Annotated in this window: 117 protein-coding genes, 5 tRNA genes and 1 other RNA gene (2 of these 123 running past the window's edge); 15 read left to right on the top strand and 108 right to left on the bottom strand. The window is 40.7% G+C overall.

The genetic code is table 11. The annotated features are described in order from the left end of the window. The 3 genes from A33I_RS02540 to nhaC form a co-directional block, all read right to left on the bottom strand. On the bottom strand, window positions 1–176 hold the 5' end (the start) of the coding sequence (locus A33I_RS02540; protein WP_235806154.1) for an HAD family hydrolase. Its footprint begins 589 nt before the window's first position; the window shows 176 of its 765 coding nt (coding positions 1–176); its start codon is at window positions 174–176; its stop codon lies beyond the left edge, outside the window. A gap of 148 nt (window positions 177–324) precedes the next feature. Next, entirely contained in the window at window positions 325–525 is a 201-nt protein-coding gene (locus A33I_RS02535) for a hypothetical protein (RefSeq protein WP_012958207.1), read from the bottom strand. A 43-nt stretch (window positions 526–568) separates the two neighbouring features. Further along, window positions 569–1957 (bottom strand): Na+/H+ antiporter NhaC, encoded by a 1389-nt coding sequence (gene nhaC, locus A33I_RS02530; protein WP_022626891.1) that lies wholly within the window; start codon window positions 1955–1957, stop codon window positions 569–571. A gap of 286 nt (window positions 1958–2243) precedes the next feature. Here nhaC and A33I_RS02525 point away from each other — a divergent pair, with 286 nt between their 5' ends. After that, entirely contained in the window at window positions 2244–2456 is a 213-nt protein-coding gene (locus tag A33I_RS02525; protein ID WP_022626890.1) for a hypothetical protein, read from the top strand. A 212-nt stretch (window positions 2457–2668) separates the two neighbouring features. On the opposite strand, the gene A33I_RS02520 is transcribed toward A33I_RS02525, so the two are convergent. From A33I_RS02520 to A33I_RS02485, 8 genes are all read right to left on the bottom strand, one after another. Continuing rightward, a complete protein-coding gene (locus tag A33I_RS02520; protein WP_022626889.1) occupies window positions 2669–3685 on the bottom strand; it encodes a thiazole biosynthesis adenylyltransferase ThiF in 1017 nt (338 codons plus the stop codon). Window positions 3686–3697: 12 nt separating this feature from the next. Further along, on the bottom strand, window positions 3698–4483 hold the full coding sequence (locus tag A33I_RS02515; protein ID WP_022626888.1) for a DUF92 domain-containing protein: 786 nt from the start codon (window positions 4481–4483) through the stop codon (window positions 3698–3700). After that, window positions 4483–5043 (bottom strand): 5-formyltetrahydrofolate cyclo-ligase, encoded by a 561-nt coding sequence (locus tag A33I_RS02510; RefSeq protein WP_022626887.1) that lies wholly within the window; start codon window positions 5041–5043, stop codon window positions 4483–4485. Before A33I_RS02510 ends, A33I_RS02515 begins: the two co-directional genes overlap by 1 nt. Window positions 5044–5279: 236 nt before the next feature. Beyond that, on the bottom strand, window positions 5280–5429 hold the full coding sequence (gene rpmG, locus A33I_RS02505) for a 50S ribosomal protein L33 (protein WP_012958201.1): 150 nt from the start codon (window positions 5427–5429) through the stop codon (window positions 5280–5282). A gap of 150 nt (window positions 5430–5579) precedes the next feature. Then, a complete protein-coding gene (locus tag A33I_RS02500) occupies window positions 5580–6254 on the bottom strand; it encodes a hypothetical protein (protein WP_022626886.1) in 675 nt (224 codons plus the stop codon). Beyond that, window positions 6187–8613 (bottom strand): sugar phosphate nucleotidyltransferase, encoded by a 2427-nt coding sequence (locus A33I_RS02495; protein ID WP_022626885.1) that lies wholly within the window; start codon window positions 8611–8613, stop codon window positions 6187–6189. Before A33I_RS02495 ends, A33I_RS02500 begins: the two co-directional genes overlap by 68 nt. Window positions 8614–8629: 16 nt before the next feature. Further along, window positions 8630–11443 carry a 1,4-alpha-glucan branching protein domain-containing protein gene (locus A33I_RS02490; protein ID WP_022626884.1) on the bottom strand — a complete coding sequence of 938 codons (2814 nt, stop codon included), beginning with the start codon at window positions 11441–11443 and terminating at the stop codon, window positions 8630–8632. Window positions 11444–11454: 11 nt separating this feature from the next. Then, window positions 11455–12207, bottom strand: coding sequence for a DUF4912 domain-containing protein (locus A33I_RS02485; RefSeq protein ID WP_022626883.1), 753 nt, complete (start codon window positions 12205–12207; stop codon window positions 11455–11457). A gap of 363 nt (window positions 12208–12570) precedes the next feature. Here A33I_RS02485 and A33I_RS02480 point away from each other — a divergent pair, with 363 nt between their 5' ends. Continuing rightward, on the top strand, window positions 12571–12930 hold the full coding sequence (locus A33I_RS02480) for a hypothetical protein (protein WP_022626882.1): 360 nt from the start codon (window positions 12571–12573) through the stop codon (window positions 12928–12930). 5 nt (window positions 12931–12935) lie between these two features. After that, a complete protein-coding gene (locus A33I_RS02475; protein WP_022626881.1) occupies window positions 12936–13463 on the top strand; it encodes an MltG/YceG/YrrL family protein in 528 nt (175 codons plus the stop codon). A gap of 45 nt (window positions 13464–13508) precedes the next feature. On the opposite strand, the gene A33I_RS02470 is transcribed toward A33I_RS02475, so the two are convergent. From A33I_RS02470 to A33I_RS02460, 4 genes are all read right to left on the bottom strand, one after another. Next, on the bottom strand, window positions 13509–15551 hold the full coding sequence (locus A33I_RS02470; protein WP_022626880.1) for a peptidoglycan D,D-transpeptidase FtsI family protein: 2043 nt from the start codon (window positions 15549–15551) through the stop codon (window positions 13509–13511). 121 nt (window positions 15552–15672) lie between these two features. Continuing rightward, window positions 15673–15853, bottom strand: a non-coding RNA gene (ssrS, locus tag A33I_RS20105) — 6S RNA. A gap of 90 nt (window positions 15854–15943) precedes the next feature. After that, complete coding sequence (locus A33I_RS02465) at window positions 15944–17239, bottom strand: MFS transporter (RefSeq protein WP_022626879.1); 1296 nt, start codon at window positions 17237–17239, stop codon at window positions 15944–15946. A gap of 397 nt (window positions 17240–17636) precedes the next feature. Then, window positions 17637–18245, bottom strand: coding sequence for a superoxide dismutase (locus tag A33I_RS02460; RefSeq protein ID WP_012958192.1), 609 nt, complete (start codon window positions 18243–18245; stop codon window positions 17637–17639). Window positions 18246–18514: 269 nt separating this feature from the next. Here A33I_RS02460 and A33I_RS02455 point away from each other — a divergent pair, with 269 nt between their 5' ends. After that, window positions 18515–19327, top strand: coding sequence for an undecaprenyl-diphosphate phosphatase (locus A33I_RS02455; protein ID WP_022626878.1), 813 nt, complete (start codon window positions 18515–18517; stop codon window positions 19325–19327). A gap of 344 nt (window positions 19328–19671) precedes the next feature. Here the strand turns inward: A33I_RS02455 and A33I_RS02450 are convergent. From A33I_RS02450 to A33I_RS02425, 6 genes are all read right to left on the bottom strand, one after another. After that, window positions 19672–19764: transfer RNA gene (locus A33I_RS02450), tRNA-Ser, on the bottom strand. A gap of 14 nt (window positions 19765–19778) precedes the next feature. Continuing rightward, window positions 19779–19855, bottom strand: a tRNA-Ile gene (locus tag A33I_RS02445). Window positions 19856–19860: 5 nt separating this feature from the next. Beyond that, a tRNA-His gene (locus A33I_RS02440) sits at window positions 19861–19936 on the bottom strand. Window positions 19937–19962: 26 nt separating this feature from the next. Next, window positions 19963–20036: transfer RNA gene (locus A33I_RS02435), tRNA-Met, on the bottom strand. Between the two features lie 4 nt (window positions 20037–20040). Continuing rightward, a tRNA-Asn gene (locus A33I_RS02430) sits at window positions 20041–20115 on the bottom strand. A gap of 273 nt (window positions 20116–20388) precedes the next feature. Further along, window positions 20389–22014, bottom strand: coding sequence for a Na/Pi cotransporter family protein (locus A33I_RS02425; RefSeq protein WP_022626877.1), 1626 nt, complete (start codon window positions 22012–22014; stop codon window positions 20389–20391). Window positions 22015–22283: 269 nt separating this feature from the next. Here A33I_RS02425 and A33I_RS02420 point away from each other — a divergent pair, with 269 nt between their 5' ends. Then, entirely contained in the window at window positions 22284–23021 is a 738-nt protein-coding gene (locus A33I_RS02420; RefSeq protein ID WP_083477566.1) for a DUF1189 family protein, read from the top strand. Between the two features lie 9 nt (window positions 23022–23030). Here A33I_RS02420 and A33I_RS02415 read toward each other — a convergent pair whose 3' ends face one another. The 3 genes from A33I_RS02415 to A33I_RS02405 all read right to left on the bottom strand — a co-directional run bounded on the left by A33I_RS02415 (window position 23031) and on the right by A33I_RS02405 (window position 26249). Further along, window positions 23031–23684, bottom strand: a complete 654-nt coding sequence (locus A33I_RS02415; RefSeq protein WP_012958188.1) for an NfeD family protein — start codon at window positions 23682–23684, stop codon at window positions 23031–23033. Between the two features lie 299 nt (window positions 23685–23983). Beyond that, the gene (locus tag A33I_RS02410) at window positions 23984–24925 is read right to left on the bottom strand and encodes a DUF1002 domain-containing protein (RefSeq protein ID WP_051320793.1); all 942 of its coding nucleotides are present in this window, start codon (window positions 24923–24925) and stop codon (window positions 23984–23986) included. A gap of 103 nt (window positions 24926–25028) precedes the next feature. Beyond that, window positions 25029–26249: an MFS transporter gene (locus tag A33I_RS02405; protein ID WP_022626873.1), complete on the bottom strand. Its 1221-nt coding sequence runs from the start codon at window positions 26247–26249 to the stop codon at window positions 25029–25031. Between the two features lie 146 nt (window positions 26250–26395). On the opposite strand from A33I_RS02405, the gene A33I_RS02400 reads away from it, so the two are divergent. Further along, the gene (locus A33I_RS02400; RefSeq protein ID WP_022626872.1) at window positions 26396–26767 is read left to right on the top strand and encodes a hypothetical protein; all 372 of its coding nucleotides are present in this window, start codon (window positions 26396–26398) and stop codon (window positions 26765–26767) included. Window positions 26768–26875: 108 nt separating this feature from the next. After that, entirely contained in the window at window positions 26876–27979 is a 1104-nt protein-coding gene (gene ispG, locus A33I_RS02395) for a flavodoxin-dependent (E)-4-hydroxy-3-methylbut-2-enyl-diphosphate synthase (RefSeq protein ID WP_012958183.1), read from the top strand. 86 nt (window positions 27980–28065) lie between these two features. Here ispG and A33I_RS02390 read toward each other — a convergent pair whose 3' ends face one another. Next, window positions 28066–28602, bottom strand: a complete 537-nt coding sequence (locus A33I_RS02390) for a DUF4190 domain-containing protein (protein ID WP_022626871.1) — start codon at window positions 28600–28602, stop codon at window positions 28066–28068. Between the two features lie 188 nt (window positions 28603–28790). Here A33I_RS02390 and A33I_RS02385 point away from each other — a divergent pair, with 188 nt between their 5' ends. Beyond that, window positions 28791–29375 (top strand): 5' nucleotidase, NT5C type, encoded by a 585-nt coding sequence (locus A33I_RS02385; RefSeq protein WP_012958181.1) that lies wholly within the window; start codon window positions 28791–28793, stop codon window positions 29373–29375. Window positions 29376–29423: 48 nt separating this feature from the next. On the opposite strand, the gene A33I_RS02380 is transcribed toward A33I_RS02385, so the two are convergent. From A33I_RS02380 to A33I_RS02360, 5 genes are all read right to left on the bottom strand, one after another. Then, window positions 29424–29642: a DUF1540 domain-containing protein gene (locus A33I_RS02380; protein ID WP_012958180.1), complete on the bottom strand. Its 219-nt coding sequence runs from the start codon at window positions 29640–29642 to the stop codon at window positions 29424–29426. A 128-nt stretch (window positions 29643–29770) separates the two neighbouring features. Beyond that, window positions 29771–30187: a Fur family transcriptional regulator gene (locus A33I_RS02375; protein ID WP_022626870.1), complete on the bottom strand. Its 417-nt coding sequence runs from the start codon at window positions 30185–30187 to the stop codon at window positions 29771–29773. After that, window positions 30177–31037: a metal ABC transporter permease gene (locus A33I_RS02370; RefSeq protein ID WP_022626869.1), complete on the bottom strand. Its 861-nt coding sequence runs from the start codon at window positions 31035–31037 to the stop codon at window positions 30177–30179. The genes A33I_RS02375 and A33I_RS02370 overlap by 11 nt, the downstream gene beginning before the upstream one ends. Window positions 31038–31737: 700 nt before the next feature. Further along, on the bottom strand, window positions 31738–32607 hold the full coding sequence (locus A33I_RS02365) for a metal ABC transporter permease (protein WP_022626868.1): 870 nt from the start codon (window positions 32605–32607) through the stop codon (window positions 31738–31740). Window positions 32608–32610: 3 nt separating this feature from the next. Beyond that, window positions 32611–33408 (bottom strand): metal ABC transporter ATP-binding protein, encoded by a 798-nt coding sequence (locus A33I_RS02360; protein WP_022626867.1) that lies wholly within the window; start codon window positions 33406–33408, stop codon window positions 32611–32613. A gap of 285 nt (window positions 33409–33693) precedes the next feature. Here A33I_RS02360 and ppx point away from each other — a divergent pair, with 285 nt between their 5' ends. Next, window positions 33694–35238, top strand: coding sequence for an exopolyphosphatase (gene ppx / locus A33I_RS02355; protein ID WP_022626866.1), 1545 nt, complete (start codon window positions 33694–33696; stop codon window positions 35236–35238). A 99-nt stretch (window positions 35239–35337) separates the two neighbouring features. After that, window positions 35338–37449, top strand: coding sequence for an RNA degradosome polyphosphate kinase (locus A33I_RS02350; RefSeq protein ID WP_022626865.1), 2112 nt, complete (start codon window positions 35338–35340; stop codon window positions 37447–37449). A gap of 103 nt (window positions 37450–37552) precedes the next feature. On the opposite strand, the gene A33I_RS02345 is transcribed toward A33I_RS02350, so the two are convergent. From A33I_RS02345 to A33I_RS02325, 4 genes are all read right to left on the bottom strand, one after another. Further along, a complete protein-coding gene (locus A33I_RS02345; protein WP_022626864.1) occupies window positions 37553–38263 on the bottom strand; it encodes a transglycosylase SLT domain-containing protein in 711 nt (236 codons plus the stop codon). A 397-nt stretch (window positions 38264–38660) separates the two neighbouring features. Continuing rightward, window positions 38661–39539, bottom strand: coding sequence for a metal ABC transporter permease (locus tag A33I_RS02335; RefSeq protein ID WP_022626862.1), 879 nt, complete (start codon window positions 39537–39539; stop codon window positions 38661–38663). Beyond that, complete coding sequence (locus A33I_RS02330) at window positions 39536–40291, bottom strand: metal ABC transporter ATP-binding protein (protein WP_022626861.1); 756 nt, start codon at window positions 40289–40291, stop codon at window positions 39536–39538. The genes A33I_RS02335 and A33I_RS02330 overlap by 4 nt, the downstream gene beginning before the upstream one ends. A gap of 218 nt (window positions 40292–40509) precedes the next feature. After that, window positions 40510–41646, bottom strand: coding sequence for a two-component system sensor histidine kinase NtrB (locus tag A33I_RS02325; protein WP_022626860.1), 1137 nt, complete (start codon window positions 41644–41646; stop codon window positions 40510–40512). A gap of 255 nt (window positions 41647–41901) precedes the next feature. Here A33I_RS02325 and A33I_RS02320 point away from each other — a divergent pair, with 255 nt between their 5' ends. Further along, on the top strand, window positions 41902–42165 hold the full coding sequence (locus A33I_RS02320) for a DUF2624 domain-containing protein (RefSeq protein ID WP_022626859.1): 264 nt from the start codon (window positions 41902–41904) through the stop codon (window positions 42163–42165). A gap of 130 nt (window positions 42166–42295) precedes the next feature. Here A33I_RS02320 and A33I_RS02315 read toward each other — a convergent pair whose 3' ends face one another. Both A33I_RS02315 and A33I_RS02310 read right to left on the bottom strand, forming a co-directional pair. Next, entirely contained in the window at window positions 42296–43189 is an 894-nt protein-coding gene (locus A33I_RS02315; protein ID WP_022626858.1) for a deoxyribonuclease IV, read from the bottom strand. A gap of 15 nt (window positions 43190–43204) precedes the next feature. Then, on the bottom strand, window positions 43205–44569 hold the full coding sequence (locus A33I_RS02310; RefSeq protein WP_022626857.1) for a DEAD/DEAH box helicase: 1365 nt from the start codon (window positions 44567–44569) through the stop codon (window positions 43205–43207). 273 nt (window positions 44570–44842) lie between these two features. Between A33I_RS02310 and vrrA the strand changes: the two genes are divergently transcribed. The 3 genes from vrrA (at window position 44843) to A33I_RS02295 (ending at window position 47106) form a co-directional block, all read left to right on the top strand. Next, the gene (gene vrrA / locus A33I_RS02305) at window positions 44843–45463 is read left to right on the top strand and encodes a VrrA/YqfQ family protein (protein ID WP_022626856.1); all 621 of its coding nucleotides are present in this window, start codon (window positions 44843–44845) and stop codon (window positions 45461–45463) included. Window positions 45464–45567: 104 nt separating this feature from the next. After that, window positions 45568–46056 carry a CarD family transcriptional regulator gene (locus tag A33I_RS02300; RefSeq protein ID WP_012958165.1) on the top strand — a complete coding sequence of 163 codons (489 nt, stop codon included), beginning with the start codon at window positions 45568–45570 and terminating at the stop codon, window positions 46054–46056. 105 nt (window positions 46057–46161) lie between these two features. Beyond that, complete coding sequence (locus A33I_RS02295) at window positions 46162–47106, top strand: 4-hydroxy-3-methylbut-2-enyl diphosphate reductase (RefSeq protein WP_022626855.1); 945 nt, start codon at window positions 46162–46164, stop codon at window positions 47104–47106. A 61-nt stretch (window positions 47107–47167) separates the two neighbouring features. On the opposite strand, the gene A33I_RS02290 is transcribed toward A33I_RS02295, so the two are convergent. The 45 genes from A33I_RS02290 to A33I_RS02075 form a co-directional block, all read right to left on the bottom strand. Beyond that, a complete protein-coding gene (locus tag A33I_RS02290) occupies window positions 47168–48289 on the bottom strand; it encodes a Nif3-like dinuclear metal center hexameric protein (protein WP_022626854.1) in 1122 nt (373 codons plus the stop codon). Then, window positions 48286–48996, bottom strand: coding sequence for a tRNA (adenine(22)-N(1))-methyltransferase (locus tag A33I_RS02285; RefSeq protein ID WP_022626853.1), 711 nt, complete (start codon window positions 48994–48996; stop codon window positions 48286–48288). Before A33I_RS02285 ends, A33I_RS02290 begins: the two co-directional genes overlap by 4 nt. Before the next feature lie 129 nt (window positions 48997–49125). Beyond that, window positions 49126–49497: a cytochrome c550 gene (gene cccA / locus A33I_RS02280; protein ID WP_022626852.1), complete on the bottom strand. Its 372-nt coding sequence runs from the start codon at window positions 49495–49497 to the stop codon at window positions 49126–49128. Window positions 49498–49630: 133 nt separating this feature from the next. Then, complete coding sequence (locus A33I_RS02275) at window positions 49631–50170, bottom strand: hypothetical protein (RefSeq protein WP_022626851.1); 540 nt, start codon at window positions 50168–50170, stop codon at window positions 49631–49633. Window positions 50171–50245: 75 nt separating this feature from the next. Continuing rightward, window positions 50246–51364 carry an RNA polymerase sigma factor RpoD gene (gene rpoD / locus A33I_RS02270; RefSeq protein ID WP_012958159.1) on the bottom strand — a complete coding sequence of 373 codons (1119 nt, stop codon included), beginning with the start codon at window positions 51362–51364 and terminating at the stop codon, window positions 50246–50248. Between the two features lie 57 nt (window positions 51365–51421). Beyond that, on the bottom strand, window positions 51422–53215 hold the full coding sequence (gene dnaG / locus A33I_RS02265) for a DNA primase (RefSeq protein WP_031311348.1): 1794 nt from the start codon (window positions 53213–53215) through the stop codon (window positions 51422–51424). 57 nt (window positions 53216–53272) lie between these two features. Next, window positions 53273–53734 carry a YaiI/YqxD family protein gene (locus A33I_RS02260; protein ID WP_022626849.1) on the bottom strand — a complete coding sequence of 154 codons (462 nt, stop codon included), beginning with the start codon at window positions 53732–53734 and terminating at the stop codon, window positions 53273–53275. A 351-nt stretch (window positions 53735–54085) separates the two neighbouring features. Beyond that, window positions 54086–54901 carry a pyruvate, water dikinase regulatory protein gene (locus tag A33I_RS02255; protein ID WP_022626848.1) on the bottom strand — a complete coding sequence of 272 codons (816 nt, stop codon included), beginning with the start codon at window positions 54899–54901 and terminating at the stop codon, window positions 54086–54088. A 26-nt stretch (window positions 54902–54927) separates the two neighbouring features. After that, window positions 54928–55572: a transcriptional regulator CcpN gene (ccpN, locus tag A33I_RS02250; protein WP_022626847.1), complete on the bottom strand. Its 645-nt coding sequence runs from the start codon at window positions 55570–55572 to the stop codon at window positions 54928–54930. Between the two features lie 105 nt (window positions 55573–55677). Beyond that, entirely contained in the window at window positions 55678–57759 is a 2082-nt protein-coding gene (gene glyS, locus A33I_RS02245) for a glycine--tRNA ligase subunit beta (RefSeq protein ID WP_022626846.1), read from the bottom strand. Then, the gene (gene glyQ / locus A33I_RS02240) at window positions 57752–58639 is read right to left on the bottom strand and encodes a glycine--tRNA ligase subunit alpha (RefSeq protein WP_012958153.1); all 888 of its coding nucleotides are present in this window, start codon (window positions 58637–58639) and stop codon (window positions 57752–57754) included. The genes glyS and glyQ overlap by 8 nt, the downstream gene beginning before the upstream one ends. Window positions 58640–58976: 337 nt before the next feature. Next, window positions 58977–59738, bottom strand: coding sequence for a DNA repair protein RecO (gene recO, locus A33I_RS02235; RefSeq protein WP_022626845.1), 762 nt, complete (start codon window positions 59736–59738; stop codon window positions 58977–58979). 41 nt (window positions 59739–59779) lie between these two features. Then, on the bottom strand, window positions 59780–59926 hold the full coding sequence (locus tag A33I_RS20100; RefSeq protein WP_012958151.1) for a YqzL family protein: 147 nt from the start codon (window positions 59924–59926) through the stop codon (window positions 59780–59782). Window positions 59927–60222: 296 nt separating this feature from the next. Continuing rightward, a complete protein-coding gene (gene era / locus A33I_RS02230; protein WP_022626844.1) occupies window positions 60223–61134 on the bottom strand; it encodes a GTPase Era in 912 nt (303 codons plus the stop codon). Then, window positions 61127–61525: a cytidine deaminase gene (locus tag A33I_RS02225; protein WP_012958149.1), complete on the bottom strand. Its 399-nt coding sequence runs from the start codon at window positions 61523–61525 to the stop codon at window positions 61127–61129. Before A33I_RS02225 ends, era begins: the two co-directional genes overlap by 8 nt. Before the next feature lie 14 nt (window positions 61526–61539). Next, entirely contained in the window at window positions 61540–62274 is a 735-nt protein-coding gene (locus tag A33I_RS02220; protein ID WP_012958148.1) for a DUF502 domain-containing protein, read from the bottom strand. A 62-nt stretch (window positions 62275–62336) separates the two neighbouring features. Continuing rightward, a complete protein-coding gene (locus A33I_RS02215; RefSeq protein WP_022626843.1) occupies window positions 62337–62726 on the bottom strand; it encodes a diacylglycerol kinase family protein in 390 nt (129 codons plus the stop codon). Continuing rightward, the gene (ybeY, locus tag A33I_RS02210; protein WP_022626842.1) at window positions 62710–63180 is read right to left on the bottom strand and encodes an rRNA maturation RNase YbeY; all 471 of its coding nucleotides are present in this window, start codon (window positions 63178–63180) and stop codon (window positions 62710–62712) included. Before ybeY ends, A33I_RS02215 begins: the two co-directional genes overlap by 17 nt. Next, window positions 63177–65345 carry an HD family phosphohydrolase gene (locus A33I_RS02205; RefSeq protein WP_022626841.1) on the bottom strand — a complete coding sequence of 723 codons (2169 nt, stop codon included), beginning with the start codon at window positions 65343–65345 and terminating at the stop codon, window positions 63177–63179. The genes ybeY and A33I_RS02205 overlap by 4 nt, the downstream gene beginning before the upstream one ends. A gap of 142 nt (window positions 65346–65487) precedes the next feature. Next, on the bottom strand, window positions 65488–66456 hold the full coding sequence (locus tag A33I_RS02200; RefSeq protein ID WP_041203299.1) for a PhoH family protein: 969 nt from the start codon (window positions 66454–66456) through the stop codon (window positions 65488–65490). A gap of 5 nt (window positions 66457–66461) precedes the next feature. Beyond that, window positions 66462–67649, bottom strand: coding sequence for a sporulation protein YqfD (gene yqfD, locus A33I_RS02195; RefSeq protein WP_022626839.1), 1188 nt, complete (start codon window positions 67647–67649; stop codon window positions 66462–66464). 36 nt (window positions 67650–67685) lie between these two features. After that, a complete protein-coding gene (yqfC, locus tag A33I_RS02190; protein ID WP_012958142.1) occupies window positions 67686–67970 on the bottom strand; it encodes a sporulation protein YqfC in 285 nt (94 codons plus the stop codon). 123 nt (window positions 67971–68093) lie between these two features. Further along, window positions 68094–68660: a hypothetical protein gene (locus A33I_RS02185; protein WP_022626838.1), complete on the bottom strand. Its 567-nt coding sequence runs from the start codon at window positions 68658–68660 to the stop codon at window positions 68094–68096. A 37-nt stretch (window positions 68661–68697) separates the two neighbouring features. Beyond that, window positions 68698–69702 carry a flotillin-like protein FloA gene (gene floA, locus A33I_RS02180; RefSeq protein ID WP_012958140.1) on the bottom strand — a complete coding sequence of 335 codons (1005 nt, stop codon included), beginning with the start codon at window positions 69700–69702 and terminating at the stop codon, window positions 68698–68700. 18 nt (window positions 69703–69720) lie between these two features. Continuing rightward, window positions 69721–71061, bottom strand: a complete 1341-nt coding sequence (locus A33I_RS02175; RefSeq protein WP_022626837.1) for an NfeD family protein — start codon at window positions 71059–71061, stop codon at window positions 69721–69723. Window positions 71062–71241: 180 nt separating this feature from the next. Further along, window positions 71242–71685 carry a GatB/YqeY domain-containing protein gene (locus tag A33I_RS02170; protein WP_012958138.1) on the bottom strand — a complete coding sequence of 148 codons (444 nt, stop codon included), beginning with the start codon at window positions 71683–71685 and terminating at the stop codon, window positions 71242–71244. A 21-nt stretch (window positions 71686–71706) separates the two neighbouring features. Then, window positions 71707–71880, bottom strand: a complete 174-nt coding sequence (rpsU, locus tag A33I_RS02165; protein WP_003323311.1) for a 30S ribosomal protein S21 — start codon at window positions 71878–71880, stop codon at window positions 71707–71709. 241 nt (window positions 71881–72121) lie between these two features. Next, window positions 72122–73330, bottom strand: coding sequence for an ABC transporter substrate-binding protein (locus A33I_RS02160; RefSeq protein WP_022626836.1), 1209 nt, complete (start codon window positions 73328–73330; stop codon window positions 72122–72124). Between the two features lie 37 nt (window positions 73331–73367). Beyond that, the gene (locus A33I_RS02155; RefSeq protein ID WP_022626835.1) at window positions 73368–74075 is read right to left on the bottom strand and encodes an ABC transporter ATP-binding protein; all 708 of its coding nucleotides are present in this window, start codon (window positions 74073–74075) and stop codon (window positions 73368–73370) included. Continuing rightward, a complete protein-coding gene (locus A33I_RS02150) occupies window positions 74062–74832 on the bottom strand; it encodes an ABC transporter ATP-binding protein (protein WP_022626834.1) in 771 nt (256 codons plus the stop codon). The genes A33I_RS02155 and A33I_RS02150 overlap by 14 nt, the downstream gene beginning before the upstream one ends. Then, the gene (locus A33I_RS02145; RefSeq protein ID WP_235806153.1) at window positions 74816–75814 is read right to left on the bottom strand and encodes a branched-chain amino acid ABC transporter permease; all 999 of its coding nucleotides are present in this window, start codon (window positions 75812–75814) and stop codon (window positions 74816–74818) included. The genes A33I_RS02150 and A33I_RS02145 overlap by 17 nt, the downstream gene beginning before the upstream one ends. 7 nt (window positions 75815–75821) lie before the next feature. Further along, on the bottom strand, window positions 75822–76685 hold the full coding sequence (locus A33I_RS02140; protein ID WP_022626832.1) for a branched-chain amino acid ABC transporter permease: 864 nt from the start codon (window positions 76683–76685) through the stop codon (window positions 75822–75824). A 139-nt stretch (window positions 76686–76824) separates the two neighbouring features. Further along, window positions 76825–77808 (bottom strand): quinone oxidoreductase family protein, encoded by a 984-nt coding sequence (locus A33I_RS02135; RefSeq protein ID WP_022626831.1) that lies wholly within the window; start codon window positions 77806–77808, stop codon window positions 76825–76827. 14 nt (window positions 77809–77822) lie between these two features. Then, window positions 77823–78629, bottom strand: coding sequence for an enoyl-CoA hydratase/isomerase family protein (locus A33I_RS02130; RefSeq protein WP_022626830.1), 807 nt, complete (start codon window positions 78627–78629; stop codon window positions 77823–77825). Window positions 78630–78645: 16 nt separating this feature from the next. Further along, window positions 78646–79410, bottom strand: coding sequence for an SDR family NAD(P)-dependent oxidoreductase (locus tag A33I_RS02125; protein ID WP_022626829.1), 765 nt, complete (start codon window positions 79408–79410; stop codon window positions 78646–78648). Between the two features lie 25 nt (window positions 79411–79435). Further along, on the bottom strand, window positions 79436–81199 hold the full coding sequence (locus tag A33I_RS02120; RefSeq protein WP_022626828.1) for an acyl-CoA dehydrogenase family protein: 1764 nt from the start codon (window positions 81197–81199) through the stop codon (window positions 79436–79438). After that, window positions 81180–81935 carry a 2-phosphosulfolactate phosphatase gene (locus tag A33I_RS02115; protein ID WP_022626827.1) on the bottom strand — a complete coding sequence of 252 codons (756 nt, stop codon included), beginning with the start codon at window positions 81933–81935 and terminating at the stop codon, window positions 81180–81182. The genes A33I_RS02120 and A33I_RS02115 overlap by 20 nt, the downstream gene beginning before the upstream one ends. A gap of 29 nt (window positions 81936–81964) precedes the next feature. Further along, window positions 81965–83020, bottom strand: a complete 1056-nt coding sequence (locus A33I_RS02110) for a phosphotransferase family protein (protein WP_022626826.1) — start codon at window positions 83018–83020, stop codon at window positions 81965–81967. 12 nt (window positions 83021–83032) lie between these two features. Beyond that, window positions 83033–83812 (bottom strand): enoyl-CoA hydratase, encoded by a 780-nt coding sequence (locus tag A33I_RS02105; protein WP_022626825.1) that lies wholly within the window; start codon window positions 83810–83812, stop codon window positions 83033–83035. Beyond that, the gene (locus A33I_RS02100) at window positions 83812–84696 is read right to left on the bottom strand and encodes a 3-hydroxyacyl-CoA dehydrogenase family protein (RefSeq protein ID WP_022626824.1); all 885 of its coding nucleotides are present in this window, start codon (window positions 84694–84696) and stop codon (window positions 83812–83814) included. Before A33I_RS02100 ends, A33I_RS02105 begins: the two co-directional genes overlap by 1 nt. Window positions 84697–84765: 69 nt before the next feature. Next, a complete protein-coding gene (locus tag A33I_RS02095; protein ID WP_022626823.1) occupies window positions 84766–85329 on the bottom strand; it encodes a TetR/AcrR family transcriptional regulator in 564 nt (187 codons plus the stop codon). A 139-nt stretch (window positions 85330–85468) separates the two neighbouring features. After that, window positions 85469–86209 carry an SDR family NAD(P)-dependent oxidoreductase gene (locus tag A33I_RS02090; protein ID WP_022626822.1) on the bottom strand — a complete coding sequence of 247 codons (741 nt, stop codon included), beginning with the start codon at window positions 86207–86209 and terminating at the stop codon, window positions 85469–85471. 13 nt (window positions 86210–86222) lie between these two features. Next, window positions 86223–86996 carry an SDR family oxidoreductase gene (locus tag A33I_RS02085; protein ID WP_022626821.1) on the bottom strand — a complete coding sequence of 258 codons (774 nt, stop codon included), beginning with the start codon at window positions 86994–86996 and terminating at the stop codon, window positions 86223–86225. Window positions 86997–87602: 606 nt separating this feature from the next. Beyond that, window positions 87603–89246: a long-chain-fatty-acid--CoA ligase gene (locus tag A33I_RS02080; protein WP_022626820.1), complete on the bottom strand. Its 1644-nt coding sequence runs from the start codon at window positions 89244–89246 to the stop codon at window positions 87603–87605. Window positions 89247–89249: 3 nt separating this feature from the next. Continuing rightward, entirely contained in the window at window positions 89250–90485 is a 1236-nt protein-coding gene (locus A33I_RS02075; protein ID WP_022626819.1) for an acyl-CoA dehydrogenase, read from the bottom strand. 213 nt (window positions 90486–90698) lie between these two features. Between A33I_RS02075 and A33I_RS02070 the strand changes: the two genes are divergently transcribed. Then, entirely contained in the window at window positions 90699–91646 is a 948-nt protein-coding gene (locus A33I_RS02070; protein ID WP_338012126.1) for a Na/Pi symporter, read from the top strand. Between the two features lie 134 nt (window positions 91647–91780). Here the strand turns inward: A33I_RS02070 and A33I_RS02065 are convergent, their stop codons facing one another. The 27 genes from A33I_RS02065 to dnaK form a co-directional block, all read right to left on the bottom strand. Then, window positions 91781–92863, bottom strand: a complete 1083-nt coding sequence (locus A33I_RS02065) for an NAD(P)H-dependent flavin oxidoreductase (RefSeq protein WP_022626817.1) — start codon at window positions 92861–92863, stop codon at window positions 91781–91783. Window positions 92864–92986: 123 nt separating this feature from the next. Further along, entirely contained in the window at window positions 92987–93328 is a 342-nt protein-coding gene (locus tag A33I_RS02060; RefSeq protein ID WP_022626816.1) for a zinc ribbon domain-containing protein YjdM, read from the bottom strand. Between the two features lie 99 nt (window positions 93329–93427). Further along, window positions 93428–94318: a stage II sporulation protein P gene (gene spoIIP, locus A33I_RS02055; RefSeq protein ID WP_022626815.1), complete on the bottom strand. Its 891-nt coding sequence runs from the start codon at window positions 94316–94318 to the stop codon at window positions 93428–93430. Window position 94319: 1 nt separating this feature from the next. After that, window positions 94320–94850 carry an RNA polymerase sigma factor gene (locus tag A33I_RS02050; protein WP_022626814.1) on the bottom strand — a complete coding sequence of 177 codons (531 nt, stop codon included), beginning with the start codon at window positions 94848–94850 and terminating at the stop codon, window positions 94320–94322. A gap of 140 nt (window positions 94851–94990) precedes the next feature. Further along, window positions 94991–95326: a YrdB family protein gene (locus A33I_RS02045; protein WP_022626813.1), complete on the bottom strand. Its 336-nt coding sequence runs from the start codon at window positions 95324–95326 to the stop codon at window positions 94991–94993. Window positions 95327–95488: 162 nt separating this feature from the next. Continuing rightward, a complete protein-coding gene (locus A33I_RS02040; protein WP_022626812.1) occupies window positions 95489–96475 on the bottom strand; it encodes an LLM class flavin-dependent oxidoreductase in 987 nt (328 codons plus the stop codon). Window positions 96476–96599: 124 nt separating this feature from the next. Then, entirely contained in the window at window positions 96600–96980 is a 381-nt protein-coding gene (locus tag A33I_RS02035; RefSeq protein WP_031311345.1) for a rhodanese-like domain-containing protein, read from the bottom strand. A gap of 24 nt (window positions 96981–97004) precedes the next feature. After that, the gene (locus tag A33I_RS02030; RefSeq protein WP_012958110.1) at window positions 97005–97481 is read right to left on the bottom strand and encodes a DsrE/DsrF/DrsH-like family protein; all 477 of its coding nucleotides are present in this window, start codon (window positions 97479–97481) and stop codon (window positions 97005–97007) included. A gap of 90 nt (window positions 97482–97571) precedes the next feature. Next, complete coding sequence (locus A33I_RS02025) at window positions 97572–98117, bottom strand: carbonic anhydrase (protein WP_022626810.1); 546 nt, start codon at window positions 98115–98117, stop codon at window positions 97572–97574. Window positions 98118–98134: 17 nt separating this feature from the next. Continuing rightward, on the bottom strand, window positions 98135–99802 hold the full coding sequence (locus tag A33I_RS02020; protein ID WP_022626809.1) for a SulP family inorganic anion transporter: 1668 nt from the start codon (window positions 99800–99802) through the stop codon (window positions 98135–98137). Window positions 99803–99874: 72 nt separating this feature from the next. Beyond that, complete coding sequence (locus A33I_RS02015) at window positions 99875–100102, bottom strand: sulfurtransferase TusA family protein (protein ID WP_022626808.1); 228 nt, start codon at window positions 100100–100102, stop codon at window positions 99875–99877. A 75-nt stretch (window positions 100103–100177) separates the two neighbouring features. After that, a complete protein-coding gene (locus tag A33I_RS02010; RefSeq protein ID WP_022626807.1) occupies window positions 100178–101308 on the bottom strand; it encodes an MBL fold metallo-hydrolase in 1131 nt (376 codons plus the stop codon). Window positions 101309–101373: 65 nt separating this feature from the next. After that, a complete protein-coding gene (locus A33I_RS02005) occupies window positions 101374–101940 on the bottom strand; it encodes a sulfurtransferase TusA family protein (RefSeq protein WP_022626806.1) in 567 nt (188 codons plus the stop codon). A gap of 117 nt (window positions 101941–102057) precedes the next feature. Then, window positions 102058–102318, bottom strand: coding sequence for a metal-sensitive transcriptional regulator (locus A33I_RS02000; protein ID WP_022626805.1), 261 nt, complete (start codon window positions 102316–102318; stop codon window positions 102058–102060). Window positions 102319–102484: 166 nt separating this feature from the next. After that, a complete protein-coding gene (locus A33I_RS01995) occupies window positions 102485–103186 on the bottom strand; it encodes an MgtC/SapB family protein (RefSeq protein ID WP_022626804.1) in 702 nt (233 codons plus the stop codon). Between the two features lie 120 nt (window positions 103187–103306). After that, on the bottom strand, window positions 103307–104734 hold the full coding sequence (locus tag A33I_RS01990) for an MBL fold metallo-hydrolase (protein ID WP_022626803.1): 1428 nt from the start codon (window positions 104732–104734) through the stop codon (window positions 103307–103309). Window positions 104735–104915: 181 nt separating this feature from the next. After that, window positions 104916–105176 (bottom strand): metal-sensitive transcriptional regulator, encoded by a 261-nt coding sequence (locus A33I_RS01985; protein ID WP_012958095.1) that lies wholly within the window; start codon window positions 105174–105176, stop codon window positions 104916–104918. A 96-nt stretch (window positions 105177–105272) separates the two neighbouring features. Beyond that, the gene (locus A33I_RS01980) at window positions 105273–105788 is read right to left on the bottom strand and encodes a redoxin domain-containing protein (protein WP_022626802.1); all 516 of its coding nucleotides are present in this window, start codon (window positions 105786–105788) and stop codon (window positions 105273–105275) included. A gap of 1 nt (window position 105789) precedes the next feature. Further along, window positions 105790–106467, bottom strand: coding sequence for a hypothetical protein (locus tag A33I_RS01975; RefSeq protein ID WP_022626801.1), 678 nt, complete (start codon window positions 106465–106467; stop codon window positions 105790–105792). A gap of 77 nt (window positions 106468–106544) precedes the next feature. Then, window positions 106545–107519 (bottom strand): DMT family transporter, encoded by a 975-nt coding sequence (locus tag A33I_RS01970; protein WP_022626800.1) that lies wholly within the window; start codon window positions 107517–107519, stop codon window positions 106545–106547. A 224-nt stretch (window positions 107520–107743) separates the two neighbouring features. Next, complete coding sequence (locus tag A33I_RS01965; protein ID WP_022626799.1) at window positions 107744–108472, bottom strand: TspO/MBR family protein; 729 nt, start codon at window positions 108470–108472, stop codon at window positions 107744–107746. Window positions 108473–108654: 182 nt separating this feature from the next. After that, entirely contained in the window at window positions 108655–109329 is a 675-nt protein-coding gene (gene deoC, locus A33I_RS01960; RefSeq protein WP_022626798.1) for a deoxyribose-phosphate aldolase, read from the bottom strand. A 484-nt stretch (window positions 109330–109813) separates the two neighbouring features. Further along, complete coding sequence (mtaB, locus tag A33I_RS01955; RefSeq protein ID WP_022626797.1) at window positions 109814–111163, bottom strand: tRNA (N(6)-L-threonylcarbamoyladenosine(37)-C(2))-methylthiotransferase MtaB; 1350 nt, start codon at window positions 111161–111163, stop codon at window positions 109814–109816. A 5-nt stretch (window positions 111164–111168) separates the two neighbouring features. Next, the gene (locus A33I_RS01950; RefSeq protein WP_022626796.1) at window positions 111169–111921 is read right to left on the bottom strand and encodes a 16S rRNA (uracil(1498)-N(3))-methyltransferase; all 753 of its coding nucleotides are present in this window, start codon (window positions 111919–111921) and stop codon (window positions 111169–111171) included. Between the two features lie 28 nt (window positions 111922–111949). Continuing rightward, window positions 111950–112882 carry a 50S ribosomal protein L11 methyltransferase gene (gene prmA, locus A33I_RS01945; protein WP_012958087.1) on the bottom strand — a complete coding sequence of 311 codons (933 nt, stop codon included), beginning with the start codon at window positions 112880–112882 and terminating at the stop codon, window positions 111950–111952. 129 nt (window positions 112883–113011) lie between these two features. Further along, a complete protein-coding gene (dnaJ, locus tag A33I_RS01940; protein WP_012958086.1) occupies window positions 113012–114127 on the bottom strand; it encodes a molecular chaperone DnaJ in 1116 nt (371 codons plus the stop codon). A gap of 174 nt (window positions 114128–114301) precedes the next feature. Further along, a protein-coding gene (dnaK, locus tag A33I_RS01935) for a molecular chaperone DnaK (protein ID WP_022626795.1) crosses the window boundary here: on the bottom strand, window positions 114302–115343 show its 3' portion. Its footprint extends 791 nt past the window's final position; 1042 of the gene's 1833 nt are visible here — the last part of the coding sequence; the start codon falls outside the window, past its right edge; it ends in the stop codon at window positions 114302–114304.

Raw genomic sequence — 115343 nt, 5'->3', positions numbered from 1 at the left:
TGATCGCAATAATATTTAAAAGTAGTGAACCATGCTTCAAATGGTGGAGCCTGGTCAACTGAAATCTTCCATCGATGGATTTTTGTATAATAACATTGCTTAATCGCACGTTTAAAAGCAAATTCATGGTTATATAAGGTATTATCTAAATCAAAACATATCGTACTCCACTTCACTTTCAAGATACAATCCTCCTATCCCTTATAGTATAACAAGGGCTCTAAAGGTTAGGACATTAATAAGCCTTATAGTATGTATATATACGAAAAAGTCTGATGCCATACTTTAACTTTCATTAAAGTGAACATCAGACTTTCTTGTTTGTTACACATTTTGAGGTCGATTAGACTGCAGAACGGATCCTAGCATACGGTCTCTGATCATCGGGATCTGCATCGCAAAACCAATAATCACTTTCCGCAGCCAGCGGCGTCCGAGCACTGCATTAATAACACGGTAGCGGTATTTGTAAGCAAAGTAAAAAGACAAGATTAAACTAACAATTGAGATAAGACGGCTAAACATGGTCATCCCTCCTTATCCTTACTTTGCATCAAATCCACTTGCTTTATCCACGTTTATTTGCAAGAGATTGCTCTTTCCCTACCCCAATTCCAAGGTAGCCAAATAAAATGGTCATAAATGGAGACAAAAATAAGAAGAAAGCAAACGGTAGGTAATCAATCACATCTACCCCTAATGTACTCGCAAAGAAAGCGCCGCTTACTCCCCAAGGGATAAGGGGGTTCACTAATGTCCCTGCATCCTCAAGTGTTCTTGAGAGATTCTTTTTTGCAACGTTAAGCTTTGTATAAAATGACTCAAACGTTTTCCCAGGCAATAATATTGACAAGTACTGCTCTCCTGTCACTACATTAACTCCGATAGACGATGTTGCAGTCGCTGCAATCAAATGTCCACGTGAAGATAATTTTCTTGTTAGCGATTGAAGGAGAGTATCAATTACACCTATCCGTTGAATCACCCCGCCAAGCGTAAGAGCAATCATAACGAGTGAAATTGACCACATCATTGACTGCAATCCACCGCGATTGACGATGCCGTCAATGACTTCATTCCCTGTTTCCATCGAGAAACCATTTTGGATAATAGTAAACCATCTAGCAACATCACCATTCCCTTGAACAAAAGCAGCTGTTACAATACCAGTCAATATCCCGACTACTAATACAGGTATTGTCGGAAAACGTCTCATTGCTAAAATCACAACTAGAAGAGGTGATAAAAGCGTAATGACGCTAAGGATAAATTGAGAATCGAGCGCTGTAAGCATCGCTTGGATATCTTGTGTGGTGCTCGTTGTTTGGCTTCTCCCGATCATGAGAAAAAGAATGACCGTAATGACGAAGCTAGGAACGGTTGTCCAAAGCAAGTGGCGAATATGATCAAATAAGTCTACTCCGACAATACCCGGAGCAAAGTTTGTAGTATCAGATAACGGGGACATTTTATCGCCAAAACAAGCCCCGCAAACGACAGCACCAGCTGCAATAGCAGGATCAATACCAAGGGCGGTACCAATTCCCATCATGGCCACTCCAATCGTACCAACTGTCGTAAATGAGCTTCCTGTAAAGCTTGAAACAATCATGCAAATGAATAAAGTACTAACAGCAAACCACTCAGGCGAAATGATGGATAACCCGTAAAATAAAAGGGTAGGCACGGTTCCGCTCATCATCCATACAGCAATGACAATCCCAACAAGCGCCAAAATAAAAATAGGCTTGATCCCTATTTTCAATCCATCAATCATCGCACTCTCTAGTTCATTCCAACCAACTCTTAAATAGCGCCCAAAAACAGCCGCAATAAGAAGACATACTACTAGCGGAATGTGCGGTTCAACCTTTAACACAAACATACTCGTAATAATAATGGCCATCATGACCCCTAATAATAGCAACGTAAATCCAACGGTAGCTTTTTTCTCCATCCTTCTTCTCCCCTACTCTATTTCTATCACAGCACTTTCGTACTTTTACGCTTTTATGCTTTTACGCAGTTAAGTGTTCAATAAACATATCGTAGACCAAACCACAACACCCGTCAACAACTTTTTTGAAATAGTATATGGGAAAAGTGGAAGGGTTCGTTTAGATATGAGATGGGTGGAGCTTTGACATTAAGAAGCGCTTTTTGCTTCGTATGGCAAAGTGAAGCCGACGATTATCTGAACCCTGAAGCTAGACAATAAGAAAAGTGGAGGCGACTGGGCTGGCATGCGGAAATATGAGGGGCAGCGATATGAAGACGCTTTTTGTCTTCATTCGATGCACCGTTATTTCCCGCAGGACAAGGAGCCGGAGCTAGACAATAGAAAAGCTGAAGGGCATGTTCTGGCATTCGAAACCTTATGGGAAATGAGCACGTGTAACGTGGTTACTAATCGAATTGCGCTTATTAGAGGACTTATTGCGTTTGTTCAAAAATGAATTGCGCGGGTCCCCGCTGTAATTGCTCCTGTGTGACCACTTATTGCGTTAGTTCAGCGTGTAATTGCGTTCAGATACTTGTAGTATGTCTCTACTTTTACAATTATTGCGCCTATTGGAGAGTGTACCTTGTAACGCTGCCCTCTGTTTGTCACTCCTCAATTAAACTCAAAAAAGACGGAGGCATGACCACCTCCGTCTGTTCTCGTATTTTAATCGCCTATATATTTGCTGTATAAGCTTTTTGCCCGGGCTATATCTTCTGTTCCTTGAATTAACACACGGCCATCTGGGAAGAGCACGAACTTTTCCCCTTCGGTTAACTGGACACGTAGAAGAAACGGCGTCTTCTTCACTTCTGCCACTCGTTTGAGCCTCTCTGACCACTCATTTAAATCTATTTTATGCTCGCGCTGAATTTGAACCGTTTCACGTCCGCATAAGGTTGTAATATGATCTCCACTTGCATGCAAGGCCGGATACTCTTTTTTCTGACATGTTGGACAACCCTCTTTTGCTTTGGTCATCTTCATATCATATTGATGGTTGCCCCAAAGATCAAAGGTACGTAACGTGTTACGTAATGCCTTTTTATCACCAACTAAATATTTCATCGCTTCTACCACCTGATAAGAAGCTACGATGTCAACAACTGGGCTGATCACGCCAATCGTATCACATGTCTGGCCTTGTGTTTCTCCGTGGTCAATAAAGCATCGAAGACATGGTGTTTCACCCGGAATAAATAGAGCCGACATGCCGCGCGCACTTACAGCACCACCATAAGCAAAGGGAATTCCTTTTTTAAAGCATGCATCATTTAATAAGAAGCGCGTTTTAAAATTATCTGTACCATCTAATACAAGATCTACCCCGTCCATTAATGAGTCGATATTATCAATCGATGCATCACAGACAATCGCATCAACTTCTACATCAGAATTAATTCGTTTTAGTTTTTCTTTGGCTGCAATGGCTTTTGGAAGATGCTTCGCTACATCTTCTTCATCAAAAAGCATTTGTCTTTGCAGGTTGCTTTGTTCAACATAATCACGATCTACAATTCTAACCATGCCGACACCTGCACGAACAAGATGGTTACTAAGAACCGTCCCTAATGCACCGACACCAATCACCAGCACTTTTTGTTCACTTAATTTCTTCTGACCGCTTTCACCGATCGGCTGAAACAACATCTGTCTAGAATAACGTTCATAGGTGTTTTCCATTTCCTTTCCTCCTTACAACAAAAGCCAGGCTACTCCTATACCTAAAAGGGCGCCTGAAGCTGTACATGCTATATTTACAACATCATTATTAAGCCATCTAAGCCCTGACATATACTCTGTTTGACTCCCGCAATGCTCAGTGGCTTCTGTCTCAATGCCGCATTCCCTGCATTTATACAGAACTTGAAAAGATGCACCAACTAATGTATCTATAATATTTCCTAAAAAGCCTACAACCGTTAATGCAATTAATAGGACATGACTGTTATGGTATGCACTCCACCATCCTAAGATAGCAAATACAGATATGAGAAAGCTACCAGCAAAGGCAGCAGCTGATCCTAAAGCTGTTATCGCACCTGATGTACCAGGTTCTACCCGCTTCCAGGTGAGAATATGCAAAGGGCGCTGCCTGCTTAATGTTCCAATCTCAGAAGCCCACGTATCTGCATTGGCTGCAGCAAGACTTGAGACAAAAGCAAAAATCCAGATGGGTGAAGGGTTGAATCCATAAAAAAGCGCCATTAAGGCAGCTACTCCCCCGTTCGCCGCAACTTGCCACGCATCTCGTCTATCCCCTTTTTCAGTAACATCACTCGCCTTTCTCCCTTTCCACAATGAGCTCCACATACTAGAAGTAATAAAGAAAATAGCAAGCACCATCAGTCCATAAAATCCTAGTCCAAATGCAATGCACCACCCAACCACTACAGCTGCCACAGCCCCTGATACTGTTAATTTTTTAAGATAGTAAGCTGCAGCTGCCAGTAGAACGACGCCGATATATAACCCTGCCATTACAGCAATACTCCATAAGGTGCGAGCAGGTGGTCCACTTTTTGGTCATGAGCTTCTGTTGGCAATTTATCAACAAGCTGACAAGAATATGCGAGTGCAGCTGTCACCCCGTCGTAGCTTTTTAAATATGTATCATAGTAGCCGCCGCCATAACCAATACGGTATCCAGCCTTATCAAAACCTAACCCAGGAACGATCATAAGATCAATTTGGCTTGAATCTACTTTATGACATTGATCTGGCTTAGGTTCAGATAAGCCAAAAAAAGTAGGTTCTAATTCTTTGAATGAAGTGATGCTGTAGAAAGTCATCTTTCTTTTCCCTTTAATTACTTTTGGTACAGCTATATGTTTGCCCGCGTCCCAAGCTGCTTCAATTAATGGAGTTGTATCTACTTCTTTGCCTTTAGGAATAAAGAGACCAATTAATTCAGCCTTCTGATAGTAGCTCTGTCTTTTCATAAGATCGCAAAGATTGTTTGATTCTTCTTTTGCTGTTGAATCTGAGAGCTCTTCCATGTTTCGTTTAAACAATTGCCTATAATCAGCTTTTGATTTCATGTCACCCTCACTCCCCATATCGTCAAAACCATACGCAATACTTTCATGTATTTTTTTTATAAAGTTACTCTATCTACGAATAAATTCTACCCTATGTTTCATTTTAAATAAATTTTATGTATAAAAATAGATGGGATGTTTAAAAACAGGCCTTCGCATCTAAGCGAAAGCCTATCTGTTTCTTTATTTAAACAAAAGATGCAACAAAAAAATAAGCAGTGGAAGAATCCAGCTGCTTATTTTGTCTCACGGTGAAGAGTGTGACGCTTTAATCGTGGGCTGTATTTTTTAAGTTCAATACGCTCAGGATTTTCGCGTTTGTTTTTTGTTGTAATGTAGTTACGATCGCCTGTCTCAGTGCAAGCAAGAGTGACTTGTACACGCATCCGTTATCCCTCCAAACTTAGCTATAGCTTACTTCATACTTGAATATGATAGCAAATCTACCGAGAGGGATCAAGTGTTTTTTCTTTACAGCGGAAATTCTTCTCTTTTATTTAGTTTTATTTTTGAAGAAATTCATTTTTTCACGAAAATCATTGAAAAAACTCATTAATGAATGTCTCACTGCCCACCATTGATCGGCTGACATCCATCCATTGATCCACCCGCGTTTCTTCATGACTGCTTAAATTCAACTTTACAGCCATCACACTCTCATGCGATTCGGCACACAATGGCCTGACTATTGTATGTCCATTGTCCTCTTGCCACACTGAATCGATTCCGCCAACAGCATATTCAACTGCACTTGCTTTCACCCCTTTAACAAACGTAGTCGTATAGTGAGGATGGCTGTAGTGAACCAATGCTTTTGATTCAGGAGCATAAAAGCTCATTGCTCGCTTTGTATTTCCGAGAAAAGGTTTCTGATGCAGAACTAATACAATTTGCTGGCTGTTTGCTTCTTCATTTCGGATAAATACCTGTCTATGATAGGCGCATCGATTTGTAATGTCACGTTCAATGATCGTTAGATGGAGGTGCAGTTTAGGGTGATACGCAGTAAGTAATTTAATCCCTCCTGCCCTTCGATACAGCGGCGCGAATCTCCACACGTCTTCTCTCAGCCAGCTCGCCCGCCCCTCTTTCCAAATGCCAATCTCAGAACGGAGGTTGTTGTTAGGCTGATTTAGCGAATGATTATGATGTGTGAACGGCTGTGTTGCGTGCGAGAAGCTCATGGATTTGTTCAATGTAGTAATTTGCATGAACTCTTGCCACCTCTGGTTCATCGGCTTGCGCGTAGATCGTAAAGATTGGTTCGTTCTGGTCTGGAACAATGTAAGTCCAACCTCCTTCTGGATGTCTAACTTTCATCCCTTCGATTAACTCTACTTCTTCTTCCTTAAGTGCTTCCATCAATGCACGCATAACCATTCCCTTTTGCTCTGTCTGGCACGGGACTTCTTGTTTAAACATTGATTCAACAGGCAGGGAAGATAAGTATTGCTGCAGGTCCTCATCTCTTGTGCTTAGTGTCTGAATTAAATGGACGGCTGCATAGGCTGCATCAAAGCAATATAACTGTACGTTCTCTTCTGCGATCATCATCTCTCGTGCTGAGGCTTTTGTTCTAACCACTTCTTTTTGAAAACTTCTAATATACTCTTCTAAAGATGCACCTGCATATAATGGCAGAGCTACACGCCCTTTTTTACTGTAGTGGAGATGCATATCGACAAACATAGCTAGTTTCTCTTCATCTGTTACGATATGACCTTCTCTTGTCAGAACCGTTAAAAATTCCCCCGTTTCTCCTAGAACAAAGCCAATTTCACAGTCTGAAAGGGTCATTCCTACTGAGATGTCTCCCATATTTATATCACCAATCGAGGTTTCAACAACACATCCAATTGATTGTAATACGTGAGAGAACTGTTGTATTGTTACTTGCTCTGTGCCGTGGACAAATACCCTCCATCCTTGACTCTCAATTAACACAGAGTCGATCCCGTCCTTTAATGTATCTGTATACTCTTTTACTAAACTTGATTGAACTTCGTATTCTCCAACGCGGTCAAAAGCAACACGGCGGTAAGAGTTAAATGTAACAATCTTATCAATTTCTTTTTGCACAGATGTAGCTATCGGCAATCCTTCTTGATCAAATAATTCAATGACAATGCGATTGCCTTCACTTACTCTAAGGTGTGCGCCCCCTTGAAAATGATGAGCTGAAATGATCTTTCGAAAGCTTGGAACAGCAGCTTCTTCTAAATCTGTCACATTCACTCCCGTTGCTTGGACGCCTTGAGCAAGAGATAGCTTTAAAAGCCGGGTAAAAGATTGATCATCTCCTGCGATTAAAAAAGTGCTCCCAACAGGCATTGCACTTGCAAATCCTGCACCGAGACGGCTCACGTGTTCAGGGGTCATTTCGACATTAGCAATACCGCTTGCACGGTGTGATTTTAGGACAGGAACCGTTGCATCCTGATCGTTCCAAATAACAGATTGAGAAATCACTGATCCTGCCTGAATGCGTTTATGAGGCCAAATTTTCATTCCAGGCTGTATGCACACTTCATCTTCAATCTGACAATTAGAACCTAGCACCGCTTGTTCATAAATGGTAGATTTAGATCCCAACTGGACTCCGCCGCAAATTGTCACCCCGCGCAGCTCTGCTTGCTCCCCGACATATACCCCGTCCCATAAGACAGAGCGCTTAATCGTCGCATCTTCAGAAACAATGGAGTCTTTTCCAACAATGGAAAATGCACCAAGCTTAGCATTTGATCGAACCGTAGAATGAGGTCCCACAAATACAGGTGCTTCCAATTTGACCCCTTCTTCAATCGTTACATGCTCATTCATCCAGATTCCCGGCTCAACTTCAATGCCGCTGATTTCTGCTTTAACATCCCGGTTAAGAAGATCCATATGAGCTTGACGGTATTGTTCGAGATTTCCGATATCTGACCAATACCCCTCAGCTGCATAACCATAGATTCCTGCACGATCTTCTAGAATTCTAGGAAATACATCTTTACTAAAGTCTACAGGTTTATCAGATTCAATATAGTTAAAGATACTAGGGTCCATCACATAGATCCCTGTATTAACCGTATCACTGAACACTTCGCTTACACTCGGCTTTTCAAGGAAACGGATAATTTCATCCTGTTGATTTGTCATAATGACACCGAACTCTAGAGGACAAGGCACTTGCTTCATGAAGATAGAAACGAGAGCATCTTTTTCTTTATGAAAGTTTATGCCAGCTTCAAGGTCAAAGTCAGTTAGCGCATCTCCTGACACAACCACAAAGGGCTCATCAAGAAATGCTTCGGCCTGCTTTACACTGCCTGCTGTTCCTAGCGGTTCTGTTTCTTCAAAGTACGTTAAGTGAACACCAAATTCTTGACCGTCGCCGAAATAGTCTCGAATCTCGTCTGGCAAATAGTGCACGGTCACAGCAATATCTGTTATTCCATGTTGCTTTAAAAGCTCAATGCTGTACTGCATAACCGGTTTCTGTAAAAGTGGAACCATTGGTTTTGGTAATTGACATGTTAGTGGACGTAATCTCGTTCCCTTTCCTCCTGCCATAATGACACCTTTCACTTAACTCCGCCTCCTTTTAATTGGCCACTACAAACGTACTGGCTAAACACATTTCAAATTCTCTCTCTGTTTGTTTGGCAATCGCGCCCCAATCAAATTTTGTTTTCACATCTCGCAGTCCTTGAGTAGCGATTCCTTCTCTTAAAATCGGGTGATTATATAAATACATGACTTGAGCCGCTAAGCTGTCTTTGTCTCCAGGAATCATCTTCAAGCCGTTTTCTCCATGCTGAACAATGGAAGATAAGCCCCCTACATCGGAAACAATGGTCGGCTTTCCTGCGGCCATTCCTTCTAATGCCACAATGCCAAACGGTTCGTAAAGACTTGGAAAAATAGCGGCATCAGCTTTTGTAAACCAGTCATTTCTTTCTTCATCTGTGATGAACCCTAGAAATACAACGTGGTGATCTAATTGACGCCTTTGAACCTGTTCTTGAAATTCTCTTAGCATGGGACCTTTCCCCGCTAATACAAAGCGGATCGGAGCTCCTTTATGCTTCAAGTCTTCAGCTGCATCAATAATCGTCTGAAATCCTTTTTCTTTTACCATTCGTCCTACTGAAAAAACGGTAAACATATCATTTGACTCTAGTTCCACCGTTGAATCTCGCAATGATCTGACTAGATCAAGATCCACCCCGTTAGGAATCACGCTTAATTTTTCTTCTGGAAGCGAGAAGATCGTCATCAGTTCTTCTTTCATATAGTCGCTGCATACGACTACTCGGTCTGCTTCATACGTAAGCTCCCATTCTTTTTGGTTAATTTCATACTGAAGCTCGGTATGAATGCCGTTATTTCGTCCATGTTCGGTTGCATGGATGGTTGCGAGTAATGGAACACCGAGTGATGCTTTTAACGCTTTGGCGGCCACTCCTACTAGCCAATCATGAGCATGAATCACATCAAATTTCTCTGTACGGCTGAGCTTTTCAGCATACAATGTCATCGCTACATTTAAGCTTCCAACCCAATCAAAGAAAGAATCTGCTTCAGGCTGCAATCCATTTAAGCGATGCACATGGACTCCTTGATTGACTTCATACTGCGGGTAGCCGTTTACAGAAGACGTTAGGACATGAACCGTGTGTCCGTCCTGCACCAATGCACGAGAAAGATCAAATACATGTCTTGATAGACCGCCTACCATCATTGGCGGGAATTCCCAGCTCAACATTAAAATCGTACGGCCTTTCTTATTTTCCTCACTCGCTGTGCCTTCTTGTGACTTTGTCTGAACATAAGAATCATGAGGAGAAAGAAATACATTCTCGTCTATTGAAGAAAGAAATGGGAATGCGCTTTCTTGCTTTTCCACCGAAGCATCCGTTAATTGTTTAGTGAACATTTGATTCTTTAATCGGTCAAACCGATCAACATGTAAATGAAATCTTTCTTTCGCGTAATCTACTGCACTATCTCCATCAACAATAAAAGCCCAATCACTGCTTACAGCAAGCATCCACTCTCGAATCATCTGCTTAATCACTCGTTTTTCAAGCTCAGTCGGCTGACTGTGGAGAGCGACAATAGCTGCTAGATCTTGCTCTATTCGGTGCAGATGTTTGTACATATAATCATTTTTAGGGTTCAGCCAGACGTCCCCATATCCATCTCGGCCCCAGGTGGCATACGAGATATGGTTCGTTTCCAAGTCTTGAAAGTGACGGTCGAGATACGTTTCTGGACTAATAAACGTCGTCTCTTCATTCGCTCCCATCAATACTTGTCCAATCCATTCCGTACCTTCAAACCACCAATGTCCAAATAACTCCGCATCAAAAGGAGCGACCATTACATACGGAGGATAGGCTTGATCCGCGTGTTGTTTTCTAAACTGATTAATAGAGCTTAGATAGTGGTTTGCGTGAGTGTTAATCTTTGCTTCGGCCCACTCTCTGTTGTAAGCATCCTTATGTTCGGTTTCACCTGTTACTCGGTAGTATTTAAGCCCTGTATCGACACGTATGCCGTCTTCATGTACATAGTCTTCGATGTAGTCCCAATCTCTTTCATAACCTATATCACGATAAAACTCACGATAGTCTGGGTCACCCGGATATCCTAGTGTAGAGCTCCACACTTTACTAGAAAGCTCTGTATGTCTTGGGAATAAAACTAATCCATGCGGCGAATAGACTGGTGCACCAGAGCCTTTTTCAGGCTTTGGATCAGCACTTAAAATGGTATGTTCATCGACAAATGTGTAGCGAATTCCTTCTTCCATCAGCACCCGGTCAATTCCAGGGGCATATGCGCACTCAGGGAGCCAAAAGCCACGAGGATTAAAACCAAAATGACGACTAAACGCCTGAACCCCTTCCCTTATTTGGGAACGAAGTGCAGCTTCCGTTTTTACATAAGGAAGAAAAGCATGGGTAGCAGCGGACGTCATTAATGTGATGAATCCTTTTTCATATAAATGTTTGTATGCTTTCAACACATTTTTATCCCATTTCAGAAAAGTTTCTCGAATCTTCTGATATCTCTTTTTATAAAATGGAATGATCGACTTAAAGGACGGGTTAAGCGATGAATGATCTTCTATATACGTTGCTTCTTTACGAAGTAACTCCTCCGTTTTTAATAAATAGTGTAAGTACCTCTCTTGCATGAGCGGATCTGCGAGCATCTCCATAAGTGGGGGTGTAAAGGAAATTGTCAGCCCATCTTTTACTTCGGCGGACTCAATCGACCAAAGTAAGGGGATGTATGTTTCAGTCATCGCCTCAAATAACCATCTCTCTTCTAAACGATTTTCTTCCTCATGTCTTACGTATGGTAAATGGGCATGTAAAACAAATGAAAAGTAACCATTATTCAACACAACTCTCCTCCTTATTTTGTCGATTCATAATACGAATACGTACTAAAATGCTCTAACCACTCAGGTTCCTGGGACTGCCCCGTTTGCCACTTATGAACAGCGTCAACATACTGTCCTTCCATGCCTTCTTTTACTCTAGGGGTATCTATTGGATTAGAGCGCAGTATACTGAAAAAAGTGCCTGCTTTTGTTTTAATTCCGAGATCAACAATAAAAGTCCTATTTTCAGTGAGACCATGGAAATACCAGTTGTTTGTCATTTCCGGCAGATCATAATCGATAAAACGATGAGCATTATGACCATTAAAAAGTAAAGCTGTAACATCATAGAGTCTTATTGCCTTTTTTAATTCATGCCACGGGGCTCTAAATTGATGTTCAATCATACGCCTAGTCGACTCACGTGTTTCCCAATACACATATAAACTATTAGGAGTTCTAGGCATCAGCATGACTTCATCGCGTTCATACGCCGCTGGTAATGGATGAACCGGCACATCTTTTATCACTTCAACAGGCTTTTCGGCTTCAGCCTTTGCGGTTTCAATCTTTTTGACTTCTTCCACTTCGATTGCTTTTTCATTAATCTCTGTTAACAATGCTGCGTCATCCATCTGATTAGTATCCTCTGAACCTTCCTGTTGAAGTTCTTCTTGATATTTCTTGAAGCAATACTGTACTTTTCCTACCGTTGTTTCAAGCTCCTTTGCAATCTTGCGAAATGAGAAGCCTTTCTCTCTTAAAGCTAAAATTTCTTGTATCACTAAAACACCTCCAATGATGTAGAAAAATAGTATGCATCACCCTTCATACGTTGCATATCTTGTTATATTAATCATACCGAGCGTGACATTACGGGACAAGCAGGGGTAATTTGTCTGATTTTGTCATGAGCCTGCCCCGCCTATCGTATCGATCCACAAAAAAATTTTTCGCCTTATTTCGCTAGCTGACTTTGTCGATAATTTTTGTCGAGATTTGAGAGGTGAGCGCATAAAACCTGAAATGTAAACGCTTCTTTCATAAATTGTCGATTAAGTAGGACGAAAACCACTTTTTCCTAAGAGCAACCTATGTGTATAATAGAGTAGAATGATAGATTAGTTTATAGAGGGAAGGGTTGTAAGATGATCGAGTGGACAATTATGATTCTCTTAGTAATCGCCATCCTCCTTTTTGTGTTATCTTTCTTTCGAAAAGACAAGGCAACAGAAGTGGAACGGCAGATGGAGAACTTTTCGATTACGCTCATGCAAGAGATTTACCAATTAAAGAAAAAGATCCGCATCCTTGAGGAAGAACTTCTAGTGAACGGACAAGATGTTCCTAAAGCACGTTCAACCTCCGCTCAAAAATTGCAAGCTGAAGTAGAATCATTACGCGATAAAGGCTTCACACTTGAAATCATTGCAGAAAAAACTGGTTTAACACCTCTTGAAGTAGAACGATTAGTAGCTTCTAGAGAACAACCAGCAGTAAGGGGGTAATATATATGTCTCCTCATGCATTACGCGGCATGGCAGGTGGAATTGCTCTTTGTGCAGGTGTTATTTGGGTTACATATGCACTCTCACCAGAAGCAACTGCAGAGCCTGTCACAATCGTTGAACAAGAAGAGCTTGAGATCTCAGAAATGATGACAGCCTTACAAGATGCAGGATATTATGTTTCAGCAGAAGCTCCTCCAGAGGAACCTGTTGTAGAGGACCCACAAACGGAAGAAATGGACCCTCCAACCGAAGAAGACTCAGCAGCTGAAGAAGAGGCATTGATTGACGAAGACTTGCCGGAATCGGTCACTGTAGAAACTGTCAATGTCTATTCTATGACTTTATCCATTACATCTGGGACTAGTTCTCATGATGTAGCTAATCAATTAGAACAAGCAAAAATTATTGACAGCGCCAGTGATTTTTTACGTTATCTGGAGCGCAATAACTTAGCTGAAAAAGTTCGCGCTGGTGATTTTGAAGTCAACAGTGCAATGAGTTATCAAGACATTGCAAACCGCATTACATAAAAAAGCTTGCTACGAAATGACGTAGCAAGCTTTTTTTACATTGTATTAATCTTCTACTTCTTCAAGAATCGGCACATCTGCTATAGTCGGACCATTACGTTCTTCTTTTAAATCAAAGTATTCATCGAGCATTTTCTTTCCAATTGATTGAGCAAAGTTTGCACTATTATCCCTCACAGTGTAAGGAACAATAATCGCAAAGGCGACCTCTGGATTATCATAAGGCGCATACCCGACAAGTATTTGGTTATTTCCGTCAATCCCCTGTACTCTCACCTGTGCTGTTCCCGTTTTCCCTGCAGGATTATACGAAGCACTTCTGAACATGCCTGCACCAGTTCCTTGTGATCCGTTCATTACTGCATAAAACCCTTGCTGAACACGATTTAAATCGGCATCCGACACGTCAACACGATTTAGAATCTGCGGTTCAAATTTATGCAGGATCGCTCCTGGTTCATCCGGTGATAAGCTTGGCTCCCGGATTTCTGATACAAGTCGAGGTTTAACACGGTATCCATCGTTTGCAATCGTTGCGACATATTGGACAAGCTGCAGCGGTGTATACGTGTCATACTGGCCGATCATTAAATCGAGAAGGTTACCAGGCTGCGTACGTCTGCCTTGGTACCCCAAGGCACTTCCTGGCAGATCAATTCCTGTCTCAGCACCAAGTCCAAACTGGCTGAAAATATAGCGGGTTTCATCATATGCTTCTGCTACTCTTTGTGTGTCAAAGCTTCTGCTGCTGCCATAATTATAGCCCATCATCCTCATTGCAATTTCAAACATATATACGTTAGAAGAACGTTCTAATGCCTTAATATCATTTACATATCCCATATCTGTATATGAACGCTTGAGCGGTGTTCCTGGTAAATCAATTGGCCGGTCTAGTAACGTTTGACCATGGCTGATGACACCTGTTTGGTAACCGGCCAAGACAGAGGCACCTTTTACTGACGACCCCATTTCAAATGCTTTTGTCACATTACCAATCTGGTCGTTCGGCTCACCATTACTGTAGCCGGACATCGCTAAAATGTCGCCCGTTTTTGGATCCATCATCACGGCATAGGCTGTCCGCTGACTGATGAATGATCCGCCCTTGCTGTTAATTTCTTGTGAAATAATATTATCAAGCTTTTGTTGCATTTCCATATCAAGTGTCAACACAAGGTCATTGCCGCGCTGTCCCGGCTTTTCATTAACTGAACGCTCAATTTCACCACCAGTGGACGTCGTAATACTTTCTACCACAGCCTTTTGACCGCGAAGAACATCTTCATATTCTAACTCTAAATAACTCGTCCCAACGATGTCAGAGCGGTCATAACCTCGTGATAAATAATAGTCTAACTTCTCACGAGGTATAGAACCCGTTGAGCCAAAAATCGTTCTAAACGCCTCACCAAAAACGTAATTACGACGAGAGTCTCGCAGAATATCTACCCCCGGAAGCTGATCGAGGTTTTCGCTGATTATATTTGCCTCTTCCTCGGTAATACCTCGCTTAATACGTTGAGGTGTATTCGCATATCCTCGTGACATCTCACGAAAGATCGCCATCACTCTCTCGTCTTCCGTGGTTAACTCAGCTAAATGGTCCTCTGTAATACGTTCGAGTTCGAGCTGATATTCTTCAGTCGGTCCATCAAGTGCTGCTCTCTCTTCTTTCGTTACGAGTTCATAACGTCTGTCACTATTTATTAGAAGCCAAAAGTCCATACGGTCACGCTCCGTAATCCGGCTCGTATCTACTTCAATTAATTTTTCAAGATCACGCGCCACTTCTAAGATCGTCTCTGATGAGGTCTGTCTCGAAGGGTTTGTATATGTAACGGATAATTCAAGCTGATTTTCTACAACCGGCGTACCATAGCGGTCTAACATAAGCCCGCGAGGAGCATCAATTCTTGCTGTTGTGTTACTCGTACGATCTAATACTCTTTCAAAATCTTCACCTTGGACGATTTGAACCATCCCTAACCGTAATATTAATGCTGAAAAAAGAATAAATACCGCAAAGAATAACATATTCAGCCTTGCTGGCACATGTCCTTTTTTCCTTGGTTTATTTTTCCCCATCCGCAAATCCCCTCATTAATCTATATAGTAACATCACAAAAATTGTAAAATAATTATAGCATAATTATCTGTATACATGACAATAGACACCTAAAGCAAGGTGTCTAAATTCATTCTAAAGTATATACCCGCGAATGCCGTTGCTTCAGTTGTTTCATGAACCTACTCAAGTAGGTGGGTGTTCGCAGAACTAATTTCAGCGTCCAGCATATACTGGCTTGCTGGCATTAGCTCGATATAGAACTCCCTTTTAAAACGCAAGGTTCGAAACAAGAAGAAGCTCACTAACACGGCAGGCAAAGCTGTTTAATTTGTAAATTTATTATAGCACATCTCTACTTATTGTCAAAGGAATTCACTGCCACTATAGAAGCTTTCACAAATTAGCAACATTATACGCTCGTTCCTCCCGTACTCCCCCCGTCGCCATTTTTCTGCCTTGCAAAACTGTAGCTTTCTCCCCCTCCAGGCTTTGAAAAGCGGACATGTCTTACAAAGAAATAAATGATAAAGTGACCGATCCCAAGAATTGCTAGTACAACAGGAATACTTTTCTCTTCAGGGAATAATAGAATGGCACCTATAAACGTTAACACAGATACAATACGGCCGCTATTTAAAAACACTTCCCTGACGACAATATACTCGATCCTCATCTCGGCAGCCTTCCACCCTTTACCGATTACATCATAAGTAAGCGAAATATATGGTACTAATAACATTGGGTACGCAATAGAAATGACAATTCCATACATGATTAATTTCGCAAAGGATAAATCAAAGACAATCAGGTAAATCGCAGCATAGAGAATGGCTCCGCCAATTAAAATGGACTTCTTCCGAAAACTCGGCTTCATCAACCTGGTCACTGTATAATAGGCTATAAATTGAACAGCAGAAGCAACAAGCCCATACGTACCGATTGCCAACTCACTGCCTGTTGCAATATATACCCAAACAACAATCACAAAGATAAAAGTCCCTTCTCTAAGCCCTTGAAAAAAGTGAGCATGGAGGATATGACGCCAATTTGCATTATTTTTTCGTTCCGCTAAAATTTGTCTAAAAAAGAATTTGCCCTCTGCAGCTCTTCTCTTTAAAAGAAAACTCATTAAAACAGCTACGACAAAAAGAGTTAGTGATATTCCAAATATGACGGAATACCCTGTAAACTGCTCCATCCTTGTAATAATATATCCTGAAACAATCGGTCCAATCATGCCTGCAAAGGACGTAAGCAAGCCTAAAAATCCATTAAAGAAATCACGCGTTTCCGGTTCAGTGATCTCAAATGTGAGTACATTAAAGGCAAGCCAGTAAAATCCAAACCCTATACCGAGCAGCGCACCTAATATCACTAAATAATGATTCGCAACATCACCTAATAAAAGCACTGTCATATAAAATCCAGCTAGGAAAATGACCCCTAACCTTAGCACAATCACACGGTCAATTTTCTTGGCCCACCTTCCGGCTAATATAAATGTTAATGGCTGAAAGATAACAGCCGTTAAATTATATAAGGCTAAATCAATAAACTCCCCTGACTGCTTCCACAAATAAACGTTAACAAACGTATTAGAAAGCGCAATGCTTAGGGCATATAATCCCCCAATCGTTAGGAGAAGCACTAATTCTCTCGTTACCTCTACATCTCCAAGCAATTTTTGAATAACAGACTTCTTCACCGACTCCACCACCCTTACTCAGTAGTGTGTCTTAACAAAAACCCGTTATACAAAATAAAAGCGGAAAGGGCTTGTCTATGAGCGACAAGTCCTGGATGGCCGGTAATTAAGAGGTCGCTTTTTGACCTCGTTTATCGGACAGAAGGAACCTCGAGCGAATAGCCCTTGAAGCTGGATAAATAAAAGCGGAAAGGGCTTGTCTATGAGCGACAAGTCCTGGATGGCCGGTAATTAAGAGGTCGCTTTTTGGCCTCGTTTATCGGACAGAAGGAACCTCGAGCGAATAGCCCTTGAAGCTGGATAAAATAAAAGCGGAAAGGGGCGTTTAGCTTTGCCAATAAAAAAAGCAAAGCCCGCTTGGACTTTGCTTTTCCTATTATCATTTAGCTTTTGCTTATTATTTAGCTTCTGCGTAACGTTTTGAAACCTCTTCCCAGTTAACTACATTCCAGAATGCGTTGATGTAGTCAGGACGACGGTTTTGGTAGTTTAAGTAGTAAGCATGCTCCCAAACATCTAATCCTAGGATTGGTGTTTTACCTTCCATAAGAGGCGTATCTTGGTTTGGTGTGCTTGTTACAGCAAGCTTTCCGCCATCAACGATCAGCCATGCCCAACCAGAACCGAAACGGTTAGCTCCTGCATCAGCAAACTTCTCTTTGAATGCTTCAAAGCTGCCAAATTCTGAATTAATTGCATCTGCTAATTCGCCAGTTGGTGCACCGCCACCATTCGGGCTAAGGATTTGCCAGAAGAAAGTGTGGTTAGCATGTCCGCCACCGTTGTTACGTACTGCACCACGAATGTTCTCAGGTACTGCATCAAGGTTACTTACAAGCTCTTCAATGCTTTTGCTTTGAAGATCATCATGTCCTTCAAGTGCTGCATTTAATTTAGTGATGTAAGTGTTGTGATGCTTCCCGTGGTGAATATTCATTGTTTGCTCATCAATGTGAGGTTCTAGAGCGTTTGCTGCGTAAGGTAATTGTGGTAATTCGTAAGCCATTTCAAAATCTCCTCCTTATAATGAATACATGTGTAACTTGGGACGTCTTTTCCCAAAAGGCAAATGACTTAATCAACAGTTATGTTTCTTAAGTCTTTCCGCTTCTACATTACCAAAATCTTCTCTTTGTTGCAACGATAATGCACTATTCTTTCGATTTCGCACACCTTTATACATTTCCCACTACCTTACCCCTTTAAACAAGATGGATCATAAATTCATTTCTTGTCCCATATGAATGTAATAACTTAGTTTTAAAGGAGGATCTAATGTCGTGGATTGAAGCTTTATTCATAGGGTTTATACAAGGAATTTCAGAATTTCTTCCCATCTCAAGCAGTGCTCATCTCCTCATTTTTGAAAAACTGCTCAAGATAAATATGAGTGATAGCCCATTAACATTTGAAGTGTTTCTGCATTTAGCATCTTTGCTTGCCGTTTTATTGTATTTTAGAAAAGATGTGTTGAAGCTTTTACAGGGTTCTTATCAATATCTTTTTAAGAAAGACCAACGAAGCGAGGGCGATTTCAGATTCACTGCTTTAATGGCCGCCTCAACTCTTATTACAATGATTGTTGGTAAGCTGATGGAAGGTTGGTTTGGAGACTCCATCACAAATACAGCGACGATCGGAGCTGCTCTGATTATCACCGGGATCTTTTTAATCTTAATTGAACATGGTGTAAATGAGGGATTGAGGGGACCAAAGGAAATAACATGGGGGCATGCGGTATTAATCGGGCTCGGGCAGGCATTAGCAGTTATACCAGGCATCTCACGTGCGGGAAGCACGCTCGTTGTGGCCCTGTGGTGCGATTTGAACAAAGAGACAGCTCTTCGTTATTCATTTTTACTCTCCATACCTATTATATCTGGAATCACCCTTTTAAAACTTCCTGAGATTATCGGGCAATTTACAGACGGTGTGGGGCTTGAACTATGGCTAGCCTTTATTTCTTCCTTTTTGTTTGCCATTATCAGTATTAAGTGGTTGATTGCCATGGTTCAAAAAGCAAAATTAAGTTATTTTGCCGTGTACTGTATTTCACTTGGTCTTATCACTTGGATATTCTTAACCTAAACATTAAGAAATCGTCATAATTCAGAGCCGCAGGTGAATAAAGCGGGTATGGTTATGTCACCCAGCGGCCGGAAATTTAATTGTATGTTTTCAATCAGTTTATGCGCTAATTAGAGAAGTGATTGCGCGGGTGGATCACAGAATTGAATTGGTTGATCGCTTAATTGCGTCACTCTGCTTTTATTGCGCCGGTTCAAACTCCAATTGCGTCACTCTTACACCAAATTGTATCGTTTCAGAGCTGAATCGCTTCCATTTGCCCACGCCTAATATAGTTATTCAACACAAAAGAGCTGCCCGAGGGGGCAGCTCTTTTTCTATGTGAATTCTATTATCATTATGTATGGCGGAGGAAGAGGGATTCGAACCCCCGCGCGGTTTAACCCGCCTGTCGGTTTTCAAGACCGATCCCTTCAGCCGGACTTGGGTATTCCTCCGCAATATAAAACTATGGTGGACCCTGTAGGACTCGAACCTACGACCGATCGGTTATGAGCCGACTGCTCTAACCAACTGAGCTAAGGGTCCTCGTATGGGGCGACTGATGGGAATCGAACCCACGAATGCCGGAACCACAATCCGGTGCGTTAACCACTTCGCCACAATCGCCATTTGTTTATGATATGTAATTAGGATAGCGGCGGAGGGGATCGAACCCCCGACCTCACGGGTATGAACCGTACGCTCTAGCCAGCTGAGCTACACCGCCATAATGGCTCCACAGGTAGGACTCGAACCTACGACCGATCGGTTAACAGCCGATTGCTCTACCACTGAGCTACTGTGGAATATGTTATGTATCATGCGTCTTTTGTTGAAGACAAGAATTATAATACCAACCAACGGAGATAAAGTCAATATGTTTTTTTATTTTTGTACGCTTATCTTTCAACCAGGTACAACACTTATTAGACGCTTGTTTATTATAGCATAACTCACCTATAAAAAGTTGCAGTTCCACTCACATTCCCTTAATGAATTGGCTGCTTTAAATCAATCCTGTTAACCAATTCCTATCACACAAAAAGAAGAAGCTGCCCCGCTAGGACAGCTCCAAAATTTTAGCGAACTTCTCCAATCACTGCTTCAGCAATATTCACTGAGTGGTCACCAATACGTTCTAAGTTACTAACAATATCTACAAACACAATGCCTGCTGCACCTGAACATCTTCCTTCATTGACGCGGGCAATATGCTGTTTACGGAGTTTGCGCTCCATCTTATCAATAAGATCTTCTTTCTCAAGAACAGAACGGGCTTGATCAGTATCCCCGTTATCTAGAGAGGAAATAGCTTCTTGCAAAGTAGAGATTGTTAAGTCAAACATCTCACGCAAGTCACTAATGGCTGTATCTGACATGACTACTTTATGAGTCTTTTGATAATCCTTTAGCTCTACAATATTTTCTATGTGATCACCAATACGTTCAATATCACGGACAGTATCCATAAGCATGGAATGCATCTTAGAATCTTGATCAGATAACGAACGTGATGAAATTTGAATAAGGTATTCTGTGATTTTGCGGTCTAAGTTGTTGATCGCACTTTCAAACTGTGTCGCCATTTCGGCATGACGCTTCTGTCCATTCTCTAAGTATTGACTTACTTCAATAAGTCCTTTCTCAGAGAAATCTGCCATTCGAATAACCTCTTGCTTGGCTTGTCCTAATGCAATAGCAGGTGACCTTCCGATAAAGCGAGGATCTAAGTGCTTCGCTTTATATTCAATGTTGTACTCATCACCAGGCACAAGCTTTGTTACAATAACAGCCAACAAGGCTACAAACGGAAGCTGAATCAGCGTGTTTGATACGTTGAATATCCCATGTGCAAAAGCAATCGTCATCGGACGGTTCAATCCTAGTTCTACCGCTAAGAAACTTACCAAGTTGAAGAACAGCGGGAATACAATTAAAACAATAACTGTACCGATCAAATTAAAAATCACATGTGTTAATGCTGCACGTTTTGCCGCAACAGATGCGCCAATCGCAGCTAAAATAGCTGTAATCGTTGTCCCGATATTATCTCCAAACAATACCGGAAGCACAGCATCTAAGGTCATCGCCCCTTGATCGTATAGCTGCTGCAAGAGTCCAATTGATGCGCTGGAACTTTGTACGGCAACTGTAAAAATAGTACCGATCAACACACCAAGCAGCGGATTATCTGCCATTTGAACCGTTAAATCAGCAAATGCTTGCAGTTCTCGCAATGGCTTTAACCCTTCTCCCATAAGGTCTAACCCGTAGAATAATGCACCAAATCCAAAGATAACTTGGCCGTAATTATTCACTTTCTTCTGCTTAATAAAGAAGATAAGGGCTGCCCCTACAGCAATGATTGGCAGTGAGTAGGCTGAGATTTTAATACCGATAATGAACGCTGTTACCGTCGTTCCAATATTAGCACCCATTATTACACCGATCGCTTGCTTCAATGTCATAAAACCAGCATTAACAAGCCCAATCGTTAAAACCGTTGTACCGGTACTTGTTTGAAGCAATACAGTAACAAATATCCCGGCAAAAACCCCCATAACAGGGTTCGTCGTAAACTTGTCCAATAAGTCACGCAGTCTCTCCCCTGCTACTTTTTGAAGGCCGTCCCCCATGAATTTGATCCCAAAAAGGAAAATTCCGAGGCCTCCAAAAAACATGAACAAAAGTGTCTGTAAATCCACTTAATCTCATCCCCTCATTTTAGAAAGTCATTCCTATTTAATTTTTCGACTTTCGACAAACCTCAACAATGACACCCCATCTATTATTAAGCATTTATAAACATTTTGTAAATATGATTCTTTAAAAAATTTTAAAGCATCTTGACCATTCGCCAAATAATGCTTGTTCACGTATTTGAAACTTGTTGATTTTAACGGGTTCAGATAGAATATGTGTTGATATGAGAGGAGAATAAAATGAACGCTTTCCAATTTTTCTATAAAAGCCTATTCGACAAAAAGTTATAGCATACAGCCGGTTTCAGCCTATCACAAAAGCACTGCTGCATGTTTTGATGGTTGTGTTTATTGCATGTATACCTTTTATTGTCTCTTTAATAATGACGTATGTATCCAGCATAAACCAGCTAGAAGAGAGCCTTGAAAACGACATACCAGCCTTTTCACTAAGGGACGGCGAGCTGCAAGCAGAGGTGGATGAACCCTATGTAAATGAATCCCTGTCTGAAGGTGTCTTTGCCCTTGACCCAAATAATGAATTAACTACCCAAGACCTTGAACAGCTTGGCGAAGGAATTATTTTTCAACAGAATGAAGCACTCCTATTCAGGTATGGTTCAACGCATTCTGTTAATTATTCTTTAGTAGGGCTGCAAGAGGTCAGTGACACAGAGCTTAACGAGCGGCTAACTGATATTAAAGGATTCCTCCCTTTCTTGCTCGCTATCATATCATTGCTTATGTACAGCGGCGTATTATGGCTTGCTTTTCTCGGGATAACAATCTTGGCTTTTGTTGCTTTATTATTTAGAGGTACCAGAAAAAACATTCAGTATCGTCATATGTGGTTAATTACAGCTTATGCGATGACCCTTCCTGTGATCTTATTTGCTTGGGCAGACGTTTTTATAGGGGGCATCCCTGGATACTTCTTAGTTTTGGCTGTACTTTGTATGATTGTCTATGCGCTAAGCGCTATTCCAAAACCAAAACAAAAAACCAAGTGATGAGCCTGATCAGGCCTCATCGCTTGGTTTTTCTTCGTTAATCTTCTTTACCACAATTCGTGTCCCATCAACATCAGTGACTTTCACCGTCATATTAGCCTCAAGCCATTGTCCCCCGCTTGTAGCACTATAATGCTTATCTTCAATTTCGACGGTTCCCGTAGGCCTAAACGCACTAAGGGTTCTACCTTCTTTACCTACCAGCTCTCGGTAATCTTCTCTTAAAGAGTTATATCCCATATCCCCTGTCAAACGGTCTTTTAACGTAAGACGAGCCCAGAGATCACGAGATGGAAATACTTTCAAAAATAAACCGGAACTAAATCCACCTACTAAAAAGCCCATTGATACTAAAATACCATAAATTAAATCTGGTGCAGGCAAAGCTAGACCTGTAATCATAAGAAGCACACCTAATAAGGCGACTGTCCCATCAGTAATTACTTTACCATCTACAATAATCAGTGCTAAACCAACGACATAAAGAATGACAACCCAAAATCCTACGTCACCCGCTAGGTGATAAGAGAAATACATAGCCATAATGGCCACACCGAGTATCGCGAAAATCCCTCTCATTCTAACAAGAAGTTCACCAAATAAGAATAATGTGCCTAAAAAGACTACAAAAAAGCCGATTGTTGCGGAATCTAGCCATTCCATATAAACGTCCCTCCTCTTTTTATGTATATACGAAAAAAAATAAAAATTGTTTCAATTTTTTGGTTATATGTAACGATGAATAGTTAAATCGTTCCCTTGGTCAAGATAATCATACAGCTACATGATAATACAAGATCAATTCAGGAGGTATTGAAATGAAAAAAACAGGAAAAGCGATGATTGAAAAAGCGAAAAAACAGTCAGTCAAACCATTCGAAAAGACAGTCCCTGCCTACATACATCGTACTACACCTTATCGTTCTGTGTAAAAGAAAAAGAGAGGGAACTCTCTCCCTCTCCTATGCCTCAGATGTAAATAGTCCTTTAAGTGCTTCAATTAACTGAGCGATCACTTCTAGAAAACGACTAATAAAGTTCTGCGTATCTTCACGTGCTAAAAACTCACCTAAGTTATCACGGACTTTTGAGATTTGATCTTGTACTTGATCCCAGTTAATATTTAAGTCCTTCATTCGCATGAATAATGAAACCAGACCATCAAGTTCTTGCTCTGTCAGTTCAATCCCAAGTTCTGCAGCAATCCGTCTGATAAGCTCTCTAAGATCCTCTTCAGATTCTACCGGATTATTTGCAATTTCTTCTTTAATTCGGTTCATAAGTTCAGTAGCTTCTTCTACCCCAATCGACTCGGCAAGCTCTGCCGTACGGACCATTTCTTCATTCGCTACTTGCTTTTGCTCTTCAGGAATCTCAATTTCTGCAGCAATTTCATACGCTTTAATCAGACCTGTTAAAGCAGCTGTCCCAGAAACAGGGAATGGCGCTGTGACATAAATTTCAGCATCTTCCACACCTGCCGTTACCAATGCGTTCGCATACATGCCTTCAGATACCCATGTAATATTATTCGTTTCTACATTGATTCCAGCCCCTTGCTCTGCCAGAGTGATCTTTGTAGAAGATAAGGCACGCGTACCAATTTGTGAGGAGCTAATATAATCACCCAAGTATTCTCTTTCTTCTTGGTTACTGACTGTAATAATCTCTGTCTCTTCAGTCTCATTCATTTCAGCTAAAATCTTTTCTCGATCAGCTGGTGATAGATTTTCCCCCAATGTGACAATCACGTCTCCAGGTGCAGCGTCTGCTAAAGCAGCTGCTGGCAAGAGCATTGGATACAATAACGTAAACACGAGAACAAGCGACAGTAGTTTCTTCAATGAGTGTTTCAAATTAATCTCTCCTTTATTCTGACCACTTACCGGCCATACGGCATTCATCATTTACTAACTATCAGCAACTATATAACGAATGCTCTACTCATTAGGAAACAGTTTTTACAGAAAAAAGAAAAGGGACTTTAGATCTATCTTTTATTCATTCTCATGAAGTTTGATGGGTTTCACATGTTTTCCCAATTGGCAAACACGTCCAATTCCATACTAAAACCACACATGTCACACCTGCTAAAAGTAGGATGTTAAAGCTCATTTGCATACGGTCATCTAACCATACACCAAAGAAGTACGGTCCAAAAGCAACGCCAAGAAAACGAACCATAGAATAAATGGAAAAGATCATCCCTTTTATCTGCTGATTAACAACAGCAGCCACAGCCGCACTGCATCCCGGCAACAAAAAGCCAAGTCCGATTGAAAGAAGGCTGGTTAGTAGTAAATCACTTAAGAAGCCGCTTGTAAAAATAAATACCAATGCCACCAAAATGAAAAGCAATAAACCTGTCAAAATACACCTTTTAATTTGATCTGCATTTTTCAAAGCATACTTACCTGTCAAAAGGGAACAAACTGTTAAAAGAAGTAATGGTACCGCTAATACGAGACCTTTGATTAACCCATTTGAAGAATACATTCCTTCCCATTCATAAGAAAGCAAAAAGAGAAATCCGAACAACAAAAACATTCCGGCACCACTTGCTAAAAAAATAGGCATCAGGACATTTCTTTCGCTTTTCATAAACTGAATCGCTTCTCTGATCATCCCCTTGCCTTTTTCTTCGCGCACAGCTTCGTTTTTTGGAATAACTAAATAAAAGCCCATAAACGCTAAAAGGGCTGCCGCTAAATACAAAACAAAACTGTAATACCATACTCCAAGTAATACCGCTCCTCCTATGACAGGACTGATCACTTTTCCAACCCCATTAAAACTTTCAATTGATGCTAGCGCTTGATTCCGTTTATCTCCTTGAAACAATTCCGCTGCAAGCACCATCGCAATCGGCGTCACTCCTCCCGCTCCAATCCCTTGAATAAATCTTCCGGCAAGAATCACTTCAAACGATTGAAAAACAGAGCCAGCCCCAGAAATGATGCATCCTAACATGACAATCAGCAATGAAACCATCACTATATTTCGTCTGCCATAACGATCACTCAATAGGCCGCTAACAGGAATAAACAGTGCAGAAGGAACAGAAAAGATCGTTAAGATTAATCCAGCTTGCGCGGTCGATATCCCAAGTTCAGCTTGCATAAATGGCAGCACCGGTATGAACATCGAGTTGCCAAGAACCATCACAATAGGCAGAAGTCCAATTATAGTAAGTACTAACAACGGACGAGCATTCTCTGTTTGTTTCAATGTATTCACCACGCCTTTTTTTATGTCCATTCATTTTCAAATAGCTTGTCATACTTTTCCAAGATCAACATACACTTATAGAAAGAACGATTGTCTGTCGTGTGATATTTCATCTAAATGGCAGGAGATCCTGAGGAGGGACAAGCATGAAACGGATTGGATTCGGACTTATTATCTTGATCATCCTTTATAGTGTTTATTATGATCTAACGATTGGCACTTTACCCAACGGCCTTACAGCAGCACCTGAGGAAACGGTTGACATTGAAGAAGCGGAGTCTGTAATGACCAATGAAGTAAGCGAAGAACCAGTGATTACAGAACCATTTGTTGAAGTGGTCGTTGAACCTGGGTATACTGTTCTCTCAATTGTTGAACATTTACATGAAGGAATTGTTCCCTTCCCTGCCTCCATTCAAGAAGTCATTTTTGATTTCAAACACTTGAATCAAGGGATTGAGCCTGAAAACATTCAAATAGGAGAAACGTATAAGTTTCCTTATTACGGCAATCAATGACTTTCTTCTTGCCAAATCGAAACGCTCATTGATAGAATGAATACGTATCTCATGAGTGACTAGGCAAAAATGGATGACCATTTTTGTTATAAAAGGAGCGATTGGTCAATGACCGAATTAACACATCGTACAAAAACTCGTCCAGTTAAGGTCGGTAATTTGACGATTGGTGGAAACAATGAAGTAGTTGTTCAAAGTATGACTACGACCAAAACACATGACGTTGAAGCAACTGTTGCAGAAATTAAACGATTAGAAGAAGCGGGCTGTCAGGTTGTTCGTGTCGCTTGTCCAGACATGCGTGCAGCGGAAGCTATCGCTGACATTAAAGCACAAATCTCTATTCCACTAGTAGTTGATATTCATTTTGATTACAAATTAGCTTTAAAAGCTATTGAAGGCGGAGCAGATAAAATCCGTATTAACCCGGGTAATATCGGCCGCCGTGAGAAAGTTGAAGCTGTTGTTAAGGCAGCTAAAGAAAAAGGTATCCCAATTCGTATCGGTGTAAATGCTGGATCTCTTGAAAAGCGCATCCTTGAAAAGTACGGTTACCCAACGGCTGATGGGATGGTAGAAAGTGCTCTTCATCATATTAAAATTTTAGAAGACCTTGATTTCCATGACATCATCGTTTCAATGAAAGCCTCTGATGTGAATCTTGCTATTGAAGCATATGAAAAAGCAGCGAAAGCTTTTGACTACCCGCTTCACTTAGGTATTACCGAATCAGGTACATTGTTTGCTGGTACAATTAAAAGTGCTGCTGGCCTCGGAGCCATTTTAAACATGGGGATTGGTAACACTGTGCGTATTTCATTAAGTGCAGACCCTGTAGAAGAAGTAAAAGTGGCTAGAGAGCTGTTAAAGTCGTTTGGACTAGCTTCAAATGCAGCCACTCTTATCTCTTGTCCAACTTGCGGACGAATTGAAATTGACCTTATCAGTATTGCAAATGAGGTTGAAGACTATATTTCAACGATTAAAGCACCGATTAAAGTGGCTGTTCTTGGATGTGCTGTAAATGGTCCTGGGGAAGCCCGTGAAGCCGACATCGGTATTGCAGGGGCACGTGGTGAAGGACTGCTGTTTATGAAAGGTGAAATCGTACGTAAAGTACCGGAAGAAACTATGGTCGAGGAATTAAAGCGTGAAATTGATAAAATTGCTGAAGAATATTTTGAAGCACAACGTCAATTAGAAAAAGCATAAGCCATTAGGCTTATGCTTTTTCATTATGGAGTGATAACTTAATGGAGTGATAATTAGTTATACTCCTGCTCCCACATCTCATACCGCTAAAAAAACGGCGAGAAAAAGACGGTCATTAAAATCGATACAGCCCCGATACCAATAGCCCAGTTACCGAGCGAGGTAGAGCCGATACGACGTGATACAAAACCAATAACAATCCCAGCTGCTCCAAGCAATACTGGTAAGAAGAATAACGATAAGATGGAAAGAACAATCGCAAAGGTTCCAACACCACGGCCAGCCGTGACATCATCTTCATTGCTGTAAGCTGTATCTCTGCGTTCTGCTGACTCAACCGTTTGGTCTTCGTCAAAAGGACGCGCACCAGCCATTCCATTTACCGCTGCATACTCAGCTGCGCTTTCTTCTTGGAAGCTCGGTTGAAGTGGATATTCTGAGTTAACAGGCTCCTCTTCTACCTCAGCATGATTTTCTGCCTCTCGTTCTTCTTCTGATAACGCTAGTGAAAGGTCACGGTCATCATCTCGTCCTTCAACATGGTTATTCACCAAAGTTAAAGAACGATCATCCTCATCCAACAAGCGAATGGGTTCATCTTTTGGATGCTTATCATCTGCCATACGAATCCCTCACTTTCAAATTTTGTGGGAGCAGTAATAGTATGACGCCAGCACGTAAAATTATCGGAGTTAATCTTTACAAGTGCAGGAAATGATCTAGACTTCCCTCCCCTCTTTCGTGTAAGGTAGGTATAGAATAAAGAAGCTTGAACAAATCTTTACGAATACTGAGCTATGAGGTGAACCAAATGACAACTAAGAAGAGATTTGGATTGGATATAGATGGAACAGTCACAGATCCTAATACGTTTGTTCCACACTTAAATAAGCATTTTAAGCAGTCACTCACTTTAGACGACCTTACGCAATACGATTTAACATCTATTCTTAAGATCTCAGAAAAAGAATTTTGGGACTGGATGACTAAACATGAAGGAACCATTTATAGTGAAGCAAAGCTTGCACCTTATGCTGAAAACATTCTTCATAATTGGTCTAGACAGCATGATCTGATTTATATCACTGCAAGAAGACAACACCTTGATGAAATTACAAAGGATTGGTTTGTCTCAAATCAAGTTCCTTTCGATCACATTGAACTTGTCGGGAAACACGATAAATTAGATGCAGTTAGAGAACATAAATTAGATATTTTCTTTGAAGACAAGCATGATAATGCCGTTATGATTGCAGAAGAATTTAATATTCCTGTTATTTTAATGGATACCCCATATAACCGATTAAGCGCTCCTAAAAATGTGATTCGCGCCCACACTTGGCAGGAAGCAAAGGATTGGGTTGATCAATGGATGCTTGAGACTGCAGAAAACTAATACGAACTTCATGAAAAAAGACGAAACGATGCGTTTCGTCTTTTTGTCTTACTTTTTCGGACGGAATGTATGACAGCAGGTTTCAGCGCTTTTATCTGCTGCATCTCGATGCAGTGCATCCGCATAAGGCTCATCACTAGCTTCCATGTGATAATTCCTATCTGCATGGCTGTCGATCTCCACTAGGATTGATTCTGCCTGACACCGATTCCCTTCTCCCCAAAACGCACAGTTTGCTACATTGCATTTTACAATTGGATTTGCCATTAAGCATCCCTCCTGCTACTAGCATGTTTCACAAACCAAATAAAGAAACCTGTAAGTTGATGGGGCTCTTCCCATGAAAAAAACCCGCTTAAAACGGGGGGTTCATTGTGTTTCATTGAATTTAATTCCTATTCTGATCTGCACTCCTCACATTTTCCATAGATCTCAAATTTATGACCGGTCACTTCAAAATCAGGATACATTGTATCAAGAGAATCCATCGGACAGCTATGAATGTGCTTTGTTTTACCACAATCAAGACAAATAAGATGATGATGATGTTCACTTGTGGCACAGCTAAAGCGGAAGCGTTTTTCTCCATCAAGTTCCGTAGCTTCTAATATATTTAAGTCACTAAACAACGAAAGGTTACGGTAAATGGTATCAAAGCTTAAACCAGGATACTCATCTTGAAGACTTTCCAATACATCTTTTGCCGATAAGTACCTTTTTTGGTCTGCAAAAAGCTTCAGCATATCCGCCCGCTTATCTGTATGCTTATATCCTTTATTTTTTAATACCGTCATTGCTTGATCAATATTCACGTTTAGCCCTCCTTTGCCACTCATTGATGATCTTTTTAACACCCATTACGATCACAAGCTGTAACATCCCCATTACAACAATCATCCCACCAGTGGCAATATTAAATTGATAAGAGAAATAGACTCCAGATAACATAGCAATCTGAGCAAATAGGATTCCAAACCCAATCACTTGTTTAAAGCTTTTAGAGAGATGAATGCTTGTAGCCACAGGCAATACAATCATCGCACCTACAAGTAAAATCCCTACAACCTTCATTGACATCGCAATAATAAACGCGACGAGTATCGCGAATACTTGATTCATAAAACGGACAGAGATCCCTGAGACCGTAGCATATTCTTGATCAAAAGAAATGGATATAAACTCTTTATAAAATAAAATAACGATACCAATCACAATGAGTGCTGTATAAATAATAAATTGTAAATCTTCGCGGCTTACACTAACAATACTTCCAAATAAATACGCATACCATTCATTATACCCTGATTGAGACAGGCTCATAAAAATGGCACTTAACCCTACACCAGCAGATAAAATAATAGGAATAGCAAGCTCTTGAAAGTGTTTATAAAGATCACGCAGCTTTTCAATAAGCAAAGAGCCGGCCACAGCGAAGATAAGTCCTGCATACATCGGGTTTAAATCACTAAAGATCATCGTCGTCGATCCTAATAAAACTCCAGCAGAGATTCCTGTTAGTGTGATATGAGATAGTGATTCAGAAATGATCGAAACCCTTCTGACCATCAAAAAAGCACCCACAATTGGACAGATAAGAGCAATCAAAACTCCTGCCAGCACTCCGCGTTCTATAAATGTTAAATTCATTAATAATTCCTGCATGATGTATCTCCTACCTTTATCGAATGCCCTGCAAAACCACTGAAAGAGTCTCCACTTAAAGAATTTGTTGATTTCCGCTGCAGGTGCTTGTGTTCAATGGGCGGACCCGGAGCCTCCTCGTTGCATTCGCTTCTGTGAGACCTACCATCTTTTCAACACAATTAATGCAAATAAACGTAAAACCTCCCTGCAGTAGTTGTTGATCTACGCTGCAGGCGCACGCTTTCCGCGGGCGGCCCGGGAGCCTCCTCGTCGCTACGCGCTCCTGTGGGGTCTCCCTGGTCACGCGCATCCCGCTGGAGTCGGCGCCTTCCGCTCCAATCAACAGAGGAAGGATGTTATATTGTGCACCCACATAATAAGCAGCTGTTCAGTGATCTTAGCAGATGAACCCAAAGATGTCTGCTTTTATTAATTTGATCTGAACCATAACTAAATCCTTCACATAATCATTACAAAATGCAACAAGCTAGCGGATGAAATATGCGTAGACTCCAGCGGTGCCTAGAGCAGGGCTGAGATCCCGCAGGGCCAAAGCCCGAGGAAGCTCAGCAGCTCACCGCGGAAAGCGAAGCATATTTCAGGAGCGAAGACTAGAGCAGGAGTGAGATCCCACAAAGCCAAAGCCCGAGGAAGCTCACTGGCTCCACACGGAAAGCGCAGTATCGTTCAGAAGCGGCGAGCCTATAATAACCCAGCTTTATTTCTTCCCATACACTCGCTTCCAATTAATCTGGCGTCCTCCCATCATCTTATCAACTGCTATTGAGCCGATTAAAATCAGGACAGCTAATATAACGATCGTACCGCCTGGCGCTAAGTCTAGCTGATAAGCTAAAATTAAGCCGCCAATGACAGAGATTTGTCCAAATAAAATCGAATAAACGAACATTTGCTTAAACCCTTTGGCAAAACGCATAGCAGCGGCCACCGGAAGAGTCATTAAGGATGAGACAAGCAAGATTCCAACAATTCTCATAGATGCAGCGATCACAAGTGCAACCATGACAATAAAAATAAAATGAACCAGCTTCCGGTTCAAGCCAGATACGACAGCTTGTTCTTCATCAAAAGACAAGAAAAATAATTCCTTATAAAATAGTGTTAACACAACTAAAACAACAATAGTCACACCTAAAATCGTCCACAAATCAGAACGAGTAACAGCAATAACACTCCCAAACAGGTAATTAAATAAATCATTATTAAACCCATCTGCAAGCGAAATAAACACTACCCCTAACCCAATCCCTCCAGATAAAATAATAGGAATAGCAATTTCTTTATAATATTGATAAACGCTTCTTAATTGCTCGATTAACAAAGCTCCCCCAACTGAGAAAACCATTCCCATGTAAAGAGGGTTTAGCCCTTGAAAGAACACAACATGCTTTCCGAGCAACAAACTCGCTGCAATACCGGAAAGAGTAATATGGCTCAGGGCATCAGCGATCAGTGATAATCTTCTAACAACCAAAAAAACACCTAGCATGGGTGCTAAGAGCCCTATCATCACTCCAGTAAAGAAAGCGTTCTGTAAAAATTCATACCGAAAAAACGCCTCAAACATTGATTAATGACCTCCATGACTATGATTATGTGTCAACAAATGAACATCATGGCCGTATATAGCAGAGAGATCTTGATTTTCTTCAAATTCTTTAGGTCCGCCATGAAAATGCAAGTTTTTATTTAAGCAAGCAACATTTGTAACATGATCTGTCATTGCACCAATATCATGAGTAACCATTAAAAGGGTGATCCCTTTTTCACGATTTAAATGACTCAACATATCATAAAAAGATTTGACGCTTTTCGCATCTACCCCAACTGTAGGCTCATCAAGAATAAGCAGTTCTGGATCACTTACAAGTGCACGAGCAATAAATACGCGCTGCTGCTGCCCACCTGACAACTCTCCTATATTTTGGTTTAAATATTCAGTCATCCCTACACTTTCAATCGCTTGACGAACTTTTTCTTTATGATTACGATTTAGAAAACGGAATAAGCCTACTTTTCCGTATAACCCCATAGAAACAACTTCAAATACGGTTGCGGGGAAACCTGAATTAAAACTGTTTGCTTTCTGAGATACAAAGCCGATCTTATCCCATTTCTTAAACTTATCTACACGCTCCCCAAATAAAAACACTTCTCCGCTTTGAGGTTTTTTCAGCCCTAAAATCGTTTTAATTAAGGTTGATTTTCCGGAACCATTTGGACCAACTAATCCTAAAAATGCTCCCTTTTTTATAGGAAGTGTAATATTTTCTAAGACCATTCGGTTACCATAACGGAAAGACACATCCTTAATTTCAACGATCGTCTGAACTTGTGTCTCTGATTTTGCAAGTGTCGTTGCAGGCATTGTTCTCCCTCCCACTTTAAAAGTACTATTACCAGTTTATCCATAATCGGTTCATTAAATAGTCAGAACCGTTCCGATTTATAAGCAATCTTTTCTCATTATAAAGCAAAATAAAGATCTGTCTACCCTTTTGCCTGTAGGTGTACTTGATTAGAGATAGACGTCGGTATGGATCTGATCTGATATAATAGAAATAATCCAATTTTATCCTCTGTTTTTCTAAAGTAACTTTACTTATTCAATGGCATTTGGTGTTTAATGTCACTATCTGAAAGGATGAGATACATGAATATGAAACGTTTTGCCATTATCGATATTGGTTCTAACTCCATCCGACTTGTTATAACAGAATTAGATTCGCAAGGCCGCTTTAAAGAGTTACATAATGTAAAGAAAGTAGCAAGGTTAAGCACTCACCTTAATGAGGCTGATGAACTGACTGAGACCGGTATAAATCGTCTAATTGAAACCTTGTTAAGCTTTAAAGAAATGATGAATTTTCACGAGGTTGCTCAAATAGCTACAGTAGGTACACAAGCCTTACGTCAAGCTGAAAATCAGCAGGCAATTGTCGAATTAATATCTGATATGCTCGGTATAAATATCCGCATCTTGTCTGAATATGAAGAAGCGTATTATGGCTATTTAGCAGTTGTCAATTCAACCGCTATTGAAACTGGATTCACCATTGATATCGGCGGAGGCAGTACGGAAGTGACTTACTATGAAAATAGAGAGTTGAAGCATTACCATAGTTTTCCTTTTGGAGCAATCACTCTTCAATCTGAATTTATTAAAGGTGAAGAAGCCTCAAAAGACGAGCTTGAATCAATTAAAGAATATGTTCTTGGACAGTTTAGAGAACACCCTTGGCTAAAGGATTGCAAAAGTCAGCATGTAATTGGTATAGGGGGCAGCGCAAGAAACGTATCACTTGTCCATCAACATCAGCGTGAATACCCACTTGGCGGCTTACATCAATACGAGATGAGTGCCGAAGAATTACACGATACCGAAGCACTCCTATCACATCTTTCTCTTAGCGAACGACAATCTCTTGATGGTCTGTCAAAAGACCGCGCAGACATTATCGTCCCTGCAGCCATTGTGATGACTACTTTTTTAGAGTATACAGAGGCAGACACCTTTGTAATGAGCCGGCGCGGTTTACGAGATGGACTGCTGTATGAAGAAATGCTTCGTCCGATGGAAACCGACCGATTTCCAGTTGTTGTAGAGGAGAGCTTTCACCAATTAAGCCACGATTATGACATTAATTTATTTCATGTTACGTATATCACTACTTTAGCATCCAAACTATATCATCTTTTTAAAGACTTTTGCCCAGTTGATCTTGAAGAATCAGAAGCACTTACATTATTAAAATACAGTGCGAAGGTATTATATATTGGTGAGTTTATTAATAAGGAGGCTAGCAGCCAGAATACCTTTTATTTGTTGACGAATATGACGGTTGACGGGTTAAGCCACAAAGAACGTTTGGCGACTGCCTGTATTTCATCCTTTAAATCTAAGTCAGCACTCATACGGTACACTCTTCCATACAAAAAGCTTATCACAAAAAAACAATTAAAGAGTTATGAGTTTTTAGGGTCATTAATGAAGCTGGCATACAGTCTAAACAAAACAGGCCGTCACTTAATATGTGAATTAGGTGAGCTGAAAGAAAACAGCTCGTCTTATGTATTGACCGTTTATTACAAACACGATTGTTCATTTGAGCAGGAATATGCCCTTAAGCATAAGAAACATCTTGAACGTGTAATTAATAAGAATATTAAGCTCAAATTTGTACCCTTTGAGCTTTAGACCTGGCTAATCTTAACATACTATTTACATTCAGCTGATAAACTGTAAGAGGACAGTGCAGAACGATCCAATATCCTATTCACAGAAAGGTTGACGCTTATGCCAAAAGAGTTGACCCCTCGTAAAGAGATTAATTTAAATAATCCTAATTTCTATAATAACCGTGAATTAAGCTGGCTCGCTTTTAACGAGCGCGTTCTTGAAGAGGCCATCGACGAACGAAACCCATTACTCGAGCGCCTTAAATTCCTGGCCATCTTTAGTTCTAACTTAGATGAATTTTTTATGGTTCGTGTAGCAGGCCTAAAAGATCAAGTGAAAGCTGGATTTAACCGTCCTGAAAATAAAGCAGGGCTCACACCAAAGCAGCAATTAAAAGAAATCTCTGCTGTGAATCATCGGCTGGTGAAGCTTCAAGATAGTGTGTTTACTGAGACTCTTCTTCCTATGCTCTATCACGAGGGATTTCAGTTTCTGAATGTAAGTGAATTAGACGCGACGCAGCTCGATTATCTGAACAAACGCTTTCAACATTATATTTATCCTGTTCTAACGCCTATGGCTATTGATGCGTACAGACCATTTCCGATGCTTTTAAATAAATCTCTAAATTTAGCTGTCCTATTAAAAAATGAGGAGTCAAAGACCAACCAGCTCGCGATCGTTCAAGTACCATCTGTCTTAAATCGAGTGATCAACCTCCCTTCTTCTACAAAAAAAGAGACTTTTATTATGCTTGAAGATGTCATCAGCTATTTTATAGGAGAGTTGTTCCTTGGTTATGAGGTTGTCTCCGTTTCACCATTTCGCATTACTCGTAATGCGGATATGACTATTCACGAAGAAGGAGCCCGGGATTTGCTCCGTGAAATTGAAAAAGAACTTAAAAAGCGTAAATGGGGAGCTGCGGTGCGCCTTGAGATTCAGGAGGGAACGATGCACCCAACGATTTTAAATCTATTACTAGATGTTCTTGAAGTACACAAAGGGGACGTGTACTCCTTAAAGGGGCCTCTTGACCTTTCTTTTTTATTTAAGTTCTACAAACAACTAGCTCATGAAAATGAACATTTGGCTAATGAAACACTGATTCCACAGCCTCCAGCTGATTTAATTGGAGAAGAAAATATATTTGTGGCGATCAGAAAGAGAGATATCTTTTTGCACCATCCATACGAATCATTTCAACCTGTAGTCGATTTTATTGCCCAAGCAGCAGATGATCCAAATGTACTCGCCATTAAACAAACGCTTTATCGCGTCAGCGGGGATTCACCCATTATACAAGCTTTAGAAAGAGCAGCTGAGAATGGTAAGCAGGTAACAGTCCTTGTTGAATTAAAAGCAAGATTTGATGAGGAGAACAATATACAATGGGCTAAAAAGTTAGAAAAAGCCGGTGTCCATGTGATCTATGGAATTACATCCTTAAAGACACATAGTAAAATAACTCTAGTCGTAAGGCATGAACAAAATGAAATACAACGCTTCGTTCATTTAGGAACGGGGAATTACAACGATTCGACTGCCAAGCTTTATACCGATATGGGCCTTTTAACAGCGAATCAAAAAATGGGAATAGATGCGACTAATTTTTTTAATTATTTAAGCGGCTATCGTGAAAAGCCTGAATGGCACCATCTATCTACTGCCCCGTTTGAAATTCGTGATTCGTTTCTTCGTTTGATTGATCAAGAAATTGCGTGCCAGAAGAAGTACGGAAACGGACGTATCATTGCGAAGATGAACTCTCTTACAGATAAGCCGATTATTTTAAAACTGTATGAAGCGTCAATTACCGGCGTGAAAATTGATTTAATCGTTCGAGGAATATGCTGTTTACGGCCTGGAATTAAAAATGTGAGCGAAAACATTAGAGTTAGAAGTATTGTGGATCGCTTTTTAGAACATAGCAGAATTTTTTATTTCCACCATAATGGTGAAAATAAAGTCTACCTTTCCTCTGCTGATTGGATGACTAGAAATATGGAAAAGCGAATTGAGATTCTTTTTCCAATTCTATCACCCCCAATAAAAAAGCGAATCAAAGAAATCCTGAATCTCACCTTGCTAGATAACACAAAAGCCCGCGAACAAACGAAAAAAGGAACCTATCATTACGTGAAAAAGAAAGAAGGCGAAGCATTTATTCAATCACAGCTTACGTTTTATGAAGAAGCTCTTAAACATGCAGAAACCTTCGATGAATAAACAAGAGGAACACTCCTGTGCGAGTGTTCCTCTTGTTTTTGTGTATAATCTTTAATTATAATCAAGGCAGAAACCAGGGTCTTTATGAGATGAGTCCTTAGTGTTACCTTTGATTTAAATATGCAAAGCCTTCAAGCGACTCAGCATTTTCTTGAATTTCTACTGCATACCAGCTTGCAGCATGTCCATTTTCATCGATGTATTTCTCAAGGCCATACATCCCGCGATGATAAGCTGTTAAAGCGTGATCCCAGTCTTCATAGCGATCATACAGAAAGCCTAAATACTCAATAGCCAGCTCAATGGAATAAATCGGATCATATAAAAGTTCATCAGAATATTCAAGCCCAGCTTTTTCAGCAATCCAAGGAGCCGTATTTTTCATAAACTGCGCCATACCATAAGCATGTCCATAACGTGTTTCCGGACCAACTAAGGTGGGATCAAACTTACCACCCGTTTCGGTGCGTAACATTTCATAGACAATAAGAGGGTCTATATCATGCTGTTCAGCTACTTCTCCTAAGAAAATTCCCCATTCTTTCTTGAATCGCCCTTCACTATCTTCATATAAATCTTCTGCTAACTGCACAGATCTCATCCATGAATCATAACCAGTGTCCTTCTCTAGCTCACTGCCTTCTCCGGCATAGTAAAGTTCCATATCTTTCACTTCAACAGTTGTTTGAAGCTCTTCAATTTTTGCTTCAGATTTATCTACAGCTTCTTGCAGCTGAATCGTTTGATAAAAATAATATCCTACACCTATTGCAAGAGTTAGTACAGCAAGTAACCAAAAATATTGTTTTTTCATCCTGTATCTCCTCTGTTTTTAATTAAATAAATTTACTAAAATCTTCATCCTGCATTTGTACTGCTTGCTTCTGCAGTGCTTTTAATCCTACAGAATTATAGCTTCTAAGACAACTTTGATAAAAGAGTCTAATTTGAGAAATGCCTCTCTTAAACCGCTTCTCCTGATACAGCGACGTTATTCCCATATAGTTTGAGTCCATTTATTCACTCATGCTTGATTTCTCAACTTTTTTGCAGGAAGATATTTAGAAGCACAGGAAATGATTTCAGATCAAATGGTAAGCATTGCATAATAAAGACTCCTAATCATCAATGAAATGTAATCAATGATTAGGAGTCTACATGTATGAAGCTCATTTAAATGTGAAGTTCGATTTAATATAAAGCTCCACTTGTTACGAAGCTCGACTTGCTTCTTTATATCTTCTCTGTTTAATATACTTCGTTACAATCCCTTGTTTTGGAGCAAAGAAAAAGGCTAATCCAAACAAGACAGAAGCAGCTAATACAATCGATGCGCCACTGGCTACATCATAAATGACGGAGAAATATATTCCTACAATAGCTGAAATCACGCCAAAAACAGCAGATAAACTTAGCATTACCGGCAGCCGGTCTGTGAGCAAGTAAGCCGTTGCACCCGGTGTGATCAGCATCGCAACCACTAAAACGATCCCTACTGATTTTAAGGATGCGACCGTAACTAGAGACAACAGCAGCATCAGTAAATAATGGATAAATCGAACTGGAATTCCTGTGGCCTTTGCCATGATAGGATCAAATGTACTGATTAATAATGGACGATAAAAAATAACGATTAATAAAATAACAAAAAATCCAATTCCAGCGGTTACCCATAAATCTGTTCGGGATACTGCCAGAACATTACCAAATAAGATGTGCCATAAATCAACACCAGTTCCTCTTAAGCCTGTGATCATGACAATCCCAAGGGCAAAAGCGGCCGTAAAAAGAATCCCTATCGCTGAGTCATCTTTGATCCGGCTGTTCTGTGAAACATACCCGATCGCAAGAGCTGTTAACACCCCGGTCAATACAGCACCAAAGAAAAAATTAATGCCTATCATATAGGAAACCACCACACCTGGAAGTACGGCATGAGAAATGGCATCCCCCATAAGAGCCATGCCCCTTAAGATAATAAAACACCCAATCACACCGCAAATAATTCCTACAAGAACAGCTGCTAACAATGCTTGTTGCAAATATGGATAGCGCATCACTTGGTCAATGAAAAAAGTGATATTATTCATTGAGGAGTCACCACCATCTTATGATCTTCTGTACCAAATAAGGCTAGACTGCCCTTATACGTCTGTTGAAGAATCTCTGGAGTATAAACTTTCTCTACTGCACCAAATTGAATTAATTCCTTGTTAATAAGCAGCAGCTGATCAAAATAATCCTGCACCTTGCTTAAGTCATGGTGTACCACAAATACCGTTTTCTGTTGTCGTTTTAACTCTCTTAAAAGATCAATAATAATTTCCTCACTCGTCACATCAATTCCAACAAAAGGTTCGTCTAAAAAGAAAATATCAGCTTGTTGAGCAAGTGAACGAGCAATAAATACTCTTTGCTGCTGTCCACCCGATAGTTCTCCTATTTGCCGCTTCGAGAATTTGGTCATACCGACTTTATCTAGACACTCCTGAACGATTTCTTTATCCCTTTTTCCCGGCCGCTTATACCATGCAATATGTGCTGCGCGTCCCATCAAGACCACATCTTCGACAAGCACAGGGAAATCCCAATCAATTTGGTTACGTTGCGGAACATAAGAAATTCGTTTTCTGACTTCTTGTACTCTCTTACCTAGAATAGATACATTCCCTCTATACTTCTCTAGCCCAAGTACAGCTTTCATGAGAGTGGATTTACCCGCACCATTCGGTCCAACAATTCCAATTAACTGTCCCTGGTCTGCTTTAAAACTTATATTTTTTATCGCTTCATTGTTCTCGTAATATACCGAAAGGTTACTTACTTCTATGACTTCTTTCATCTCCGCTCCCCCTCCTATAGCAACATACCTACATAACCCGTTATCCTATTCTTTCTTAAGTATATGGTCACTTATCACTAAATGTGCAGATTAGTTTCAGGAACAAAAGTTTACCTAAGGAAACTTTTGTTCCTGAATACAATTATAGAGACAATTTCGTCAGTTGTAAAGGTTGCTTTTCAACACACAAAAAAGCACTCCTATAATGATGGGAGCGCTTAGTTGCTAGGTGGAATAAACGGCAAAGTGAGGGAGACCGTCGTACCTACACTTAATTTACTTTCTATAATAAATTCACCGCCGTGATCTTCAATAATCTTTTTACATAAGGGAATGCCTATGCCTGTTCCGCTTTCTTTTGTTGTGAAAAACGGCTTTCCAAGTTGTTCTAACACTTCATCTGGCATGCCTTTTCCGTTATCACTAATAATGACTCGATAGACCGAGTCACATGCTGCGGCATGAATACTAAACTTTCTTGCGGTATTTGACCCGCCGTAGGCTTCAATCGAATTGCGCAATAAGTTCAACATGACCTGCTTTACCATTGATTCATTTGCATAGACATGCCTATCAGCTTCTTCAATGTCAAGGGTTAATTCAACATCGTGAAGCAAACATTCCGCTTTCATAATCTCAATTAAAGATTCCATAATATGAGCAGGCGATTGTTTTTTTCGATCAATTTTCTTTCTAGAAACAGACAAAAAGTCTTCTATAATACTATTCATTCTATTTAATTCAGAAATAACGGTATCGTAATACTTCTCGTGATCACCCGTCAACTTAGCTAATTGCATGAACCCTTTAATAACTGATAACGGATTTCGGAGTTCATGCGCAACTCCTGCCGCAATATGAGAGACGGCTTCCATTTGGTGGTGGAAAGTTAAAAGGTGCTCAAACTGCTTTTGAAGTGATCTATCTTCAAAGGTCAGATAGACATCACCATTTTCACAAGGTGATAATGCTCGCACTCGAACAAGCATCTCTCCCTCTTCAAAATCGGCTTCAGCCCCCTCCTTATTTTCAAGTACCTTCACTACAAGCTGAAAGGATAAGGACATTAAATCATCGTGAGTAGATAATTCCTCAAGAGAAGAACCGTTCAAATACGTGGAGCGCATATCAGTAAGCTCTATAAACAAATAATTCCAATCAATAATATCTGTATAGGGGTTCACCTTTATATAAGGAATTCCAAGTTCATTGATATAATTCCTTGATTCTGATTGTTTACTTGGATTGAGTATAGGTTCATTACGATCTTTTGAATGTAGCGTTGAGGTTTTAGGTTGAGTGTACATATGATTTCTCCCTTTAGGGGCCAGTTTGTAGAATGGATGCTTTTTCATTTTGCCCCTCTCCTTCTTTGCATGCATAAAACCGTTCTAGTGTCCAAATAGACAAGAACGTATTTTCTGAAATTCAGAGGTTTAATGTTGGAATAATTTAACAACATTTTAGGTCACGTTTCTAAATATTCGATAAGAAGGATAAAATCCCCTTTTTTTTCTGCACATTTTTCGGTTTAGAAACATATATTTAATCAGATTGTTTCATTCACTTTTGATCGATTCGCATTAATCACATGACAAAGGGGTGCTTTGATGAATTCAATTATGCAGCAGCTTGTTAATCAGAAAGTAAATTCACTCACCGCAGGAGAATTAATGCAATTAAGTTCGCAATATCAAATTCCACTTACAAAAGATCAAGCAGAAGGTGTCATAAATGTCCTGCGAGAAGAACAAATTGATGTTGGTAATGCAGACCAAGTCAATAAAATCATTCAAAAATTACAAACAGAAGTCGATCCACATGTTTCCTCTATTGTAACGCAATTACTACAACAATTTGGCCATTTTTTATAATTTTAATTAAAAAAACCATATCTGCTTTACGCCTTTTCACTAAGATTGAGTCTTTTTTCCGAAAAGAAAGAGCCGTTCTTATTAGCTTCAATCAAACTAATAAGGACGGCTCTATTCTATCTTACATCATTTATTCCATGATTTTACCTAGGATATGTTCGTCAAATTCTCCGGCTTTAAGCATGTCTATTTCATGTTTATAAGGCGGCTTTTTATTTTTCTTATCTTCACCTACAAATGGTGTTTCTAAAATCTTAGGAACATCTTTAAGCTGCGGATGATGTACAATCTTATGCAGCGCATTGTAACCAATATGGCCGAAACCAATATTTTCATGACGGTCTTTTCTAGCTCCGCGTATATTCTTGCTGTCATTAATATGAAGCACTTTTAAGCGTTCTACCCCAATGATGCGGTCAAATTCATCAAGCACACCATCAAAGTCTTCAACAATATCATAACCAGCATCATGCGTGTGACACGTGTCAAAGCATACAGATAAACGCTCATTATGCGTGACGCCGTTTATAATTTCAGCCAGCTCTTCAAATGAACGGCCGCATTCAGTTCCTTTACCTGCCATTGTTTCTAAGGCAATTTGAACATCATTTTTTGTTTCTAACACTTCATTTAGACCTTCAATAATCTTAGCTATCCCAGTCTCCGCTCCAGCCCCTACATGAGCACCAGGATGCAGAACAATCTGCTTTGATCCTAATGCTTCTGTACGTTCAATCTCTGATCGCAGGAAGTTAACTCCAAGCTCAAATGTCTCTGGTTTTGTTGTATTTGCAATATTGATAATGTATGGTGCATGCACAACAATATCAACCATATTATGTTCTTTCATATGAGCGAGTCCAGCTTCAATATTTAGGTCCTCTATTGGTTTACGACGCGTGTTTTGAGGGGCGCCTGTATAGATCATAAATGTATTTGCACCATAGGATGCTGCTTCTTCACTAGCTCCCAAAAGCATCTTTTTTCCATTCATTGATACATGTGAACCAAGTTTTAAGGTCATTCTCCAAATCCCCCGTTATTTCTTTTTGCGTGATGATATGCGACGCTCTCTTTGTGCTTCTTTCGCTTGTTTAAAACGAGCTTTTTTCTTATAGCCAGGCTTTACTTTTTTCGGCTTTGCTTTAGCTTTTCCAGTGCCGGTATTCACAACTTCTTTAGATGAACCAGATTTCACTGTTTCTTGCTTAGCTGATGATGATTTTGGGCGCTTACCTGGTACCCCTAGAGGTGGTTTGTCGAGCTTCTGCCACTCTCCTCGCTTGAAATCATAATACGTAAATGAAATCCCGCGCTTTAACAGCTTTTCTACCGCTTGCTGATCATTTTGCTCAAAGATCGTATAAGCAACTCCGTCCGCTCCTGCACGTGCTGTACGACCTACACGGTGTACATAAAAGTCTAAGTCTTTAGGCAGACCAAAATTGATAATATGAGTTACACCTTTTACATCAATCCCACGTGCAGCAAGGTCTGTTGCCACAAGATATTGCATTTTTACTTCTTTCACTTGCTTCATAATCTGTTTGCGTTGGCGCGGCTGGAGACCTCCGTGTAAACACTCCACATTCAATCCTGCTTCTTGCATTGCTGCAGTTACTTCATCTGCCTGCTCCTTTGTATTTGTAAATACAATAGCGAAGTAGGGATTAATAGACTTTGCAAGCTCTACTGTGAATGTTAATTTATCACGGTTACGAAGCGGCACAATTCGATGCTCGATTTTTGATGCCGTAACATGCTTTGGCTCAACTTGAACATGACGCGGATCATTCATGTACTTCTTCAAAAATGGCTGAAGCTTCTCTGGGATCGTTGCTGAGAATATCATCATTTGAAGGTCTTCTGCCATACGTGATGCTACTTTATCCACATCTGCAATAAAACCCATATCAAGCATTTGATCAGCCTCATCAACAACAAGCATAGCTGCTGTATAAACAAGCAATGCTTTGTCATCCATTAAGTCCCCGATACGTCCAGCTGTTCCTACTACAATATGCGGCTGAGTCTTTAATCCTTCAATCGCACGGTTTCGGTCGGTTCCGCCAACTAATAACTTTGCATGAATCATTTCCTCTTCTGGGCAGTGTTCTAATAACTTCTTTAATTCATCAAATAATTGAGATGCCAGCTCCCTAGTCGGTGCTGTGATAATTGCTTGTACTTCGTCTTTCGCTGGATCTATTTTATCTAAGATCGGCAGTAAGAAGGATAGTGTTTTCCCTGTCCCTGTTTGTGATTGTCCGATGACATCTTTGCCATTTTTAATCGCAGGGATTAGTCGCTCTTGAATTTCCGTTGGTAATGAAAAACGTTGTCCTGATAACGCCTCTATTAGAAATGGTTTTAATTCGAATCTTTTAAAATTGCTTGCTTCCATAATCATTCCTCACCCTTATCCGAGACTAGTAATGCTCGTCCGATTTAATCGTTTGCTCATTTGTTAGTCTATTTAATGTCATTGTCCTTCATTCATTGTACTTAATCAAAATGATTTCATTTGTGTAAACGTTCAATGCAATAGTTCATTTTATCATAGTTTATAGTATTGTTGCTACTTTACTTTTATCATATCCTTTATTTCACCTTTTTTCCTCAGGCGGCATATACCTATTTATAAGGAGATTGAATGTACGTGAAAGGAGGCATTATTATGCAACGTTTTATGGGGCCACCCCTTGGTCCGGTTCCCTTGCAGCCAGCCATGTATTCAGCAGCGAACTTTATGCAGCAAGCCCCCATGCTTAGTGGAGCAGCCAGCTCATTTGCTCCTTATGCACCTCAGGCAGGCGGTATTGCCAGAGGAATAGGAGGCTTATCTGCTGCAGGGCGCGGCGGTGGATTATTAGCTAGATTATTTGGTGGAGGTGCTACACAAGCGCTCGGAGGAGCAGGAGGGATCGGCCGGGCAGCTGCAGGGGCAAGCGGAACGATGAATTTTACAACGATTCTGCAAAATACTCAACGCGTCCTCGGATTAACACAACAGGTCGTGCCTATGGTTCAGCAATACGGCCCTCTAATTAGAAATATGCCCGCCATATGGAGAATCATGAGGAGCAATGATACGCCTAGTACAGCTGCCCCGCAAGCAGCAGGCGTACCAACAAACCTTGACTCTCAAACGATTCCCTCTGCAGCACAGACAGCAGGCACCCTGCCAGTAAATTCATCTGTGCCAAATGTAACAACTGCTGCTATTAACAGGGGCAGAAGGCCGAGACCGATCAATCACACTGCTCAAGGCTTGCCTGCTCCCAAACTTTATATCTAATGATAGCATTTTTTTGTTGACAACATTCTGTTGATGATAGTAAAATTTTAAATTTACCTCATTTTGTGTTATACTATTAGTATTACTCGAATGGAGGAATGCTCATGTTTAAAGTTGGTGATCACGTCGTATACCCATATCACGGTGCTGGTACGATTCAAGATATTGAAGAGAAAGACGTTTTAGGTGAAACTCATTCCTATTACATCCTTCACTTCCCACTCGTTGATGTCAAACTGATGCTGCCTGAAAACCGTATTGATCAATCGGGACTTCGAAAAGTTATTGATCAGCAAGAACTAGAAGTTTTAGTGGAAGCCCTTCAAAACGGACCTGAAACACCACCATCTACTAGTCATTTCTCACGCGAAACTGAAAACCTGCTTAAAAGCGGCAATATTATTGACGCGGCTCACCTGATTTCATCCCTTTCCAAAAAACAATCAGAACGAGCAAATGGACTGCATATTCAAGATCGTAACCATCTGCAAAAAGCTCGCCAGATGATTGCTAGTGAGCTTGTCCTAATGAATGATATGACCGAAGAACAAGCGTATGAATTTATAGATAGTGCCCTACTGGAGCTTAACTAAGCGAAATGATTGTCACATCTATTTTTCTCCTTTATAATATATGACGAATCGACAATCCTGTTCTCCATATGTGAGGACAGGAGCTCTCATTTTAGGAGGCCTGTCATGAATGTGATGAAAATTTCACCTCGCGGATACTGCTACGGAGTAGTAGATGCGATGGTATTAGCTAGACAAGCAGCACAAAACTTGGACTTGCCAAGACCGATCTATATTCTTGGTATGATTGTCCACAATCAGCATGTAACAGAAGCTTTTGAAGAAGATGGAATTATTTCTTTAGATGGTCCAAACCGTGTTGAGATCTTAAAGCAAGTAGAAAAAGGCACCGTTATTTTTACGGCTCACGGTGTATCTCCTGAAGTTCGCAAGCTCGCAAAGGAAAAAGGGTTAACTGTAGTCGATGCTACATGCCCGGATGTGACGCGTACACATGACCTTATCCGCGAAAAAGCTGCTGAAGGATATGAGTTCATCTACGTCGGGAAAAAGGGACATCCCGAACCTGAAGGAGCAATTGGGGTAGCTCCCGAAGCTGTTCATCTCGTTGAATCTGTAGAAGATGTTTCTAACCTTAAAGTAGGAACAGATAAACTCATTATTACGAATCAAACGACAATGAGCCAATGGGATGTATCTGACATTATGAAAAAAGCGATGGAGGTTTATCCTTCTGCGGAGGTTCATAATGAAATTTGCTTAGCTACGCAAGTGAGACAAGAAGCTGTAGCGGAACAAGCAAAGGAATGTGACCTTGTCATTGTAGTAGGTGACCCTAAGAGTAATAACTCTAATCGTTTAGCTCAAGTATCTGAACAGATTGCCGGAACTAAAGCATATCGCATCGGCGACATCTCTGAGCTTCAGCTTGAATGGCTTAAAGGTGTAAATCTCGTAGGTGTAACCTCAGGAGCTTCAACTCCGACACCAATTACTAAAGAGGTCATTACATTTCTTGAAAACTACGACCCTGAAGATGAATCTACATGGACATTAGAACGTAAAGTAGCCTTGCAGAAAATTCTTCCTAAGGTTAAAGCGAAGAAATAGTAAAAATCCGTCACAGTGTTGTGACGGATTTTTTATGTGCTATTGATTTAGATCGATAGGATTAAACAAATTGGAATGGATCTGTATTTGGCTTTGAGGCAATAACTTCTGTGGTATAGCCTTTATTTTGCATAAACTCATCAAAGAAGCGCTTAACGCCCTCTTTCATTACCTTTTCAACGTTGTGACCCGGGTCTACGATATGCAGCCCTTCCATCATCACATCATGCGCAACATGATAATAAACATCACCTGTAACCATCACATCAGCACCTTTAAATTTCGCTTGCATCATATACTTATTCCCGTCCCCGCCAAGCACAGCTACTTTTTTCACTTTTGCCGATAGATCACCAACAACTCTTGCACCTTCTACATCAAAAGCCTGTTTTACATGCTCGGCAAAATCACGCAGCGTCATTTCTTCAGGAAGCTGTCCAATTCGTCCAAGACCTAGTGTTTCCCCTTTATTCTCTAACGGGTAAATATCGTAGGCAGGCTCTTCATAAGGGTGAGCTTTCATAAGTGCTTGTATTACACGATTTTGAAGGTGCGCAGGGATAATAGTCTCTACCTTTACCTCTTCCACCCTCGCAAGTGTATGAGCTTCTCCAATATGAGGATTTGTTCCCTCACCAGGTAAAAATGTACCTATACCATTTGAATTGAATGTACAGTGACTGTAATTGCCGATATGGCCCGCTCCAGCTTGCCCCAATGCTTCACGCACAGCAGCTGCATGAGTTTCAGGAACAAATACAGCAATCTTTTTTAATGCTGTTGTCTGTGTTGGAGAGAGCACTTCTGTGTGACTAAGGCCCAGCGCCTCAGCCATCATATCATTCACTCCGCCTTTAGCAATATCAAGATTGGTATGAGCGGCATAAATAGTAATGTCATGTTTAATCGCCTTTTCCACTATCCGACCGTGCGCGGTGTTTGTATCGATTTTCTTTAATGGTCGGAACAGCAGCGGGTGGTGCGCCACAATAAGGTCTACACTTTCTCTAACTGCTTCATCAATGACCTCTTCTAGCACATCAAGAGCTACCATTACTTTTTTTATAGGCTTATTTAACGTGCCAATCATGACACCATTACGGTCGCCTTCTACAGCAAAGGATTTAGGTGACCAGCTCTCAAAATGTTGAATAAGCGCTTGACCATTTACAAGTTTAGTCATCTCAATACCTCCTGTACCATCTTAATCTTGTGTTTCAACTCATCTTTCTTCGCGCTCAACTCTGGAGTTTCTGTTGCTCTCTCAAACTGGGTTAAAATTCTCTCCCAATTTTTCATTTCATAGGTCCATTTCTTTTGAAATGCTTCATTCATTTCATTTATTAAATAAGGTCCAAGCAGCATCTTCTTTTTGCGGTCTTCTTCATACAACATTACATTTTCACCGCGATCAGCTACTAAAATCTCATAGATCTTGTCGTCTTCTTCAATAATTTCTTCAGAAGCAAGGCTCCACCCTTCTCTATCAAGCCACTCTCTAATTGTGATAGCAGAAACATTAGGCTGCAAGATAAGCCTGTCTACCTCTTTTAATTTGTCTTTACCATCTTCTAAGATAGAAGTGATTAAAGCTCCGCCCATTCCTGCAATTGTTATAACATTCACTTGGTCCGCATGTTCAATGACTTCTAAACCATTTCCCATACGCACGGAAATTCTGTCTGTTAACCCAGATTGTCTCACCTGTGAAACAGCCGACAAATACGGCCCTTCATTGACCTCTCCAGCAATTGCTTTTGCCGTTTGGTCTTCAAGGCATAAATAGCATGGAAGATAGGCATGATCAGACCCAATATCAGCTGTTTTTGAGCCCTTAGGGACGTAAGCCGCTATTCGTTGTAATCGTTTGGACAATTGTCTATCATTCATTTTTAAACACACCTGTCATTTCAATATCTTTTCTGTCTCTCATCTTAACGATATTAGCCTCATTTCGCAACTAGACAAGGCTTTTACTGCATAAAAAAGCGAGAGTTGTCATAACTCCCGCTTCTCCTGTTATTCTGAAATAGATAGTAAATACTGTGCAATTGCGTCTGCTTCTACTTCGTTATCGTTAACTGACGGCATTGATCCAATCCCATTAACAACAATATCTGTAATTTCTTCTTGAGTGTATTGACCTTCAAGAGACGTTAGGGCAGGACCTGCACCACCGCTTAAATCTCCACCGTGACAGCCGATACATGAAGCTTGCACTAATTCTTCTCCAGCTACTACCGGATCTTCGATTTCAGTTACCTCTTCTTCTCCTTCTTCATCTGCCTGCATCGCCTCACGCTGGTTTAACCCAATAAATGAAAGCGAAATCATAACAACAATCCCGACAATTGCTATGATCGCAAATGGTAAAAGTGGTCTTCCTTTCATGCTAATACCCTCCTTTGCACGTAAACTACTTTCACGTCAATTATGTAGACGATAAAGATTACCTTCTCCATTTTACTCGAAAATGTCTCTGGTGAAAAGTAGTGTCGGCATAATTGCGTTTTTTGTCACTCTTTTAACGCACCAGCCAAAAAATTCCTAACACTACTAGTCCTAGTATAGCAGATATCGTAAAAAATCGCATTTTCCATTTCAGCCCTGCAAAGAGCCAAAAAACGCAATGTAAAATAATCGCTGCTGATAATAAAAGGTTATTAGTACTGTTGTAGTGAACAACCCATTCAATCGTTAGTAAAAAAAGAATCAGAGCCCCTATAAAATAGTAAAATTGTTTAAGAAAAAAGGCATCTGCCCTAGTCCGTTTTGCTATAATTAACACAATAATCGAAAAAGTCAAACCTATAAGCATTTGCAATCCATTTGAAAAATCAGTAAAATAAATGACAAGAGCAGTAAAGACAAATGAAAGCTGAACAATAATAAAGGAATAGATTGTCCGAATGTTTCGGAAGCGCTTTCCTAAGTCGGCTGTCTCTAGGTCCTCTCCTTCTGAATAAAGCGTTAATAAGAAATCACAATACTGGGAAGGAAGCAGCTTTGATTCGCGCCAGTACTTAATTTCATTTATAATAATCGCTTTTCTTTTTTCATCCATCGTGTTTCTCCTTATATGCAGCGTGATGGAAAAAATGGTTCGCCCGCATAAGGCGAGCAAACCATCGTAACCGTTCTATTCTAAGAAATCTTTTAGACGCTTGCTTCGGCTTGGATGACGAAGTTTACGAAGTGCTTTTGCTTCAATTTGACGAATACGTTCACGAGTAACACCGAAAACTTTTCCTACCTCTTCTAATGTTCTCGTACGACCATCGTCAAGACCAAAGCGTAGACGTAATACATTCTCTTCACGATCAGTCAATGTATCTAACACATCTTCAAGCTGTTCTTTTAATAATTCGTATGCAGCAGCATCAGATGGTGCAAGTGCTTCTTGGTCTTCAATGAAATCTCCTAAGTGAGAATCATCTTCTTCACCAATAGGTGTTTCAAGCGACACAGGCTCTTGAGCAATTTTCAGGATCTCACGTACTTTCTCAGGCGTAAGCTCCATCTCTTCAGCTACTTCTTCAGGTGTTGGTTCGCGGCCAAAATCTTGCAGTAATTGACGTTGAACACGGATTAACTTATTAATCGTTTCAACCATGTGTACTGGGATACGAATGGTTCTTGCTTGGTCAGCAATTGCACGTGTGATCGCTTGACGAATCCACCAAGTAGCATACGTACTGAACTTGTATCCTTTCTCATAATCGAACTTCTCAACCGCCTTAATTAATCCCATATTTCCTTCTTGAATTAAGTCAAGGAACAGCATTCCACGCCCTACGTAACGTTTAGCAATCGATACAACAAGACGTAAGTTAGCTTCTGCTAGACGACGCTTCGCCTCTTCGTCTCCTTGCTCAATACGTTTTGCCAGCTCAATTTCTTCTTGAGCAGAAAGAAGGGGAACACGACCAATTTCTTTTAAGTACATACGTACAGGGTCATTTATTTTAATACCCGGGGGTACACTCAAATCATTTAAATCAAACTCTTCTTCTTCTTTTGCCGCTTGCTGAAGATTAGGAACATCATCAGACTCATTCAGGATCTCTACACCTTGCTCTCCAAGGTATTCGAAGAATTCATCCATTTGATCAGAATCTTGGTCAAATACAGCTAATTTCTCTGTAATTTCTGTATAGGTTAAGACCCCTCTCTTTTTCCCTACCTCAACTAATTGTTCTTTTACTTGATCGATGGACAATTCACCTTCCGCTAGCGGGCGTAATGGTTTCTCTGCCATTCGATCCCCTCCTTCCATTGTTCACAACCCATTAGGCATAATCCTCATTACAACGAGTTAATGAAGTTGTTTTTTCATTTGAATAATCTCCATTTTTAACTTTGCAGCTGCAACGGGATCATGTTCCTGCTTCATAAGTATTTCTTTCTGTTGTATATCTACCCACTTTGGGTAATTTTCAATCTGTTTCATATAATCGATTAACTCTTGTTCCGAGCATTCTTCATTAACCGACAACATAGCAAGCTCTGAGGCAACTCTCATAAGATCTGGATCTTCTAGGCGATTCACAAATTGACTCGGGTCAGCTTCATTACCTTCACCGTAAAAGGCAAAAAGATAAGCTGCAATGGCATGATGCTCATCAACGTTAAACGCTCCGCCAATCCGCTCCTGCACTTGTTCTGCAATCTCTATATCCCGCATCATATGAGCAAGAAGCAGCCTTTCTGCATTTTTGTATGCAGGGAGAAGCTTTTTTTGATTAAGAGCTTTTGTCGCATGCCGTTTAATCGGCTGTTCACTTTTTCCGGCCTGCTGCTGTTTTTTTGCACGATAAAGTTGAAACTGCTCTTGTTTTAATGCTTCTAAAGAAAGAGAAAATTCATCTGCAAGCTGCCTTAAATAGTGATCACGTTCTACAGCCCTCTTCAAAGAGGAAATTTCCCGAAGAACCTCTTCGATATAGCGCAGACGTTCTCCTTCATCCTGCAGATTTCTTCCTTTTCTTAAAAACCGCATCTTAAATGCCATTAATGATAAGCTTGCCCCTATTACATCCGTTTTAAAGCGCTCTGCTCCAAATTCTCGGATGAAGTCATCGGGATCAAGCCCTTCAGGCATCTGTGCAATTTTCACGTGACAGCCTGCTTCTTCAAGAATTGTAGCTGACCTGAATGCAGCATCAACCCCGGCTCGGTCAGAGTCATAACAAATGGTTACATTTTCAGCATTACGGCGTAATACTTTGGCCTGCTCTTGCGTTAATGAGGTTCCAAGCGTCGCCACTCCATTAGTGATACCTGCCCCCCACGCAGCTACTACATCCACATACCCTTCAAAAAGGATGGCAGCATTTTCCTTACGAATGTACGGTCTCGCTAAATGAAGGGCATATAACGTATTGCTTTTGTGAAAAATAGGAGTTTCCGCACTATTTAAATATTTGGGCTTATCCGAACCAATACTCCTGCCGCCAAATGCAATGACTTTTCCTTGGTTATCCCATATCGGAAACATGAGCCGATTTCTAAATCTATCATAATAACCGTTATCAGACTCCCTAATTCCAAGCAACCCAGCTTTAGCCATCATCTCAAGAGAAAAGCCTCTCTTATCTAAGATGATTTTAAGAGAATCCCACCTGTTTGGGGCAAAGCCTATTTGAAAGTGTTCTAGCTGTTCTTTTGTGAATTTTCTTGATTTAGCATATTCTCTGCCGCCTGCACCTTCTTCTGTTAATGTAAGAACATGGTGGTACAGTTTAGATGCAAGCTCGTGCCCATCGATCATCGTTTTAGTAGGCGAATGACGGTTTGTTTCCCCTTGACTTTGAACGGGAAGATCAATATTTGCTCTTCCTGCCAGGTCTTTTGCAGCATCTACAAAAGTATACCCCTCATGTTCCATCAAAAAGGAAAAAACATTCCCGCCTGCCCCGCATCCAAAACAATGGTAGAGCTGTTTATCTTGAGATACAGAGAATGATGGTGACTTCTCACCATGAAAAGGACATAAGCCTATATATTGACGGCCTTGCTTCTTGAGTTGAACATAGTCACTGATAACCTCTACAATATCAGTAGATTTGCGAATCTGTTCAATTTTCTCCTCGGGTATTCGACCACTCATATTAAGCATCACCATATTTCTTTCCTGATGAGTGTAATATATGTTCGAGCTTTTTTGCTATTTTCCTGCTTTTTTTGATAAAACCCTTGTAAATTGATGACAAAAAAGTGAGCGATCTTCTTCTGTAAAAGCACGAGGCCCTTTTGTTTTACCGCCTTTACGCCTTTCTTTTTGTGAAAGATAACGGGCATCAAGCATCTGCATAATGGTTTCTTCACGATATACATACCCTCTGGGTGATAACACATCCACCCCTTTTGGCAATAGAATAGAGGCTAATGCATGATCTTGCGTTACACAGCAATCGCCACGCTTCGATTGATTAAGAATATACATGTCTGCAGCCTCTTTATCTGAATCAACCGATACATGCGTAAACCCATCAGGCACATTCATTTCATGTGCAATCGAGGAAACAAAAACAGCTGATTGGTTAAACTTCTGACAGATCGACACAATTTCCTTTTTCACAGGACATGAATCTGCATCTACAAATACCTTAACAATAAGTTCGCTCATAACTTCAATTCAACATCCTCTTTTAGATTCCTGCAAACATTTTAAAGAATTTCGCTGTTTCTTGTCGAATGATATGAATTGTCATGATTTTTTTATCAATAAGCTATTTATACACATTCTTCTTTACTATCATTACCAAAAAAACAAGAAAAAGTCTTGACTTTTTAAAAATAATCGTTCTTTTTTTCTACAATCCATTCTTTCTTATACAAATAAGAACACAATTCTTTATTATACGGAACTTTGAATCATTTGACTAGTGGTATTTAATAAACATTACAAATAAGATCATTTTACATAAGAGCGTACAAAGGAAAGGCACCTTTTACCTAAAGGTGCCTTTCTTTGTACTTACTTGCGTTGAAACATACTTGAAATGAGATTTGCAGTTTCTTCTACTGCTTTATTCGAGACATCAATGACCGGACATCCAATTCGATTCATTACATCTTCAGCATAGACAAGTTCCTCTTTGATTCTCTCGATATTCGCATAATTAGCTTGAGCTTTTAACCCTAGCGCTTTTAAGCGTTCTGCACGGATATCGTTTAATTTCTCAGGTGAAATTTTTAATCCGATACATTTCTTAGCAGAGATCTTAAAGAGTTCTTGCGGAGGTTCCACCTCAGGGACTAGAGGAACATTAGCTACTTTCAAACGCTTATGAGCGAGGTATTGCGAAAGCGGCGTTTTAGATGTACGCGACACCCCGATTAACACTACATCTGCTCTCATAATTCCCCTTGGGTCACGCCCGTCATCATACTTTACAGCAAATTCAATTGCTTCTACTTTTCTAAAGTAATCTTCATCAAGACGGTATACAAGACCAGGCTCATATCTTGGTTCTTTGCCAGTTAACGTTTCAATTTTATTCAACATAGGTCCTATGATGTCTACTGTCTCTACATTTTTAGCTGCAGCACGTTCAATCAAATAATTTTTGATTTCAGGTACAACGAGCGTAAATGCAATTAAAGCATTTGCCTGTGAGGCTAAATATATAATTTCATCTATGGTTCCCGTATCTTCTACATATGGAATCCGACGAACTTCTACACCCGCACCATTAAATTGGCTCGCAGCAGCTTTAACCACTAATTCTGCAGTTTCGCCTACAGAATCAGAGACGACATATACAACAGGACGTTGCTTCACTTCTACCATCATGACCTCCTTACATCCGTGCTTCCCTAGATCGTTTCTTCGTTTGCTAAATCTACGAGCAGCGAAGTTATATTTGTTTTAGTGATTCGGCCGATGACCTCATAGCCAGAACCATAATCGACGTCTTGAACGATAGGCAGTCCATCAATTTGTTTATTAATTAACTTCTTTGCTACTTCAATAATGAGATCGTCTTCTTTACAAACTGTTATATTTGGCATTCGTGTCATAATAATACTAACCGGAATTGATTCTAATGCTTGTTTTCCAAGACTTGCACGCAATAAATCTTTTCTAGACAGCACACCAACGAGCGTTGTTTGTTTATCTGTGACAAACAATGTCCCAACATCCTCTAGGAACATTGTACAAATAGCATCATATACAGAGGATGACTCCTGCACCACAATTGGGCGTGATTGATAATGCCTTACGGTGATATTTTTAACTTTTTCTCCAAGTAACTCTGTACCTGTTTTACCGGTATAAAAATATCCTACTCGCGGTCTGGCATCTAAATAACCAGCCATCGTTAGAATTGCTAAATCGGGACGCAAAGTTGCTCTCGTTAAGGAAAGACGCTCTGCAATTTGTTCACCTGTAATAGGCCCATTTTGCTTCACAATGTCTACAATATGTTCTTGCCGATTTGTGAGTTCGATTGTTTCCACCGCCTTCAACACACAAATGTGTTATGCTTTATCCCCAATATTATATACTATATAATCAGCTTTTTACACAAAAAACGCTCAAGTACTTAGCTGGTTATACATTGTTTAGCTAAACACAATAGATTGGAAGTTAGCAAAGGCACGGATTACAGCCGATAATTCAAGCATTTGCGCTAAACGATTACGTTTCACTTTCTCTTCTTCAGCCATAACCATAATATGATCGAAATAAGCATGGATACTTGGCTCAATCGATTGCAGACTCTTAAATGCACGAGAGGCATCCCCATTTGCAAGAGCAATCTGCACTTCTTTTTGAGCTAACTCATACTGCCTATATAGTTCTCTCTCTTCTTCTTTTTCAAATAGTTCAGGCTTAATTTCTACAGCCGTTTCTGCTTTTTTAGCAATATTTGTTACACGGCTTAACGCCTCTACGGTTTTCTTAAATGCTGGTTGGGATACTTGATCCATTAACAATTCTGCTTTTTTAACTGTGGTTGGTACATGAATCGCTTTGCTCGTTAAAACAGCATCGATGACGTCATAGCGGATGCCTTTTTCTTGCAGTGCATTTTTTATACGGAGTGAGAAGAAGTCCATAACCTCTTTTGTAATATCTTCTCGGTCACGCTTCAATAAACCGCGCTCCTCACTAACATCAAGACTTGCTGCTACTAATTCATCGATTTCCACGTCAAAATCATAATCAGAAATCATCTGTACAATTCCTGCGGCTTGTCTTCTCAGTGCATAAGGGTCTTGTGAACCTGTCGGAATAAGACCAATCGCAAAGCATGTGACAATGGTATCTAGCTTATCAGCCAAACTTACAACAGTACTTGCTTTTGCAGAAGGGCTCTTATCTCCAGCAAATTTAGGCATATAATGCTCTTTAATACCTAATGTAACCTCAACGGGCTCACCGATCAGTCCAGCGTACACTTCACCCATACGCCCTTGAAGCTCAGGGAATTCATAGACCATTTGAGTGACAAGGTCAAACTTTGCGATTTCAGCAATACGATCTGCCACTTCTTGCTCGTTAGAATCAAGAGCAACAAGCTTACTGATAGAAGTGACTCCTTTACGAACACGGCGAACCTTATCAGCAATCGACCCTAGATCCTCGTGGTATACAATGTTTTCAAGACGGCCTAATGCATCTTCAATCTTAAGCTTTTGATCTTCTGCATAGAAGAAAGCCGCATCAGAAAGACGTGCACGCAGAACTTTTTCATTCCCTTTTGCGACATTTTCAAGATGCTGATGATCACCATTACGCACCGTTACGAAGTGAGGCAAAAGTTTCCCTTCTGTATCTTCTACTGGGAAGTAACGTTGATGCTCACGCATTGAAGTGATAAGCACTTCTTTAGGAATCTCTAAAAAGGACTCGTCATACGTACCTGATAAAGCAGTAGGGTATTCTACAAGATTTGTTACTTCTTCTAACAAGTCTTCATCAATCGGAATAACCCAGCCATTTCCTTCTGTCATTGATTCAAGCTGGTTGCGAATCGCGCGCTTGCGCTCTTCGGGTCTTGCAATAACATACTGGCCTAATAAAGCTGTTTCATAATCTGAAGGAGTATCTAATTTCACTTCCTCCCCTAAGAAACGATGACCGCGTGTTTTGTTGCTAGTTTGAACATCTGTTATTTCAAATGGAATAATTTTTTCTCCATATAGGGCAACCATCCATTGAATTGGACGCGCGAAACGCAGGTCATATTGATTCCAGCGCATATTTTTTGGAAAGTGCATAGAAGTAACGATTGTCTTTAAAGCAGGTAACAATTCAACCGTTTTCTTGCCTGCTGTAAACGTCTTAGCATACACATACTCTACACCCTTGAGCTCCTTAAAAAACAGATCATCTGCTGTTACTCCTTGACCTCTCGCAAAACCTAGAGCAGCTTTTGACCAGTTCCCTTCCTCATCTTGAGCAATTTTCTTAGCAGGACCCTTTGCTTCTGCTTCTACATCTGGCTGTTTCTCTTTTAATCCTTTTATATAAATGGCTAAACGACGCGGTGTTGAGAAAGCTTCAATTGCATCAAAATCAAGACGCTCTTCTTTTAACCAATCACTCACTTTATCCTTTAATTGATTCATTGAATCTGTGACAAAGCGGGCTGGCAGTTCTTCAAGGCCAAGCTCAAATAAAAAATCACGTTTACTCATTCTCTGCATCCCCCTTTTTTAACATTGGAAATCCTAGACGCTCACGCTCATCATAATATAGCTTCGCTGCTGTACGAGCTAAGTTTCTTACTCGACCGATATAGCCTGTTCTCTCTGTAACAGAAATTGCACCTCTAGCATCCAGTAAGTTGAACGTGTGAGAGCATTTTAAAATATAATCATAGGCTGGGAATACTAAGTTCTCATCTAGTGCTCGCTTTGCCTCTTGCTCATATGTGCCAAACAAGGAGAAGAGCATCTGGCTGTCAGATACTTCAAATGTATATTTTGAATGCTCATATTCAGGCTGTTTAAAGATGTCACCATACGTGAATCCTTCTACCCACTCAAGGTCAAACACATTTTCTTTATCTTGAATATAGGAGGCTAAACGTTCTAAACCATATGTAATTTCTGCAGAAACTGGGTTTGCTTCAATACCGCCTACTTGTTGAAAATACGTAAACTGTGTAATTTCCATGCCGTCTAACCAAACTTCCCATCCAAGGCCGGCACATCCTAAAGTTGGATTTTCCCAGTTATCTTCAACAAAACGAATGTCATGTTTTAGCGGGTCGATCCCTAGTGCCTTTAAGCTGTCAAGGTACAGCTCTTGAATATTAGTTGGAGATGGCTTCATAATAACTTGAAATTGATGGTGTTGATAAAGACGGTTAGGATTTTCTCCGTAACGACCATCTGCAGGACGACGTGACGGTTCAACATAAGCTACATTCCAAGGCTCAGGACCAATTGTACGAAGGAGCGTAAACGGACTCATCGTACCCGCACCTTTCTCAGTGTCATACGCTTGCATGATCATACAGTTTTGCTTTGACCAAAATTCTTGTAATGTCAAAATCATTGTTTGGACATTCATACTAATTCCTCCTTAATAGTTCGTAAAACCTAATCACAAGGTCTATTTCAAGGTTCATTTCAAGGTGAAAGAAACGAGGTAGGATGAAAGAAAAAAACTCTCGTCCTTATGTCGACTTATCGACATAGGGACGAGAGTTTCTCCCGCGGTTCCACCCTATTTATTCACTCAGAAAACGAAGTGAATCACTTTCACCGTTATGCTCAGGAACGCCTTCCAATTAAACTGCTGCCCTAGCTCTCACCACCCTAGGTTCGCTTTCAACAGGACTTAATTGTACTTCTTTCCGTCAATGCACCATATAATACTAGCATCATACTGAATTTCAGTTGTTGTGTCAATAAGGTGGTTTAAGATCACCCATGCGCTCAAGCTGATCGAGAAATCGTTTTGAACGTAGTGTTACACCTGAATATTCATCATAATAAGCCGAAATAATTAATTTCAATTCTTTTTTAGTCTCATCTTTTAAGGATATTTGCCCTAAACGGCTCAAATCAATGTAATAAAACAACCTCAGCAGTCTAGCTGTATGAGGAGTGATCTTAAAGGCATGCTCATCTTTAAGGATGCATTTTTTGCAAAGAAAGCCAGCTTCTTTTATAGAGAAACCTGATGGTACTTCAGTACTTCCGCAATTCGCACATTGATCAAGCTCAGGTGTAATTCCAGCCACTTGCATCATTTTCATTTCAAATATACGCAGCAACACTTCAGGATCAATACCTTCATCTAAATAAAGCAATGTTTGCTGCAATAAATGAAACAACGGTTCATTAGGCTGTTTCTCCTCCGTAAGCTTATCAATTAATTCAACGACATACGTTGCATAGGAAGCTAAAAATAAGTCATTCCTTACTTCTTTATAAGAATGAATCATTTCTGCCTGATTTAACGTCCCGAGACCGTTGCTTTTTTGAAACAAATACAGTCCATGAATAAACAATTGAGATATGGCAGCCAGCCTGCTTTTAGGTTTCTTAGCGCCCCTGGCCATCACTCCTACTTTGCCGTTTTCTCTTGTAAATAACGTAACAATTTTATTCGATTCGCCGTAATCATTCGTTCGAATAACAATAGCTTCTACTTTTTGCATCATTGCTTATCACCACACATTCGCATTGTGAGGTGCAAACAAGGTCAATGAGTTTGCGCGTCTAACGTGTCAATATTATCAACGTCTTCTTGGCTCACTTCATCTTCATGGCCGCGCTCAAGTTCTTTAATTAGTAAATACGTATCCAAATTGCCAGTCATTGAAAAAACCTTCCAGGAAAAATCGAGCATCTCAATTTCCACCTTTCTCTCAAGACTTAAACGCTCTGTATCTCTAGGTTGACCTTGTTTGCAAAATTCATGTTAGAGAAAAATTGTTAATTTATACACCTTGACAAACAGAGTTGTTATTTTTTTGAAATTCTATTTGTCTTCATCATAATCGTTTCGAAACAAAAACACAATGGCTAGACGCCCAGCCATTGTGAAAGTTGTTTAGATTTTATGTTACAACTTTGTAGCAGAATAGTGCTTAATTGAAATCAAGTAAAAGTCGCATGCCAGACCAGTCGCTTCCGCTTTTCTTTTTAATATTCATCTTCTTTGAAGCCGTAGTCTCTGAGGTGGGTTGATTTGTTTCTCCAGTCTTTTTGAACTTTAACCCACAGCTCAAGGAAGACTTTAGAGCCTAACAGCGCTTCGATATCTCCTCGTGCCCGCTTCCCAACTTCACGAAGCATGCTTCCTTGTTTTCCAATGATGATCCCTTTTTGAGACGTACGCTCAACTATGATCGTTGCGCCGATATAGATCATATCATTATCTCTGCGCTTCATTTGTTCGATCACTACAGCTACTGAGTGAGGAATCTCTTCACGTGTAAGATGTAATACTTTTTCACGGATTAATTCAGCAACGACAAAACGCTCAGGGTGATCGGTAACTTGGTCACTCGGATAGTATTGAGGACCTTCTTCAAGGTGGTCAACAATTTGCTCCATTAGCGTAGGAACATTGCTGCCTTGAAGGGCAGATACTGGAATTACTTCTGTAAAATCAAACTTCGTACGATAGGTTTCAATAATACCTAATAAATCATCCGGCTGCACTTTATCAATTTTATTGATTACTAAAAAGACAGGTGTTTTTGTCTCTTTTAACCGCTCAATAATAAACTCCTCGCCAGAACCAAACGCTTCACCCGCATCAACTACATAAAGAATTAAATCAACTTCACGCAGAGTGTTTTGAGCCACTTTCATCATGAAATCGCCTAGTTTGTGTTTCGGCTTATGAATCCCTGGTGTATCAATAAAAACAACCTGTGATTCGTTGCTTGTAAATACGCCTTGAATTTTATTTCGTGTTGTTTGGGGTTTATCTGACATGATGGCAATCTTCTGGCCTATAACATAATTTAAGAGTGTAGATTTCCCCACATTTGGCCTTCCAATAATTGAAACAAATCCTGATTTAAATCCTTTTGGTGTGTTATTCATTCATATCCTCCGCTGTAAATGCTCCTGGCAATAATTCTGAAACAGACATTTCATTAATGTCTCCCTTTAAATTTGTTAAGTAAACGGGTGCATTCGGCGGAATTAATTCCACCATTACTTGACGACATGCCCCGCATGGCGGCACTGGACGGTCTGTATCAGCTACTACCGCGATGGCAGCAACCTTCCTATTGCCCTCCGAATACGCCTTATATAATGCCGTTCTTTCCGCACAATTTGTTAAACCGTAAGAAGCGTTTTCAATATTCGCTCCCTTAAACACGGTTCCATCTTCCATTAAAAGCGCTGCTCCTACCTGAAATTTCGAGTAGGGTACATAAGCATTCTCACGTGCCTCTTTAGCTAGTTCGATTAATTGTTGTTTATCCATTGTTCTCGTCCCTTCTAATGGTCCTCTTGTTTTGAGCGTAACTGTACCAACATTTTCTCTTTATCTACAATTGCTTCTGTCTGTTCATCCTGAACTTCTCTGTCTGGAGGCACAACTACCCCACCAGAAATAATAAATTTTAGACCTTGTTCAACGGTCATATCAAGCTCAATAACATCTTCCTTGGGCACAAGCAGCAGCCATCCAGACGTAGGGTTAGGGGTAGTGGGTAAAAATACATTAATACACTCTTTAGAAGTTACCCGCTGGACTTCTCCCTTCGACTCACCCGTCTGAAACCCAACCGTGTATAAACCTTTTCTCGGATATTCTACTAGTACAACGTTTTGAAACGATGTACGCTCTTGAGCAAACGCATGAATAATTTGTTCTACCGATGTATAAATAGAGTTAGCAATCGGTATTTTTCTAAACGTCTGATCGATCGAATCAAGTACCTTCACTCCACGTCCTCTTAGTCGAAGCGCTCCTACCCATGTAAGCAGGATAATAGTCAGCACAAACCCTATTCCAAGCAGCCGCTCTGAAAAAGGTGTATAGACTCCTAAGAAATAAATTCGGCTGTCAACCGTAGTAATAATATTTAGTGCTTTTAAAATACCAGTAATAAATGAACCTAAAAAAGAATCTACTAATGTAAAAAGAAATTGGATGACATAGATGGTCGCTATGGCTGGCAGTAAAAAAATGATCCCTGCAATAATATTTTTTTGAAATCTCTTCCACATTTAAAGAGGATCTCCTCTCCTGATTGCGCGCAGAATATGCTTATAAGCTTTAAATTGATTCATCAAAGAAATTTCTCGAGGAGATGCGGGCCAAAGAGAATGATTCCCATGATAACAGCAAAAATACTATACACAAACACAGCAGATGCAGCAACATCTTTTGCTCTTTTTGCTATCGGATGATACTCTTCAGTCACTAGATCAACTGTTCTTTCGATCGCTGTATTCATTATTTCAAGTGCGAATATCCCGCTTATAATTACTAATAAAAACAGCCATTCTAAGCGCGTTAAACCCAGCCAGAAAGCCAACAAGATAACAAAAGCCGCCAAAGACACGTGCACTTGCATATTTTGCTCATTTACAAACACATGCCTTAAGCCTTGATAAGCATAGCTAAAAGATCTTAACAGGCGAGTAAATCCGCGTTTATTCCTATCTTGTAAGCCCATACGCGCTTAAGATCTCCTCTTGACGTGAGAACATCGCTTTTTCATCTTGCTCTGTCATGTGATCGTATCCAAGAAGGTGCAAGAAACCATGGACCACTAGAAAACCCAGCTCTCTTTCAAAGGAATGTCCATACTCCTCTGCCTGTCTTGAAATATGAGCAACAGAAATAATAATATCGCCGAGTGCATTAGGCATTCCTTCCATGATCATATCTGCTTCATCTTCCACTTCATCATTTAATGCGAATGATATCACATCTGTCGTCATATCCTTTCCGCGGTACTCTGCATTAATCTCTTGAATTCTCTTTTCATCAACAAACGTAATAGACAGTTCTACTTCTCCATCTAATTTTTCATATTCTGCGGCACTTGTAATCAATTTCGTCACTATATTTTCTTGTTCACTATTAAGTGTACCCGTTTCATCATGTAGATCAATCGTCAAATTCATTCTTTTTTCTCTCCTTTTTTAGCAGACTCATCTGGGTACTCAATTCGTTGATGGAATGTACCGTTTAATGTCTCACACATTGTCTGCGCAATTTGGCTAAGCTGCCTAAGGGTTATATCTGATTCATCGAATTGCCCATCTTCTAGCTTGTCTGTTATAATCTTTTTCACTAATGATTCAATGCCTTCTGGTGTAGGGTTTTGCATAGACCTAACCGCCGCTTCGACACTGTCTGCAATCATAACGATAGCGGCCACTTTCGTTTGCGGTTTCGGGCCAGGGTATCTAAATTGTGATTCTTTTACTTCTTCTTCTGAATCTTGCTTTGCTTTATGGTAGAAAAACTTCAGCAAGCTTGTCCCATGATGTTGTTCAGCTATATCAATAATTTCTTTAGGCATTTTATGTTCTCGTAAAAGATGCACTCCATCATAAGGGTGATCAATAATAATTTTTGCACTCTCAAGCGGTGAAAGCTGATCATGAGGATTGGCCATTTTCTGTTGATTTTCAATAAAATACTGCGGTCTTTTCGTTTTTCCTAAATCATGATAATAGGCTCCGACTCTGGCAAGCAGGCCGTTTTCTCCAACTGCTTCACACGCCGCTTCAGCTAAATTGCCGACTACGACACTGTGATGATACGTACCAGGTGTTTCTGTCAATATTTTTCTAAGCAGGGGCTGGTTAGGGCTTGAAAGTTCAATTAACCTTGACGGAGATAAAATACCAAATCCCGCTTCAAAAAACGGCATCAGTCCAATAGCAAGGACTGCAGCAAGAAACCCCGATAGAAAAGCAAAACCAATATGCAGGCCTATCTCAACCCAACCGCTTTGAACTGTTCTCATAAACAGCAGTGAAATAATAGCTAAGATATTGATGAAAGAGACAAAAAATCCGGCGCGTAAGATTCTTGAAACTCTTGCCGACTGGCTTAAATAATAGGTTGCAGCAAATGAACTTAACAGCATATACGCCCCGTAAGTAAAGTTAAACGTGCCAACAGATTCATTATTAAAATAAATACTTCCAATCACGGCAAAAAGCACACTAGAAAACAATGAAATGCGTGGATGAATTAATGTGGTTAAAAGCATAGCACCAAGCGCTATAGGAACAATAAATCCAATGCCGATAAGTCCTATACCTTCTAACAAGCTGGACATTTTAATAAATAAAAGAGTCACAATAAAAATCAACATAAACAAGACAAGGTGACTGTTATTATGCTGAACCGTTGTTTTCGCTTCCTTTAAATAATAGGCGAGCATTCCTACGATTAAAAGAACTAAAAGCGCCAGCCCGATATATGGATAAGGATTAAAAGAATCATCTAATAATCCAACAACCCTCAGCTGTTCATAGATCTCGTAGTCAATAATCTCTCCCTCTTTAACTAAGAGCTGACCTTCGCGAATCATCACTGGTTCTACGGAGTCACTCGCTTCTTGACGCTGTCTGTCTGTTGCTTCTAAATCATAAATATAGTTAGGGATAATAGCAAATTGTGCAATTTCAATCATGGCTTCAAGCAGTCTGTTGCTTACTGTTGAAATTGCAAATTGTTCATCTACTGATTGTTTAACATCTTGAAGGTTGCGGATGGAGATCTGCTCACCCATCGCTTCATATACAGCATTTGCCGTTGCCTCTTGGGCTATACGGAGCTGTGATTCTGTCGCCTCCATTAAAGTCAGAAGCGTTTCTTCTGATAAATCATTGCTTGTCCCAGACGAGAGAACTTCTTGAATATAGGCTAGCTGCTCCTCTCTTTTTTCCTCTTCTGTGGCAGCTTCCTCTACCCCTTCAACCGGTTCCTCTTCTTCAAGGGCAACACGCCTGACTAGTTCAAATATATCATTTACTTTCACCACTTGATTTTCAGCATATTCCCGCTTTAACTCATATACAGGACTGACAGCCTCTGTGGCTTCACTCCGTCTCTCTTCTGTTTCGATTTTGTTTTCCGTCGTAATTGGAGATCGAATATCGCGATCGGCGATTTGAGAGAGTCGGATATCTAAGGTCTCCGGAATAATATTTCCAATCATTGATGTATATAAGAAAACAGCCAAAATGATAAATAAAATGGTACGTATGTATCTATGATCGCGTACTCGTTTCCACCAAGGGAGCTGATCAATTGAAAATCGTTTTCTCAAGGGCTCTCCCCCCTTCTCATAAATAATAGGCAGTATGTATTACATTTATGCAGGCTGATAAACAGGACGAATGAACAGAGAAGACCCTCGTCAAGCGAGGGTCTTATTGAAGCGTTCACTTAGGTGTGACCACTACTGCTTGCTATTCAACTTTCCCCGTTTCTTTTTCATACGCATTTAAGATTTTTTGTACGAGCGTATGTCTGACAACATCTGATGCTTGCAAGTAAATAAAACCAATATCATTTAGTGATTTCAAATATTCTATGGCTACTTTCAAACCAGATTTCTTCCCTTTTGGCAGGTCAATCTGCGTTAAATCGCCATTAATAACCATTTTCGAGCCGAAACCAAGACGTGTAATGAACATTTTCATTTGTTCTTGGGTCGTATTTTGTGCTTCGTCTAATATGACAAATGCATCATCTAACGTTCGTCCACGCATGTATGCAAGCGGTGCCACTTCAATTGTTCCGCGTTCCATAAGTCTAGTCGTTGTCTCAACGCCTAACACATCGTGAAGGGCGTCGTAGATCGGTCGTAAATATGGATCTACTTTTTCCTTTAAATCACCTGGCAGAAAGCCTAAACTTTCTCCCGCTTCAACTGCAGGCCGAGTGAGAACAATTCGTTTAACACGTCCATCTTTTAGAGCGGCTACTGCTAAAACCACTGCTAAATAGGTCTTTCCAGTACCTGCAGGACCAATACCAAACACCATATCGCGCTTACGGATTGCAGATACATAATGCCTCTGACCAAGCGTTTTAGCAATGATCACTTTCCCTTTTGCATTTGTTGCTACTTTTTCCTCGTATAATTCATGCAGCTCATCTAATTGATCGCGCTTTGCAAGTTCAACGGCATATACGACATCTCGTTCAGATAAAGAGATCCCTTTACGAATAAGCTTAACAAAGCTCGCCAATACCTTTTCTACTACTTCTATCATAGTGGAATCTCCACTAACAGACACTTCTTCACCTCTTGTTACAATAGAAACGTCAAGCAGGTCTTCTAAACGCTTCAAATGTCGATCATTTGGACCGAGAAGCGCTTGTGTCTCATTTGTGTTTTTAACTTCTAGTTGAATCGACTTCGTCTCTGACAATAACATCAATCCCCTTGAATGATCGGTTGTGCCGATGTGATATCTTCTAGTACTTGGTAGTGAATCTTTAATTTAACTTTACCATTCTCTAAGGCTTCGTGCAAAACTTTTTCACCAATGATTTCCGCATCTTGAGGCAGGCGGCTGACAAGTTCAACACGCGCCATACGCTTAGCCTCTTCAATTGCTTCTTCTTTTGTATACGTGCGGTTATATGATGAGGTTTCACGAAATTCCTTACGTGTATACTTCAAAGGGAGAGTCCATTTAAAAAAGTGAAATTCCTTCTGTTCGGAAAATTCTTGAACCTGCTCAAATTCATGGGATCTATAACCCCAAAAAGGAATATTAATATTAAACATAGAAAGATAATGGCGATTTTTTGACTCTCCTGTCAGTGTTGTAAAAAGCCTTTCTAGCGGGATTGAAGCAGTCGATTTATACCAAATTTCACCACGAATATCAGCTACCGCAGCGACAATCTCCGTTTTTCCTTCTTTACCAATCTCACCGCTTACTAACATATCTCCTTTTTCCACAAAATCATTTGGTTTCACTTGCGCTTGTCCGTGCTCTACAAAAATATCATGGATGATTGCTTTCTTTTTGGCCACCAGGTGTCTCGGACTGACCCTTTCAGCTTCTTCAGGCAACTTTTGTTCAACTACTTCAAATTGATAGGTCGTCCCTTTTTGACGCACACCAACCCACGTAGCCCCGCTTACCTGCTCTGTCACATCCCGCTGAATTTGTTCTACACTCGGCAACGAAAATTGAAAGGTCCACGGTTTAATTCCCATTTCCGCGACTACTTGCCTTAACTCGTGTTCTACATGCGGAGAAGCCCCTTCCACTTCGACCTTCCATACCATATTTGAGAGAACAAGGATTACTGCCAAGCAAGCAGCCAGTCCAGCTACAAACCCTGCTCGCAAACTTACTTTACGAAGAACAGCAGGAGTCCCTTTTCGTTCAGCAAACGTTACTTTACAATCTGTTTTTCTAAGCAATGGCCTGATTTTCTTAGCATCTTCAATATCCATATAAAAGACAATACGCTCATCGCCTACTCTTTTTATCTTCCAGATGGAGAGCCTTTCTTCAATACAGCGATTTAAAAACCTTTCCGGATATGCACCATCCACCCTCACTCGAACATAGCCCTTCCATGCCTGCACCCAATTATTCCGCATGCCCGGTCCCCCTTTTACATATGTTATTTCTTCTAACTATTGCTCATTTAAATAAATGACTTGGTCAATCCGCCCTTCAAGCAGAAGCTCTTCTGGCAAAATGGTTTTAATAACAAATTGATCTCCTTTTATCAGAAGCTGCCCTTGTTTTAACAAGAGCCTTAATTCTTGGTTTGAAAATCGGAGGACCCCTCGATGATTTTCTATATAAATATGTAGCTGGCCAATCATTGTAATTCGAGGCAGATCCATCATGACATCTGCTGGCAGCTGCATGTTTTTCGTCATCCACACTCTCATCTGCTGTCTAATCTTTTTCATGGCACGACCCTCCCCCTTCTCTCATTTTTATGTAGGAGCTGTGCCGGTTATCACTTAATTCTCTTTTCCATTTATTTTTTCACACAAAAAAACCCGTACAGATGAATTCTGTACGGGTGTCTCTTATCTCTGACGTCTTATTTGCGAAAAGGTTTGATGAGGATTCTTCCCTCTAGGCTTCCCTAACACCTCAGCCCAAACAACTGCCTTCATTGCTTCTTTATTTGAAAGCCGGTTAAGCTCTAGATCCAACTTTGAACGCTTCTCACTTCCCTCGACAGGCTTCTGTGGTACCATTCGTTCAAATTGATTGACCGCTTCCCGCTTCTTATCTTTTAAGCGTTCATAACGGTCGTACAATTCTTGCTGACGATCGACCCCTTCTGCTACTTCTTTTTGTTGTGAGACAGGCTCAAAAGATACCGGCCTTTCTTCAAAACGAGGCTCAGGACGATCCTGCTCCGTCCTAGCTTGCGGTTGTTCCTGCTTAAAGATTTCTCTCCAATCAACCTGTTCTTCTTGACGTTGCTGCCTTTGACCAGGAGGCGGTTGTGGCTGCCTTCCTGGGCGATTTTGTTGTTCACCTTCTTCACCGCCCCTAGACATCCGGTTAAAGAAGCTCATAATCCCACCGATGACTAAAATGACAAAAAAGAGGTTTGAGAAAATAAAATCAAACAGAGACTCCACTACGTTCTCCTCCTTCCGTTACAAGAAGAGAGATGCATTATTGCCCACGCTTCTCGTTTGAGTCATCTTCTCCTGTTGCTTTACTGATTGACCCACGCATGTCTGTATCAGCCATCACATTTTGGTAGTTCATGTAATCCATAACTCCCATATTCCCTTTACGCAGGGCATCAGATAATGCCATAGGAACTTCTGCTTCCGCTTCAACAACCTTCGCACGCATTTCTTCTACTCGTGCTTTCATTTCTTGTTCTTGAGCTACAGCCATTGCACGACGCTCTTCGGCTTTCGCTTGAGCAATTTTCTTATCTGCTTCCGCTTGATCGGTTTGTAATTCAGCACCGATATTTTTGCCGATATCAATGTCCGCGATATCAATAGATAAGATTTCAAATGCTGTTCCAGCATCCAAACCTTTTGATAAAACGGTTTGTGAGATCATATCTGGGTTTTCAAGCACCTTCTTGTGGTTAGTAGCTGAACCGATCGTAGATACAATCCCTTCACCTACACGTGCAATAACGGTATCTTCACCAGCACCCCCGACAAGTCGGTCGATGTTTGCACGAACAGTAATACGCGCTTTCGCTTTTACTTCAATCCCGTCCATTGCCACACCGGCAATAAATGGTGTTTCAATTACTTTAGGGTTAACGCTCATTTGAACAGCTTCTAATACATCACGACCTGCAAGATCAATTGCTGCCGCACGTTCGAAACTAAGATCAATGTTTGCACGTTGAGCAGCAATTAGCGCATTTACCACACGGTCAACATTACCACCTGCTAAGTAGTGTCCCTCTAATTTAGAAGTGCTAAGGTCAAGACCTGCTTTAACCGCTTTAATTAACGGGTTTACAACACGTGCAGGGATAACTCGACGTAACCTCATCCCTACTAATTCAAAAATGCCGATTTTAACTCCTGCAGCTAGTGCAGAAATCCACAGCATAACTGGTACAAATGTGAAAAGCACTGCTAGGAAAATAATTAAAATCCCCAGCCCAATTAATAAACCAATACTACCTGGATCTAATACCATTTTGTTTCCTCCTTTAAATTATGAGTTCTTTTTTACTTCACGAACGACAATTCGCGAACCAGACGTATAGACAACCTGGATTTTCCTACCCTGTTCAATATATCCTCCCTCAGAAACAACGTCAAGGCGTTCACCACTAAAAACCGCAGAACCTGAAGGTCTTAAAGGCGTTAATGTTTCGCCTTCCATCTCGAGAAGCTCCGCTCGTGTATGATTTGAGATATATCCTTTTTCACTGCTCGTTGAATCTGTGAGAATCAATTTTTTCCACGGTCCCCGATTACCAAAGTATCTAAAGATAAAGACGGTTCCAATGGCTGTTAAGATCACAGCAATAAAGATCGAAATAACCATCGATGACATTGAGAAAGACGCTAAAAGCATTCCTCCTATAACCGCCCCTATCCCAAGGACCCCGAAGATTCCAAATCCCGGTATAAATATTTCAATCATAATAAGCAGAAATCCTATACCGAATAATAAAATCGATTCCCATCCGGCAAAACCTGCGAACAAATGACCAAAAAAGAACAGTCCAAGAGCTGATAGTCCCATAAAGCCTGGAACCCCAAAACCTGGAGAATACAACTCTAACACAAGTCCAAGACTTCCAATTGATAATAGAATCGGGATGACAACAGGGTGGGTGACAAATCTCGCAATTTGTTCAGCAAAACTGACTTGCATGTCACGTTCTGATACTTGTTCAAGCCCAAGATATTCGATCAACTCAGCACGGTTAGAAGCAATCGCTTCTGCATAACCTACCTCAATTGCTTCGCTTGGGGTAAGAGTTAGAAACTCTTCCTCACTCACACCAAGATCAGGGATTTCAATGGAGCGATCGGCCATGGCTAATGCATAAAGAGGATCTCGATCATTTAATTCGGCAGCTGCCCGCATTTCAGCCAGCCAATATGACTGCGCTTTTTCTTCTGCAGCATTCCCTGCTCCATCTATCACTCCTGCAGCTCCCATCGTTGTTCCTGGGGCCATGACAATTTGATCAGCATTTAAGGCAATATACGCACCTGCTGATATCGCTTCTTTTGTTACAAAAGCGATAATCGGTATATCAGTATTTTGCATCAGCCGAGCAATTTCTCCAGCTGCATCGACCGCTCCTCCCGGGGTATGGATTTCTAAAACAATATAGTCCGCCCCTTCATCAGCTGCCGATTGAAACGAGCGCTGCATAAAAGCCGCCAATCCTCTCTCTACGGTTTGTTCAACTGGTATGTAGTAAACTACGGTATCATCTGAGGTATTCGTTTCACTATAAACAAAGGATTGAAGCGGAATGAGCAGCAGTGCACAAAGAATAAATAGAAGAGAAATGTTGAGCCTAATTCTATTCACTATCTAACCTCCTTTCTCATTTGTCATACTTAGATTTACGGTGTAGATTAATAAAAGTTTCAACATTTTTTAGAATGCATCATTATCTTATCATGAATGATAAACGGAGTTCCACTTAGGACAAGCTCAATTAAAAAATGCCTCGCTTCTATAACAATAGAAACGAGGCATTTGTGTCATTTATGATAAGTGTTGTTGCACAAGACGATTCACAAGACCACCATCAGCTTTTCCTTTAACCTTAGGCATGATTGCTCCCATGACCTTACCCATGTCTGCTTTAGTGGAAGCACCCACTTCTGCAATCGTCTCTTTAACGATCTCAGAAACTTCATCTTCAGAAAGCTGTTCTGGCATATAGTCCTCAAGCACAGCGATTTCATCACGCAGCTTGGAAGCTAAATCTTCACGGTTTGCTTGTTCAAACTCATGGAGGGAATCCTTGCGTTGTTTCAGTTCGCGATTCAGCACCGTAAGGCTATCATCGTCCGTCAACTCACGTCCGAGCTTAATTTGCTCGTTTTGCAACGACGACTTTACCATACGGATGACAGAGAGTTTTTGCTTGTCTTTATTCTTCATCGCATTCTTCATATCTACGTTCAACCGTTCAAGAAGATTCAATGAATACACCCTCTCACTTCTTTAGAACTTACGTTTTCTTGCTGCTTCAGATTTCTTCTTACGCTTAACACTAGGTTTTTCGTAGTGCTTACGCTTTTTAACCTCAGCCAACGTTCCTTCTTTAGAGAGTGATCTCTTGAAGCGACGAAGTGCAGCATCAATCGATTCGTTTTTGCGAACACGAGTTTCTGCCATTTTATTTCCCTCCCTCCGAAACAACCAACTCAAACGGCACATCCATCCGAAGTGCACGTCTTTACAAATTATAATATAGCAATTTAGATTGGTCAACCCAAAAATTACTTAATTCCGCGTTAAATCCGCTTTTATCTCCTTTTTCATGAATAGAACCGACCTCTCAAATGGAGTCGGTTCTATTTATCAGATTGATTTCTATCGGATTTATTCTTCTATTAGATTAATTCTCTTATTAGGTTTATTCTTCTATCAACACAATCTCTCCATCTTCAATAGCCGCAATCGAGGCCATCCAATCAAACCCATTATTTTCTACACCCGTTAAGTGCCAAACAAGCTTATCTTCAGACAGAGCTTTAACTCCAGCATCCATTTGAGCCATGATCGCTTGCGGGTCTTCGACTGTCTCAGCTAATTTCATTGCTTCTACTAGAACATACATAGCTTGATAGTTAAAGGCTGATTCAGCAGTAGGTACACGACCTAATTCACTTTCAAAAGAAGCGATAAAGCTTTCTGCTCCAGGGGCATCACTGCTAATAATGGGAAGCATGCCAATCGCTCCTTCTATGTCATCGAAGTTGCCAAGCACCCCGTCCATTTCTTCAAATTTAGCCTGATCCATTACCATAAATCCACCTTCAAACCCTAGATCGCGTGCTGCTTTCATTAGAAGGGCTGTTGGTTCTGAAGGTCCGCCAACAAAAATGACATCTGGATTTTGATTTAGAGCATTGGTAACTATTGGGAAGAAATCTGTATCTTTTCCGAAATCAACTTCCCCGTCATAAACAACTTCCCCTCCAAATTCTTCCCAAACCGGCACCAGCTCCTCTGTCCAATCTTTGCCGTACTGTGTGGCAGTAGGGAGAAGTGCAAGCCTTGTTCCGAAACGTTCTTGTTGATATTTTACAAAAGGTTCTGGGTACTGATCATACGCCGGAGGGATACGCAACGTTAATTCATTCCCTTGATTAAGAATTTCAGGCTCGCTTGTGTAAGCGGCAATCATAAAGTCTTCCTGTTCATTAAACACTTGTGTTGCAAAAACTCCGCCGCTATGTGGAACGAAAACAACCGGAGTATTATGCTCTTGTACGAGGCGCCTCGCATTTGTAGCCGCTTCATTAGGTAAGTACTGATCATCATACGTCACGATATTTAATTTATATGTGGTCCCGCCTACTTCAAAGCCTCCAGCCTCGTTGATTTCCTCAGCTGCCATCCTCACTCCGCTTACCGTATTTTCCCCGTAAAAAGCAGCAGGCCCGCTTAAAGGACCAGTGTAGCCAATGTTAATAATCTCTTCTCCTGCGCTTACTTCAGGAACCTGTTCTTCCCCTTCACTTGAGCCCTCCCCGCTTTCGCCTCCCGTCGTTCCGCTTGCACATGCACCTAAGAGCATAGACATCACCACTGCACCTGAGATCAGCCACTGTTTCTTCATTTTTCATTCCCCCATTTTTTTGATATCTATCGAAATCCTAGGCACCGATGTATGCCTTGCGAATTTCTTCGTTTTGAAGTAGTTCCTCTTTTGTTCCCTCCACATTCAAGCGGCCGCCTTCTAGCACGTACCCCCTTGTTGATACAGAAAGTGCAGCATAGGCGTTTTGCTCGGCCAGAAGGACTGTGACACCTTCTTTGTTAATCTCTTTTATAATAGAAAACATTTTTTCAACGATTAAAGGAGCAAGACCTAGTGATGGCTCATCTAGCAATAGAAGCTTTGGCTTAGCCATTAGCGCACGACCGATAGCGACCATTTGCTGCTGCCCTCCTGACAGGCTGCCCGCAGGAGAATGACGTTTCCCAACTAAGTCAGGGAAAAGAGTGTACACATAATCAAGCTGTCTCATTAGCTCTTTTTTATTTCGTTTATACGTAAAGGCACCCATTTTTAAGTTATCATGGACACTCATCTGAGCAAAAAGCATTCGTCCCTCGGCACACTGGACAATGCCATCCCTTACAATTTGACTAGGGGAACGGCCTTTCAATGAATTTCCCTTAAAAGACAACTCACCGCTAGTTGGCCTCACTAAGCCGCTGAGCGTATGAAAAAGAGTACTTTTCCCCGATCCGTTCGCTCCAAGCAGAACAACGAGCTCTCCTTCTTCTACCGTAAGATTCACTGAGCGAAGAACGTCTTCTTGACCATGTGAAACGATTAGGTCTTTAAGCACTAACATTTGAATTCCCTCCTAGATAGGCTTCAATCACACGCTCATTTTTTTGAATGTCTTTTGGTGTGCCATTTGCGATTAATTCTCCGTGATTGAGAACTAAAATATGATCAGCCAGGGACATGACCATCGGCATTTTATGCTCAATTAAGCAAACTGTCTTTCCACGCTTCACCATTTTCTTCATCACTTCACTAAGACCCTCTGTCTCGTCTGGATTGACTCCAGCTGCCGGCTCGTCTAGTAAAACGAGTTTTGGATCCGTTGCAAGAGCGAGTGCAAAGGCAACTCTCTTTTGCTGCTCCTGAGTAATAGAATGAGCCTGTTCATACGCAAGCGATGTTAAGCCAACAAATTCCAGTGCTTCAAGCGCCTTATCGAGACATTTTTTCTTCTCATCCCTCTCGCGCTTTGTCCTGAAGATTGCATCAAACAATCCAGCTTTTGTTCTGAGCCGATGGCCAATCAACACATTATCTAATACGGTTGCTTGTTCAAATAGATGGGTCGTTTGAAACGTCCGTCCTACCCCTAGCCTCGCCACATGTTCTGCACGCATGTTGGTAATGTCCTGACCTGAAAGCTCTATCCTACCTGAAGTCGGTTGGTGAAACCCGCTAATTAAGTTGAAGAATGTGGATTTCCCAGCCCCATTTGGACCAATTATGGCTGTTATTTTACTTTCTTCAATTACAGCACTAACGTCATTGACTGCAGAAAGCCCCCCAAATTGCTTTGTAAGCTGATTAATGGTTAACAGCATTCCCGTTCTCTCCTTTCGTTGTTGTATTCGCATCTGCCACCTTCTGTTTCTTAGCTCGTTTAGCACGCCACATTAAATAACCCCCAACAATTCCACGTGGATAAAATAAAATTAGGAGTACGACTATAGGACCAAATACGAGCATTCGAAACTCCTCTAAAAATTGAAGCATTTGAGTAAGCACTACGACGATAAACGTTCCTATCAGCGGCCCGGCCAGAGTCCCTATACCGCCTACTAAGAGATAAAGCAAAATCTCAAATGCCACGTGAATATCAGCCATTTGCGGACCTAAAAACCTGACATAAGAGGCATATAGGGCTCCTGATAAACTAGCAAGCCCTGCTGATATGACAAAAGCGAGAAGCTTATTTTTCATTACAGAAATTCCTAAGGTTTCAGCAAGCTCTTCGCTGTTACGGATTGCAACAAACGTTTTACCTAGCAATGAATGGAACAAACGATACATAAAGAAAATGGTCAATAGAAGGAAGAAGAGCATCAAATAGTAGTAAGACTGGATGGATTCAAAGGTAAGTGGTCCAATCGGTGCTGGATTCGGTATGCCGATCAGCCCGCGAACCCCGCCAGTCAGCTCCGATTTGTAAATAATTAAGTAAATTAGAAAGCCAACTGACATGGTATAAATCGCAAAAAAGTGTGATTTTGTTCTAAGCGCCACTATCCCGATAAAAAAGCTGATGATTGTAGTAATGACAATTGCTAAAACGAAGGCTGCCCAAAAGGGAATACCGGCATTAATCGTTAACAAACCAAGACTGTAGGCACCAATTGCGAAAAAACCTGCATGTGCTAACGAAAGCTGGCCTGTGAGCCCGGTAATCGTATTTAACCCGTAGACAGCAATCGTCCAGATAAAGACGAGGATTAAAATTTGAAGATAGTATTGATTGGGTACTAGAATAGGAAACAGCAGAGCAGCCACGAGCAAGGCAAGCAAGAGATACGTTTTTTTAGTCATCTTCAAATCACTTAACCCCCTTTGCAAATAGCCCGTTTGGCTTCATCGTTAAGATCAACACAAGAAGAACGAAAGCAATTAAGTCTTTGTAATCTCCGGATATATACGTTGCTCCGAGACTCTCGGCCATACCTAGAATATAACCTCCAATAATTGCGCCTGGTATGCTGCCCATTCCGCCAATAATAATAATGACGAATGCCTTCATGATCACCAAGTTCCCCATACTTGGAAAGACTAGATTAATAGGAGCTGCAAGAGTTGCTGCGGCAGCTGCTAAACCGCCTGCAATCGCAAAGGTTAACATCGATACCCTTGTGGCATTAATTCCAACAAGAAAAGCACCATTTTTACTTTGTGACATAGCGATAATCGCTGCTCCAGTCATCGTTTTTGTTAAAAATAGATGGAGAGCATACATCAGGGCAACAGCTGCTATGATGACCAATAAACGCTGCATCGTAACAGTTAGGCCGAAGATCTGAATCGTATCTCCATACGGGGTAACCATTCGCTGGTACTGGCTTCCCCACATATATTGAGCGAAAGATTCAAGGAAAAACAGAATACCGATGGAAGCAATCATAATTGGTAAAGGGTCTTTCGAATCTAGACGACTAAATACAAGACGCTCCATTAAAACAGATAACAAAGCGATCACAATGACGGCAATAATTAAACCAATCCAGTAATGCACCCCAAGTGCTGTCATGACGGTCAAAGCAATGTAGGCTCCCACCATATAAAGTGCGCCGTGGGCAAAATTAGGTACATGCAATATTCCAAAAACTAGCGTCAATCCTAATGCAACCAGACTGTAAACGCTTCCAACAGTGAGTCCGTTTAAAATCTGCTGAAATAAAAGATCCACCACTACTCCTCCTCAACATAATCTACGCCCGCAACATACTGACTAGATAGTATTTATATTAGTGATGTATGCCTGTGCCCAAAGAACTATTCCAAAAAAAAGCCAGACTCATTCTCATTCGTCTGGCTCTCTCTAGATGTTATGGCTTTAAGATTAATTTCCCTATCGTTTTTCTTCCTTGCATTAACTGGTGAACCTTTGCTGCTTCATCAAGCGCATACGTACCACCAATTTGAAGCTTTAACTGTCCGCTTCCTACATAGTCTAATAGCTCTTTCATGCTTGATTGCAAGAGTCTTGGCTTTCTCATAATTTGTGGTAAGAAAAAGCCAATGACAGATTGGTTTCGGGCCATTAAGGAAGATGGGTTAAAAGGACTTTGCTCCCCGCTTGCCACCCCGTATACAACGAGCCTGCCAAAAGTCGCTAAGCACTTAAGGGTATCAATAAATACCCGGCCGCCTGCCATCTCAAGAGCTACATTAACACCCCTTCCGTTCGTAGCCTCAAGTACTTGTTCATACCAATTATCCTCGGTGTAATTTACAAGTACATCGGCTCCAAGCTCACCAGCAAGTTCAAGCTTTTCTTTCGTGCTTGCTGTAGCGATGACTTTTCCTGCACCCATTAACTTTGCAAGCTGAACAGCGATCGTCCCTACACCGCCGGCTGCTGCATGAACGAGCACCGTATCACCTTCTTCAAGCTGCCCCATAGTTTTTAAAATATGGTAGGCACTTAACCCCTGCAGCGGAAGAGCCACTGCTTGTTCAAAACTGACCCCATCAGGAATCAGCATTAATCCACGTTCATCCGCAATCGAATATTCAGCATAACCTGTCGCTTTCTTAGATCCCAATAGAGTTACGACTCGATCCCCTGCTTTAACCGTACTGACATCACTGCCGACTTCATCAACAATACCAGCGACCTCTGCACCAGGAACGAACGGGAGCGGAGTAGGTACGACATATTGACCTTCACGTCTTGCTGTGTCTGCATAATTCACACCAATTGCTTCTATTTTTATGATTACTTCGTTTGCTTCTGGGTTAGGCTTATCTAATTCAACCATCTTTAACACTTCTGGTCCGCCGTATGTTGTAAATTGAATAGCTTTCATCATTTTTTCCTCCCTTAATTCCCTTTAAATTGTGGTCTGCGTTTTTCTTTAAAAGCTTGAACACCTTCTAGGTGATCATGTGTAGTGACCATCATCGCTTGAGTTGTTCGTTCTGCTTCAAGTACATCCGCTAAAGAGGTCGTATCTGCTAGGTTAGTCAACTTTTTCATTAAACCAATCGCTTTTGTAGGACGCTGCGTGAAAGACAGTGCATATTCACGAACCTTCTCCTCCATTTCAGCTAAAGGATAGACATGATTAACCAAGCCCCACTGCTGGGCTGTTTTTGCATCGAGCGGTTCGGCCCTAAATAAGAGCTCTTTCGCTTGATACGGTGATAAAGATTTCGGAAGGAAGTAATGCCCCCCGCCATCTGAGACCAGACCGACTTGTGCAAAGCTTAAGATGAATGAAGTATCTTCTGCTGCAACAATCAAATCGCAGGCAAGAGCCAAATTAAATCCAGCTCCGGCAGCAAAACCATGTACTGCTGCAATAATCGGCTTCTCAAGTGATCTCATCTGCTTAATCAGCTCATTTAAATGTCCGATATGGTTATACACATCAACCGGTGCTGCCTCTCCCATCGTCTTCACATCACCGCCAGCGCTAAAAGCACGGCCATTTCCGCGCAGCACGATCACTTTTACCTCTTGGTCTCCTTCTGCATTCAGGAGAGCTTCTTCGATGCCTAGGATCATTTCCGGGCTAAATGCATTCAAGGCATTCGGCCGGTCTAATGTAATCTCCAATACCCCGCTTTCTTGTTTTACGAGAAGGTCCTTGTATTCTTTTACACTCTTTTTGCTTTCTACACTCATGCCCTCATCTCCTTTATTAAACGGTTAACCAGCCGCCATCTATTAATAAATCCGTACCGGTGATATAGCTTGCATCACTTGACGCTGCAAATGCGATCGTTTTAGCGACTTCTTCGGGCCTGCCGACACGACCAAGCAACGTATGTCTCTCAATTGCTTGATTAAACGCCGGATTTTTTAAACCGTTTTCTGTCATAGGCGTTTCAACAAAGCCTGGAGAAACCGAGTTGACACGTACATTATGCGGCGCAAGTTCTCCTGCAAGTGATTTTGTTAAATGAATAACGGCAGCCTTGGCAGTACTGTAGCTTGGAATCTTTGCCCCTGCTTTATGACCTGAAAGTGAAGCAATATTAACGATCGCTTTATTCTCCGATTCTGATTTAATCATCAATTTACCTAAATGCTTCGACATCAAGAACACACTTGTTACATTTGTTGTTTGGACGTGATTCCAATCCTCTTCTTCTAGAGAAAGAATCGCCCCGCCTTGAGATGTTCCCGCATTATTGATTAACACATCAAGCCTCTCAAAATTGGATTCTACATAATCAGCTAATAATTCCACTTCTTCTTCTACCGTGACATCACAAGTGTAAACATACGCACAGCCTTCACGTAGTTGATTGTTCATCTCAACTGCTGTCTCTTCTAATTTTTCTCTCCGGCGCCCGACGAGGATGACCACTGCCCCTTCACTTGCCAGTTGAATAGCAGAAGCCTTCCCGATCCCGCTTCCTGCACCGGATATGAGTACAATGTGATTTAGAAAACGCTGCAATCGGCACACATCCTTTTGTAATGGGTTAAGATCCTAAACGAATATAACGTCCACTTTCATTTACAGAACTTGCAATAGAACGATTTCTAGCTACTCGATCAAGGAATGTAATCTCATTAAATAGCTGATTAATTAATTTCCTTATTCCTTCTACTTCTTTTGATGCCGTCATCCCATTTACTAATTCATCACAAGCCGTTCTAACTCGGCTGACAGAAGACTCTAGTACTGTTGTAGCAAGCTGAACTTGAAGGTCATTTTCACTTTTAATTGCCCTTAGTACAGCTGATTCAGAGGCATAGAGCTCAATTCCAATGTCTGCAAGCTTGATTAAAATTTCCTGCTCAGACTCAAGCTCTTTACCAAATTGCTGATACGAAAGGCCAGCTAAAGCTAAGTAAACCGTACGCAAGGTATCAACAACTCCTCGCTCATTGCTTAAAATCCCTGAATACGATTCTTGCTTCCCGCTCTTCAAATGATCGATCGCCTGATTAATTGCTTGTTGAACTGGCAGTTCCCCTTTCGCTCCTTTTTTCAAGAAAAGACCAGGAACAAGCAGGCGGTTAATCTCATTGGTGCCTTCAAAAATGCGATTTATACGAGAGTCGCGATACATCTGCTCAATCGGGTATTCTTTTATAAAGCCTGCCCCGCCATGCAGCTGAAGAGATTCGTCTACAACATAATCAAGTGTTTCTGAGCCATAAACTTTACAAATTGCACATTCGAGCGCGTATTCCATCATCCTTTTTCCAACTTCACCGACAGAATGCGTATCATCTATTTCACCTAATGCTCCTTCTAGCAGATCAGCCGTTCGGTATTGAAGCGATTCCGCAGCAAAGATTCGTGCAGCCATTAAAGCTACTTTTTCTTTCGTAATTCCAAATTCGCTGATGCGCTTTTTAAATTGCTTGCGTTCGTTTGTATGCTCTATAGCAAGCTTTAGAGCTCCTTTAGCAGCACCCATGCAGGCAGACCCTAAATTAAACCTCCCTAAGTTCAAGACATTAAAGGCAATCACGTGCCCCTTCCCAACTTCACCGAGCACATTTTCAACCGGAACCTCACAATCTTCTAAAATGACGCTTCGAGTAGAAGACCCTTTAATCCCCATCTTTTGCTCTTCTGGCCCTAAAGAGAGCCCTTTGAAATCTTTTTCTAAAATAAAGGCGGTAAATTGATCCCCGTTTACTTTTGCATACACAATAAACGTATCCGAGAACACCGCATTCGTTATATAAAGCTTCGTCCCGTTTAAGATATAATGAGTTTTTTCCTGATTAAGAACTGCTGTTGTTTTAGCTGCGAGAGCGTCTGATCCTGATGAAGGCTCCGTTAAACAATAAGCCCCTAAATAGTCACCTGAGGCAAGCTTTGGCAAGTACTTATTCTTCTGCTCTTCATTTCCAAAGTAGGTAATTGGCAGGGTAGCAATACATGTATGATTCGAATGCGCAACCCCGTAGCCGCTTGACCCGCCGATCTCCTCTCCAACGATTCCTTTACTGACTTTATCTAAACCAAGCCCTCCGTACGCTTCAGGAATGCTATGTGCTAGAAGCCCAAGCGATCCTGCTTTTTTCAAAAGCTGGACAATCTTTTCAAAATCTTGATTTTCAATCTCCTCACGGTAAGGTGCTACTTCTCTTTCAATAAATTGTCTAGCTGTCTCAGCAATCATTTTTTGTTCTTCATTTAGATCTTCAGGTGTAAAAAGATCCTCCACTTTCATACTCTCTACTAAAAAGCGCCCGCCTTTTAACTTACGCTTTGTTTGTTCCACTGCGAACAGCTCCCTTCTTAGTAATCTGTTTATTCTGATAAATAGGCACAACATGATCTACTCCAAGTTCCACAACCTCTCTCACATCTTCTTCAAATCCGTGACTTAAAATAAATTCACCGACTGCTGATTGGATGAGAAGGTCATAGGCACCAGCATTACTATGGAATAAAACTTCTGCTGCAAGGCCAGCATCATTTATAGTGAATGGACCCTCTAGTTGATCTCTTAAACAAGAAACGAGGTAACCTGCACCGTAAAAATCCTCAAGACAAAATTGATTAGAAGAACCAGAGCAAACAATGATGATTTTTTGCCCGGGCTTAAGGTGTGAAGCAACGTCTCTCGTAACCGCTTCGCCGTTCCGTAAGCAAGCCGGGTAAATGACTTCTGCTCCAACAGACCTGTTCAATGCAACCGTCCCATTGGTCGTCGCTAAGATGACTACTTTATCTTTTACATAACTTTTTAATAGGGATGGATTGGGCGGTAGAAAGCCGTCAATTACCCTTCCTTCTTTCTCACCGACCAGCACAAATTCATCTGGGTGATACTGAGCTGAGAGTCTATGAGCGTCTATATCACTTAAAACCGGAATGACAGCTTTGGCCCCGTAAGATAAAGCTAAAGCAATTGTAGAAGTAGCCAGCAGAACATCTAAAACGATGACTGCCTCTCCTTTTAATTTATCTGGTTCAATCTCTTCTTTCTTTAGAAGCACATGTATATGTGTCAACCATCAACACTCCTTCTCTTTCCACCCGATTACAATTTAGTACTAGCCGTTTGCCTTCCATGAAGAATGAGAGCTTGCACCGTATGATTAAAGTGTTGGAAGCGCTTGTCATTCGTTTGTCCTTTGTGATAACGATAGTAAATCTGCTGGGCAATTACAGCCAATTTAAAGTAAGCAAATGTTAAGTAATATTCAATATGCTCCACTTCTCTCCCGCTCTTTTTTGCATACTCGCTAACCCAGTCCCGCCTCGTTAAAAATCCTTCATTTACTGTAACAGGAGGTTTACCGAAGCCTTGTTTTAAAAGTTCAGGGTCATCGGGACGGGTCCAGTAACTCAATGCGACACCCACATCACAAAGCGGATCACCGACGGTCGTCATTTCCCAATCAAACAATCCAACCATTTGACCATCTTTTGAGAACATTGCATTGTTAAGCTTATAATCGTAATGGATGACTGTCGTATCTTTTGAAGCTGGAATGCTGTCCGCTAGATAAGCTGTTAATTCTTCTAACCCTTTATGATCATCGGTTTTAGCTTGGTGATAGCGTTTAATCCAGCCATGAACCTGTCTTTCTAAAAAACCCTCAGGTCTAGTAAAATCTACAAGCTTGGTATTCTTGTAATCTATAGCATGCAGGTCTACAAGCCGATCGACCATTTGAGTAGAGATGGTATGGGCTAATTCTTTTGTAGGTTCTAGATCACTAGGAAACTCTGTATCAAGAACAATGCCCTGTTTTCGTTCCATCAGAAAGAACGGGGCACCAATAATTGATGGGTCTGAACAAAAATGTAGAGGTTTTGGTATGATTGACAAATGTGGAGCAAGTGCTGCCATAACCGTTGATTCACGTGCCATATCATGAGCACGCTTGGCAACCGGCCCCATCGGCGGTCTTCTAAGTACTGCTTCATAATCCCCTATTTGAAGTAAGTATGTGAGGTTTGAATGACCTGCTTGAAATTGAGTAATGACGAGATCCCCTTCAGGCAGATCTTTCACTTCCTTTTTAAGATAAGCCAAGAGGGAGCTTGAATTCAGCTCCTCCCCGGCCCTAGGCACTTTCGTTTGTTCCATCTCACTCCCCCCTTAACGATGCTTGAATTCAGGTTTTCTCTTTTCAATAAAGGCACTAACTCCTTCTCTAATATCTTCCGTTTGAAAAACTTCCGTAAAAAGGTCGGCCTCATGTTCGATCGCTTGCGGGAAGCTCATATCCATCCCTTCGTCTACCGCACGTTTAATACATGAGAGTGCCGGAAGAGAATGACGTCTAATTTGCTTAGCAATCTGGACCGCTTTTTCTAAGCCTGCCCCGCTTTGTGTGACATGGTTCACCAGCCCGATCTGCTGCGCCGTCTTTGCATCAATTGGTTCCCCTGTATACATTAATTCCTTCGCCTTCGCTTCTCCAATTAAGCGCGGCAAACGCTGTGTTCCGCCTCCACCCGGGAATAATCCTAACTTAATTTCTGGCAGCCCGATTTGTGTATGCTCTTCTGCAATACGAATATCAAAGGTTAATGCAAGCTCACAACCGCCGCCAAACGTGAGACCATTTAAAACCGCAATTGTCGGCTTTTCAAAAAAGTCAATTTGATTTAGCACTGCATGTGTTTCCATTACCGGTTCTTTCATGTTCGGGTGATCCATTAATTGAGGGAATTCTTTAATGTCTGCCCCTGCCATAAAGGCTTTATCACCTGCACCAGTTAAAATAACAACGACTGTTTCAGGATCTTCCGATAGCTGTTGAAACGTATCTCTTAAACTAGCAATCACATCTTTATCCATCACATTAAGAGGTGGATTATTAATTGTAACGATAGCCAATCCTTTTTCTTTTTCTACGCTCACTTTAGCTCCCATTAACTCTTCACCTCTTTTTTAGAGTAGTCATACCAGCCTTTACCTGTCTTTCTTCCTAATTCGCCTGCTTTTACTTTTTCTTCAATACATTTTGCCGGTAAATCTTCAGGGTCGTTCGTTTCGGCATAACGCTGCTGATTCACAAAATACGCTACATCAATACCTGATAAGTCCATTAGAGCAAAAGGTCCTATTGGATGATTCAATGCTTTCTTGCAAATAAGATCAATATCTTCAAAGCTTGCATATCCTTCTTCATATAACGCCACAGCTTCCTTTGTTAATGCACCGAGAATCCGATTTGCAATAAAACCTGAGATTTCTTTATGAAGGAGGACAGCCGTGCGGTTCATTTTTTCACTTACTGCCATCGCAGCCTGAGCTGTCTCATCGGACGTTAGATCACTTTTCACTACCTCAACACAGTCCATCACTAGAGGCGGAAAGAAAAAGTGCATATTACATACTTTTTCTGGACGTGAGGTAGCTTCAGCAATTTTCGAATTAACAATGGTTGAAGAGTTCGTTGCTAAAATGGTATGCTGCGGTGTTAGTTCATCTAGCTTTGAAAAGAGCTCTTTTTTCACATCAAGTTTTTCTACGACAGCCTCTATCACAAAGTCTGCCTCACGAACAGCTGCATTTAAATCTGTTGTGAAATGAAGCCGATTAAAAGCCTTTTGAAGCGATGCTTCGTCAATCTTACCTTTGGTTACCCATTTACTCATTTGAAACTCTAGACTTTCCTTTGCTTTGTCTAACGAAGACTGCTCGATATCCTGCAAATAAGTCTCATATCCTCCTAAAGCGGATAACATGGCAATTTGATGTCCCATCGAACCTGCTCCAATCACTGCTATTCGTTCAATTTGATAATTGTTCATGTAATACTCCCCCTATTAATACTAACCAGTTAGTATGTTACATTCGTAAAAAGTCCTAATACAGGACTATTACGCCTTTTTCAAGCCATTTAACATGAAGTCAATATAGATGGTAGAAACAGCTTTCTCATCAAGAGCTCCTTTAGGGTCAAACCAATGATAACTCCAGTTGACCGCACCTAAGATAGCCAGTGTGACAATATTGACATCAAGGTCTTCTCGGAATTCTCCTGACCCTACTCCATCTGCAATAACTTGATTCATATTCAATCTGAATGCATCACGTTTTTTGAAGATGTCTTTTAAATGTTCTTCATTTAAGTGCTGCATCTCCCTGAAGAATACTCGCGCACTTTGTCCCTGTCCCTCGATGTGTTTCATTAGCATATAGACCATATCGAATAATCTTGCCTCAGCGGTTTTTGTTTTTTCAATAATCTCACGCTGACTCATTAATAGATCTTCTATATAGCGCAAATGAATTTCCATTAACAGTTCTTCTTTGCTCTTAAAATAATAATAGAATGTTCCTTTCGTTACACCAAGACCATCTACAATATCCTGGATTGAGGTTTCTGTAAAACCATGTTTGCCAAACAAATCAATACTAACTTCAATTATTTTTTCTTTCATTCATAAACGCCTCACTATCTATCTAAACTGATCCGTTTAGTATACCACAATCCAGACCAAATCTTTGCATCATTTCGCTCCGAAATTAGCAGTGACCGGCCATGTTTAGTCAGTATATCTAAGGCTTAAGCAGTGTAGATTAATACGTCAGTCCTCCGCCATCCACCATTAACGTTGTACCCGTAATATATGAGGCTTTATCAGAAGCTAAAAACTCAATTGCTTGGGCAACCTCTCGTGCTTCCCCTACACGTTTTAATGCATTTGCTGTGCTAATGATTTTCCATTTATCTTCGTGAGTCCTCCATCCATCTACAATAGATGTGTCAATCACACCAGGAGCAACAGCATTTACACGAATACGGTCTCTTCCATATTCAAGAGCAGCATTCTTCGTCAACGTAATGACACCAGCTTTAGACGCATTATATGGGGCGACAAATTTCTTCCCTTTAAAACCTAACAGACTAGAAACATTTACAATTGCCCCGCCGTTTTTCTTCATAAATGGAATTGCGTGCTTCATCCCGAGAAACACACCTGTCAAGTTCACATCAATCACTTTCTGCCATTCAAAAAGTGACATCTCCGTTAAAGTTGTTTCGTGATTGCCAATGCCGGCATTGTTTACTAAAATATCTATTTGACCATATGTTTCGGCTGCTATTTGACATGCATTCTTTACTTCCTCTTCATTTGAAACGTCACAACGAACAAATGTAACATCTCCCCCGCTGCCGCTTAGTTCCTCACAAGCTGCCTTTCCTTTATTCTCATCGATATCAACGATCACCACAGACATTCCTTGGTTAAGAAAGCAATGAGCTGTTGCTTGCCCAATTCCTCCTGTGCCACCGGTTACTAAAGCTGCTTTGTTCATCCTCTTCACCTCCTTACATCGCGTGCATCCCGCCATCCACTACGATCACTTCACCAGTGACAAAGTTTGAAGCCGCTGTAGCTAAAAATAGCGCAACTCCTTGCAGATCCTGCTCACCGCCTAGACGCTTTAGCGGAGTCCGGTCAATAACAAAGGATTCCCCTTTAGCTAAGAGCCCTTTAGACATTTTTGTAGGGAAAAAACCAGGTGCTATAGCATTTACATTAATGCCGTATTGCCCCCACTTTGTTGCAAGATCCTTCGTAAAGGTGATAACGGCTCCTTTACTCGTGTTATAGCCTATTGTATCCATAAAACGAGGATCAGCTCCACCTAGACCCGCTACAGAGGCAATATTTATGATTTTGCCTGATTGTTGTTTAATCATCACTTTGCCTGCAGCTTGAGCCATTAAAAATGAGCCTGTGACATTCACATTCATTACTTTATTCCACGCTTCAAGAGGCATTTCATCTGCTGGGGCTCCCCATGTTGCCCCGCTGTTATTCACAAGAATATCGATCGAGCCGAATGTATTAACTGTCTGCTTAATTACTCGGTCGACGTCTTCTTTATTTGTTACATCACATGCAGCGGCAATGGCATTAACACCTTTAGCTTTTAATTCTTCTGCCACTTCATTGCATGCCTCTACTTTCCTTGAACATAAGACAAGGTTTGCTCCTGCATCAGCAAATGCATGGGCCATTTGTTTACCTAGGCCGCGACCACCGCCTGTAACAATCGCTGTTTTTCCTTTCAAATCAAATAGAGATAATGCATTCATATACTTCACACCTTCATTTTTAATTTGGATGAGACTAGGACACAATTAACGTGTGTGCTTCATGATGCGAACAACACACTAATCTAACGTATGAGCTATACGTAGACCTCCTAGCAGGCATAAGTAACCTAAAATAACCCTCCTTATAGTGGTTGTTGATTTCCGCTTCAGGCACTCGCTTTCCGCGGGCGGTCCGGGAGCCTCCTCGTCGCACGCTCCTGTGGGGTCTCCCCTGGCCACGCACATCCCGCAGGAGTCCCGCACCTTCCGCTCCAATCAACGGAGGGAGAATGTTGTTAAGTTACTCCCATTTTTATAAGAAGAGTTCAGTGACCTCAGCGGTTGAACCTAAGGATGTCTGCATTTTTAAAAGTCTGAACTGAACCATAACTAAATCGCCACTTAATAATTACAAAACGTAATAACCTAGCGGATGAAATATGCGTAGACTCCTGTGTGTACTAGAGCAGGGGTGAGATCCCACAGGGCAAAAGCCCAAGGAAGCTCACCAGCTCCACACGGAAAGCGAAGTATATTTCAAGAGCGGATGATACATAGGCCGCATTCGCATTCAGATTCCCTTAAGTCCCAGCCTCAACCTTCGTTTTAAGACGACTGTTCCGCTTTTACTTTTGCTAACTCTTCATCACGAAGCTTTCGCTTTAACAGCTTTCCTACGGCTGATTTTGGCAGTTCATCACGGAATTCAACTGCTGTTGGTACTTTATATGCTGCCATGTGTTTTCTGCAGAACTCAATGATCTCCTGGCTTGTTAGAGTACTAACAGGCTTAGGAGTGATATAGGCTTTCACTGTTTCTCCTCTGTAAGGGTCCGGCAGACCTAGTACAATGACTTCTTGAACTCCGGAATGCCCATAGAGGACTTCTTCAATTTCACGCGGGTAGACATTATAGCCGCTTGCTAGGATCATATCTTTCTTACGGTCGACTATGCTGAAATATCCTTCTTCATCCATTTTTGCTAAATCACCAGTGAAGAGCCAGCCATCTCGCAGCGTTTTCTTCGTTTCTTCAGGCTTTCTCCAGTACCCCTTCATCACTTGCGGCCCTTTGATAATCATTTCTCCCACTTCACCAACGCCAACTTCTTCCCATCCTGCATCCGTTTCAGCAACCACTTTCGCATCTGTGTTCGGAAGAGGTATGCCGACACTACCTGCTTTTCTTTCTTGAAACGAAGGATTAAAGTGAGTAACCGGTGCTGCTTCACTGAGCCCGTACCCTTCACAAAGCTTTCTTCCTGTTCCTTCTTCAAAAGCTTCAAGTGCTTCTACTGGTAAGGACGAGCCCCCGCTGACATAGCTTTCAACTAGATCTAAACCAAACTCTTTATACTTCCCAACTTGATTAAAGCCGACATACATCGTTGGCACGCCCCCAAATTGAAACGGCTTTTCTCGTTTAATCGTCTCTAGTACTTCAGGCATGTCAAAACGTGGAATGAGTATCTGATTTCCGCCATGACGGATCGTGACAAAGTTACAGCAGGTCAAGCTGAAGATATGAAATAATGGCAGAACATTAACCACTTTTGCATTATGAGGAGGGCTAACATCCCCGCTAAACATAAAGTCATAGGTTTGCTCTGTATTAGAGATGAGGTTCATATGAGTGAGCATAACCCCTTTTGATACGCCAGTCGTTCCCCCTGTATATTGCAACACAGCAAGGTCCACTTCAGGATCAAGAGAGTGTTGTGGCGCCGGTGCAGATGCCCCTTTCAAATAAGAATCAAACATGATATCATCACCCTCAAGCTCCACCTCTGCATCCGGCTTAAGAGCAACAACAACTGCTTTTTTAGTTAGTACTTTATTGCGTACAGATTTAAAAAGAGGATATAAATCTGAGAGAATCACAATATGGGTTGCTTCAGAGTCATTTAAAATATACTCAAGCTCCCTGGCAACATACATTGGGTTTACTTGGACAACCACGCCGCCTGCGCGAAATGTACCAAATAATGAGAATAGATAATGTGGACAGTTTGGCAGCATGATCGCTAGACGATCCCCTTTATCAAACTGATCTTGATGCAGCGCACCTGCTAATGCTTCACTATATTTTTGTAGCTCCTGATACGACCACGTTTGCCCGTAAAAGGTAATGGCCGTATTCGTTCCATGTTTTTTAGTTGTATCGTTTAATAAGTCAGTTAAGGTTCTTTTCTCAATGGTAGATTTCGCCTCTAAATTATTCTCATATAAAGCAAGCCAACGTTTATCCATCTCTTATTCCTCCCCAACAGTAATAGGTGATTGTAAGTACGGTTTTAACTCTTGCTTAGCAATTGCTGCTAGATGGACTTCATCCGGCCCATCTGCAATTCTTAACGTACGAATATTGGCATACATCGCGGCGAGCGGAACGTCCTCGCTCACACCAGCTGCACCGAATGCTTGAATGGCACGGTCGATCACTCTGAGCGCCATTTGCGGAGCAATCACTTTAATCATCGCAATTTCTTTTTTCGCTACTTTATTTCCAACTGTATCCATCATCGAAGCAGCTTTTAACGTAAGAAGCCTTGCCTGTTCAATCTCAATCCTAGAGGTTGCAATCCACTCTCCTACGACACCTTGCTTCGCTAGAGGCTTGCCAAAAGGAGTTCTTTTGACAGCTCGTTCACACATTAACTCCAAGGCGCGTTCAGCTGCACCAATCGTCCTCATGCAATGGTGAATCCTCCCTGGCCCTAGTCTTCCTTGAGCAATTTCAAACCCTCGCCCCTCACCTAGAAGAAGATTAGACTTTGGCACTCTTACATTTTTAAACTCAATTTCAGCGTGTCCATGCGGGGCATGGTCATATCCAAAGACCGGCAGCATCCTCTTAATTTTTACCCCTTTAGTGTCCATCGGAACAATGATCATTGACTGCTGCTTATGTCTGTCGGCATGGGGATTGGTTTTACCCATTAGAATAAGGACTTTACAGCGCGGATCACCAGCTCCAGATGACCACCATTTACGACCGTTTATAACGTATTCATCTCCATCAGATTGAATATCAATCGAAATATTTGTGGCATCAGATGAAGCAACATCAGGCTCTGTCATTGCAAAAGCTGAACGAATCTCACCATCAAGCAAAGGCCTCAGCCAGAGAGCTTTCTGCTGTTCTGTGCCATACCTCACAAGAACTTCCATATTCCCTGTATCAGGGGCGTTACAATTAAACACCTCAGGTGCGATAAATGAACGGCCCATAATCTCACAAAGCGGTGCATATTCTAAGTTTGTCAGCCCTGCTCCCTCTTTCGCGTCTGGCAAAAACAAGTTCCACAATCCAGCTTCTTTAGCTTTAGCTTTTAACTCGTCCATGATCTGTGGATTTCCAGAAAATCTGTCTGGAAATTGATTTAACTGTTCTTCAAACAACATTTCATTCGGATAGATATGTTCGTCCATAAATGATGTCAATTCTTGTTGTAAGCGCTTTACTTTTTCACTAAAAAAAAAGTCCATATTCAACACCTCTCCCTGCTATTCGACAAACTTACTAACCAGTCGGTATGTTGAAGATAAAAAAATATACTCCTATGTATAGAACCACCCCTCTATAATCCACAAGAGTTAATCTCATTTATTACTATACCTAAAAATATCTGAACATTCAATCATTAAATAAACTTTTTTTCAGTCATGCCTCCTGATGTTTGTCCATAGAGTGGTAAAGAGGTGATTCACTTGTTCAAGGAATTATTTTCTCTTTTTGCCGTATTTATTGCTCTGTTTCTATTTGGAATGATCATCATGCGAGCAGGGCTGCTTCCACTTGGAGGAGAACTTTTTCAACGAAATGTACACCGATTTACAGATAAAGCATGGAAAGGCTTACTCATTGGAACAGTGGCGACCGCCATGCTCCAAAGCAGCTCAGCAGTTCTTGTGATGACTGTAGGACTCGTTGCAGCGAATCTTTTAACCTTCAGGCAATCGATCGGAATTATTCTTGGAGCGAATATTGGGACGACCATTACAACAGAAATATTGGTCCTTGATCTCTCTCACTTTATTATTCCCTTGCTTCTAACGGGTCTTGTAGCTTTATTTATTCCAAAGAAAAAAGCATTTAGCATCGGTTGTCTTACCTTTGGCTTGGCATGTATCTTTATAGCAATGGATGGGTTGGAGTCGCTTGCGTATCCATTAAGCAACCTTCCCTCTGTCCACACGTTATTTCACTTTACAAATGATCATTCATTTACAGGAATTTTAATAGGGGCTGCATTAACCGGTCTTGTCCAATCAAGCACAGCAACTACTGCTATTGCGATGGGATTTATGAGTGATCATCTCCTAACCTTAAAATCTGGTATAGCGATTATGCTAGGGGCAAATATTGGTACATGTATTACTGCATTTCTCGCTACAATCGGGGCTAGTAAACATGCAAAGCTTGTGGCATTTGCAAACATATGGCTCAACCTATTAGGGGTTATCATCTTTTTACCAATAATGGATGTGTTGGTACAGGTCGTGACTTCCATGACTGATGACAAAATGCAGCAGCTGGCTCATTCTAGTGTCATTTTCAATACAATCTGCTCTGTCGTTTTGCTTCCATTTGCTCAAGCATTTGCACGTTTTGTCGAGTGGATTCATTCCAAGAGTCAAACCTATTAATAAATGTTAACTTATAAACTGTTAACCCATAAAAAACGAAACGTTTTTATGGGTTCTTTTTATGTATAAATAATGAACAAGCATTACTAAAGCTGGCTTCCAATTACAAAGAATAGTAAGCCAGCCTCTCTCCACTAATCATTTATATTCGAAACAACCTCTCTAGCTTCCTGTACTGTAAGTTCAATTAATGTTTTTACTGTCGTATTCTTCGTTAATCTCGGACTTTGTCCTGACCATAAAGACATGTATTCTTTATTATTCATTTGGCTTGCAGCTTTCCTCATTGGTTGCGTGAGAGCATTTTGTACAGGGAAAGAAGGAAGGTTGTCTTGATACTTTTTCATTTCTTGTGTAAAGGTATTGCTAATTCCCCTTGCCCATTTACCAGAAAAGCTTTTAGTCAAAATAATCTCATCTTCCCCTGCACTCATAATCGCCTCTTTGTGACTAGCAGGCGCTCCGCTTTCCACACATGTTAAAAAAGCCGTTCCCATCTGCACCGCCTCTGCCCCAAGACACAGTGCAGCTGCTAAGCCTCGGCCATCCATAATACCGCCGGCTGCTATTACAGGGATGCTCACTTGATCAACGACTTGCGGGAGAAGGGACACTAAACCTATCGAACTTTCTTCGACTCCGTCCATAAAATGACCTCGATGACCGCCTGCTTCACTCCCCTGAACAACGACAGCATCCATTCCTGCTTTCTCAGCTGCGATTGCTTCTTTCACCGTTGTAGCCGTCGCAATAAGAATAATATTTTCCTCTTTTAAACGTTGAATGATATCACTTGCCGGTAACCCAAATGTAAACGAGCAGATTTTCACGTCCTTCTGAATAATGGTCTCAATATGCTCATTATAAACAGCAACAAGCTGCTGATAATCAGGAATAGTAACTTGTCTATTCTCGACTTTTAATTGCTGATAGATCGGCTCTAGCTGCTGCAAGGTGTGATCAATTTCTTTTTGAGATGTTCTAAATGCAGAAGGGACAAACACGTTTACCCCAAATGGATGTTTTGTTCCTTCTTTTACTTCATCTATTTGAGCAGCTAGGGCCTCAGGTGTTAAATAGCCAGCAGCTATCATCCCTAAGCAGCCATTATTTGCAGCTTCGCATATCAGTTCAGTAGTGGTAATTCCACCTGCCATTGGCGCTTGAATAATGGGATATCTTACATTGAGTGCACTGATCCATTTATTCTTTACCATCATAACACCTCATATATGTATTATTTAATGAAAGCATACTTACTATCAACCTACCATAACCAGCTGTTATTTGGTATACATCTCCACAAAAAAGAGCTTAGAAAATTCTAAGCTCCAGCATAGTTAGATCTTTTTTATAAATTCTGATTTCAGCTTCATCGCCCCTAAGCCATCAATTTTGCAATCAATATCATGGTCGCCCTCAACCAAACGAATATTTTTCACTTTTGTCCCGATCTTTACAACCGACGACGTTCCCTTTACTTTCAAATCTTTTATTACAGATACGGTATCCCCGTCTTTTAAGGTATTGCCATTTGAGTCGCGAATAACCTTCGCGTCTTCTAGAGCTTCATTTTCATCTTGAGGTGACCATTCATGTGCACATTCAGGGCAGACTAAGAGGTTACCATCTTGATACGTGTATTCAGAGTTACAATTCGGGCAGTTCGGTAAAGTAGACAATGCATTCATTCCTCCATTAAAATTCTATAGGCCCGTTTATCTTATCATAAAACAAAGTCAGAAATTTGGAAGAGTCCTTCAGACTAGGATGTAGTAAGGTTAGGATGGTTTTTCTTCTTTTAAGTATTCAGTCACTATTTCTGCTAAATATTCGGCTGCTTGGTTAAGTTCACCAAAAGAATTTTGATACCCTCCTATTTCAATTAAGACAGATTGATCTAATAAATCTTGATTATAATTCTCAATATTACCTAGCGTATTTTTTTTACACAATACCCCTCTTGAAAGTCCTGGATACATTTCTTCTGCTCTTTCATGTAATGACTCCGCAAATTGTCTATTGTCAGCGCAGTTAGGATCGTCAGCACTAATCGTAAAAACAATCCTAGCCACTTCTTTATCATCAATCATTGTAGTAGTATATTTCTTATCTATTGCATCACGGTGGATATCAAACATTATTTTTATTTGATCGTTCTCACTCAATATGTCATTTACCATATCTCGTGACAGCTCATAAGAATGTTCATAGTTTAAATTCATCTCTACTAATTGTTCTTGAAAATTAGTCTTATCATGAATAACTCCTACCCCCTTTTCTTCAAGTTGTTCCCTTAAAAATTCCCCCACTTTTGTTACATTAACCTCATCATGAAATGCATTATCAGGTCTATCTGAACCTCTTACTAACCCCTCTAATTCAGGTGAGAAAGACTCGGAATTATGTGTGTGATAAATGAGTATCTCAGGGTCATTTGTTATGGTTGCTTGGCCCAGCATGGGCAAAATGTCAGAACTAATCAATAATATAAAAAATAACAAGCTAGCTAAACTGCAGGTTAAAAGTATACTAAATGGATTCTTTCTCCTTTTACCTGAAAACCTTTGGGTTAACCTTTCTTCTAATTCAAATGAAAATTCTTTTCGTGGGTTTATCTTAACGGACTCTTTTTTCAATTTTTGAATAATGTCTTTTTCATTCTCATTCATTTTATACCCACCTTTCTTCAATTTCTGAGTTAAGCTCTAGCATGTTTATCTTTAACTTTTTGATAGCGCGGTGGTAAGTTACTTTTACTTTAGCCTCACTCCACCCCATAATGGAGGCTGTTTCTGTGATACTGCACTCTTGAATTCCTCTTAGTATGATTACAGCTTTGTACGTGTGCTTTAATTCTTTTAAGGCAACATACAAACTATTCACATCTTCTTTAGAGGTATACAGGTCCTCTGGGGACTTGCTTATAGAAGGAATATACTTAAAAAGCTGTTCTTGAATGATTTTTTGCCGTTTTCGTTTTTTAGAATTGTCAATTGCTACATGTTTTGCGATAGAAAAAAGCCATGTTTTTAGTTCCGACTCTCCTCTAAATGTCGATAATGATTTAAACAAACGTATAAATACTTCTTGCGTCAAGTCTTCTACTTCATGTTGATCATAAGTAAATGCAGCAAGGAATCGGTAGACATCGGTAAAATACAGGCGGTAAATATGCTGAATCTCTTCTTCTGTTTTCTTCAAACCCTCACCCTCCCAGTGCTTTTACACATATGTCTTTTCTTAAACCAAAAAGGTTACAGTTTATGTAAATTCATTTTCTTTCTTTTTCCACAAACAAAACCCCAATCCCTTCTAAATAAGGATTGGGGTTCAATTGATCGCTATAAGTCTGTCATCTTTAACACTCGAATCAATATACTAATCACTATTGCCATTAACAAAAATATGACCGAAAGTAATTCGAGCCCTGATCCATACATAGCTGTGGCAGCTAGAATAAACAAGACAATTTCTACAATGAGCCGAGGTACTTCATGCAGACGTTTAGGTGCTTTAGGAGAAATAAATGTTCCCCATAAGGCTGCCATTAGTAATGGAGCACTGATCCCGAAAATGACCTTATGCCACACTTCAATCCCTGCTTGGACACCCCAATAACCTAACGCTAATAAGGCTGTTACTTCTAGGATAAAACGCACGATAGCTATAATAATCATAGCTTGCTCTGTAATCTATCCGGATACATGATAAAGCCAATACAAATAACCTGATTGTTAATTAAAGATGAACTCGATAACCGCATAACTATCCCTATTCTCCATAAATGCCCTAATTTTACTATTTATTGATATTTTCTATTTGAGAAATAGCTCAGTAAGCTATTTGAATGCATCTGCAACTAATTCATAAGACTTTATACGGTCCCGATAGCTGTGTGTAATTGTTACGATCATGACCTCATCGACCTTGTATATGTCTTTAAATTCTACCAGACGTTGTGATACTTCATCGGGATTACCAATGATCATTTTTTGACTTAGACTTTTCTTCTCCTCAACATTGAATGAATACTTTTTTGCTTCCTCAATAGAAGGAATTCCTTGTCTGCCTTCACCAGCTTCTACTTGACGCTTCCACAGCAGATAGCTTGAAGCGACCTCTTCTGCGCGCTCGGTTGTCTCCGCACATATGACTGAAACAGCTAGAATAGTCTTAGGTTGTTTGAGCTCAGGAGATGCCTGGAATGATTCTTGATATGTTGCGATGCTTTTCTTAACATCTTTATCACTCATAAAATGACCGAATGCATAGGCCATTCCCATTTTAGCTGCGAGGGCGGCACTCCGTTCGCTTGTTCCGAGCAGCCAAGGAGCTGGTTCAACTGGCGGGAAGGGAGAAGCCGTCACCTTTTGGAAAAGATGATCCGACGAGAAATCATTCCGTATAAAATGCAATAATTCTTCAAGTGCTTCAGGCAGCTCCCTCACCCCTTTTAAATAATTATCTGATAGAGCCATTGACGCTTCCGCTGATCCGCCAGGTGCACGCCCAATACCAAGATCAATACGACCTGGAAATAAGGTAGCAAGTAAATGAAAGGTTTCAGCTACTTTATATGGTTTGTAATGCGGTAATAGGATGGCACCTGCTCCTATACGAATCGTTTTCGTTTGTGCTCCTATGTAGGAAAGCATAACTTCTGGCGCTGGACAAGAAAGAGCAGGAAAGTCATGATGCTCAGCAATCCAGTACCTTTCATAACCTAGTTCCTCAGCCTTTTTTGCTAGATGTACGGATGCTTCTAACGCTTCTTTTGGTGTATATCCAACCGAAATGGGAGATTGGTCTAGAATGCTTAATTTCATATAGGATCTCTTCTTTCTTTAGTTTCTTTATTATCACTATAAATCAACAAAACCTAATATAAAATGATTATGCCTAAACAATAACCCTAACCACCTTATATAGGTAATTAGGGCTTACATTACTTTATTTAACTGGACCGTCCCAAGCAAGCATACCGCCTGATACATTTATTACATTTTTGTACCCTTGTTGTACTAAATACTCTGCAGCTTGCATACTGCGATTTCCACTGCGGCACATGATGACAATTTCTTTATCTTTTGGAAGTTCTGAATATGTTTCGGTAAAGCTTGATAGCGGCATGTTTTTCATACCTTCTACGTGTCCGTCTTCAAATTCATCAACCTCACGAACATCAATGTATACTGCTGTTTGATCAGTCTTCATTTGCTCTTTTAACTCTGTTGTTGTGATTTCTTCTACGTTATTTGATGATTGATTAAACAAAGAGAACACTCCTATTCCGATTAGAATCGCTAAAACTGTTAGTGAGAGAAACTTCATATGCGACACCCTCATCATAAGTCCTTAGATAAATAAGTTTACATTACCATCTTCTGCTTCTGCAAGGTATGTTGCTACACCTGCATATTCAATGCCATCAATCAGCTCTTCTTTATGAATACCCATAACATCCATCGACATTGTACATGCAACCATTTTAATGTCTAGGTCTTGTGCCATTTCGATTAATTCTTTTAATGATACAACATTGTGCTTTTTCATCATTTTCTTCATTAATTTTGCTCCGATACCACCATAGTTCATTTTTGATAATCCTAGTTTTTCAGGACCGCGCGGCATCATTTTCGCAAACATTTTCTCTAAGAAGTTTTTCTCAACTTTTACATATTGCTCTTTACGCAGCACATTTAAACCCCAGAATGTGAAAAACATTGTCACAGGTTTCCCCATTGCCGCTGCCCCTGTTGCAATAATAAAACTTGCCATAGCTTTATCTAGATCCCCATCAAATACGATCATTGTTGCTTTCTTTTGTTCCATTTATAATCTCCTCCTAGTAATATACTTGTGTAGGTATTCCTCATAGTTTATATACTATACCCAGTTAGGTATAATGTCAACTAAAATTTTTTAGTTCATCCATTCAATCTCTCCAGATTCGACATGGAAAACTGCACCAACAATAGATACTCCTTGCCCGTATTGTTGGTAAACGGGGTGCTTTTCTAAGCGCTCCATCTGAGTTTTTACATTCTTAATAGAAGCAGCTTCTCCTAAACCCTCGCATCCTGCACCCCCAAGAGATTCTCGTACAGATGCTAACCAAGGTGCTAGCGCATCCTCTGTATTTCCTTCTGCAGCTGCACGCACGCCCCCGCAGCTCGTATGACCAAGAATCAGGATATCAGCTACTTTAAGGTGTTTTAGAGCATAGTAAAGACTTGCAGTAAAGCTTTCATCAGCCACATTTACTTGATTGGCAATATTACGGTGAATAAACATTTTTCCAAGCGGCATGTTTGTAATGACAGAAGGACTGACACGAGAATCACTGCATGCTAGGACAAACATTTCTGGATGCTGCCCCTTTTTAAGCTTCTCAAAGAAGTGAGGATCTTGCTCCCTCATTTCTTTGAGAAATGTCTCATTCTGATGTTGAAGTTGTTTTTTTTCCATAGCCTTCACCTACTCATCTACACCGATTTTAAATAAGCAATCACATGCTCTAGATCTTTAAATTCAATTTTCCCCTTAAACGTTTCATACCATCCTGCTTGCTTTAATGTGTCTCGAACCGGACCTTTGACATCACATAAATAAATGTTTTTATTCAGTTCCTGATACGTATTCATTAGTTCTTCAAGATGATCAATAGCTACTGCATCGATATCATTTACCCCTTGAAAATCTAAGATTAACGTATCTATTTCTTCAGACTTCAAAAATGATTGTTGAATTCGTGACTCCACTCGTTGGATATTAGCAAAATACAACGGAGAATCAATTCGTAAAATCGATAGATGATCTACTGTTTTGGCATTGTTAAAGCGAGCTATGTTGCGATAGGCGTCCATTTCCTTAACATAACCTAGTTCTGCCATATGTGGATTCGCACTTCTCCATATAAAGACAATCAAAGAAAAAACAATCCCAATGAAAATTCCCAACTCTATACCTAGGGTTAAGGTTGCAGCAAATGTAATCAATAAGGTGAATCCATCGATCTTCTTCACTTTAAATAAATGTTTAGCCTCACCTACATCAATCAGCCCATACACCGCCACCATAATAATGGCTGCAAGTACTGCATTTGGCATGTAGTAGAACCAAGATGTAAAGAATAATAAAGTTAATACAATTAAAATAGCTGTAATGATAGCCGCTAATCCTGTTTTAGCACCTGCTCCGTAGTTTACTGCCGAACGAGAAAATCCTCCTGTAACAGGGTATCCTGAAAAAGTTGAAGCGGACACATTAGCAAGACCAAGTCCGACTAATTCACGGTTCGCATCTACTTTGTATTTTTCTTTTGTCGCAATCACTTTTGCCATAGCGAAACTTTCCACAAAACCAATAATGGCAATCGTAATCGCTACTGGCATTAAAGCACTAACTGCTTCAAAACTCCATGAAGGCAGTGATAAAGACGGCAGTCCATCCGGAACTTCCCCTATAATACTTACTCCTTTTTCATGTAAATCAAAAAGGTAAACAACTGCGGTGCTATATACAACAACAACCAATGGAGCTGGCAGCTTAGGCAAGTACTTTTTCATAAGAACTAAAATTAAAATGCTTGTAAGACCGATAAATAATGTATAAGGATTAATAGAACTAAGTTGTCTTCCTGCTTCAAAGAGTAGTTCAAAAACATTTTCAGAAGACGGCAATTGAATGCCTAATAGATGTTTTAATTGACTAAAACCAATAACGAGCGCTGCAGCGGATGTAAAACCGCTAATGACGGCGTGAGAAATAAAATCAGTAATAAAACCTAACCGCAGGAGTCCTAGACTTAACTGGATCACACCGACCATTAAAGCTAACAGCAATACAAGTGAAATATATTCGGATGACCCCGGTTCAGCCAACCCTTGAACACCTGTTAAAACTAACAATGACACCATTGCAACCGGCCCGACAGCAAGCTGTCTAGATGAGCCAAATAATGCGTAAACAAGCAGTGGAATGGTTGAAGCATATAAGCCAATTACAGGCGGCAATCCCGCAAGCATTGCATATGCCATCCCTTGAGGTATCAGCATAATCGCTACAATTAGACCAGCGGAAAGATCCCCTCTAAGGTCATGCTTTTGATATGTTAACATCCATTCAAGACCTGGGAACAATTTCTTTAACATCTTTTAAAGTCCCCCTTTCATTAAAATGAGTGAGCAGGTCTCTTTTAGACCCACTCACTATTACAGCTAGTATTAACCTTTTTTAATCCAGAATTTAAATACATCTCCGTCTTGTTCTTGATGAATTAATTCGTGTCCAGATGTTTTAGCCCAAGCTGCCATATCAGCCTCAGCACCTTTATCGGTTGCATGGATTTCAAGAATTTGACCTGATTCAAGTGTATCCATTTCTTTCTTTGTTTTTACTACAGGCATTGGACAAGCTAGACCTTCTGCGTTTAATACTTTGTTACTGTTCATTAAAAATCATCTCCTTAGATTGGTTAAATTAATTGGTTAAATAGATTTAGGTAAATACTAAATATCATTTATTGATTAAGATACGGCACAACGGTTTGGACCGATCTCCATCTCTGTTTCTTCCTCTTTATTAGGTGTTAAGATACCCATGTTCGTTTTTCTGATTTCTTGATAAGAGTTCGGCTGCGGCGGCAGGTTTTCAGATACAACACGACGAAACTCCTCTTCATCATCAATCATTAACCCATGATTTTCTTTATATAGGTCACCTAAACGAGCAAATACTCTTCCTTGATCATCCAACTCTTTCAATTTAGCAAAATGAGCTGGCAAGACTAATAAATCTTGATCTAAGTTTTTATAGCGGACATACAATGATTCACGTAAATCTCCTACCCAATCTTCTGCAAGTCCAGCAAGATCCGGACGACCGATTGAATCAAGGAATAGAATGTCCCCTGTGAATAAATACGTATCATTAACGATTAAAGACGTGCTTCCAATCGTATGACCAGGTGAATAAACGGCTTTCACTCGTACATTTGCCTCGCCAAAAGTCACTTCCATTCCATCTTCAAGAGGCTCAAATTTAAACGTTACCTCCCCAGCATCCTTTGGCGGCAGGTAATACGTACCACCTGTTGCTTCCGCTAAGCGGCGTCCGCCAGAAATATGATCTGCATGCAGATGAGTATCAAACATATGGAGAACTTTGATCCCTAATTTATTGGCAAAAGCTTCATATTGATCTACAAGACGAAGCGGGTCAATCATGGCCCCTTCGTTTCCAGATACAATCATGTAAGAAAGACAGCCTTTGCCTAGGCGGACAAATTGATACAAACTGCCGCCACCGTCAAGATCTCCCACTTTAACCGGCTCTAGATGCTCACTCCACGCTTTCATTCCACCTTCAAGGTAATGAATGTCACGCCCTGTTGCCTCTGCTAATTGCTCAGCAACAAAGATAGATGAGCCTTCCTTCGCACACACGACTAATACCTCTTTATCTGCTGGGATTTGATCAAGAATATCATCAACCCCTTCGATAAGGTCAAAATATGGCTTATTCATCGTTACAATCCCATCGCCTTCAACTTTCCAATCATCATATTGGTCCGTATTTCTGACATCAAGAATAAATAACTCTTCTTTATTGATAACCGTCTTCGCTAAAACTCCTGCTTTCATTGCTTTTACAGCCATGAATCACACCTCCATAGTATTTGTTCATCTGTTGCATTTTTTAGTCCATTCTTTTCAGAAAAGAATTATTTACTTTCGGTTTTACCATTCCATGCTGTCATTCCAGGCTTTACATTTGTCACATTTGTAAAACCATTGTCTTTAAGCAATTGGGCCGCCATCGCACTTCTAGAACCTGTACGGCAGACAACATACACTTCATGATCTTGGTTCAATTCACCTAAGCGTGACTCAAGCTCACCTAAAGGAATAGAAGCTGCTGTTTGGATATGCGAGAATGCATATTCAGCTGGTTCACGCACATCAAGGATTGTTACATTCTCACTGCCGATTTTTGCTTCAAGCTCTTCATTAGAGATCACATTTGCGAAGTCAACCTCTTCTTTTTCCTCATTTGCACTCGCTTTTCGAATGTAATGAACAAGCGTGTCGCCTTCTTCAATAGTGCCTAAATATTGGTGGCCTGTTGAGCCAGCCCATGCTTTAAGATCAGCAAGTGAGCCTTTATCTGTTGCTTGAACCTCAAGTACTTGGCCTGGTTCAATTCCATCTAACGTTTTTTTCGTTTTAACAATTGGCATTGGACAAGATAATCCTTTTGCATCTAATACATGATCTGCTTTGATTGTCATTTTGTTTGCCTCCTTTTATAATACCATTACCCGTATATCTATATTATACATATGATTTCCGGTTCGTCAACCTCTTTTTTACTTATACCCGTTTAGGTATATTTAAAACCAAAAAAATTATCTAGATTTCACTAACAGTTGAATTGCTTCTTCTACGACTTGATCCGCTTGCTCGCCTTTTTCTACTTCATCGATAATACATTGCTGCATATTTTTAGCGATAATATAGGCCATGGCGCGGTCTGTTGCAGACTTTACTGCAGACATTTGGATAATAACATTCTTACAGTCTTTTTCTTCTTCCATAAGACGAAGAATCCCACGAACTTGACCTTCAATACGCTTTAAGCGGTTTTTCATATCTTGTGAATACTCCATAGTAAATCCCCTTTCTGCTTGTAGTCATTTATATTATTCATCTATTCTAATTGCAAGAAAGTATCAATAATCTGATACCCTATGACCTATAATAGCACATTCGCAAAATATACACAATGGGGTATATAACCTTATATGAAAAGCCACTTTGAAAAGTGACTTTCTCTTAGGTGATATTCTCAACTTCCACTTGTAATACATTTTCAGAGGATTTCAATGCGTAATAAACATCTGTCGTATAGACCTCTCTGCTCGTAACTACAATACATGAAATAATAATATCTTCTGCTTCTTCTTTTACTTTTACGCGCCTGATTCCAAAGTTTTTATTTTTCACTTCTTTTAGAAAGCTAGTTAAGTCTGTATCTTTTTCAATATAAATTTTTGCTCGCACTTCAATATTTTTTAATTTCTTCGGCCCTATCCAAGACATGAGATCAGGAATAATTCGTACGCCAAGAATCATAAAGAAGACTCCTAATAATGCTTCTACATAAAAACCCACCCCTATGGTAATGCCTAAGCCAGCAGATGCCAACACAAGAGATGCGGTCGTCAATCCAGAAATCGCATCATTGTTTCTCCTCAGAATTACACCCGCTCCTAAAAATCCAATTCCGCTAATCACATAAGAGGGGATACGCCCCGGATCCATCGGACGAGAATAAGCTTCTGAAAACAAAAAGGCTGATTCGTAGGAAACAATCGTTAGAAGACATGCCGTTACTGCAACAATTAAGCATGTTTTCAGCCCTAAAGGTTTACCTTTTAATTCACGCTCAAGACCGATGACAAGACCTGCAGCTGCAGCTAAAGATAACTTATGTAATGCGGGATTATAAACAATCATTTCAAAAATGTCTTCCATTTAACCGTCTCCTCTCTATATTAATGTTTTCTATTATACATCAAATCTTCCTCCTCCTATTAAAAGAGAAGGGAAAAAGCACCCTCACGTATAGTGAAGGTACTTAGCAGGTACTCTTTATCATGATTTATCTTTTGTGACAGGGAGCTCTGCCCCTACCCAAGCTGTAAACCCGCCTTTAACATTCACAACTCGATCAAAACCGTGTTTTTGCAGCACACTTACCGCAATAGCTGAACGGACACCCGAGCCACAAAGAATATATAAGGGTTGATCTTTTGGCAAATCTTCCAAATGGTCTTCAATGTGGCCTAGAAACGCATGTATAGCTTCAGGCGCATGGCCGTCTGTCCATTCACTGTCGTTTCTTACATCAATTAAAGCTGCCTCATTCGATGTATTACTCGATTTAACAGCTTGGTAAGCTTCATGAACATCAACTTGTTTGTACATTGGCAGTGTAACATCTTGTTCGATTGTTTTTTGATTGATAAACGCAATGGTGCGATCAAGTCCTATAGATTGAAGAGCAGTGATCACTTCATCTAGTTTCTCTTCTTCTACAACCACAATTAAATCTTTATCATAAGGAACAAGCCACCCTGCCCAGTTTGTAAATGACTTTTCAATCGATATGTTCACAGCCTCTTTAATATGACCATAAGCAAACAATGGAGACTTTCTTGTGTCTAGAACATAGACATGATCATCAATCATTTCCTTTAATTCAGAAAGTGACTGAAGTCTTCTAGGCATGTTGCCCGTCTTTTGTTCTGCCCCTTTTTTGTTTAATTTTTTCATTACGCCAAAATACGTTGGCGGCTCTGGCTGGCTCGATAATAGTTCATCTACAAACTCATCTTCATCAGTTATTTGAAATGCCCAATTATGTTTCCTTTCATAACCAATTGTACTTACCGGAACAGCACCGAGAGATTTTCCACAAGCACTCCCTGCACCATGAGCAGGCCATATTTGCAGGTCATCTGATAAATTTCTTGCCTTTTGCAGTGATGCAAACATATCCTTTGCTCCAACCTTAGCTGTTCCTGCAGAGCCAGCAGACTTCTCTAACAGATCAGGTCTGCCAACATCACCAACAAATAAGAAATCACCAGTAAATACCCCCATTGGTTCACGGGCTCCGCCGCCTTTATCTGTTAATAAGATAGAAATACTCTCAGGCGTATGACCTGGCGTGTGCATCACTTTAAAATAAACACCGCCAATCGAAAATTCATCGCCTTCTTTTATAAGCGTGGCACCTACATCTTTTGCAAATTCATACTTCCAATCTTTATCCCCCTCATCGGATAGATAGAGATGTACATTAAACAGCTCAGCTAATTCTTTTGCACCTGATGCATAGTCGGCATGAATATGCGTTTCTGTTGCAGCTGATATAGTGAATCCTTCTTTTTTTGCTACTTCAAAATAGGGTGTAAGGTTGCGGCCTGGGTCGACAATGATAGCTTCCCCCGTTTTCTGACAGCCAATTAAATAGGACATGTGAGCTAACTTCTCATCAAAGAAAGAACGAAAGAACATAAAATATACCTCCTACGGTTTATAGTCTACCGTTTATGTTCCCCGTTTTCATGAGAGTTAATCCTAAGTTCGGCTAGAGGTATTCTTTAGTTCTTAATTATTTAAGTAGATTAACATTCTAACCAACCTAAAAAAACCCCCTTCTTACAACTGAAGGGGGTTGGTTATTGTATTGAATTAATTATCTGCTTTTTACTAACAGTTGAATGGCTTCTTCTACCACTTGATCAGCATCTTCACCTTTTTCCACTTGATCAAGGATACATTGCTGCATGTTTTTGGCAATGACAAATGCCATGGCACGGTCCATAGCTGATTTTGTTGCAGACATTTGTGTAATCACTGATTTACAATCTTGGCCTTCTTCCATGAGGCGTAATACACCTCGTACCTGACCTTCAATTCTTTTTAAGCGATTTTTCATTTCTTGAGTGTATTCCATCTATTCCAACCCCCTTCAACTAAAGGTTTTGCTGTATTCTTTCTATATTCTATTCTAACCGATTCTAGAAAAATTGTACACGAACACCCATTTTTACTAAAGCTCAGCTAACACCCGCTCCATCATTTCTTTATTCATCGCACCAACCTGTACATGATGGACTTCTCCGTCACGGTTAATGAAAACAGACGTTGGCAGGGGCTGGACACTATAAAGCGAGGCAGCTTCCCCTTTTTCATCTAAAAGGATCGGGAAGGTTAAGTTTAATTCCTCCGTAAATGATTGAACACCCGCAACCGATGCTTCAGAACCTGTTTGGTTGACTGCTAAGATAACGATATCAGTCTCTTGATAAAACCTCTCCATATCGGGCATCTCAGCTCGGCATGGAGGGCACCATGTAGCCCAGAAATTAATCATGACCGGCTCTCCTCTAAAATCTGATAAAGAAAGCTTGTCACCAGTTAACGTTTCCAATGTAAAATCTGGTGCATAGCCGGAATCCCCGTCCCCTGTTTTCTCTTTGCTTAAAGAAGATTCACTCGTTATAGAATCAAACACTCCAAATGCAAGGAACCCTGTCATGATAAGTAAAACTAGTTTGGCACGCATCTTAGGATACCTCCTTGCGCTTTGTTTCGTTTGATAAAATGATTAATCCAGCAATAAAATACATAAAGTAAAACCAGCTTGGAACAGAATAATCAAGCATTCTTATAGGGATAAAAAAAGAAAGCAGGCCCTTTATCAATCCAAATAAAATGAGGAACTGCCCTAGCATACGAGTATGCGTCTCTTGCCGTTTGGATTGTATATAGATAAACAACAGAGCTAATGTATTAATTCCCATTAAGATCACATTTGTACGCACTATTCCCTCCATCGTATTGAATGGAAAGACTGCATAATACATTATCTCAATGATTAAATAGGTACCTGCTATTTTTATAAAGACGGTAGTATTTAGTGCAACATCCTCTTTCGTACTCCACCATAAATAGACACACATCACAACCCAAGCGAGCATCCATTCATTTGCCCCGCTTGGGGTCGCTAATACGGCGATAGGGTCACCAATTGCCACTGCAGGATTTAAAATTAACTTAGAAAATTGAAACGTAACAAAAAAGGCAAAAAAACCATTCCAAAAAACTTCAGAATCTTTCTTTGTACCATTCATCATCTCATAAAAAAATTGATTAGCTAAATAATAGCCGAGTAAAACAATGACGATGAGGGCGACCCATGATTGTCTAACAATAAAAGGGCCGACCGACCACACCTCATTCATATTATTACCACCCTTCAAACTACCTATAGGGGTATCATAACTAACTCTGGTTATGTTGTAAAGAAGACAGGATCTAATTAAACGGACTTTGCAGATGCCGTTTTGGCATGTTTAGGTTCTCCTCTTGAATGAAAACTATGAATAATCATGCCGGTGACAATGGTTAGCAACCCGAATAACCCAACTATTGATGGGAATGCTCCTCCGAGTAACAATAACTCTCCTAAAAAAGCAAAGACAACTGAACCGGACTGTGTCGCTTCTACAGCTGCCAATTTTTGCGGCTCATGTCTAACTAGATTGGTTGCAAAGAAAAATAGGACAGTCGCTATAATCCCTGAGGACAAAGCTACGATAAATGACTGCGTTACCTGACTCTGGCTCGGAAGACCTTCTGCTATAAAGCCATAGCCGGCGAGTAACACCCACCAAGGAAGACTCATTAATGTCATACCAAGTACACGTTGAAATGTGTCAATTGAACCATCAACGAGCTCAAGCATCTTTCTATTCCCAAGAGGATAAGCAAAAGCTGCAATCACAACAGGGATAACGCTTCCTAGTAAAATAAGAGCAGACACTCCAGAACTCTGTTCAAGCTGAACAAAAAATACCCCTGATAATATAATGACAGAAGGCCATAAAGAATGAAGTAATATCTTTTGACGTTTGCGTACAACCCCGTCTGTCGTCCGGATCGTTTCATAGAATAGCGGAGCTAAAAGGAGTCCCGCTACAATCGTTGTTTGCCATGTTCCTGCAATTAACCATCCTGGTCCGAAGCCGGCAGCATACGTAATCGGAGCATAAAACACCACAAACCCAAAAAAGCTCCAAATAAACCATTCACGTGGATTCTTTTTCATTTCTTTAAATAAATCAGCTAGGCCTCCTCTCAGCCACACAATCAAGAGCAGAAAAGGCACCATAAAAAAGAAACGCAGTGATGCGCTCCAATACCAGCTTCCCCCCTCAAGCTCCATTGATCGGTTTAAAATAAAGGTAAGTGAAAAGAATACCGATGCAAGCAGTCCAATTAAAATAGCCTTCAATGTTAACACCTCTTCTTAGCTCTTATAAAGGTACATTTAGTTTGACGAAATTTAATTCAGTTTAACGCATTAAAGCTCAAGTGTAAATGAAATAGATAGAAAAAAAAGGCAATTCAATCATGTATGGTTGAATCACCTTCCTGAATATAAAAACTACACTCCCAATTATTAGTCATGTCTAACAACTGGGGTGCAGTTTCAAAAGTTTTAATTGTGTTAAGTAACTAAGATCTTCTTCTAAAGAATTGAACAATAATTAGTACTGCAATAAGACCAACCATTGCCCATGCTGTATAAACGATGATTAGATATTCAGATCGCTCAACAGCAATACCGATAAACGCCCAGATGAATACCATTGGATAGATCACATCATTATTATAGGTCATAAACCAGATCGCAAGAGCCGTACCTACCACTAATAAAATAGCTGTCCACACTTCGGGTGCAATACCAAAGGTGCTTACATTATTAACCGTAAGGACAATCCCCACATTAACAATCGTAGCTACAGACACCCACCCTAGATAGACAGAAAAAGGAACTCTAAATTTTGAAGGACCCTTCACTCCATCCATCCGAATGTAAATCACAATCAAGCTTATAAGAAGTGCAGCCATCGCCACCATCGTCAGATTGAAGAACTCATAATGGAACAGCAGCAGCCAAGCTATATTAAATACACAGCTGATGACAAACCATAATCCCACTTTTTCATAGACTAGATTGTTTTTCGTTTTAGGAAAGAACTGCGCCCCTACCCAAATGACAAGCAATAAATAAATAAGTCCCCAAATAGAGAATACATATCCAGCCGGTGTAAACATTACGTTCAGGCGGTCTGATATCTCACCTGCTGTTTGACCGTTGATTGGCAGGGCATTAGATAAATAGTTTACGATTAATACGGTAATCAATGCAGCTGCGTTAAAAAAGGCTAAAGATCGATTCATGTTGAACACTCCTCCCAAGTTGTAGAAACATTGTCTTGTCATACATATACCCTACTTATTGGGAGAATATGTTAAGAATTAAACAAACGTGCTACATTCCTCAATTAGACCTATCCTTTAACAAAATAAAAAGCAGACAACCGAGTATCCCAGTTGTCTGCTTACATGTTTTTATACAGAATTTAGTAGTCTGAGTTAGACTTTTCACCGTTCACAATAGAAACGCCGGCACTTGCTCCAATTCTAGTGGCACCAGCATCAACCATTGCACGCGCTCCTTCAAGGTCACGAACGCCGCCTGAAGCTTTCACGCCTAGCTCTGGACCTACAACCTTACGCATTAGAGCGATATCTTCAACTGTAGCACCACCTGTTGAAAAACCAGTTGATGTTTTAACAAAGTCAGCGCCTGCTTTGACAGAAAGTTCACAAGCACGGATTTTTTCTTCTTCCGATAGTAGACAAGACTCAATAATTACTTTCGTTAAAGCTTTCCCTTTCGCCGCTTCTACAACAGCACGAATGTCACGCTCTACAAGCTCATTATCTTTGTCTTTAAGTGCTGCGATATTAATCACCATATCGACTTCAGTTGCACCATTTTCAATCGCATTTTTCGTTTCAAATGCTTTAACTTCTGGAGTACTTGCACCTAGGGGGAAGCCAATAACCGTACAAACTTCTACACCTTCTGCATCTTTTAACTGCTCTGCTGCAAGCGCTACCCAAGTTGGGTTTACACATACTGATGCAAACTTATATTCTTTTGCCTCAGCACAAAGAGTTAGAATTTGTTCTTTTGTTGTATCCGCTTTTAAAGCTGTGTGATCGATTAAATTAGCAATTGATTGACTCATTTTACAGCGCCTCTTTTCTTTAACATTAGTTGTACGTACCTCTTTATTATCGTAGCATAAAAGTTCTAATTAGACGAGCTTATTTTTACACAAATGCTAAATATGTATCCTGAAATGGATGAAAGCTTCTAAATAACCATAGATAAGAGCCTTATATGACATTCTATTGGAAGCGATTACCTCTTTAGACGCTGGCTAGAAAGCATTTAAAATTGCTGCCATTTTATGATTGTGCCGATGTAAGGTCTTATTGTGTTGCTTTCATTCATAATTGCGTCGGTCCAAGGCGTTATTGTATTCTTTGTACACGTAATAGCTACAAAGCTCAGTAATTGCACCGTTTCAGTAGTAATATGTGTCATAGTCAGTCTCTATTATATAGACCGTGATGAGTATTGCGCCAGTTGGCATCTAAACTAGGGAATCTTTCCCTCCACTCATAAGAAAAAGACCATGATCCCTCATGGTCTTATCCTTCCCTACGTTATCCGTTTACCGCTTGCTTTATCTCGGCATCATCTAAGACCCGGACAAATTCACCTTCGTTATAAGGGTATCCGGCTTTTGCAATTTTTACTTTAACGATCTTACCGATCATCTCATCCGTTGCTTTCACTTTTACTTTTAAGTAATTATCGGTATAACCAATATACAAACCGCTCTCAGGATTCTCTTTATCACGTTCTTCCGGAATCACTTCAAGAACCTCTCCTTCAAATTGAGAAGCATATTCTTTTGCTAATTGATTGGAAAGTTCAATTAAACGGTGTACACGTTCATTCTTTACTTCTTCATCAATTTGGTCATCCATACGTGCTGCTGGTGTCCCTGTACGTTTTGAATACGGGAAGACATGAAGCTCACTGAATTTATGCTTTGCAATAAAATCAAATGTTTCTTGGAACTCTTCTTCTGTCTCACCAGGGAAACCAACAATTACATCTGATGTAACGGCAAGACCTGGAAGCACTTCTTTCAAACGATCAAGACGTTCAGCAAAGAATTCCATTGTGTATTTACGGCGCATACGCTTAAGAACTGTATTTGAACCTGATTGTAGCGGAATGTGTAAGTGACGTACGACTTTTTCAGAGCGATCAATCACCTCAATCACTTCATCTGTTAATTGACTAGCCTCAATTGATGAGATACGAATACGTTTTAAGCCATCTACCTGCTCTAAATCTTCTAGGAGACGAGCAAGGCTGTAATCCTTTAGATCCTCGCCATAGCCGCCTGTATGAATTCCAGTGAGAACAATTTCTTTGTATCCTGCTTCTACAAGCTGAGTTGCTTGTTTAATCACATCTTTCGGGTCACGTGAACGCATAAGGCCGCGCGCCCAAGGGATGATACAGAAGGTACAGAAATTGTTACAGCCCTCTTGGATTTTTAAAGAAGCACGAGTACGATCGGTAAATGCCGGGACATCAAGTTCCTCATATACACGAGACTTCATAATGTTTCCTACCCCATTGATCGGCTCACGCTCTTTTTTGAACTGCTCAATGTAGCCGATCATTTTCGTACGGTCTTGTGTCCCGACTACAATATCAACCCCAGGAATAGCCATAATTTCAGCCGGAGAGGTTTGAGCATAACAACCTGTTACACAAATCACCGCGTCTGGATTTTTACGAATCGCTCGACGAATCACTTGACGGCTTTTTTTATCGCCTGTATTGGTTACAGTACAGGTGTTAATAACGTAGACGTCGGATGTTTGCTCATACTCTACTTTCTCGTAACCTTCTTGTTTAAACAGCTGCCAAATTGCTTCTGTTTCATAATGATTTACTTTACAACCTAATGTATGAAAAGCCACAGTAGGCATTATCTTCACCTCATTAATTCTAAATGATAAGAAATAGCCGCCATCACATAAAGCGGGGCTGTTTCTGTTCGAATGATTCTAGGACCAAGCCCGCATAATACGGCGCCTTTCCCTTCAAGTTCACTTACCTCTTCTTCTGTTAATCCGCCTTCTGGACCAATGACGATTAACACGGAGTCCCCTGACTTTACCTGGTTCAAAACGTTGTGCAGATTACTTGCCTCACCCGTCTTTGCGCTCTCTTCATAAGCTACAATAGTATGCGTGTAGCCTTCAATCGTTTCTAAGAGCTGGGTAAAAGAAGCTGCTTCCTTGATAGTAGGAATGATTTCTCGGTATGACTGCTCAGCCGCTTCTTTTGCAATCTTCTCAAGGCGTTCAACTTTCTTTTTTGACTTTTTCATATCCCATTTTACGATCGAGCGTGAGGCTTGAAAGGGCTGAAAGCAGCTGACACCGAGCTCCGTTCCTTTTTGTGTAATTAACTCTAGTTTATCACCTTTAGGCAGTCCTTGCGCAACTGTTACCTTAATGGGTAATTCTGTCTTTGGATCCAGCTCTTCTAATACTTCAGCTTGGATGTCACTTTCACTCAATTTCTTGAGCTTAGCTAGCACCGTTCTTCCTGCATTATTTGAAACAATGATCTCTTCGCCCTCTTGCATTCGCATCACTCTGGCAATATGTTTGACATCATCACCAGTAATGGTAACAGTTGAGCCATTTAATTGATCTTCTGAGACAAAATAACGTTGCATTGTATCGTCCTCACTTTAATAGCAGTGGTTATTTCCTAGCAATGATGGCTACCCAGTCATCCATTTCAATCACTTCATCAATGGTAAAGCCAGCAGAAACTAAAGAATCTTTTACTTCTTGTTTTTTACGCTTAATGATTCCAGATGTAATAAAAGCACCGCCTGGTTTAAGAATCGCTGCCGCATCTTGAACAAATTGAACAATCACTTCCGCTAAAATATTGGCAACTACTAAATCATAGCTTCCATCAATTTGCTCAAGCAGGTTGCCTTGACGAACTGTTACGGTATCATGTACCTGATTTAACTCTACATTTAATGCAGCACTATCTACCGCTACTTGATCCAAATCTAGGCCGATTACACGTTTTGCGCCCAGCTTTGCCGCAGCGATACTTAATACACCTGAGCCTGTCCCTACATCAATGACTTCTTCCCCGCCCTGCATGACACTTTCCAATGCTTGAATACAAAGAACGGTTGTTGGATGAGTTCCTGTTCCAAAGGCCATACCCGGGTCAAGTTCAATGATCATTTCATCTTCTGTAGGAGTGTAGTCTTCCCATGTTGGTGTGATTGTAATGGATTTAGAGATTTTAACAGGCTTATAGTATTTCTTCCATGCAGTAGCCCAGTCTTCTTCGTTCACTTCTGCTAGTTGAACGCTATTGCGGCCAAGATCAATCTCATATGTTGTTAAACCGTTTATTGATGCTTTTACTTCATCAATGGTCTCAAGTAAAAAGCTGTTCACCGGAAAATAAGCTTTTACAATGACGCCGTCTTCTGGGTAATCATCAGGAGAAAGTTGATAAATTTCGCCGTAGTGCACACCCCAGTCTTTAATCAGGTCAATCGGGTCCTCAATCACAACTCCGCTCGCTCCTGCTTCATGCAAAATATTACACACTGGTTCTACCGCTTCCTCTGTCGTATGGATACTAAACTCCGACCATTTCATTCTTGCCCAACTCCATCCTTATCATTTTTCCTAAGTCATTTCCCAAATACAGACGTCACATAACAGGGAGAAAGCAGCAAAGGGCTAGTGTCCTTTGCTGCTTCGCTTCATTTTGTTATAAACCAAACATTAATCGCCTTTAAACGCACGTTTTACTTTTGCAAAAAAGTTATCATTTTGCTCATCAGGCTGTCCGCCTGACATTTTAGCAAATTCACGAATCATATCTTTCTCTTTTTCAGTTAAGTTCTTCGGAGTCACTACACGTACTTGTACATGTTGATCTCCTTGACCACGCCCATGTACGTTCGGTACACCTTTTCCACGTAAACGGAAGTTAGTACCCGTTTGCGTACCTGCTGGGACTTTAAGTTTCACTTTGCCGTTTAATGTAGGGACTTCAATCTCATCACCTAATGCTACTTGAGCAAATGTAAGAGGCATTTCGCAGTAAATATCATCCCCGTCACGCTCAAAGAATTCGTGCGGTTTCACATTAAAGACGACAAATAAGTCACCCGGAGGTCCACCGTTTACACCAGCTTCTCCTTGTCCAGATACACGGAGCTGCTGTCCGTGATCAATACCAGCAGGAACTTTCACGCTGATCTTTTTACGCTTGCGGACTTTTCCTTTTCCGCCGCAAGTAGAACATTTATCCTTAATGAATTTACCTGTTCCGTCACAATGATGACATACACGACGATTCACAACTCGGCCAAATGGTGTATTCTGCTCCACATTCAGTTGTCCAGCCCCGCCGCAGTGTGAACAAGTTTCAGGCTTCGTTCCAGGCTTAGCACCTGATCCTGTACATGTTTGACAGGTTTCTTCACGAGGAATTTCAATTTCAGTATCTTTTCCGAAAACGGCTTCTTTAAACTCAAGTGTCATCGTATACTGAAGGTCTGCTCCTTGACGAGGAGCATTTGGATTGCGGCGACCGCCTCCACCACCAAAGAACATATCAAAGATATCACCAAATCCATCAAAGCCGCCAGCTCCGCCGCCGCCAAAGCCTTGGTTTGGATCAGTGTGACCGAATTGATCATAATGCGACTTCTTTTGTGGATCGCTTAATGTATCATAGGCTTCTTTTACTTCTTTAAATTTATCTTCTGCATCCGGTGCTTTATTGACATCTGGATGATACTTGCGAGCAAGCTTACGATAAGCTTTTTTCACTTCATCAACAGATGCATTTTGATCGACACCGAGAACTTCATAAAAATCACGTTTACTCATGTCAACACTCCCGATTCTATTCCATAACGTACATCATATCATTACCCGTTTAAGATGCGCAAGCACTTTAAGTGCCCAAGCTTTCAAGTCATCTCAGAGAAAAAGTCAAAGTCATACAAGCTGACTTTGACTTTTCAAAGAGGTCTTACATTTCATTATGAATGTACTGCTGTCTTACTTTTTCTCTTCTTCTTTTACTTCTTCGTAATCAGCATCGACTACGTTATCATCTTGCTTTGCATCTGCACCTTCAGCACCTTCTGCTTGTTGTGCAGCTTGAGCTGCTTGCTCATAAAGCTTTGTTGATAGAGCCATAACAATTTCTTGCAGCTCATCTTTAGCCGTTTTGATTTCTTCAAGATTGTCAGCTTCGATTGCTGCTTTCAATTTATCTTTTGCCGCTTCTGCTTTATCTTTTTCTTCTTGCTCCACATTATCGCCAAGATCTTTTAATGTCTTTTCAGTAGTGAACACTAATTGATCTGCTTCATTGCGCAGCTCTACTTCTTCACGACGCTTCTTATCTTCCTCAGCGTTCGCTTCCGCATCTTTCACCATTTTTTCGATCTCTTCGTCAGATAGACCTGATGAAGAAGTAATCGTGATCGATTGCTCTTTATTTGTTCCAAGGTCTTTTGCTTTAACATTTACGATACCATTCGCATCAATATCGAATGTTACTTCGATTTGAGGAACTCCGCGTGGGGCTGGAGGGATATCTGTTAATTGGAAACGGCCAAGTGTTTTGTTGTAAGCAGCCATTTCACGCTCACCTTGTAGTACATGAATGTCTACAGACGGCTGGTTATCAGCAGCTGTTGAGAATACTTGTGATTTAGATGTAGGAATCGTTGTGTTACGGTCGATTAATTTTGTGAACACTCCGCCCATTGTCTCAATACCAAGTGATAATGGAGTAACGTCAAGTAATACAACATCTTTTACATCTCCAGTTAATACACCAGCTTGTACAGCAGCACCAAGAGCTACTACTTCATCTGGATTAACTCCTTTATGAGGGTCTTTACCAGTTAATTTCTTGATTGCTTCTTGAACAGCAGGAATACGAGTAGATCCACCAACTAGAACGATCTTGTCAATCTCGCTTGCAGATAGACCAGCATCTTGCATCGCACGGCGAGTCGGGCCTAATGTACGCTCTACAAGATCAGAAGATAATTCTTCAAATTTAGCACGGCTCAGGCTTAACTCTAAG

The organism is Alkalihalophilus marmarensis DSM 21297 (genome assembly GCF_000474275.2).
Taxonomy (GTDB): domain Bacteria; phylum Bacillota; class Bacilli; order Bacillales; family Bacillaceae_D; genus Alkalihalophilus; species Alkalihalophilus marmarensis.
This window is presented reverse-complemented; position numbering and strand designations above follow the sequence as displayed.

Coding starts and splice junctions, on each gene's coding strand:
- A33I_RS01985 (WP_012958095.1), bottom strand. CDS start 105,176: ATGGAATACACTCAAGAAATGAAAAATCGCTTAAAAAGAATTGAAGGT.
- A33I_RS02285 (WP_022626853.1), bottom strand. CDS start 48,996: ATGAATGATAGACAATTGTCCAAACGATTACAACGAATAGCGGCTTAC.
- A33I_RS02415 (WP_012958188.1), bottom strand. CDS start 23,684: ATGGAATGGCTAGATTCCGCAACAATCGGCTTTTTTGTAGTCTTTTTA.
- A33I_RS01950 (WP_022626796.1), bottom strand. CDS start 111,921: ATGCAACGTTATTTTGTCTCAGAAGATCAATTAAATGGCTCAACTGTT.
- deoC (WP_022626798.1), bottom strand. CDS start 109,329: ATGAGTCAATCAATTGCTAATTTAATCGATCACACAGCTTTAAAAGCG.
- A33I_RS02005 (WP_022626806.1), bottom strand. CDS start 101,940: ATGACAATCAAAGCAGATCATGTATTAGATGCAAAAGGATTATCTTGT.
- A33I_RS02390 (WP_022626871.1), bottom strand. CDS start 28,602: ATGGCAGATGATAAGCATCCAAAAGATGAACCCATTCGCTTGTTGGAT.
- A33I_RS02045 (WP_022626813.1), bottom strand. CDS start 95,326: ATGATTATTATAGCTATCGTGCGTTTTATCCTAGAAGTAACAGCCTTA.
- glyS (WP_022626846.1), bottom strand. CDS start 57,759: ATGAGTAAACGTGATTTTTTATTTGAGCTTGGCCTTGAAGAACTGCCA.
- glyQ (WP_012958153.1), bottom strand. CDS start 58,639: ATGAATGTCCAAACAATGATTTTGACATTACAAGAATTTTGGTCAAAG.
- era (WP_022626844.1), bottom strand. CDS start 61,134: ATGAATAACACACCAAAAGGATTTAAATCAGGATTTGTTTCAATTATT.
- A33I_RS02350 (WP_022626865.1), top strand. CDS start 35,338: ATGCCAAAAGAGTTGACCCCTCGTAAAGAGATTAATTTAAATAATCCT.
- prmA (WP_012958087.1), bottom strand. CDS start 112,882: ATGAAATGGTCGGAGTTTAGTATCCATACGACAGAGGAAGCGGTAGAA.
- A33I_RS02310 (WP_022626857.1), bottom strand. CDS start 44,569: ATGGAAGCAAGCAATTTTAAAAGATTCGAATTAAAACCATTTCTAATA.
- dnaG (WP_031311348.1), bottom strand. CDS start 53,215: ATGAGTGGTCGAATACCCGAGGAGAAAATTGAACAGATTCGCAAATCT.
- A33I_RS01980 (WP_022626802.1), bottom strand. CDS start 105,788: ATGCGTGCCAAACTAGTTTTACTTATCATGACAGGGTTCCTTGCATTT.
- A33I_RS02105 (WP_022626825.1), bottom strand. CDS start 83,812: ATGGGAGCTAAAGTGAGCGTAGAAAAAGAAAAAGGATTGGCTATCGTT.
- A33I_RS01965 (WP_022626799.1), bottom strand. CDS start 108,472: ATGAATCGATCTTTAGCCTTTTTTAACGCAGCTGCATTGATTACCGTA.
- A33I_RS02085 (WP_022626821.1), bottom strand. CDS start 86,996: ATGAATGCATTATCTCTATTTGATTTGAAAGGAAAAACAGCGATTGTT.
- A33I_RS02255 (WP_022626848.1), bottom strand. CDS start 54,901: ATGGTAGAAGTGAAGCAACGTCCTGTTGTATATGTCGTCTCTGATTCT.
- A33I_RS02345 (WP_022626864.1), bottom strand. CDS start 38,263: ATGAAAAAACAATATTTTTGGTTACTTGCTGTACTAACTCTTGCAATA.
- A33I_RS02330 (WP_022626861.1), bottom strand. CDS start 40,291: ATGAAAGAAGTCATAGAAGTAAGTAACCTTTCGGTATATTACGAGAAC.
- dnaJ (WP_012958086.1), bottom strand. CDS start 114,127: ATGAGTAAACGTGATTTTTATGAAGTTCTCGGTGTCGATCAAAATGCA.
- A33I_RS02135 (WP_022626831.1), bottom strand. CDS start 77,808: ATGAAAGCTATTCAATTTACAACATACGGCGGACCAGAAGTGTTAAAG.
- A33I_RS02000 (WP_022626805.1), bottom strand. CDS start 102,318: ATGGAGTATTCACAAGATATGAAAAACCGCTTAAAGCGTATTGAAGGT.
- A33I_RS02220 (WP_012958148.1), bottom strand. CDS start 62,274: ATGTGGAAGAGATTTCAAAAAAATATTATTGCAGGGATCATTTTTTTA.
- A33I_RS02145 (WP_235806153.1), bottom strand. CDS start 75,814: ATGACTAAAAAAACGTATCTCTTGCTTGCCTTGCTCGTGGCTGCTCTG.
- A33I_RS02065 (WP_022626817.1), bottom strand. CDS start 92,863: ATGGTAAAGAATAAATGGATCAGTGCACTCAATGTAAGATATCCCATT.
- A33I_RS02510 (WP_022626887.1), bottom strand. CDS start 5,043: ATGAAATCAAAAGCTGATTATAGGCAATTGTTTAAACGAAACATGGAA.
- A33I_RS02225 (WP_012958149.1), bottom strand. CDS start 61,525: ATGGATAAACAACAATTAATCGAACTAGCTAAAGAGGCACGTGAGAAT.
- floA (WP_012958140.1), bottom strand. CDS start 69,702: ATGGTATTAGATCCAGGTAGTATTGGTTTATTAATTGGGCTGGGGATT.
- A33I_RS02385 (WP_012958181.1), top strand. CDS start 28,791: ATGACAACTAAGAAGAGATTTGGATTGGATATAGATGGAACAGTCACA.
- ispG (WP_012958183.1), top strand. CDS start 26,876: ATGACCGAATTAACACATCGTACAAAAACTCGTCCAGTTAAGGTCGGT.
- rpsU (WP_003323311.1), bottom strand. CDS start 71,880: ATGGCAGAAACTCGTGTTCGCAAAAACGAATCGATTGATGCTGCACTT.
- rpmG (WP_012958201.1), bottom strand. CDS start 5,429: ATGCGTGTACAAGTCACTCTTGCTTGCACTGAGACAGGCGATCGTAAC.
- A33I_RS02075 (WP_022626819.1), bottom strand. CDS start 90,485: ATGGACTTTTTTTTTAGTGAAAAAGTAAAGCGCTTACAACAAGAATTG.
- A33I_RS01975 (WP_022626801.1), bottom strand. CDS start 106,467: ATGAATGAGGTGTGGTCGGTCGGCCCTTTTATTGTTAGACAATCATGG.
- A33I_RS02215 (WP_022626843.1), bottom strand. CDS start 62,726: ATGGGCTTACAAGATAGGAATAAACGCGGATTTACTCGCCTGTTAAGA.
- A33I_RS02370 (WP_022626869.1), bottom strand. CDS start 31,037: ATGCAGGAATTATTAATGAATTTAACATTTATAGAACGCGGAGTGCTG.
- A33I_RS02020 (WP_022626809.1), bottom strand. CDS start 99,802: ATGTTAAAGAAATTGTTCCCAGGTCTTGAATGGATGTTAACATATCAA.
- A33I_RS02500 (WP_022626886.1), bottom strand. CDS start 6,254: ATGCAAATTACTACATTGAACAAATCCATGAGCTTCTCGCACGCAACA.
- A33I_RS02365 (WP_022626868.1), bottom strand. CDS start 32,607: ATGTTTGAGGCGTTTTTTCGGTATGAATTTTTACAGAACGCTTTCTTT.
- A33I_RS02025 (WP_022626810.1), bottom strand. CDS start 98,117: ATGGAAAAAAAACAACTTCAACATCAGAATGAGACATTTCTCAAAGAA.
- A33I_RS02300 (WP_012958165.1), top strand. CDS start 45,568: ATGTTTAAAGTTGGTGATCACGTCGTATACCCATATCACGGTGCTGGT.
- A33I_RS02080 (WP_022626820.1), bottom strand. CDS start 89,246: ATGGATAAACGTTGGCTTGCTTTATATGAGAATAATTTAGAGGCGAAA.
- rpoD (WP_012958159.1), bottom strand. CDS start 51,364: ATGGCAGAGAAACCATTACGCCCGCTAGCGGAAGGTGAATTGTCCATC.
- A33I_RS02010 (WP_022626807.1), bottom strand. CDS start 101,308: ATGGCTGTAAAAGCAATGAAAGCAGGAGTTTTAGCGAAGACGGTTATC.
- A33I_RS02100 (WP_022626824.1), bottom strand. CDS start 84,696: ATGAACAATTATCAAATTGAACGAATAGCAGTGATTGGAGCAGGTTCG.
- A33I_RS02455 (WP_022626878.1), top strand. CDS start 18,515: ATGTCGTGGATTGAAGCTTTATTCATAGGGTTTATACAAGGAATTTCA.
- A33I_RS02095 (WP_022626823.1), bottom strand. CDS start 85,329: ATGAAAGAAAAAATAATTGAAGTTAGTATTGATTTGTTTGGCAAACAT.
- A33I_RS20100 (WP_012958151.1), bottom strand. CDS start 59,926: ATGCTCGATTTTTCCTGGAAGGTTTTTTCAATGACTGGCAATTTGGAT.
- A33I_RS02040 (WP_022626812.1), bottom strand. CDS start 96,475: ATGAAATTAAGCATTCTAGACCAATCTCCCATTTCGGTTGGATATACA.
- A33I_RS02400 (WP_022626872.1), top strand. CDS start 26,396: ATGAAACGGATTGGATTCGGACTTATTATCTTGATCATCCTTTATAGT.
- A33I_RS02150 (WP_022626834.1), bottom strand. CDS start 74,832: ATGCTGTTAACCATTAATCAGCTTACAAAGCAATTTGGGGGGCTTTCT.
- spoIIP (WP_022626815.1), bottom strand. CDS start 94,318: ATGAATGAGAATGAAAAAGACATTATTCAAAAATTGAAAAAAGAGTCC.
- ybeY (WP_022626842.1), bottom strand. CDS start 63,180: ATGAATTTGACGATTGATCTACATGATGAAACGGGTACACTTAATAGT.
- vrrA (WP_022626856.1), top strand. CDS start 44,843: ATGCAACGTTTTATGGGGCCACCCCTTGGTCCGGTTCCCTTGCAGCCA.
- A33I_RS02360 (WP_022626867.1), bottom strand. CDS start 33,408: ATGCCTGCAACGACACTTGCAAAATCAGAGACACAAGTTCAGACGATC.
- A33I_RS02315 (WP_022626858.1), bottom strand. CDS start 43,189: ATGACCTTAAAACTTGGTTCACATGTATCAATGAATGGAAAAAAGATG.
- A33I_RS02160 (WP_022626836.1), bottom strand. CDS start 73,330: ATGAAGAAACAGTGGCTGATCTCAGGTGCAGTGGTGATGTCTATGCTC.
- A33I_RS02460 (WP_012958192.1), bottom strand. CDS start 18,245: ATGGCTTACGAATTACCACAATTACCTTACGCAGCAAACGCTCTAGAA.
- A33I_RS02015 (WP_022626808.1), bottom strand. CDS start 100,102: ATGAACAGTAACAAAGTATTAAACGCAGAAGGTCTAGCTTGTCCAATG.
- A33I_RS02275 (WP_022626851.1), bottom strand. CDS start 50,170: ATGGATGAAAAAAGAAAAGCGATTATTATAAATGAAATTAAGTACTGG.
- A33I_RS02520 (WP_022626889.1), bottom strand. CDS start 3,685: ATGGAAAACACCTATGAACGTTATTCTAGACAGATGTTGTTTCAGCCG.
- A33I_RS02515 (WP_022626888.1), bottom strand. CDS start 4,483: ATGGCAGGGTTATATATCGGCGTCGTTCTACTGGCAGCTGCAGCTTAC.
- A33I_RS02325 (WP_022626860.1), bottom strand. CDS start 41,646: ATGAAAAAGCATCCATTCTACAAACTGGCCCCTAAAGGGAGAAATCAT.
- nhaC (WP_022626891.1), bottom strand. CDS start 1,957: ATGGAGAAAAAAGCTACCGTTGGATTTACGTTGCTATTATTAGGGGTC.
- mtaB (WP_022626797.1), bottom strand. CDS start 111,163: ATGCCTACTGTGGCTTTTCATACATTAGGTTGTAAAGTAAATCATTAT.
- A33I_RS01990 (WP_022626803.1), bottom strand. CDS start 104,734: ATGTTCTTTCGTTCTTTCTTTGATGAGAAGTTAGCTCACATGTCCTAT.
- A33I_RS02335 (WP_022626862.1), bottom strand. CDS start 39,539: ATGAATAATATCACTTTTTTCATTGACCAAGTGATGCGCTATCCATAT.
- A33I_RS02480 (WP_022626882.1), top strand. CDS start 12,571: ATGATCGAGTGGACAATTATGATTCTCTTAGTAATCGCCATCCTCCTT.
- A33I_RS02535 (WP_012958207.1), bottom strand. CDS start 525: ATGTTTAGCCGTCTTATCTCAATTGTTAGTTTAATCTTGTCTTTTTAC.
- A33I_RS01995 (WP_022626804.1), bottom strand. CDS start 103,186: ATGGAAGACATTTTTGAAATGATTGTTTATAATCCCGCATTACATAAG.
- A33I_RS02290 (WP_022626854.1), bottom strand. CDS start 48,289: ATGACTAAACTTGTAAATGGTCAAGCGCTTATTCAACATTTTGAGAGC.
- A33I_RS02130 (WP_022626830.1), bottom strand. CDS start 78,629: ATGAGTGTAGAAAGCAAAAAGAGTGTAAAAGAATACAAGGACCTTCTC.
- A33I_RS02525 (WP_022626890.1), top strand. CDS start 2,244: ATGCGGAAATATGAGGGGCAGCGATATGAAGACGCTTTTTGTCTTCAT.
- A33I_RS02295 (WP_022626855.1), top strand. CDS start 46,162: ATGAATGTGATGAAAATTTCACCTCGCGGATACTGCTACGGAGTAGTA.
- A33I_RS02475 (WP_022626881.1), top strand. CDS start 12,936: ATGTCTCCTCATGCATTACGCGGCATGGCAGGTGGAATTGCTCTTTGT.
- A33I_RS02030 (WP_012958110.1), bottom strand. CDS start 97,481: ATGGAACAAAAGAAAGCAACAATGATCGTATTTGATGGGGATCTAGAT.
- A33I_RS02090 (WP_022626822.1), bottom strand. CDS start 86,209: ATGAACAAAGCAGCTTTAGTAACCGGTGGCACAGGAGGAATTGGGCAA.
- A33I_RS02410 (WP_051320793.1), bottom strand. CDS start 24,925: ATGAATGCCGTATGGCCGGTAAGTGGTCAGAATAAAGGAGAGATTAAT.
- ppx (WP_022626866.1), top strand. CDS start 33,694: ATGAATATGAAACGTTTTGCCATTATCGATATTGGTTCTAACTCCATC.
- A33I_RS02320 (WP_022626859.1), top strand. CDS start 41,902: ATGAATTCAATTATGCAGCAGCTTGTTAATCAGAAAGTAAATTCACTC.
- A33I_RS02380 (WP_012958180.1), bottom strand. CDS start 29,642: ATGGCAAATCCAATTGTAAAATGCAATGTAGCAAACTGTGCGTTTTGG.
- A33I_RS02035 (WP_031311345.1), bottom strand. CDS start 96,980: ATGAAGTTTCTCTCACTAACAGTTTTAGCGATTCTAATCGGAATAGGA.
- yqfC (WP_012958142.1), bottom strand. CDS start 67,970: ATGAAAAAGATTAGACAGCAGATGAGAGTGTGGATGACGAAAAACATG.
- A33I_RS02470 (WP_022626880.1), bottom strand. CDS start 15,551: ATGGGGAAAAATAAACCAAGGAAAAAAGGACATGTGCCAGCAAGGCTG.
- cccA (WP_022626852.1), bottom strand. CDS start 49,497: ATGAAAGGAAGACCACTTTTACCATTTGCGATCATAGCAATTGTCGGG.
- A33I_RS02110 (WP_022626826.1), bottom strand. CDS start 83,020: ATGGAACAAACGAAAGTGCCTAGGGCCGGGGAGGAGCTGAATTCAAGC.
- recO (WP_022626845.1), bottom strand. CDS start 59,738: ATGATGCAAAAAGTAGAAGCTATTGTTATTCGAACGAATGATTACGGC.
- A33I_RS02155 (WP_022626835.1), bottom strand. CDS start 74,075: ATGTTAGTGCTTAAAGACCTAATCGTTTCACATGGTCAAGAAGACGTT.
- yqfD (WP_022626839.1), bottom strand. CDS start 67,649: ATGCGGAATAATTGGGTGCAGGCATGGAAGGGCTATGTTCGAGTGAGG.
- A33I_RS02260 (WP_022626849.1), bottom strand. CDS start 53,734: ATGAGCGAACTTATTGTTAAGGTATTTGTAGATGCAGATTCATGTCCT.